We start from the raw sequence: 108,562 nt of genomic DNA, 5'->3' as shown, positions 1-108,562 counted from the left end.
TCGGCGGTCTGCTCCATCTCGCTCATCAGGTGGCTGGACAGCAGCACCGTGCGGCCCTCGTCGGCCAGCTCGCGCACCAGCCGGCGGATCCACCGGACGCCGTCGAGGTCGAGGCCGTTCATCGGCTCGTCGAACAGGAGGACGGCGGGGTCGCCGAGCAGCGCGCTGGCGATGCCCAGCCGCTGCCGCATGCCCAGCGAGTAGCCCTTCACCCGTCGCCTGGCGGCGGATCCCAGCCCGACCTGGTCGATGACCTCGTCGACCCGCCGCACCGGGATGCCGTGCGTGCGGGCGGCGACCCGGAGGTGGTCGCGGCCGCTGCGCCCCGGGTGCATCGCCTGCGCGTCGAGCAGCGCGCCGGCGGCCCGCAGCGGCTCGCCGAGGCGGGGGAACGGCCGGCCGGCCACCAGCGCCTGGCCGGAGGTGGGCCGGTCGAGCCCGAGCACCATGCGCATCGTGGTGGACTTGCCCGCGCCGTTGGGACCGAGGAAGCCGGTCACCTTGCCGGGCCGGACGTCGAAGGTCAGGTGGTCGACGGCGCGGACGGCGCCGTACTGCTTGGTCAGCTCGCGGACCTGGATCATGCGGAGCTCGCAGGGAGGAGGGGATCGGTCATGGCTGGAAGCGTTCCGGCAGCGGGCGGCCGGGCGGATCACCCCGCAGCGCCGACCCGGGTCCCCCGCGTGGGGGAGGACCGGGGCACACCGGCGGGGGAATCGCCCGGCGCTCCGGTCGGCCAGGATCGAACCGTGCCCCCGTCGACGTTCCCGCGGTCCGCGGCCGAGATCGCCACCGGGCTGCGGTCGGTCGTCGCCACCGCGGCGAGCCCCGGCTGGCCCGGCCGCGTCCTGTACGCGCTCGCGACCCTGCCGATCGGCCTCCTCTGCGCGGCCTTCTACTTCGCGCTGGTGGGCTCGGTCGTGGCGGTCATCTACGGCGTCGGGGTCCTCCTCATCCTCGCCGTGCTGGCGGCCGCCCGCGGGTTCGCCGGGCTCGAGCGCCGGCTGACCCGCACCCTCCTGGCCGTCGACATCCCCGAGGGGGAGCGCGTGCGGCACCTCCCCGGCGTCGTGGCCAAGGTGCGGCGGCTGGTGGTGTCGGCCGGCACCTGGCGGGCGGTCGGCTGGCTGGGCGTCCGGGTGCTGCTGGGCGTGGCCACGCTCGCCACCCTCTTCTTCGGCATCGTGGCGCTCACCGGCCTCTGGTTCGAGGCCCGCTGGAACGTGGTGACCGCCCTGCCGCTGCTCGCGCTGATGGCCGTCGTCGCCGTGGTGACCCTCGTGCTGCTCGACCTGGTGGTGCGGCTGGCCGCCTCGGTCGCCCCCCGGCTGCTCGGCGCCGGGGCCGAGCAGCAGATCGCGGCGCTGCAGCAGAGCAGCCGCCGGCTCGCCGACCGCAACAAGCTGGCCCGCGACCTGCACGACACCATCGGCCACGCGCTGACCGCGAGCCTGCTGCAGGCCACCGCCGCGCGGCGCACGCTCACCCCCGCCGACGACCGCCCGCCCCAGCCGGAGTTCGCCCGGCAGGCGCTCGAGCACATCGAGACCAACACCCGCAGCGCACTGGCCGAGCTCGACCGGGTGCTCACCGTCCTGCGGGCCGAGGACGGGGGCCGTGACCCCGCCCCCATCGCCGCACCCACCCTCGCCGACCTCGACGGCCTGCTCGCCGGCCTGCGCGACGGCGGCCTGCCGGTCGCCCTCGTGGTCGACGGCCAGGTCGACGACGTGCCGCCCGGCGTGCAGGAGCTCGCCTACCGGGTCGTGCAGGAGGGGACGACGAACGTGCTCCGGCACGCGGGCACCCCGCTGACCGTCGCCCAGGTCGTCCGCGACGGCGACGCGCTGGTCGTGCGCGTCTGCAACGAGCGGGCCTCGCAGCTGGACAGCCGGCCCGGCCCCGGCGGCGGGCGCGGGCTGGCCGGGCTGCGGGAGCGCACCGCCGCCGCCGGCGGCACGCTCAGCGCAGAGCCCACGCCGTCCGGCGGCTTCGAGCTGTGCGTCTCCCTCCCGCTGGCGGGCGCGGCGTGACGCTGCGGCTGGTCCTCGTCGACGACGACGTGCTCGTCCGGTCGGGGTTGCGGGTGATCCTGGAGAGCGAGCCCGACCTGACCGTGGTCGGCGACGCCGGCACCGGCCGGGTGGCCCTCGACGTGGCCGCGCGCACCGACCCCGATGTCGTCCTCATGGACGTGCGCATGCCCGACATGGACGGCATCGCCGCCACCGCCGAGCTGGTCGCCCGCGATCCGCAGCGGCCGCGCGTGCTGGTGCTGACCACCTTCGAGGACGACGACTACCTGTTCCGCTCCCTCCAGGCCGGCGCCAGCGGCTTCGCGCTCAAGCGGGCCGACCCCGACGAGCTGGTCGACGCGATCCGGGTGGTCGCCCGCGGCACCTCCCTGGTGCTGCCCGACCTGACCCGGCGGCTGATCGCCTCGCACGCGCCGTCGCGCGCCCGCGGCGCCGCCGCGCTGCCGGAGCTCACCGGCCGCGAGGCCGACGTGCTGCGGCTGGTCGCCGGTGGGCTGTCCAACGCCGAGATCGCCACCGAGCTGTTCCTCAGCCGGGAGACGGTGAAGACCCACGTCAGCAGCGTGCTGCTCAAGCTGGGCGCCCGGGACCGCACCCAGGCCGTCATCGCCGCCTACGAGAGCGGCTTCATGACCGCGTGACCCACCGAGAGCGCAGTTGCGGTCGTCGACACGGGACGACGCGCCGGCGGGAGCGGCACCACCTGCACACTCGCTACGGGGCTGGGCAAGGCCCTACGAGCTACACGAGGAAGCGGTACGCCGTCGTGCCCGGCGCCACCAGCTGGATGCGCAGCGGGCTCGCCTCGATGCGGGCCAGCAGCGCCGGCAGCCCGTCCGCGCTCCCCAGCTCGATCCCGGTCAGCGCCGCGCCGGTCTCCCGGTTGTCCCGCTTCACGTACTCGAACAGCACGATGTCGTCGTCCGGGCCGAGCACCTCGTCCAGGAACCGGCGCAGCGCACCCGGCTCCTGCGGGAACTCGACCAGGAAGTAGTGCTTGAGGCCGCGGTGCACCAGCGACCGCTCGACCACCTCGGAGTACCGGCTGACGTCGTTGTTGCCCCCCGACAGCAGGCAGACGACGGTCTGCCCCGGCTCCACGGCCACCAGGCCACCGCTCACCGCCGCCGGCGACAGCGCGCCCGCGGGCTCGGCGATGATGCCGTCGGCCTGGTACAGGTCGAGCATCTCGGTGCAGATCTGGCCCTCGGGTACGGCGAGCAGCTCGGCGCCGGAGTCGCGCACCAGCGGATAGGTCACCGTGCCCACCCGCCGCACCGCCGCGCCGTCGACGAACGTGTCCATCTCCGGCAGCTCCACCGGCTCCCCGGCGGCCAGCGCCGCCGCCATGCCGGCCGCCCCCGCGGGCTCCACCCCGACCAGCCGGGTGGTGGGGGAGTGGTGGCGCAGCCAGGTGCCGCACCCGGCCAGCAGCCCTCCGCCGCCCACCGGCAGGACGACGACGTCGGGCGCGGCGCCCAGCTGCTCGAGGAGCTCCACCGCCACCGTCGCCTGCCCGGTCACGGTGCTCAGCGCGTCGAACGCCGGCACCAGGGCCGCCCCGGTGGTGGCCGCGTCCACCGCGGCCGCGGCGGCGGCCTCGTCGTAGGAGTCGCCGGCGACGACGAGCGTGACCATGTCGCCGCCGAGCGCGGCGATCCGCTCCCGCTTCTGCCGCGGCGTCGTCCCGGGCACGTAGACCCGGCCGGGCACCTGCAGGGCGCGGCAGGCGTAGGCCACCCCCTGCCCGTGGTTGCCGGCGCTCGCGCAGACCACACCGGCCGCCCGGGCGGTGTCGTCCAGCCCGGAGATGGTGTTGTAGGCGCCGCGGATCTTGTACGAGCGGCCCACCTGCAGGTCCTCGCGCTTGAGCCACACGTCGGCGCCGGTGAGCCCGGAGAGCCGGGCGTTGCGCTGCAACGGCGTCCGCTCGGCCACCCCGGCCAGCCGGCGGCCCGCCTCCCGGACCGCGGTGGCGAAGGAGTCGGGCACCGCGTCGTCGCCAGGAGTGCTGCTCACACCGCCCATCGTCGACGACACGCCCCGTGCCCGGACGGGGAGGTCACGGTTTGGTGGGTGATCTGCCCCACGGGTGGCCGCGCGGGCCTACGGTCGGCGCCCTCGGAAGCGGCGCGCGAGGCGGTGAGGTCGATGCCCGGAGCCCTGGTCGTCTACGAATCGGTGTCCGGGGACGCGAAACGGGTGGCGATGGCGGTCGCCCACGGGCTGTGCGGCCGGTTGTCGGTCGACGTCGCCTGCGCGCGCGAGGCCCCCATCCAGGTGCTGGCCGACGTGCGGCTGCTCGTGGTCGGCGGTCCCACGCACGCCTTCGGCATGCCCCGGCCGGTCACCCGGGAGAGCGCCGTCCGGGAGCACGGAGCGGACATCCCCGACGTCCCCTTCGGGCTGCACGAGTGGCTGGACACGGTGTGGTTGCCGCGCGGCATCCAGGCCGCCGCCTTTGACACCCGGATGGACCGCCCGGTGCTGGTCACCGCGCTCGACCACGCGGCCCGGACCGAGGAGAAGCTGCTCCGCCGGCTGGGCGCGACCCTGGCCGCACCGGCCGAGCACTTCCTCGTCGCGGACGTCGTCGGCCCGCTGCTGGACGGCGAGGAGGACCGGGCCCGGCGGTGGGGGCAGGCGCTGGCGGAACTGGTGGCGCCGCACCCGATCCCGGTGCGGGGCTGAGCCGCGGACCGGTCAGAGCGGGTCGAGCAGCCGCAGGTGCGACTGGGTGCCCAGCCGCTTCTCGAAGGTCACCCGGTGCCGGCCGTCCTCCTGCACGAACCGCAACCGGTCGACGAGCGCGCGCATCAGCACCAGTCCGCGCCCCTGGTCGTCCAGCGGCGCGGTGGGGGTGTCCTCGGCGGAGCCGACGTCGAAGCCGGCGCCGCCGTCGAGCACGCTGATCCGGCACACCGCCTCGTCGATCGAGACGGCGACCTCGTAGGCCCCGTGCTCGGCGGCGTGGTCGACGACGTTCGCGCAGGCCTCGGTGAGCGCCAGCAGGATCTCGTCCATGGCAGTCTGCGGCACCGCCGAGTGCTCGAGCGCCTGCCGCAGCAGCCCGCGCGCCAGCGGCACGCTGTGCGCGTCGGTGGGCAACCGCACGCTGAAGTCGATGTTCACGGTCGCCCTCCCCTTCCCCGGTGGCCTACCCTCGGACCCCGGGGCGATGTGGTGCGGGAGGTGAACAGTGCTGTTCGACGTGGAGCGCACGACGGTCGCCGGGCGACCGGGCCTCACCGTACGGGGTGAGCTGGACATCGCCACGGCCCCGCAGCTGGCCGAGGCCGCCGAGGCACTGCTGGCCACCGCGCCCGAGGCGGTCGTGGTCGACCTGACGCCGACGGTCTTCCTCGACTCCTCCGGCGCCCGCACCCTCATCTCCGTCGCTCGCCGGGCCGCTGCCGTCGGCGCCGAGCTGCACGTCCTCGCTCCCCGGAGCAACCGCCCCGTGCGGCTGCCGATCGAGCTGCTGAAGCTCGAGGCGGTGGTGCCGATCGTGGATTCCGTCGGCGACCTGCCCGACCCCGTCGCCACGTAACGTCCCCTCGGTGACGAGCTCCCCAGCAGGCCCCACCACCGTCGACGACGACGCGCTCGCCCGCTGCGCCGAGGAGCCGATCGCCGTCCCGGGCGCGGTGCAGCCGCACGGTGTGCTCCTCGCGGTGGCCGAGCCCGGCCTCGGGGTCGTCGTCGCCTCCGCCAACGCCGCGCACCTCTTCGGCCGCCCGGTCGCCGGCAGTTCGCTCGACGAGCTGCTCCAGCCGGCCGACGCCGCTCGGTTGCGCGCGGGTCTGGCGGGCGACCTCGCCGAGCTGAACCCCCTGCGGGTGCGGGTGGCCGGCACCGACGTCGACCTCGTCGCGCACCGCGCCGACGGGCTGCTGGTCACCGAGTGGGAACCGGTCCGCGGCGCCGAGGAGGCCGGGAGCGCCTGGCACCGCCGGCTGCCGAGCGTGCTGCAGCGTCTGTCGGCCGCAGGCACCCTCGACGAGCTGTCCGACGTGCTGGCCCGCGACCTGCGCGCGCTCACCGGCTTCGACCGGGTGATGGTCTACCGCTTCGACTCCGCGTGGAACGGCGAGGTGATCGCCGAGGACCGCCGCGCGGACCTCGATCCCTTCCTGGGCCTCTGGTACCCCGCCAGCGACATCCCGGCCCAGGCCCGGGCGCTCTACGCCGCCAACTGGATGCGGCTGATCCCCGACGCCACCTACCAGCCGGTCCCGCTGGAGCCCGGGACGGTCGAGGGACGCCCGCTGGACCTCTCCGGAGCGATGCTGCGCAGCGTCTCGCCGGTGCACCTGGAGTACCTGGCCAACATGGGTGTGGTCGCCTCCATGTCGATCTCGCTGATCGACCGCGGCAGGCTCTGGGGCCTCATCGCCTGCCACCACTACGCCGGCCCGCGCCGCCCCTCCTACACCGACCGGATCGCTGCCGAGTTCCTCGGGCGCACCGCCTCGCTGTTGCTGCCCACGACTGTGGTCGCCGGTGAGCAGAGCGGCGTCGTCGAGGTCGCCCAGCGGCAGGCCGAGCTCGCTGCCGCCATCGGCCGTGCCCCGCGCAGGCCGGGCAAGGCCCTCACCGAGGGCGACGTCACCGCGGTGGACCTGATCCCCGCCGGCGGCGCGGCCGTGCGGATCGGCGGTGAGCTCCACCTGCTCGGCACCACCCCGCCGGCGGATCGGGTGGTCCCGCTCGTGCGGGCGCTGCTCGACGCCGGGGTACCCGCCACCGACACCGTCAGCCGGGTCGCTCCCGAGGCGGCCGATCTCGCCGGCACCGCCAGCGGCGTCCTGGTGGCCGAGGTGGCCGAGGTGGCCGGCGGCCGTGGGGACTTCGTCGCCTGGTTCCGGCCGGAGACGCTGCGCGAGGTGACCTGGGGCGGCAACCCGCACACCCCGAAGACGGCGCAGACCGACGCCGGGCCGCGGCTGAGCCCGCGCCGCTCGTTCGACGCCTGGAGCGAGACGGTGCGCGAGACGGCGCAGCCGTGGCGCGCGCACGAGGTCGCCGCCGCGCGCGCCTTGGCCGGCCTGCTCACCGAGACCGCCGTGAACCGTGCGACGGAGGACAACCGGCTGTCCGCCGCCCTGCAGCGCACGCTGCTGCTGGAGCAGCTGCCGACGGTGCCCGGCGTGGAGCTGGCCGCCCGTTACCTGCCCAGCGAGTTCGACGTCGTCGGCGGTGACTGGTACGACCTGGTGCCGCTGCCCGGTGGCCGGGTGTCGATCGTGCTGGGCGACGTCGCCGGGCACGGGCTCGCCGCCGCGGCGATCACCGCCCAGCTCCGGCACGCGCTGCGCGCCCACCTGCTGCGCGCCGCCGGCCCGGCCGCCGCCCTCGACGGGCTGAACCAGCTCATCGCCGCGCTGCTGCCCGGTGAGCTCGCGACCGCCGTCGTCGTGGAGCTGGACCCGGCCACCGGCGCGGTGGCCATCGCCAACGCCGGGCACCTGCCCGTGCTGCACGCGAGCGGCGGCGACGCCGATTACCTGCACGAGGGCCGGGGTCCGGCACTGGGGCTGCTGGACGTCGCCGGCTACCGAGAGGCACGGCTGATCCTCCAGGGCGACGACCGCCTGCTGCTGGTCAGCGACGGGCTCGTCGAGCGTGGGGCGGGAGGGCTGACCGCCGGGCTGGAGCAGCTGCGCGCAACCGTCGCGGGAGGGCCGGTGGAACCGCAGGCCCTGCTCGACGCGGTGCTCGCCGCGCTCGACCCACCGCGGACCGACGACGTGACGTTGCTCGGGATCGCCCGCACCTGAGCCATCGCGTGTGTCCGTGCCGCGGGGGCGGCGCGTGCTGAGGCACCCTGCTCGCGTGCGGAACGGGACGACGGGCCGCCCGGCGCGGCCCGGCAGCGCGCCGGGCTTCGTGCTGGTGTTGCTCGGCCTCGCCGTCGCCGTGGGCACGCTCGCGGTCGCCTGGGCACCGGCCGTGGGCGACGGGCGCCACGAGGTGTGCACGTCGCGCGGCGCGCCGTACTCCCCGCCCCACGAGTCCTGGCGGGTGGCGGGGACCGCGTCCGCCTGGCCGATCGGCGTGGTCTGCACCTGGACCGAGCCGGGCACGGGGGACGTCGTGCGCCAGGAGCCGGCGTGGGCGCCCACGGTCGTCGCCGGAACGCTCACCCTGCTCGGCTGCGGGTGGTTCGCCGCCGCCGCCGGGAGCCGTGTAACGGGTGCAGTACGAAGGGTGCGGGCGGCGGAGCGGCGGGCCGGTTCCGGCCGGGTGTCGCCCTAGCGTCGGCGGTCGGCCCCGTGCGGGAGGCGGACCTGCCCACGTCGGAGGAGTGCGAGCGTGACCCTTTCCACTCGGTGGGCTCCTCGGCTCGCTGCCCCCGCCCGCCGTCTCGGGACGGCGATGCTCCTCGTCGCGGCGCTCGCCGCCTGCGGTACCGAGCCGGGCACCCCGGCCGCGGCGCCCGCGTCGACCACCCCGCCGCCTCCGCCGGTGCTGTGGCCGCTCACCGGCCTGGACAGCCAGGGCACCGACGTCTACCGGCCCGCGCTGGCGGTGAAGATCGAGAACTCGGTCGACGCCCGCCCGCAGACGGGGCTCAACGCCGCCGACATGGTGTGGGAGCAGGTCGTCGAGGGCGGCATCCCCCGTTACGTCGCCGTCTACCACTCCACCGTGCCGGCCGAGATCGGCCCGGTGCGCTCGGTGCGGCCCATGGACGCCGCCATCGCCGCCCCGCTGGGCGGGCTCTTCGCCTTCTCCGGCGGGCAGCGGCCGTTCGTCGACGCCGTTGCGGCCTCGGGGCTGCAGGTGGTCAGCCAGGACGCCGGCGCCGGCGGCTTCCACCGGCTGCCCGGCCGGTCCGCCCCGCACAACACCTACGCCGATCCGCACGCGTTCCTGGCGCAGGCCGACCAGGCCCACGGGAAGCCGCCCGGCGGCCAGTTCCTCCTGGCCCGGACCCCGGAGGAGGCGGGCGCGGTGCTGGCGGGTGTGCCCACCGGCGTCGTGGACCTGAAGCTCTCCGGCATCAGCCGGCCGCGCTGGACGTGGAGCCCGCCCGACGGTCGCTGGGTGCGCGCGGAGGCCGGCGTCCCCGCGGTCGAGGCCGACGGCACGCCGCTGCGCGCGACCAACGTCGTGGTCCTGCGGGTCGAGGTCGTCGACACCGCGTTCACCGACCCGGCCGGCAACCCGGTGCCGGAGACGGTGATGGTCGGCGGGGGAGAGGCGCTCGTCGCCACGGGCGGCAAGACGCTCGCCGCCACCTGGGCCAAGGGCGGCCCGGCGGATCCGGTCGCGCTGACCGGGCCGGACGGCAACCCGGTGTTCCTCGCCCCCGGCACGACCTGGGTGGAGCTGGTGCCGGTCCGGACCGGGTCGGTCACAGTCGGCTGAGCCGACGGCGAGGGGCCGGCCGCGGGTTCAGGCGGCGCTGCGGGCGTGCACCCGGGCGTGCACCCAGCCCGCGAGGCAGTGCAGCGCGGAGTGCTGCTCGGCCGAGGCATACCCCTGCTCGAACTGGATGGCCTCGAGCAGCGCGGTGCTGTCGACGTCGCCACCCCGGAAGAAGCGGTCCAGCACCTGCCCGGAGTCGGTGTGGCTGGTGAAGAAGCCGGCGATGCCGAGCGCGACGGCATCGGACACCGCGATGGTGACCGGGGCGTGCGCCATCGACCCGCGCCGGTCGAGGACCTCCTGGACGGCGGTCATGACCTGGTTCTCGGTGGCGGGCACCGTGGCCCGGCAGGCGATGCGCAAGACGTTCCTCCTTGAAATCGTTGTGCTCTCAAGGAATCGACCGAAGCGGTTCCGTGCTGCATCCCCCGTCCGGGTCAGGCGGTCAGCAGGCCGGTCGGCTGCTCGATGAGGCGGCCGGAGTCCAGTGCGCAGGCCAGCGCCTTCTCCAGCACCGGCGTCACCGAGGCGGCGCGCCGCTTGTAGCCGAAGACCGTGGCGGTCGCGGTCAGCAGCTCCTCGCGCTGCATCCCCGCGGCCGCCCGGCACAGCGCCGCCATCGCGTTCGCGACCTCCTCCGGTGCCACGTGCTCGAGCGGCCGGTCGGTGCTCGACACCTGCCGGCGGAACCCGGTCCAGGTGGCCCGGTCGATCCCCTCGGGCCACAGGTGCTCCCCGTCGACGGCCGACGGCGGCAGCAGGGACAGCAGCATCTGCTTGCGCGCCGCCGTGGCCCGGTTGAGCCCGAACGCGCCCACGGTGAGCTTGGCCAGCCGGTCCACGTGGACCGGCCCCTCGGCCTTGATGCCGGCGACCATCACCCGGCGCACCGCGCGCGCGGCCTTCGAGGCCGGCAGCTCGTCGAGCACCGACTTCTCGCCGGCGGTCTTGGGGATCCACGGCACGAACGGTGTCTCGCCCTCCAGGGCGGTCGGTCCGGCGGGCTTCTTCGCGGCCGCCTTGGGCGCCGGGCGGGCGGTCGCTGTCGGCACCGCCATCGAGGTCACCGAGGAGCGCAGCGCGGCCACGCCCTTGAACGACTCGACGGCGGCGGTGGGCAACGGCACCGGGTCGGGCGCCGGCCGGGTGACCGCGGGGGCGGCGTCCACAGCGGCGACCAGCCGGTCGACGACGGAGGCCGGATCGGCCAGCCACGCCGGCAGCCACACCCGCTCGACGACCGGCCAGCGCAGCATGTCGCCCAGCACCTCCGGCGGCAGACCGTCCCGGTCGCCGACCGTGCCGCGGCGCGCCCACGCCGGCCCGTCCAGCAGCACCGCCATCTGCGGGCTCTCCGGGTCGGCGGCTCGACTGATCGACAGGTCGATCCGGAACTCCGAGAGGCCGACGTCGGTGCGCACGACCAGCCCGCGCTCGCGCAGCGCGGCCGCGATCTGCTCGCGGTGCCGGTCGACCACCGCCCCCGAGCGCGGTGAGCGCGGCAGCACGTCGGTGCCCTGCTCGGCCATGTCGAGGTAGGCCCGCAGGTGCTTGATGCCCACCGAGGAGGTCTCCTCGGCCCGCAGCTGCGCCGGGTCGAAGGAGGTGAAGACGACGACCTGGCGCCGGGCCCGGGTGATCGCCACGTTGAGCCGGCGCTCGCCGCCCTGCCGGTTCAGCGGGCCGAAGTTCAGCGGCAGCGTGCCGTCGGCGGTGGGGGAGAAGCCGGTGGAGAAGAAGACGACGTCGCGCTCGTCGCCCTGCACGTTCTCCAGGTTCTTGACGAACAGGCCCTCGCCGTCGGTGCGGTCGAGCGCGGCGGAGAGCCGGTCGTCGTCGGCGTCGCGCAGCAGCGCCTCGATGTAGGAGCGCTGCTGGGCGTTGAAGGTGACCACGCCGATCGAGGGGACGGCGTCGATGCCCTCCCACTGCGGAACGGCGTCGAAGCGGCGGCGGATCTCGGCGACGATCGCCTTCGCCTCGACCGGGTTGGTGCGCAGCAGCCGGCCGGCACCCGAGCGGTGGAACGTCCCGGGCACCCGCACCAGCGAGACCCCGCGCCCGTCGGGCTCGGCCGAGGCGCGCCCGTGCGTGGGCGCCGGGAAGGAGGAGAGCCGGCTGTCGTAGTACTGGGCGTTGGAGAAGGCGATGAGCGACTCGTCCTGGCTGCGGTAGTGCCACGACAGCCAGTGCCGCGGCACCCGCGCCTGCACGCACTCGCCGAGGATCGACTCCTCGTCCTCGACCGCGGTCTCCACCAGCTCCACCGAGTCGTCGCTCGCCGTGGTCGTCGGCTCGAGGAACGACGTCGGCGGCATCTGCTTGGAGTCACCGACCACCACGGCGGCCCGGGCCCGGCCCAGGGCCCCGATGGCGTCGGCCACCCGGATCTGCGAGGCCTCGTCGAAGACGACCAGGTCGAACTGGTCGGCCCGCGCCGGGAAGAACCGGGCCACCGAGTCCGGCGACACCAGCACGCACGGCATGACGGCGGTGATCAGCTCCCCGTACCGGGCCAGCAGTTGCCGCACGCCCAGGCCGCGCCGCTGCTTGGCCAGCTCCCGCTGCAGCGCGCCGACCTGGCCGGTGCCCATCGCGGCGTCGAAGGGCCTCGCGGCCAGCACCGACGCCGGCAGCGCGGCCGTCAGGTGCTGGCGGACGGCCCGCGAGGCCTCGGTGAACCGGGCGATCGCCGCCTCGTGGGCCTCGGCGTCGAAGGCGTCCAGCCCGGTGGCGACCAGCCGCTCGGCCACCGACGCGGTCGCCAGGCCGCGGTCCAGCGCGCGCACCGCGTCGTCGGCCGCGACGGCGCCGGTGATCAGCATCGTCCGGGCGTCGAAGAGCCCGGCGTAGCGCAGCGGCTCCAGGGTGTCGAGGAAGGAGACCCAGCGGCGCAGGGACACGAGCACCGAGCGCTCCGCGCCGGACCCGGACGGGGTCAGCAGGCCGCGCTCCGGGCGGGTCATCGACCAGCGGAGCACCAGGCCGTCCTCACCGGCCCAGGCGGCGAGCTGGTCCGACGAGCTGCGGCAGACGGCCAGCAGCGACGTGAGGGCGTCGCGCAGCCGCGCGACGGCTTCGGCGGGCTCCGGTGCGGCGGGCATGCCGGCGACGATCAGCTTGCGCAGCGCGACGTGGAAGGGCGAGGACCCGTCGACGGCGATGCCGGCGCGGCGCAGCCACTCCACCTGGCGCTCGAGCAGCCCGGGGTCGGTGAAGGGGTTCCAGCTCGGCGGCGCGGTCAGCCCCGGCACGGAGCCGACCCGGCCGGCGATCGCCTGCACCGCCGTCTGCACCCGCCACAGGTTCTCCACCAGCAGCGGGACGTCCCTGGGCCGCACCTTCGCCCCCGGTCGCAGGGCGGCGGCGATCTCGTCGCGCACCGCGACCAGCCGCTTCCGGCGGCCCCACCACCCGGAGGCCGCGGCCGTCTGCGCGCGGACGTAGATCTCGGCCAGGGGCAGTGCGAGCACCTCGGGGGTCGCGACGTCGAGGCCGGGGTGCCGGAACGCGGTGAAGGCGGCGACCTCGCCGAGCACCGCGCCGGTCGCCGTGGTCCAGCGGCCGCTGAACGTCTCGTCGAGCACGTCGAGGCCCACCGGGGGGCCCGAGAGCAGGTGCACCAGCGCGTCGAGGTCCTCCGGCGTCCGGACGTGGCGGAGCACGCCGCCGAGCTCGGGGAACCCGGACACCTCGCGGACCGCCGCGTCGACCTCGGCCGCGGCCGCGCGGGCCGCCGGCAGGTCGATCTCGGGGGAGTCGACGAACGCCCACGGGTGCCGCGGCGACGGCCGGGTGAGGTCGGCGATGTCGGGCAGCAGCGCCAGCGCCCGGCGGACGGCGGTCAGCACCTCGGCCGGGGCGTTGGCCACGAACGGCTCGGGCACCGGGAGCGCGGGGACGTCGGTGCCGGCGGTGAGCTCCGCGGTGCGCGCGGTGTACAGCGACAGGCCGACGGCGTTCTCGGCGTGCAGCCGGTCGGCGTAGCGGGCCAGCTGCCGGCGGGCCGAGCGCAGCGTCTCCGAGTCGGTGGCCAGCCCCTGCTCGTCGACGGCGATCGCGTGCTCCAGCGCCAGCCGGATCTGCGCCCGGACCATCGACGCGCGCGACCCCTTGTCGTGCAGGTCGAGGGCGAACATGCCCATGCCCACGGCGTCCAGCCGACGGGCCACGACGTCGAGCGCGGCGCGCTTCTCGGCGACGAACAGCACGCGCTTGCCGTCGGCGACCGCGCGGGTGAGCAGGTTGGTGATGGTCTGCGACTTGCCGGTGCCGGGCGGGCCCTCCAGCACGAAGGTGCGGCCGGCGGTGGCCTCGGCGATCGCGCGCAGCTGGGAGGCGTCGGCGGGGACGGGCAGCCGGCCGGCGAGCTCGTCGAGGTCCACGTGGGCGGCGGAGTCGCGCGCCGGGTCGAGGAAGGGCTCGGTCGGCTCGTGCACGAGGTGGTGCACCAGCGGGTTCCGGCTGAAGTCGCCCCAGTGCTCGTCGAGGTCCTTCCAGAGGCGGTACTTGGCGAACTGCAGGATCGCCAGGTCCGCCGTCGCCTCGACCCGGTAGGGCAGGCCGTGGCCGACGAGGCCCACCCGCACCGCCTCCAGGGCGCGCTCGAGGTCCGGGGTGCTCTCCGCGGTGTCGCTCAGCGCCGGGACCACCAGGCCGTGCACCTGGCGCAGCTTCTCCAGGAGGCAGTAGTTCGGGGTGCTCGCCCCGGACTCGTCCAGCGACAGCCGGTAGGAGCCGGTGCGCCCGACCGGCGCGAGGACGACCGGCACCAGCAGCAGCGGGGAGCGCAGCGGTCGGCCGTCGAGCTCCCACACCAGCGAGCCGAGCGCCAGGTAGAGGTTGTTGGCGCCGGTCTCCTCCTGCACCGTCTTGGCCCGGTAGGCGAGGTTGCGCAGCCGGGGCAGGTACCCGCCGGAGGTGACGTCGGCGTGCACCTCGCGCCGCTCGACCAGCAGCTCGGTGAGCCGCTCGGCGGGCAGGTCGCCGGCGCCGGCGAGCCCGCGCTCGGTCTGCACGGCCGCCAGCCGGTCGCCCGGCAGCAGCGTGATCGGGGTGCCGTCGTGGATGAAGTTGTCCAGGATCGGCAGCGCGGTGCCCGGCAGCGTGAGGGGCAGCCCGGCGCGCTCGGTGTAGTTGATCAGCCGGTTGCGCAGGCTCAGGTCCAGCAGCGCGTTCTTCCACTGCTGCACCCGGGGCGGCGCCTCGGGACGGCTCGGCTGGTGGGCCGGCACCGGCCCGGCGGGGAACGCCGGGGCGCTGTGCTCGGCCGGCCGGTACTCCACGACCTGCAGCAGGCCCTCCGGCGTCCGGGCGCGCGCCGGCAGCGGGAGGATGCCGTCGCGCCGGGCGCGGTGGACGTCGGTGACGCCGAGGACGCGCTCGAGCTCGCCGGCGAGCCAGCGCTCGTACGCCGGGGCGTGCAGGTCGGCGCCGGGCTCGCCCGCGCCGGTGAGCAGCGTGGTCTCGACCAGGCCGATCAGCCCGAGGTCGACCAGGTTGACCAGTGGCGCGCCGTCGGTCGTGGCGGCGGACTCGGAGCTGCGCTCCTCCCGCCAGTAGCCGAGGAAGGCGTGCGCCCCGCCCGCCATCGCCCCGCCCGCCGGCACCCCGCCGGCGCCCTCGGCCAGCCAGAGCAGCGGCCGGATGCCGGCCTGCTCGAGCGCCGCCGCGAGGAGGACGACGGCGTCCAGGGGCGTGGCCACCCGCCAGGTGAGGACGTCGCCGGGGGAGCGCACCTGCTGGCCGAGGTCGGCCCAGCTCAGCGGCGGCTCGGAGTGGCGGACCCCGCGGCGGCGCACGACCTCGGCCAGCGCCGCGACCACCTCGTCCACCCGCTCGGCGGTGGCCGCGTAGCCGACCATGGCGCCGCTGCCGGTCCGCTCCGCCAGCAGCTCGCCGGCCTCGGTGACCAGCCCGGTCACCGCGGGGTGGTTGGGCATGACGTGCGCGGCGAGCATCTCGAGCGCCAGCGGCAGGGGAGTGGCCAGCCACTGGTTGGCGGCGAGGACCTGCACCGGCGCGGAGGCCTCGCCGATCAGCGTGTCGTCGAGCCACACCTCGACGTCGACGACGCCGGGGCGCTGCTCCTCGACGTGCAGCATCGCGGCCGGGTCCATGACCAGGCCGATCCCGGTGAGCACCGTGGTGCGGCCGCCGTCGACGTCGGCCAGCAGCTCGACGGCCTGCGCGATCGGCCCCTCGGCGTCGCGCACCGACAGGCGCACGGTGACCCCGCGCAGCGAGCGCTGCGAGGTGAGCGCCAGGCGCGACACGACCGGGATGCGGTTGTGCGCCAGCGCGTAGCTGAGCACCGGCGTGGAGGTCAGCTCGATGGAGACCACCGTCGGCGGCGCGACGACATCACCGAGCTGGATGTCGGCAGGGCTCTCCATGTCACCTGTCTACCGGGTCGGACGGACTGGTCCGCCCATGGTCCCCGACGGGAGGGGCGGATGTGACAGGAGAGCCCGATCGTTGCCGGGGATCACAGATCCGCGGCCAGTCGACGGTTCCGATCCCAGCCGGTCCTGCCGATGGCGGGCCGCCGTCCCGCCGGGTGCCGGACAGGGGCATGCGGATCGTCTGCCTCTGGGTGCAGGAGCACTCAGAGGCAGAGCGTCGATGGAGGGGTGCCGGTCCCCGGGTTGCCGAGGGGCGGCCCGGCGCGGCAGGTTGCCCGTCATGAGCACTCCGCGACGGCACGACTCCGGGCTGGCGGTCGAGGAGCGCGGGCACGTCCGCGTGCTCACGCTCGACCGGCCCGAGCGGCGCAACGCGCTCTCCACCGAGCTGCAGGCCGACCTCGTGGAGGAGCTGCTGCGGGTCGCCGAGGAAGGGGTGCGCGCGGTCGTGCTCACCGGTACCGGGCCGGCGTTCTGCGCCGGTTTCGACCTGAAGGAGATTCGCGCCGCCGACCAGCGGGGCGAGCGGTTCCGGCCGCCGATGAACCGGCCGGCGCGGTCGGTGTTCGAGGTCGTCACCGAGACGCCCGTCCCGGTGCTCGCCGCCCTCAACGGCCCGGCGGTCGCCGGCGGGTTCGAGCTGGCGCTCGCCTGCGACCTGCGGATCGCCTCGCCGGCGGTGCGCTTCGCCCTGCCCGAGGCGGCGATCGGCATGGGAGCGAACTTCGGCTCGGTCGTGCTCCCCAAGCGGATCCCGGTGGGCATCGCGCTGGAGCTGCTGTTCACCGGCGACCCGATCGACGCCACGGAGGCCCAGCGCTGGGGGCTGGTGAACCGGCTGGTCGCGCCCGACGAGGTGCTGCCCGCGGCGCTGGAGCTGGCCGACCGGATCGCCGGCAACGCGCCGATCTCCGTCCGGCGGATGAAGGAGACCGCGATCAAGGCGCTGGAGCTGCCGCTCTGGCAGGGGCTGCGGCTCGACGTCGGCCCCAACCCCTACCTCAGCGAGGACCGCGCCGAGGGGATCGCCGCCCGGCTGGAGAAGCGCCCGCCCCGCTGGACCGGCCGCTGAACCCGACCGTGGGCGCGGATGGGCAGATCCGCGGCCGGGATCTGCCGATCCGCGCACGAGGCAGGTCCGGGGAGCGGAATCCGGAACCGGGTCGCTCATGACGTTCGGGTAACGGCTCGTCCCACCTGTCAGATCCGACTGCAACCCGGGGCTGCGGCCTGCGAGGGTCCGTCTGTCCGTGCCGGTACCGACCCCGAGGAGACGACATGACCTGCGCGCACTGCGGAGCCGTGCACCAGCGAGGCCGCTACTGCGTCGGCTGCGGCAAGACCATGCCGCCGTCGTCGCTGCCGCCCCGCCCGGTCCGCCTGGCCCCGCGCCCGCCCTACGAGGTCACCGACGACATGACCCAGCCGGTGCTGCGCTTCGACGTCCGGCCGCGGCGCGCGCACGCCCAGGAGAACCTGCCGGCCCAGGCCGGCTGAGCCGAGCGGCCGTCGCGGTCAGGGCCTCGTCACCCGTCCGGGTGACGAGGCTCACTGCTAGCAATCCGCTTGCTCTTGTTAGCACGCGGAGGATCCGGGGCACACACAGAGACGTCAGGTCATCCTCGATCTCTGGAGCTGCATCCCCCATGACCGACAACAACGCCAAGATGATCAACCAGTTGCGCGCCCTCGTCCTGCTCACGCAGACCGAGGAGCAGATCGCACGGACGCGGATCAGCCAGGCCCGCACCGACGCCGTCCGTCGGGAGCTCACCCAGAACGCCGACAACGCCGCGGCCCGGACGCTCGAGATCACCGAGCGGCTGCGCGCCCTCGGTGGTGTCCCCGACGTCGTGACGCCGGTCGTCGGCCGGCTCTCCGCCGCCCTCAAGGCCACCTTCGAGCAGTCGACCTCCATCGAGGAGGCGCTCCTGCAGGACCTGCAGCTCGAGCACCAGCTGCTCGACCGCGCCACCTACCTCAAGGTGCTCGCCGAGACCGCCGGTGACGTCGAGACCCAGCGCCTGGCCGAGAAGCTCGTCGAGGCGCACCAGGCGACCGTCGAGTGGCTCACCGTGGTCCTGGCCGAGGAGGCCCTGGGCGGCCCGGCGGCGCTCGTCGCCACCCCGGTGCAGAAGGTCGCCGGTGCCGTGGCCCGTGGCGTCAACGCGCCGGTCCGCTTCTGGGCCAACACGGTCAACCACGCCGTCGACACCGTGCGGCACGCCGGTGAGGAGACCTCCGACCGGTTCTCCGCCGCGGGTGACCGCGCGTCGGCGTTCACCGGGGCCGTCCGCGAGACCCTCACCGTCGGCCGCGCCGCCTCGCTGCGCCGCGCCGAGCGGATCGCGCAGCGCGAGGGCAACCAGGACGCCGCCGACGCCGCCCGGGCCACCCGCGAGGAGCTGGGCGACGTCACCGCCGACGAGCTGCCGATCAAGGGCTACGACTCGATGTCGGTGCAGGACGCCGTCAAGGCGATCAAGCAGCTGAAGACGCCGCACGACGTCAACGTGATCATCCGCTACGAGGAGACCCACAAGAACCGGTCGAACGTGGCGAGCGCCGCGCAGACGCAGCTGGCCGCCCTGGCCAAGGAAGCCGTCGGCGTCGACAAGTGAAAGAGGACCCCGTCCTCCTCACCCCTCGCAGGCTCGGGGTGAGCCTCGGGACGGGGCCAGCACGCGGAGGGCCCGCATCCCCACGGGGGGTGCGGGCCCTCCGCGTGGGTGAAATCCCGCCTGCGCCGGGTTTGGCGCTCCCACGTCGAAGGGGAAGCTCGACCCATGACCATCACACCCGAGGCCCTCGAGGCGGAGTTCTCGCTGACGACGGCCGCCACGCGGCTCGACTTCCTGAGTCGCCGCGACAACGGCGATACCGCCCTGAACACCGTCCGTGACGACGACGCCGACGACTGGTCGGCCTCCCTGCGCGACACCGGTACCCAGCTCGACGTGTACGAGGCGCTGGAGCTGCTCGCACTGGGCGAGGTCGTCTCGCGCCGCGCGCACGACAGCCAGCTGGTCGGGATCCGCGCCGCGCTGCGCGGGGGCGCGGAGTGGGACCAGATCGCCGCCGCGCTGGGGATCACGCCGGAGCAGGCCTGGGACTCCTTCACCGAGTCGATCGACCGCCAGCTCGACGCCGAGGCCGCCGCGTCGGCCCGCGAGCTCGCCGGCACCCGCCCCGGCCGCTGACCGACGAGGTCAGCGCACCTCCACGCCCTTCCAGAACGCCACCCTGCCCGAGATCTGCTTCGCGGCGTCCTTCGGCTCCGGGTAGTACCAGGCGGCATCCGGGTTGCGCTGCCCGTCGACCTCCAGGCTGTAGTAGGAGGCGGTGCCCTTCCAGGGGCAGACGGTCTGCTTCTCCGAGGGGCGCAGCACGTCGTCGCGGACGGCTGCGCGGGGGAAGTAGGCGTTGCCCTCGACGGTGACGATGTCGTCGGACTCGGCGACGACGACGCCGTTCCAGGTGGCGGTGGTCATACCCCGATCGTCCTCCGCCCGCGGTCGCTGCGCCGGTCGCGGCCGCAGGGAGTGACGCCCGGTAGCGCGGGCATGAAGGAGGTGGCCGGCCCCCGGGCGGGCTCACCCCGCTCCACCGACCCCAGGAGACCACCCATGGCGCACCCCGACCACCGCGGCGACGACGACCGGAGCGCCGGGGAGGGCACCCCGAAGGGCAGGAGGCTCGGCCGCATCCTGATCCCGCTCGGCATCCTGCTCGTCATCGCCGGGATCTTCACCTACATCCTCGTCGTCGCCCAGACCAGGACCGACGACCAGGACGACGACCAGGGGGCGGCGGTCCCGTCCGTCGTCCAGGAGGTGCCCGCGCCGCTGCCCGGGTGACCCTGGGTCAGGAACCCAGCAGCGCGAAGGTCGCGACGGCGTGGACCAGCGCCTTGCCGTCCTGCTCCACGTCCGCCTCGCAGACCGTCAGGTGCTCGCCCCGCGTCCGCAGCCGGGCGGTGACCTGCAGGGCGCCTGGCTTCCCCGGCCGCAGGTAGGTGACCGTCAGCTGGCTGGTCGCGGGCACCTCGCCGTCACCGGTGGTGGTCCGCACCGCCTGGCCCATCGCGGTGTCGACGAGCGTCGCCAGCACCCCGCCGTGCAGGGTGCCGGCCGGGTTGAGGTGCTCCTCGGTCACCTCGAATTCCATCCGGGCCGCGCCCTCGCCGGCCGATTCCGGGCGGGCGCCCAGCCGTTCGGCGTACCCACCTGTGGTCACGTCGTCGCTCATGGCGGGGCGGCTACCCCGCGGGCCGCGGTCGCACGCCCGGTGCCCGGCGTCACGCTCCCCGGGCGGCCACGTTTCCGTCGTCACGCCGCTCGAGGAAGAACGCGCCGAGCGCACCGGCCAGCGTCGCGAACACGGCCACCGAGTAGGTGGCCAGGGCGATGTCCAGGACGCGCGCGACGTCTGCGTCGGCGGTGAGCGGCCGGGCGCTGATCGTGGCGAGGGCCGCGTCGTAGAGCGCCGTGCCGTAGGAGTCGTAGGCGCCGAGCACGTACAGCAACTGGCTGGACGCCAGCACCACCACGACGGTCACCGCACCGAGCCAGGCGATCCGGCCGCTCAGCAGGCGCCCCGCCGAGCGGGATCCACGGACCGCGGCCGACACGACGCCGCCGACCCGCGCCGCACGCAGCAACGTCAGCGCGCGGGCGAACCGCAGGAACGGCACCGCCAGGAAGACCACCTGCCACCAGTTGCGCGTCCAGAAGCGGCGCTGGTCGCGGGCCGTGGCGGCCCGGTGGATGAACTCCGCCACGAAGACGGCCCACAGCACCCAGCCGACGACGCTCAGCGTCGTGGTCAGCCACGGCTGCCGGGCGAGGGACTGGCCGAGCACCACCAGGACGAAGACCAGACCGAGCGCACCCATCGGCTTGTCCAGCCGCCGGGCCAGGCCCTCCCGCTCCGGGGCGTCCGGTGCCTCGACGGGGTCCCGGTCGTCGGGGTTCTCGAGGGGATCGGGTCCCGTGCGCGGCTGCATCCGCGCCCCATACCCGCGACGAGCGCTCCCGCCCCCGTCCTGCCGACGAACGGTCGCAGGGGAGACGGCGGGGCCGGCGCGGAGGCGGGTCAGGGCAGCCGGTGCAGCAGCTGCCGGGCGACCGCGACCGCTTCCGGGGGCGGCTGCCCGGCGGACGCCGCCCGCAGCCAGGCGGCGAGCGGTCCGGCGAGCGCGGGGGAGAGGGCGGTGATCCACCCGGCGCTGCGCGCGCGGGCGTCGGCGACGTGCTCGGTGGCCCCGCCGGGACCGTGGGCGACCACCTCCGGCCGGCTGGCCAGGAGGCCGGCGAGACGCCAGTCACCGGGCGTGGTGCACGCGGCCAGCGCTTCCAGCCGGTCCGCGGCCTCGCGCACCAGGTGGGCCGCGGCGGCCGGCACCTGCGCGCCGCTCACCGTGGTTCCCGGCGCATCGGGACGTGCGGGATGCCGTCCTCGAGGTAGCCCGGACCGCTCCGGCGGAAGCCGAACCGCCCGTACCACTGCTCCAGATGCGCCTGCGCGCCCAGGGTGAGCGGGCCGTGCCCGTGGTCGGCCAGCGCCTGCTCGATCAGCCGCCCGGCCAACCCCCGCCCGCGCGCCGCCGCCACGGTGGCCACCCGGCCGATGGCGCGCGTGGCGCCGTCATCCAGGACGCGGATGGTCGCCAGCACCTGACCGGCCTCCTCGAACCAGAGGTGCTCGGTGGCCGGCTCGACGTCGCGCCCGTCGAGCTCGGGGTAGGGGCACTCCTGCTCGACCACGAAGACGTCGACGCGCAGCCGGCACAGGGCGTAGACCTCGAAGGGCGTGAGCTCGGCGAACCGGGCGCGGCGCAGCAGGGGTTCGGGGACGGACGTCCCGGCGGAGGTCATGCCGACGTTTCTAGCCCAGGCAGCCGGGCGGCGATCGGAGGGGAGTTCGGAGGGGAGTAAGGCGCCGCGCCCGGGTAGGGGACCGGCATGTCGATGTGGAGCCCGCTGGAACCGAACCTCGGCCAACCCGACGAAGGCATCCCCGCCGCGGACCCGGGAGCCGGCGCCCCCCCGCCCGCCGACGGGTTCGGGGAGGGCGGGGAGGAACCCGACCGCTCGCCGGAGACCGACCGTCCCGCGACGGGGGCCGGCAACGACGACGCCGACCCGCCGGACGACCCGACCTTCCGCACCCCCGACCCGCACGACGTCGGCCCGGCGTCGGAGAACTGACCGGCCCGCCCGATGGGCGACCGGGCGCGGCACGGCGTTCCCGACGGCCGGGAACGCCGTGCCGAGTGGTCAGCCGCCGTAGCGGGCGGCGGCCCGGGCCCGCGCCTTGGCTGCCTCCGCCTCGCGGTCCTTGGGCGGGGCGGTGGTGACCAGGGCGTCGAGGAGCCGGGCCGAGGCCGCGGCCACCTCCGCCACCGCCCGCTCGAACACCTCGGCGTTCGCGCGTGACGGCTTGGTCGTGCCACTGATCTTGCGCACGTACTGCAGCGCGGCGGCGTGGATCTCCTCGTCGGCCGCCGGCGGCGCGAAGTTCGCCAGCGGGCGGATGTTCCGGCACATGCCCGGAGCGTAGGGCCCGGCGGGACGCACGGGACGGGCCGCGAGCACGCCTCGTGCGGCGCCCACGGAGGGAGGACGAGATGGCAGTGCTGGTGGTGGACGTCGCCAACGCGGTCGGCGCCCGTCCCGACGGCTGGTGGCGGGACCGGGCGGGGGCGGCCGGCCGCTTCCTGGACCGCCTCGCCGAGCTGGCCGGGCAGACCGTGCCCGGGCCCGGCGGGCAGGAGCTGACCTGCACCGAGGTGGTGGCCGTCGTGGAGGGGCAGGCCCGGGACGTTCCCGCGCCCGACGGGGTCCGGGTGGTGCGCGCTCGGGGGAGCGGGGACGACGCGCTCGCCGACGTCGTACCCGAGCTGGCCGGCAACGGGCGCGAGGTGCTGGTGGTCACCGCCGACCGGGGGCTGCGCGCCCGCCTGCCCGACGGCGTCGACGTCAGCGGGCCGGGCTGGCTGCTGGCCGAGCTGGACCGGCGCACCGCATGACCGCCGGGCCGGTCGGGTAGTCGGTTGCGGACAACCGGTGCCCGCGACGCCGGACTCACCCCCAGCGAGGAGAACTCCGTGCCGATCCCCGACTCCGGCGGAGCACCGCTCACCGTGCTCATCACCGGCGCGTCCAGCGGCATCGGCCGGGCGACGGCCGTGCAGCTGGCCGGCCGCGGTGCGCGGCTGGTGCTGGTGGCGCGCGGCCGGTCGTCGCTGGAGGAGACGGCCGACGAGCTCCGTGCCGCCGGCGCCGCCGCGGTCATGGTCTGCCCGGCCGACGTGCTGGACGAGGAGGCGATCGCCGCGGTGGTCGCCGGCGCGGTGCGCGAGCTCGGCCACCTCGACGTCGTCGTGCACTCCGCCCAGGTGATGGCCTACGGGCACATCGAGGACGTGCCGAAGGAGGTCTTCGAGCGGGTCGTCGACACCTCGCTGCACGGCACGGCCACGGTCGCGCGGCACGTCCTGCCGGTCTTCCGGCGGCAGGGCGCAGGCCACCTCGTCGTCGTCAACTCCCTGCTGGGGAACGTGACGACGCCGGTCATGGGCAGCTACGCCGTCGCCAAGTGGGGTCAGCTGGCGCTCGCCCGCGTGCTGCAGCAGGAGACCCGGGACGAGCCGCGGATCTCCGTCTCCATCGTCCAGCCGGGCGGCGTGAACACTCCCATCTACTCCCAGGGCGCGACATGGGCGGGCAGCACCGGGCGGCCCCCGCCGCCGGTCTACTCGCCGCAGCGGGTGGCCCGCCGGGTCCTGTCCACCCTCGACCGGCCACGCCGGGTCGTGCAGGCGGGGGTGCTCAACCACGTCGTCACGGCAGGCTTCCGGCTGCTGCCGGGGGTCTACGACGTGCTGGTCGAACCGCTGCTGCGGCGGCTGGCGTTGGCCGGGGACGAGACGGAGCCCACCGAGGGGAACGTCTTCCGGTCCCGGCCCGAGGGCAACGCGATCGAGGGCCGCTGGCGCAGCATCTGAGCCGCCGCCCCTGGGTCGTCCGCCGTCCGGTTGCGGACGGCCGGTGCGGGTTGGGGGCCGGCACCGTCCCGGCACCGGGCGGAAAGCGGCGGCCCGGTCCGGGAGTCGCCGTCGCGCGACATCCAGGAGTGCGCATGGAGACCCCCGCTCCCGAGCTGCAGACGATGCCCCCGGGCCTCTACGACGTCGTCCAGCTGGCGCTCCTCGGCGCGGGGTTCGCGCTGTTCGCCTACTTCCTCTACGCACTGACCAGCCGGGAGGAGGTGTCGGCGCGGTACCGCCCCTCGGCCTACGCCGGCTTCTGCCTCGCGGCGGTCGCGGCCCTCGCCTACGCCCGCATGGTCAGCAAGTGGGACGCCGGATTCACGCTGCAGGGCGGCGTGTACGTGCCGAACCCGGAGGCGCTGCACACGATCAGCAGCCGCTACATCGACTGGTCGATCACCGTGCCGCTGCTGATGGTGGAGCTGCTGGCGGTGTGCTCGCTCGCCGGCGCCAGGGCGCGCAACCTGCGCTTCTCGACCATGGCCGCGGCCTTCCTCATGATCGTCACCGGGTACATGGGGTCGCAGGTGATCGCCCAGGGCCGCGACACCACGGCCCTGGTGGTGTGGGGGCTGATCAGCACGGTCTTCCTCGTCTACCTCTACGTCGCGCTGATCGGGGCGGTCCGGGCGTCCCTGCCGACCATGGGCACGGAGGCCGCCACCACCCTCCGCAACGCGACGATCGTCCTGCTCGGCAGCTTCGGCATCTACCCGCTGATCTACTCGGTCCCGGTCTTCGTCGACGTGACCCCGGCCTGGCTCACCGCCATGCAGGTCGGCTACTCGGTGACCGACGTCGTGGCCAAGGTCGGCTTCGGCGTGCTGATCCACAAGGTCGCCAAGCTCCGGACCGCCGAGGACGTCGTCGCCGGCGTCGACACCCACACCGAGCCGGTGTGGTCGAGCAACGTGCACAAGAGCGACGCCGTGCTCCCGGAGCTCACCCGCATCTCGACGGCGGTGATCGGCCGGGCCCGGGGCGAGGACGTCCGCCCCGCCCGCGGCTGACGGCGTGTCCGGGGGCGTCGCCGCCTCGGCGACCGGGCGCGCCCCCGTGGCCCCGTTCGGGGCTCCCGCCCGGGCCGCCACCCGGTGGTCGTGCGTGGCGGCCGGGGCGGCCCTGGCGGTCGAGGTCGCCGCCCCCGGTGGCTGGGGAGCCACCGGCTCGGCGGCGGTGCTGGTCGCCGGACTGCTCCTGGGGCTGCCGCACGGGGCCGTCGATCACCTCCTACCCGCGTGGCGGTTCGGCTGGCGGCCGACCCGGCTCGCCGTCTTCGGGGCCGCGTACGCCGCTCTGGCCGCCGGGGCCTACGGAGCCTTCACCGCCGTGCCCGGCCCGGCGCTGCTGATCTTCGTCCTGGTCTCGGCATGGCACTTCGGCACCGGCGAGACCGCCTTCGCCGATCTGCGCGCCGGTCGCCCCGTGCGGCCGCGGCCGACGGCGTCGCTTGTCCTCGGGAGCCTCGTGCTGCTGGTGCCCCTGCTCCGCGGCCTGGGCGTTCCCGGCAGCGACACCGGCGCGCTCACCGAGGCCGTGGCCCCGGGCTGGGGCGGCGTACCGCCCGGAGTCGCGACGGGAGCCGTCGCGGTGCTCCTCGGCGCGGGGGGAGTGCTCGCGTTCGTCCTGGCCCGCCGCCGCCGGTGGCTGGAGGCGGGGGAGGTCGGCCTCCTGGCGGCGGTGGTCCTCGTGGTCCCGCCGTTGGCCGCCTTCGGTGTCTACTTCGGGGCCTGGCACTCCCTGCGGCACGTGGCGCGCGTGATGGCCGAGGACCCGGCGAGCGGCCCCGATCTGGTCGCGGGACGGCTGGTCCTGCCGCTGCGCCGGTTCGCCCTGGCGGCAGGCCCGCCGACCGCCGCCGTCCTGCTGGCGCTCGCCGCCCTCTGGTCCTGGGCGGACGGCTGGCGCGGACTCGTCGCCACGGGCCTGCCGCTGCTGGCGGCGCTGACGCTGCCGCACGTGCTGGCCGTCAGCTGGCTCGACCGCACCCAGCCGCCGCGCTCGACGGGGTGAGCCCGCAGCCCGGCACCGCGCGCCGGGAGGGGCCCGCCCGAACGGGTCAGGCCCCCCGCGCCGTGCGGCGTCGGCCCCGGGACCCGGAGCACCGGGCGGGTCACCCGGCCGGGTCAGCGCCTGCTCACCGACCGGCGACTCCCTTGGCCACCTCGCTGGGGCGCTGTTGCTCACCCGCGTACGAGGTGACCGCGACGAGCGCGCCGGTCAGGGCGGGGATGACCCACTGCAGGGTGTCCAGCTGCTGCTGTGCGGCGGCGACGTCGGCGCGGGCCGCCTTGGTGCGCTTGCTCGGCCGGGTCCCGGACCGCGACGGCACCGACCCTGCGGCCGACACCCGCTGGCCGAGGACCCGGCTGTAAGCCGTCGCGCCGAGGGCTGCGACGGTGAGCAGGGTCTTGATCCCCGACATGGAGGCCACGCCCTCCTGCTGCGCGACCCGCTCCCTGTCCGCCCGCAGCTGACCCACGCTGCCGATCAGGTGGGCGCCGATGGCCAGGGCGTTGACCGGCGTCCAGCGGTCCCAGCCGGCGTTGGCCACCCGGCCGGTGGCGGGGGCGCTCCCCGCCCCCCCGGCGGCCGCGTTCAGGGCGACGGCGTTGGCGAGCGTGCCACCGAACCAGGCGGAGAGGCCGAGGTCGTGCAGCGAGCGGGACAGGGTGTGACGGGCCATGAGGACTCCCTGGGAGAGGTCGGAGCTGGGTCATACCCCGGCTGCCCGTGATCACGCGGGTTGCCGGCACCGTGGACGGCGGCGCAGGTGGGGGAGCGGCCGTGTGAACAGCGTGTTCCGTCCTGTCGCAAGGCATTGCCCGTGGGGCCGGGCGGGGCCAGGCTGACCCCACCCGACCTGCGGGGGCTCACCGGAAGGCCGGCGCATGACCGCGGAACCCCGAGTACGTCCAGGCCGGCCGGTCCACCGTCAGGGGGTGGAGGCCGAGACGGTCGATGCCGGCTACCACCAGAAGCGGCAGCTGCGGACCGGGACCGCCGGGTGGGTGCTGCTGGCCGGGCTGGGGGTCGCGGCGGTCATCTCCGGTGACTACGCGGGCTGGAACTTCGGCCTGGCCGAGGGCGGCTTCGGGGGCCTGCTGATCGCCGTCGTCCTCATGGCGATCATGTACTCGGCGATGGTGTTCGGCCTGGCCGAACTCGGATCGGCGCTGCCGACGGCCGGGGGCGGCTACACCTTCGCCCGGCGCGCGCTGGGGCCCTGGGGTGGGTACGCCACCGGGGTGGCGGTGCTCATCGAGTACGCGATCGCCCCCGCGGCGATCGCCACCTTCATCGGGGCGTACGTGGAGTCGCTCGGCCTGTTCGGCATCACCGACGGCTGGTGGGTATACCTGGCCGCCTACGCGCTGTTCATCGGCATCCACCTCATGGGGGTCGGCGAGGCGCTGAGGGTGATGCTGGTGATCGCGGGGATCGCCGTCGCCGGGCTGGTCGTCTACCTGGTCGGGGCCGTCCCGGCCTTCGACTCGGCCAACCTGCTCGACATCGCGCCCACCGACGCCGCCGGCGCCTCGGACTTCCTGCCGTTCGGGCTGATGGGCGTCTGGGCGGCGTTCCCGTTCGCGATCTGGTTCTTCCTCGCGGTGGAGTGCGTGCCGCTGGCCGCCGAGGAGGCCCGCGACCCGGCCCGCTCGATGCCCCGGGGCATCGTCGCGGCCATGGGGGTGCTGCTGGTGCTCGCCGTGCTGATGCTGGTGTTCACCGCCGGCGCCGGAGGCGCGGAGACCATGTCGGCCAGCGGCAACCCGCCGGTGGAGGCGCTCCAGGTCGCCGGGGCCGCCGGCTGGCTGACGACGCTGATCAACTACGCCGGGCTGGTCGGCCTGGTGGCCAGCTTCTTCTCGATCATCTACGCCTACTCGCGGCAGACGTTCGCGCTGTCCCGGGCCGGCTACCTGCCGCGGGCGCTGTCGGTGACCAACGGCCGCCGGGCCCCGGTGCTCGCCCTGCTGGTGCCCGGCGCCATCGGCTTCGCGCTCTCGCTGACCGGCCAGGGCGCGATGCTGCTGAACATGGCCGTCTTCGGGGCCACGGTCTCCTACGTGCTGATGATGGTCAGCCACATCGTGCTGCGCCGCCGGGAGCCCGAGCTGCCCCGCCCGTACCGCACCCCGGGTGGCACGGTCACCACCGGCGTCGCCCTGGTGCTGGCCGCGGCCGCCGTCGTCGCCACCTTCCTGGTCGACGAGGTCGCCGCCCTCTGGACGCTGGCCGCCTACGCGGTCTTCCTCGGCTACTTCGCCCTCTACAGCCGCCACCACCTGGTGGCGTCGGCGCCCGAGGAGGAGTTCGAGCTGCTCGCCGCCGCCGAGGAGGAGGTGCGATGACCGTCCGCCGCACGACGCTGGGCGGGCACACGTACGAGTTCCCGTCGCTGTCCGACCTGCTCGCCAAGGCGACGCCGGCCCGCTCGGGCGACGTGCTGGCCGGGTGCGCGGCGGAGTCGGCCGCACAGCGGGTCGCCGCCCAGACGGTGCTCGCCGACCTGCCGCTGGCGACCTTCCTGGAGGAGCAGGTGGTCGGCTACGACGAGGACGACGTCACCCGGCTGATCCTCGACACCCACGACCCGGTCGCCTTTGCCCCGGTGGCGGACCTGACCGTGGGGGAGTTCCGGGACCGGCTGCTGGGCTGGGCCGCGGCCGGCGACGAGGCGGCGATCAGCGGGCTGGCCCGCGGCCTCACCCCGGAGATGGTGGCGGCCACCTCGAAGTTGATGCGCAACGCCGACCTGGTCGCCGTCGGCCGCCGGGCGCGGGTGGTGACCGGGCTGCGCAGCACGCTGGGTCTCCCCGGGCGGCTGGCCTCGCGGCTGCAGCCCAACCACCCGACCGACGACCCGGTGGGCGTGACCGCGTCGATCGTCGACGGGCTGCTCCAGGGCTCGGGCGACGCGGTGATCGGCATCAACCCGGCCACCGACTCCCCGGGGCGGACGATCGCGCTCCTGGAGCTGGTGGACGCGGTCATCCAGCGGTACGACATCCCCACCCAGTCGTGCGTGCTGGCGCACGTGACGACGACACTGCGGGCCCTGGAGAAGGGTGCGCCGGTGGACCTGGTGTTCCAGTCGGTCGCCGGCACGCAGGCGGCCAACCGCGGGTTCGGTGTCACGCTCGACCTGCTCGCCGAGGCCCGGGCGGGCGCGCTGGAGCTCGGCCGGGGCACGGTCGGGCGCAACGTCACCTACTTCGAGACCGGCCAGGGCTCGGCGCTGTCGGCCGACGCCCACCGCGGCGTCGACGGCCGGTCGGTGGACCAGCAGACCCTGGAGTGCCGGGCCTACGCCGTCGCCCGGCACTTCGAGCCGCTGCTGGTCAACACCGTGGTGGGGTTCATCGGGCCGGAGTACCTCTACGACGGCAAGCAGGTGATCCGGGCTGGGCTGGAGGACCACTGCTGCGGCAAGCTGCTCGGCCTGCCCATGGGGGTCGACGTCTGCTACACCAACCACGCCGAGGTGGACGCCGACGACACCGACACCCTGACGCTGCTGCTGGGGGCGGCGGGCTGCTCGTTCGTGATCGCCGTCCCGGGATCGGACGACGTCATGCTGCACTACCAGTCGCTGTCGTTCTCCGACGTGCTCACCGCACGGCAGGTGCTCGATCTCCGGCCGGCGCCGGAGTTCGAGGCGTGGCTGACCCGGATGGACCTGCTGGACGACGCCGGCCGGGTGCGGTCGCTGACCGCCGACGCCCCGGCGGCGAGGGCCCTGCTCGCGGCGGCGCAGTCGTGAGCATCGCCGGGAACGACCCCTGGGCGGTGCTGCGCGGCGCGACCCGGGCACGGGTCGCCCTGGGGCGCGCCGGCGACGGCCTGCCCACCGCGCGGGAGCTGGAGTTCCGGCTGGCGCACGCGGTGGCGCGCGACGCCGTCCACACGGCCCTGGATCCCGCCGTCGTGCGTGCCGGGCTCGGCGGGCTGCCGGTGCTCGAGGTCCACTCGGCCGCCGCGGACCGCGCCGAGTACCTGCAACGACCCGACCTCGGTCGGCGGCTGGCCCCCGGGACGACCCTGCCCCGCGCGCACGCCGACGTGGCGCTGGTGCTCGCCGACGGGCTCTCGCCGCGGGCGGTGCACGAGCACGGGCCGGCCCTGGCGACCGCGCTGCTGGACCGGCTGGTCGACTGGTCGGTCGGCCCGGTCGTGCTCGCCGCCCAGGCGCGGGTGGCCCTCGGCGACCAGATCGGGGCGGCGCTCGGGGCGCGGGTGGTCGTGGTCCTCATCGGGGAGCGGCCCGGTCTCTCCTCGGCCGACTCGCTCGGCATCTACCTCACCTGGGACCCGCGGCCGGGCCGGGCGGACTCCGAGCGCAACTGCGTCTCCAACGTCCGCCCCCCGCACGGGCTGGGCTACGCCGAGGCGGCCGACGTCGTCGTCCGGCTGCTCACGGCGGCCCGGGAGCTCGGCGCCTCGGGAGTGGCGCTCAAGGACGAGGGCGCCGCGCTCTCGCCGGGCGTGGGCTAGCCGTTCTGGTCGCTGGTCGGGCGCGCCTCGGGGATGTCCGGGGAGAGCTCGTCGTCGTGCGGCGGCTGCTTCCACTCGACCAGGAGCATCGAGGCGTCGTCGCTGGTGCGCCCCTGCCGGGCGTCCATCAGCGTGTGGGAGAGGCGGCGGATCGTCTCCGGCGCCCGCTGCCCCTCGGCGGTGCTCCGCTCGATCAGCTCGCGCAGCCGGTGCTCGTCGAACTGCTCGCCCCGTCGAGGCGTTCCTCCACCACGCCGTCGGTGAAGAACAGCACCTGGTCGCCGGGGTCGAGCTGCACCTTCTCGACCCGCGGCTCGCCGCCACCGAGCCCGAGGGGACGCGTCGTGGGGCCCGGGAGCTCGTCCACCACGCGGCAGCCGCGCACGAGGAGCGCGACGGGGTGGCCGGCGTTGACGTAGGTGAGGACGCCGGTCCGGGTGTCGAGCTGCCCGAGGTGGGCGGTGGCGAACTTGCCGGGGTAGGACCCGGCGACTACCCGGTCCATGTCTGAGCACAGCCGGTCCAGGTCCACGCCGGCGCGGCGGCCATGGCGGTAGGCGGCGATGACGACCGTCGACATGGTTACCGCTTCCAGGCCGTGCCCCATGGCGTCGAACACCGCGAGGTGGAGCGTGTGGGCGTCGTAGGCGTAGTCGAAGCAGTCCCCGCCGACCTCGTACGCGGGCTCGAGGATGCCGGCGAGGTCGAGCTCCGGCGTGTTCATGGACAGCGGGGCAGGGTCTGCCACTGGAGCTCCGCGGCAAGGCTCATCGGCCGCGTCGTGCGCGTCTGGGCGAACGTGTCCGTGTACTCGCTCTAGGTCACAACCAGGTCGGCGATCAGCCCCGCCAGACGCTGCGCGAGGCGGCGGTCGTGCGCGTTGGCCCGGTCCAGGGTGAACGAAAGGACGCCGACCCGGTCGGAGCCGTCGAGCATCGGCAGGTGCAGTTGCACACCGTCGTCGGTCTCCGTCTCGACCGGTTCCTCGGTGGCGAACGCCCGTCCGGTGGCGCTGCCGTCGATGGGCAGCACCTCGGCCTGCAGGCCGCGGCCCCGCAGCGGCAGGAGGGTGTGCTGGTCGTAGTCCTGCAGGTGGATGGCCACGTCGCCGCAGCCGAGGCCCGCCAACTCCTGGGCCACCAGCGGCCCGACCAGCCGCGGCGGGATCAGGTGCGCCCGGTCCAGCAAGGAGCCGAGCACGCGCTCCCCGAGGCTCTCCTCGCGGATGGCCGAGTCCCCCCGGTCGCGGAAGCCGACGGTCGGTTGCTGCTCCTCGGCCCGGTGCCTGTCCTGCGTCTCGTCGACCACCTCGGCTGCATGCACGGCTTCTTCGCCTGAGGGCGCCGGGACGCACGCCACGTTTCGCCCCCGCGCTCGGTCGTCCAGGACGGACTGGTCGGTGGGCGCCGACCAGAAGTCGACCACCTTCCCGTCGGCGTCGAAGCGGGAGATGGCGCGGCCATGGTCTCCAGCGCCCGGCCGCCGCGCGTGGCCGTCAGGATCACCACCGCGACGCCGGTGGCGTCGTCGGCGAGCAGGGTCTGCGGTTCCACCCGGAGGCTGCCCTCGGTGACCTCGAGGAGCCGGCCGAAGAACGCGAAGATCGCCGGTGCGCCGACGTACTCGCCGGCGAGCGGGTGCCGGCCCGGCTCGTGCCACCGGATGGCCGGGGCCCAGGTTCCGGCCAGTGCCTCGTAGTCCCTTCCCGAAGGCCTCGTAGGCCGTCCGCATGCTGGCGACGTTGGGGTGCTTGGACATGGCTGCCTCCTCGCACGACTGGGGGGCCCGAGTGTGGGCGGGCCCGGCTTGGCGCGGGACGGCCCCGGGCGCGCCGGGACCTGCCCCCGCGTGGCGGGTGGCGGTGGGTGCGCGGGCCGCCCCGGCGGGCTCAGCTCCGGCGGAGCAGGCGCGCCAGGCGGTGGGTGCGTCCGGCGGTCAGCTCCGCCGCCGGGACCGGCTCCTGGCGCGCGGACGCCGCGCGCTCGTGCAGCCGGGCCCTGACGTCGTGGGGCGTGTAGGCGCGGCGCTGCCGCTCGTTGCGGGCGATGACCACGCCACCGGCCGCGACACCCGCGACACCCGCGAGACCGGCAAGTCCGAGCAGCTTCCAGAAGCGCACGGTCCGTAACGTAGCGGCTCGTGCCCCGGCTCTCGTTGGACGACGCGGTCGACCTCACCCGCACCGGCGACGTCTGGGTCTTCCGCGGCCCCTCGCTCGCCGACCGCGCGATCCGCGCGCTGACCAACGCGCCGGTCAACCACGTCGGGATGGCCGTCGTCCTCGAGGACCTGCCCCCGCTGCTCTGGCACGCCGAGCTGGGGACGTCGCTGCCCGACGCGTGGACCGGTCAGCACCAGCGCGGCGTCCAGCTGCACGACCTGCGCGACGCCGTCACGACCTGGCGCCGTCGGTACGGCCAGGTGGCCTGGCTGCGCCAGCTGGTCGGCCCGGCCGAGGACGGCGGGGTGACCGCGGAGATGGAGGACGCCGTCCTGCGGACCGTCGCGCGGCTGGACGGGCGGCCCTTCCCGACCACCCGCGGCCTGGTGCGCGGCTGGGTGAACGGCCGGCTGCGGCGGCAGACCGCGGCCGAGACCGTCTTCTGCGCCGAGCTGGTCGCGGCGACCTACGCCGCGATGGGCCTGCTCCCGGCCGACCGGCCGCTCAACGCCTACGACCCGGGCAGCTTCTGGTCCGGCGACGACCTCGAGCTGCTGCAGGGCGCGCGGCTGGGCCCGGAGATCCCGGTGGACGTGCCGCCCAGCGACTGACGCCGCTCACCCGGGGCAGGGGAGGAGCCACCGCCGACGCCGGCACCACGGAGGGCTGGCCGACGTCACGCCCCGGGCGGCTGGCGGTCGGGGACGGCCTGCAGCCGCTACGCGGCGCGGCCGGACGTCCTCGCCGACGGCGCTCCTCGGAGGGCCCGGCGCCGGGGGGCAGGCGGGACATATCGGGCGCCCAAACTGTGCGCAGAATCAGGCTAATGATTCGCCTCCGAGCGGATCGGACCATGTGTGCCCAGGCGGCCCTCCTCGATGAGCGGCCGATGTTGCATCGTTACTTGTGTCACACCATGTCCGTGCGGTAGGCAGGGGGAGCACTGCTCCCGATTGCCTTCGCCGTCCGAGAGAGAGCATCTCGGCAGGCTCCGGTAATCAGTCGACTAGAAGCCCTCGCTCGGTCGAGTGGCGACGGACAGGAGTACCAAATGGGCTCTCTTCGGCGACGTGTCCTTCGGGTAGCCGCCCTGGCCTCCGCCACGGTCTTCGTGGTGACGAGTTGTTCCTCCATCGACAGCGGTGACGAGGGTGGAGGTGGGGGAGAAGGCGGTCAGGCCGGCGGTGAGCTCGTCGACTCCACGCCGCTCGGCGACGACTTCGACCCCGCGGCAGTCTTCAGTTGGGGCTACACCGTCGGTCCCAGCAGCATGGACCCGCATCGCGGATCGTCCGGGTTCGACCAGAACTGGCTCTTCCCGGCCTACGACCGGCTGATCTACATGAGCCCCGCGGGTGAGCCCGAGCCGATGCTCGCCACGGAGTGGGAGCTCAGCGAGGACGCCCGCACGATCGACATGGAGTTGCGCGAGGGCGTCGTCTTCCACGACGGCACGGAGATGGACGCCGAAGCGGTTAAGACCAGCCTCGACCGCGCTCGCACCGACGAGATGAGCAACGTCGCCCCGTTGCTGGCGTCGATCGAGAGCGTCGAGGTCACCGGCCCCCTCAGTGTCGCGATCAACCTGAACGAGCCGAACGCGGCTCTCCTGCCGAACCTCGGCGACCGCGCGGGGATGATCATCAGCCCCACGGCGCTGGAGAACCCGGACCTCGACCGCTACCCGGTCGGCGCGGGCCCGTACCGGGTGGTCGACTACCGCGACGGCGACCGGGTGGTCTACGAGAAGTTCGAGGACTACTGGGACCCGGAGATCCAGCGGACGGCCGGCCTGGAGTACCGGATCATGGCCGACGACGAGACCCGGCTGAACGCGATCCGCGCCGGCGAGGTGCACATCGGGATCGTGCGGGAGAGTCAGATCCCCTCCGCGACGCAGATGGGCCTCAACATCCTCGACGGGCCGCGTGGTTCCTACTACTACTTCTCGGTCAACTCGTCGATGGCGCCGTTCGACGACCCACTGGTCCGGCGGGCGGTGAACCACGCGCTCAACCGCGTCGAGATCGGTGACGGCATCCTGCAGGGCTACTGCACGCCCACGGTGCAGCCCTGGCCCGAGAACTCCTGGGCCTACGACGAGGACCTGGGGCCTGGCGTCGGGGAGGGCGAGTACGGCGAGCACAACGTCGAGCTCGCGCGTGAGCTGCTGGCCGAGGCCGGACACCCCGACGGCTTCGCGTTCGACGCCGTGGTCGCCAACATCACCGGCTACGTGACCATCGCCGAGGCCGTCCAGGCCCAGCTGGCGGACGCCGGCATCACGATGAACATCCGCCAGGTCGAGGCGGCGCAGGCGAGCGAGGTCTACAACGTCGAGCAGCAGGTACCTGCGGCCGTCCTCAGCTACGAGCCGACGATGGACGAGAGCGGGCCCCTCGTCACCCACTACCTGCCCGGCGCGCTCGGCAACCCCGGCGGTCTGACCAGCCCCGAGCTCGAGCGGTTGTTCGACGAGCAGAACAGCCAGATCTCTCCCGAAGACCGTGCACCGATCTTCCACGAGATCATGGCCGAGCTCACCGACCTGGACATGCACGAGATGGTGCTGTGCATGCGCCGCCGCCAGGAGGTGTTCCAGCCCGGTCTGATGGGCCTGAACATCTACCCGACCGGGGCCCGTGACTACCGCGGCGTGGCCGTCTCCACCGAGCTGTCCGACAACTGACCGACAGGTGGGGGCGGCCGGCGCCCTCGGTCGCCCCCACCTCAATCCTCCGACCGCCACCAACCCCGAGAGGTGGACGCGTGGGGCTCTTCCTCCTGCGACGGATGCTGGGTCTGTTCCCCATCCTGTTCTTCGCCGCGATGATCACCTTCCTGCTCGTCTACCTGACGCCGGGAGATCCGGCGATTGCGATGGCCGGTGAGTTCGCCACCCCCCAGCGCATCGCCGAGATCCGCGAGCGCATGGGGTTCAACGACCCGTTCCTCGTGCAGTTCTGGAGCTGGGCCAGCGGCGTCCTCACGGGCGACCTCGGCACCTCGCTCTTCAACACGACTCCCGTGTGGGAACTCGTCCTCAACCGCATGCCCGTGACGCTCTCCCTGACCCTGCTGGCGGTCTTGCTCTCCGTCGTGATAGGCGTCCCCCTGGGCCTGATCGCCGGTATGCGCAAGAACTCGCTGGCCGACCGGATCCTGACCATCCTCGCCTCGCTGGGCATCGCCACCCCGCACTTCTGGATCGGCACCATGCTGGTGCTGTTCCTGGCGCTCCAGCTGCGGCTGCTCCCGGCGACCGGGTACGTCCCCCTCACCGAGAACCCCTGGGAGTGGTTCCTGCACATGCTTCTCCCGGCCATCGCGCTGGGGGCCGGCACCATCGCGGAGATCGCCCGGCAGACGCGCAGCGGCACCATCCAGGTCCTCGAGCGCGATCACATCCGCACCGCGCGGGCCATGGGCCTGAGCACCCGGTCCATCGTCGGCAAGCACGTCATCAAGAACGCCGCGATCCCGGTCGTCACCGTGCTGGGCGTGCAGGTGGCCCACCTGCTCGGTGGCGCGGTGGTGGTCGAGCAGGTCTTCGCCCTGCCCGGCCTGGGACAGCTGCTGATCACCTCGGTCCTGCAGCGCGACATCCCGGTGATTCAAGGCGTGGTCCTGCTGACGGCCGTGATCGTCGTCCTGGTGTCCCTGCTCGTCGACCTGTCCTACAGCTACCTCAACCCGAAGGTCCGGCAGACGTGACCACACCCCCGACCTCCCCGAGTCCCGGGACCACTCCGGCGACCACCCAGCCCGCTCCCGAGTCGCTCGCCGCCGAACAGCAGGACTCGCCGGTGCCCGCGGCGCCCGTGCAGACCGCCACCGGGTCGATCCCGGCACCGGTCGCCGAGGTCAGCCCCGGGCCCATGCGCCGGTTCCTGCGGCGGTTCCGGGAGCAGAGGCTGGCGATGATCGCGCTGGTCTTCCTCGCCGTCCTCTCCATCATCGCGGCGCTCGCCCCGGTCCTGGCGCCCTTCGACCCGGCGGCCACCGACGTGCCCCGGCAGTTCACCCCGCCCGGGGGCGACTTCCTCATGGGCAGCGACGACCTGGGCCGCGACGCGCTGAGCCGGCTGCTCTACGGCACACGCATCTCCCTCGTCGCGCCGCTCATCGCCCTCGCGGTGGCCATCGGCCTCGGCGTCCCGCTGGGCATGCTGGCCGGCTACGTCGGTGGATGGCTCGACTGGCTGATCAGCCGGGTCGCGGACACGTTCATGAGCCTGCCGGCGATCATCCTCGCGATCGCCCTGGTCGCCGCGCTCGGCCCGAGCACCGTGAACGCCATGATCGCGCTGGGCATCGTCTACGCCCCGCGGCTGATGCGCGTGGTGCGCGGTGCCGTCCTGGTGGTTCGCGAGGAGACGTACATCGAGGCGTCGCGCTCCATCGGGCTGTCCGGCCCCCGCATTCTCGGGGTCCACGTGCTGCCCAACATCGTCCCGCCGATCATCGTGCAGCTGTCGCTGATGTTCGGTTTCGCCGTTCTCGCCGAGGCGAGCCTTAGCTTCCTCGGCGTCGGGGTGCAGCCACCCGACGCGAGCTGGGGCGTGCTGCTGCGACGTGGATTCGTCAATCTCTACGAGGCGCCCTGGCTGATCGTCCCGCCCGGCATCGCGATCATGCTGGTGGTGCTCGCCGTCCAGCTCATCGGCGACGGTCTACGGGACTCCCTCGGCCAGGAGATCCGGAGGTCGTGATGGCTGAGCAGATGACCACCGGGGTCCACGAGTGCCCCGGGCCGGGCACTGGGCCCGCACAGCAGGAGCCGGCGCTGGAGATCAGGGATCTCGTCGTCGAGTTCGCCACGGGCAGGGGCTACCTGCCCGTCGTGGGCCCGCTCGATCTGACGCTGCCCAAGGGGCGGACGCTGGGCCTGGTCGGGGAGTCGGGGTCCGGTAAGACCGTGACCGCGCTGTCGGTCCTCCGGCTGATCCCGGAGCCACCGGGCCGCATCCCGTCCGGGCAGGTCCTCCTCCAGGGGCAGGATCTGCTTACCCTGCGGGAGAAGGCCATGGCCGACGTCCGCGGCCGCCGGATCGCGATGATCTTCCAGGAGCCGATGACCAGTCTCGATCCGGCGTTCACGGTGGGCGCGCAGATATCCGAGGTGATCCGCCGGCACAAGGGGGGCTCCCGTCGGGCGGCGTGGAAGTCGGCCGTCGAACTCCTCGGGCGGGTCGGTATCCCGTCGCCTGAGCGGCGGGCGGGGCAGTACCCGCACGCATTCAGCGGCGGCATGCGCCAGCGGGTCATGATCGCGATGGCCGTGTCCTGCCAGCCCGACGTCCTGATCGCCGACGAGCCGACGACCGCGCTCGACGTCACGGTGCAGGCGCAGATCCTGGACCTGCTCAAGCAGCTGCAGGCAGACCTCGGCATGAGCATGGTCTTCGTGACCCACGACCTGGGTGTCGTGGCCGACGTCTGTGATGACGTCGCGGTCATGTACGCCGGCCAGGTGGTCGAGTCCGGCCCCGCCCAGGACCTGTTCGAACATCCGCAGCACCCCTACACCGAGGGCCTGCTGCAGTCCATGCCCAAGCTCGACGGCGAGCGCGCCCGGATGTCGACGATCGGTGGCGTCGTGCCGTCCCCCGACCGGCTGCCACAGGGCTGTCGATTCCACCCACGGTGCCGGTACTCGGTCGACGCCTGCGTCGCCGGGGTGCCGGACCTGCGTCCGGTACCCGGGCCGGACCGCCTGGCGCGGTGCATCCGTGCCGAGGAACTCGAGCTGGAGGGCACACGATGAGCGGAGCACTGCTGGAGGCCCGCGGGCTGCAGAAGCGGTTCGTGTCGTCGCGCAACGGCCTGGGGCTGGCGCGCGAATGGGTGCACGCCGTCAACGACGTGAGCCTGACCGTCGAGTCGGGTCAGACGATGGGCGTCGTCGGCGAGTCCGGGTCCGGCAAGTCGACCCTCGGACGGCTGCTGCTGCGGCTGATCGAGGCCGACGACGGCACGATCCACTTCGACGGGCAGGACCTGCGCGCCCTGCGCGGGCGACGGTTGCGGCAGGCGCGCGCCGACATGCAGATGGTGTTCCAGGACCCGTACGCGTCCCTGGACCCGACCAAGATGATCCTCGACTCGGTCGGCGAACCGCTGCGGGTGCACCGCGACATGGGCGGCAGGCAACTAGAGGCCCGCGTCCTGGAACTGCTCGAGTTGGTGGGCCTGGGGGAGCACCACCTCAAGCGATACCCGTACGAGTTCTCGGGTGGTCAGCGGCAGCGCATCGCGATCGCCCGCGCGGTGGCCCTCGACCCGAGGCTCGTGGTGGCCGACGAGCCGGTGTCCGCGCTGGATGTCTCCACGCAGTCGCAGGTGATCAACCTGATGCTCGACCTGCAGCAGCGCCTGGGTGTGGCCTACGTCTTCATCTCGCACGACCTCAGCGTCGTACGGCAGATCAGCGACCAGATCTCGGTGATGTACCTGGGCCGGGTGGTCGAGAACGGGCCCAGCGAGGAGGTGTACCGGGCGCCGAGGCACCCGTACACCTCCGGCCTGCTGGCCGCCGTGCCCATCCCGGATCCGCGGCGACAGCGCCGACGGGAGCGGCTGGTGCTGCGCGGCGACGCGCCCGACCCCTCGCGTCCGCCGTCCGGTTGCCCATTCCATCCCCGTTGTCCGCACGCGATGGACGTCTGCAGGACCGAGACGCCGCCGCTGGCCGAGGTGGCCTCGGGGATCGCTGCCGCCTGTCACCTGCACGACCACGGTCCGCGGCTGCAGGGCGGGACCGTGCGGGACCTCGAGACACCGAAGCCGCGGGTGGCCGAGACACTGGGAGGACAGCGATGACGACAGCGCCGACGACGGCAACACCGGCCGGCGCACTGGCCGGGTTGCGCGTCCTCGATCTCGGCAAGATCTACAACGGTCCCTACTGCGGCCTGCTCCTGGCCCATCTCGGTGCCGACGTGATCAAGATCGAGCCGCCGGGCGGGGAGACGCTGCGCTACCGGGCGGAACCGGGCAGCGAGACGCACGAGTTCGTGATGCTCAACAGCAACAAGCGTTCGCTCGTCCTGGACCTCAAGCGCCCGGAGGGCCGTGCGGTCCTGCTCGACCTCGTGCGCAGCGCCGACGTCCTCATCGAGAACTTCGCCCGCGGGGCGATGGAGCGGATGGGCCTAAACTACGAGACATTGGCGGGGATCAACCCGCGGCTGGTCGTCGGCAGCGGCAAGGGCTACGGCCGCTACGGCCCGTACGCCGACATGCCGGCGATGGACATCACCGTGCAGGCGATGAGCGGCGTCATCGCGAGCACCGGCTTCGACGACGGCCCACCGGTCAAGGCGGGCCCGGCGTTCATGGACTTCCTCGGCGGTATCCACCTGTTCTCCGGCGTCATGGCCGCCCTGCTCCAGCGGGCGACCACCGGCAGGGGGCAGCTCGTGGACGTGTCTATGCACGACACCGTGTTCCCGACGCTCGCGTCCGCGATCGGCGGAATCTTCAACCGGGTGCGGGAGAACATCCCGGAACGCACCGGCAACCGGCACAGTGGCCTGGCGGTCGCGCCCTACGGGGTCTACCCGGCCAGCGACGGGCACGTCGCGCTGTTCTGCGTCACGGAGGGCCACTGGAAGTCCCTGGTCACCGTCATGGAACGGGAGGACCTGCTCGAGGACCCCCGCTTCGGCAGCACCCATCTGCGCGCTACCCACCTCGAAGAGGTGGACGCGCAGGTGTCGGCGTGGACGCTCCTTCACGAGAAGTGGGAGCTGGTGCGGACCCTCGAGGCCTGTGGCGTGCCCTGCGCACCGGTGCAGACCGTGCGCGAAGTCGTGGACGACCCCCATCTGAAGGAGCGCGGAATGATCCGACACGTCGACCATCCCGGACTGGGACGGGTACCGGTCGTGGGCAATCCCCTGCAGCTGTCCGACTCGCCGCTCACCGAGGTGCGCCTGGCGCCCACCCTCGGGCAGCACACCGACGACGTCCTCCGTGACCTCGCCGGCTACGACGACGACCGGATCGGCGACCTCCGCGCCTCCGGGGTCGTGGCATGAGCCTGCTCGACGAGGTGGCGGCGCAGCTCCGCGAGAAGATCGGGAACAGCCAGCGCCACGACCACGGGGTCGTTGACCGGCGGCTGATCCAGCGCTATGCCGTCGCCATCGACGACCGCGAGCCGATCTTCAGCGACCCCGACCACGCCAGGGCGGCCGGCTTCGACGACGTGGTGGCCCCGCCCAACATGCTCGCCGGGGTGATCGACTGGGGCCCGGGCGACTGGCAGGACGAGCTGAAGCCGGACGGCACCGGGGACGAGGGCTGGCTCAGCGAGGCCACACGGGGCATGCGCGTCATGGGTGGCGGCGAGCAGACCGAGCTCCTGCACCCCCTGGTCGCCGGCATGCGCCTCATCGAGACCCAGACCCTGGCCGACGTCGTGGTCAAGGAGGGCCGGGCCGGCCGGCTGCTCCTCATCCACAGCGACGTGACGTTCGAGGCCGACGGCGGTCCGCTGCTCAGCCGCAGTCGCCGCACGGTTCTCGGCCGCGAGCCCGTAGAGGAGGCCACCGCATGACCCTCACCACGTCCCCCGCAGCCACGGCGCAGGTCGGCGACGCGATCCCGCCGCTGACCGTCCAGCCGACGGCGCTGCAGCTGTTCCGCTACAGCGCCGTCACTTGGAACGCGCACAAGATCCACTTCGATCCGGAGTACGCCGCGGCGGAGGGGCATCCCGGGATCCTCGTGCACTCCCATCTGCACGCGGCGTTCCTCGCCCGGGCGTGCACGCAGTGGGCGGGGCCGCTCGCCCTGCGCTCGATGGCCTACCGGATCGTCCGGCCGGCCACGCCCGCCGACCGGCTCACGGTCACGGGCACCGTCACCGCGCGCGAGATCGACGGTGACGAGATCCGGCTGGTCGTCGAGTTGGTCGAGTCCGCCGCCGACGGGCAGCCGCGTGCCACGGGGACCGCCACCGTCGGTGTGCCGGCTGCTGATGGCGGCGGACGGTGACGGGCGCGCTCCTGCCGCGGGGGGTGATCGACATGCACGTCCACACCGCTCCGGACGTGCCACCCCGGCTCATGAACGACCTGGAGCTGACCCGCGAGGTGGAGCAGGCCGGGTACCGGGGCGTCGTCCTCAAGAGCCACCACACACCGACGGCCGCACGGGCGGCCATGGCCGAGGCCGCCGTCGGCGGCGGGGTGCGCGTCCTCGGCGGGGTCGCGCTGAACACCCCCTCGACCGGGGGCATCAACGCGTCCGCGGTCGAGGCGGCGGCGGCCATGGGTGGGCGGGTGGTCTGGATGCCGACGTTCACGGCGCGCAACCACCTGCGGTTCATGGCCACGGGCCACGGGGAGGGGCTCGCGTTCCTGGGCCGGGTCGAGCGGGCGGTCGACGTCGTCGACGAACACGGCGAACTGCTGCCCGAGGTGCTGGCCGTGCTGGACGTCGTCGCGGAGCACGACCTCACGCTGGCCACCGGCCACCTCGGGCCGGCCGACATCATGCTGCTGGTGCCCGAGGCGCGCCGCCGCGGGGTGCGCCGCGTGGTCGTGACCCACCCGGAGATGGACGTCGTGTCGCTGTCGCTCGACCGGCAGGTGGAGCTCGCCGAGCTGGGCGGCGTGTGGTTCGAGCGGGTCGCCGTCATCACCCGGTCGCCGATGGACCACCCGGTGTCCGACATCGCCGAGGCCATCCGGGTCGTCGGCGTGGAGAGCACCGTGCTCGCCACCGACCTCGGCCAGCCGGGCAACCCGTCGCCGGTGCGCGGGCTGGAGGAGTACGTCGCGGCCCTGCGCCGGTGCGGCTTCGGGACGGACGAGATCGAGGCCATGGTCTGCGCCGCTCCGGCCGCGGCTCTGGCGCTGGGCACCGAGGAGGGGTCGTGAGCACGGTGCAGACGTGGCGGGCCGACGAGGCGTGGGAGTCCGTGCCCGAGGACCCGGCGGGGCTGTTCGCCGCCGTGGAGGAGAACGGCTGGGGCGACGGCCTGCCGGTCGTGCCGCCGACGGTCGAGCGCGTGCAGGCGTGCCTCGACACGGTCACCGCCGATCCCGACGAGGTCCTGGGTGCGATGCCGGTCGCCGGTGGCCAGGTGACACCGGCGAAGGTCGCCGCCAATGCGGTGCTCGCCGGGTGCCCGCCGGCCGCCTTCCCGGTGGTCCTGACGGCGATCCGGGCGATGCTGCGCCCCGAGTTCAACCTGACCGGACTGCAGGCGACGACGCACCCCGTGGCGCCCCTGGTCGTCGTCCACGGACCGATCGCCCGCGAACTGGGGATGAACTGGAGCTCGGGGGCGTTCGGACCGGGCAACGTCGCCAACGCCACCATCGGACGCGCCGTGCGGCTCTGCCTGATGAACCTGGGACACGCCCGCCCGGGCCGGGGTGACCGGGCCACGCACGGGCAGCCCAGCAAGTACACCTACTGCGTCGCCGAGAACGCCGACGAGTCGCCCTGGGAGCCCTACCACGTGACCCAGGGCCTGTCGGCCGACGACAGCGCGGTCACCGTCTACGGCGCCGAGAACCCGCACAACGTCAACGACCACGTCAGCGACGACGCCAGGGGAGCCCTGGGCACGGTCGCCCTGACGCTGGCCAACGCCGGCTGCAACAACGTGCACTACACGCTCGGCGAGATCTTCGTCGTGCTGGGGCCCGAGCACGCCGCCTCCGTCGCGGCGTCGGGATTCACCCGCGAGGACGTCCAGCTGTGGCTGTACGACCACGCCCGCCTGCCGCTGCGCGACCTCCGCGATCGGACGATGTGGAACGGCCGGCAGTGGCCCGCGTGGATGAACGCCGACGCCGACGACGGGCCGGACCGTCGCCTGCCCGTGGTGCGTGCGCCGCACGCCCTGCGCGTCCTCGTCGTCGGAGGACCCGGAAAGCACTCCTGCGTCATCCCGGGTTTCGGGGAGACGCACAGCCTGACCGAGCCGCTCGTGGCTCGCTCCTGAGGAGGTGGATATGTCGTCGCTCCGCGTGCTCAACCCGCTCGGGGTGGTGCCCGGTCCCGAGCAGTCGTCCGTTCTCGCGGCCACCGACCTGGCGGGCAAACGGGTCGTGCTGCTCGAGAACGGCAAGCAGAACGCTCGCGAGCTGCTCACAGGCGTGGCCGAACGGCTACGCGAGCGTCATCCGGGCCTGACCTATGAGATCCGGCGGAAAGAGAGCGCGTCACTGCCGGCCGATCCCGCGCTGCTGGTCGAGATCATCAAGCAGGCCGACGTCGTCCTGACCGGGAGCGGCGACTAGGGCAGCTGCACGTCGTGGAGTTGCCGCGACATGGTGGAGCTGGAGAAGGCAGGCGTACCGACGGCGCTGCTGTGCACGACGCCGTTCATGGCCATCGCCAAGGCGATGGGGTCGGGATCGGGACGGAGCAGCCTGCGGGTGGTCGAGATCGCGCACCCGCTGGGAGCGATCAGTCCTGAAGAGGTCGAGGGGCGAGCCGAGAGCGCCGTCGACCGCGTGGAGCAGGTGTGGAGAGGAGAAGGGTTGACGTGAGCGTCACGGAGGCTGATCTGGCGCAGGTCAGCGCTGCACTGGAACTGCTGCAGGAGGGCTTCGTGCAGGACGGCGGCTCATTGGCGGTGGAGGGCGCCGGCGATTCCGTCGAGGTGCGGCTCGTGCTCACCGACGAGTCGTGCGCCGACTGCATCGTCGGGCCGGAAATCTTCCGCTCGATCGTCCTGGGGCGGCTGCAGGACGCGGGGGTCACAGCACCGGTCACAGTCCGCGATCCCCGTGAGTGACGGGGCGTTCCGGGTCGCCGTCCTGCCCGGTGACGGGATCGGCCCGGAGGTCACGGCGGAGGCGGTCAAGTGCCTCGAGGCCGTCGCCGAGGTGCACGGCCTGACGTGCGCGACGACGCAGTTCCCGCACGGCGCGGAGCACTACCTGGCGTCCGGCGAGGTGATGTCGGACGAGAGCTTCGCCGCGATCTCGGGCCACGACGCCATCCTCTTCGGCGCGACGGGAGACCCTCGGGTGCCCGGCCGGATGCTGGGTCGCGGCATCCTGTTCCGCCTGGTCCGTGACCTCGGGCTGGATCTGTCCATCCGGCCGGTCCGGTTGTACGCACCGTCCCTGTCGCCGCTGCGGTCCACCGAGGACGGCCGCGTCGACCTCGTGCTCGTGCGGGAGGCCGCCCAGGACGTCTCGGCGGTGCCCGGCGGCACGGTCTCAGCCGGAAGCCCGGACGAGGTGTCGGTGGGACAGATCGTCTTCAGCCGCCGGATCGTGGAGAAGACGATCCGACACGCCTTCGAGCTGGCGCGGCGGCGCGGCCGCCAACGGCGCGTCAGCCTGTGCGACCACGCCAACATCGCCGAGGTCTACGACATCTGGGGCCGGGTCGCCGAGGAGGTCGCCGCGGAGTACCCGGACGTGGAACTGGAGAGCGCGGCGCCCGACGCCGTGGCAATGCAACTGGTGAAGAACCCCGCGCACTTCGACGTCATCGTTACGTCCATGGTGTTCGGCGGGATCTTCGCCGACCTCGCCGCGGTGCTCGCCGGCGGCGTCGGCCTCGCGGGATCCGTCCGGCTAAACCCGGGCTCGGTGTCGCTGTTCGAGCCGATCCACGGGTCGGCACCCAAGTACGCCGGCAAGGACGTCGTGTCCCCCGTCGGGGCCATCGCCTCGGTGGTGCTGCTCCTGCGCCACGTCGGGCACGAGGACGCGGCCGCCGCGCTCGACCGCGCGATCGAGCAGGCATTCGTCCGGCGCGCCATCCCCAGCGCGGCGAGCAACAGCGGGATCGGCACCCGCCGACAGGGCGACGTCATCGCCGCGCTGGTGCGGGAGGGGGTCTGATGTCGGGATCGACGTCGCCGGCCGACGGTCCGCTCGCCGGCCGCAGGGTGGTCGTGACCGGCGCCTCCTCGGGCATCGGCGAGAGCACCGTGCGGCTGTGCGTCGCCCAGGGCGCGCGGGTCGCCGCGGTGGCCCGCCGGGGCGATCGGCTCCGGCGGCTCGCCGACGAGCTGGGTGTCGTGCCCGTGGTCGCCGATCTGGCCGCCCCGGGCGGGCCCGGCACGGCCGTGGCGGCAGCGGCCGAGGGGCTGGACGGCATCGACGTGCTGGTCAACAACGCGGGCGTCTACCTGCTGGGCGGCCTCTCCGACGGTCGACCGGCGGACTGGCGGCGGATGTTCGACCTCAACGTCCTCTCGGTGCTCGAGACTAGCCAGGCCGCGCTGCCGTACCTGCGGGAGTCGGCGCGCGGTCACGTCGTCAACGTGAGCTCGGTCGGTGGACGGCGGGTCGCGCGGATCTCCACCGCCGTGTACAGCGCGACGAAGTTCGCGCTCTACGCGATCAGCGAGGGCATGCGCCAGGAGCTGCATCCCGCAGGGGTGCGGGTCAGCGTCGTCTCACCCGGGGTGGTCCGCACCGAGCTCGGCGTGGGGACGGCCGACGAGGAGCTGCTGGCCCAGGTCCAGGCGAAGCAGGCGGCGATGGGCATCGGTCCCGACTCGGTGGCCCGGGCGATCGCCTACGTGCTGGCCGAGCCGCCCGAGGTGGCCGTGTTCGAGATGGTCGTCCTGCCGACGGCGCAGCCAGCCTGACGGTGGCCGGTGGCAGCGCCCGTCCAGGGCAGGAGGACCGTCGATGAGCGCCGAGCCGCACCCGCGTGCGCCCCTCCAGGTCACCCCGCCGAAGGCTGCCGAGATCATCGCGGCGGACCTCCGCGCGCGGATCATCGGCGAGCGGTTGCCCCCCGGCTCGTCGCTGCCCTCCGAGACCGAGCTGATGGACATCTACTCCTTCAGCCGCGCCAGCATCCGGGAGGCGCTCCGGCTCCTGGAGTCCGACGGACTCATCTACATCAAGCGAGGAGCGCGCGGCGGGGTCCGCGTGGCGCGGCCCTCGATGAGCCAGCTCAGCCGCAGCTTCGCCGTCCTGTTCGCCACCGAGGGGACGCCGCTGCGCGACCTGATCCGGTTCCGGCAGCTCCTCGAACCCGCCGCTGCGGCGACCGCCGCCGTGCGCGCCGACCACGAGCAGCAGGAGCGCCTGATGGAGGCGACCGAGCGCCTCGGCACGCACGCCACGTCCGGGGCCGACCTCGAATTCCACCGCATCCTGATCAGTTGCTCTGACAACCACCTTCTGCGGACCAGCCTGCTCGCGGTGCAGCAGCTCTCCGACTGGCACATCCCGGCCGAGCAGTTGTCGGCGCAGGATCTGCACGGGGCCCGGACGGCTCATCGGCGACTAGCCCTGGCCGTCGTCCGGCGGGACGCGGAGGAGGCGAGCCGGCTCATGACCGTGCACCTGCACGCGTTCGAGAAGGTTCTGCACCGCCTCGGCCGGCTCGACGAGCCGATCCTCCCGGTGTCCCGGTGGAACAGCGTCGTCACGGAGATGGAGAGCGGCGCCCAGGTCCCGGACGGTCACGTGGGCTGAGGCTGCCGTCCGACCGCGCGAACGGGCCGGCGCCGTGCACCTTTGAGGAGGATCCGTGGCGCCGGCCCGTCCGGCGGGAGGCTCAGACGCGGCCGCCGAGGACGTGACGGGCGATGAGCATGCGCTGGACCTCGTTCGGCCCCTCGCCGATTCGCCGGATCCGCATCTCGCGGTACCAGCGCTCGAACGGCAGCTCCTTGGCCACACCCAGTCCGCCGTGGATCTGCATCGACCGGTCGACCACGCGGGATGCGGCCTCGGTGCAGAACATCTTGGCCACGGCGGCCTCGGTACGGACGTCGGCACCGGCGTCGGCCCTGGCCGCCGCGTCGAGCACCAGCAGGCGCGAGGTGCGGATGTCGACCTCGTTGTCCACGAGCATCCACTGGATGCCCTGTTGCTCGGCCAGCGGCTTGCCGAACGTCTCCCGGTTCTTGGCGTACTCGACGGCCCGACCGTGGGCCGCGATGGCGACCCCGATGCAGAAGGCCGAGTACGGGATCCGCTGCCGGACCAGGCGGTCCGCGGCGAGGGTGAAGCCCTGGCCGACCTCACCGAGCCGGTTGGCGTCGGGGACGCGCACGTTGTCGAAGGCGAGCTCGGTGGCGGGATAGGTCGTGCGGAGGGTGTGCACGATGCGCTGCACCGAGAAGCCCGGCATGTCGGCGTCGACGATGAACGACGTGATGCCGTTGCGGCCGGGGCCGGTGCGGGCGACGACGATGCCGTAGTCGGAGGCGTGAGCACCGGAGATCCACAACTTGCTGCCGTTCAGGACCCAGTCGTCGCCGTCGCGCACGGCGGTCGTGCGGATCGCCCGGGCGGGGTCCGAGCCACCGGACGGCTCGCTCAGTGCGAAGAAGCCGTGCCGCTCGCCGCGCAGCGTGGGGTAGAGGTACCGCTCCTTCTGGTCCTCGTTGGCCTCGTACAGGTGCGCCAGCCCCGCCCCGCCGAACACGCCGTAGCAGGGGGCGTAGAGGCCGGCCCGGTGCTGGCTCATCTCGATGGCGAGCAGCACCTGCGTGACGGTGTCCAACCCGGGGCCGCCCACCTCCGCCGGAGCGTCCCACGCCTTGAGTCCCATCTGGTCGACCCGCTTGGCCAACCGCTCGTGCTCGTCGGCGGGCAGCTGCCCGGCGTCGGGGTCCAGATCGGTCTCGAGCGGGACGATCTCCTTCTGCACGAACTGGCGGACGGTGTCGACGAGCGACCGCTGCTCGTCGCTGGGCGTGAAGTCGATCACGGGATCGCCTCTCCTCGGGGGCCGATCGGGAGCAACGGCCGGGGCAGTTCGTCGGGGTCGTTGTCAGGCGGGGGCGAGCCGAAGGTCGCCACGTGGGTGGCGAGCAGCTCGTGCCAGCGGGTCAGGTAGGCGGTGGTGACCTCGGCGCGGAACTCGGCGCCGGGCAGTTGCCCGGCCCGCGCGGTGAGCTCTCCCCGCAGCCCGAACAGCGACCGGGCGCCGGCGTAGCCGATCAGCCGGACGACGCCGGCGACGCGGATCTCGTAGACGCCCACCGCCGGCTCCAGGGAACGGGTCTCGGCCCCCTCCAGCGGCCGCCACGACGAGCGGATCTGCAGGGCTCTCACGACGGGCCCTCGGACGGGATCGTGCCGATCAGGGTGCGTCCACCGGACAAGAGCTGCTCCTCGTGACATCCCGGACGCAGCCGGGGGAGGGGGATGTGAGCGAACGTAGGGCCATCGCGCAGTCGCGGTCAATCCTTACACTCGAAGTGTTTTGCGTGGCTCGGGCATCTTCGTGCATCAGCAGAGAAAATGTCCACGACCGCCTCCCGGCGGGTTGACCGGAGCGAACAACCGGACTAATCCTTAGCCTGAATCGCTCGACCAGCGGAGCGCCATTCGGGCGCCGTCCGGAGGGTTGGTCCACATGGATCTCGGTCTCGGCAAGCGCGTCGCTCTCGTGACCGGCGCGAGCCAGGGAATCGGGCGCGCGGTCGCCGCGCGGCTGCACGGCGAGGGTGCCTCGGTGATCGTCTGCGCCCGTGACGGCGACCGGCTCGAGCGCGCGGTCGACCAGTGGCGCACCGGCCGCGGCGAGGTGGCCGTCGTCCCTGCCGACGTCACGCGTGACGAGGACCTGGAGCGGCTGGTCGATGTCGGCCGTGAGCGCTTCGGCGGGGTTGACATCCTCGTCAACAACGCGGGGACCTCGGCGCGCAGCCCGTTCCTGGACCTGACCGTGGCCCGCCAGGAGGCCGACCTCCGGCTGAAGGTCTTCGCGGCCATGCGCCTGGCCCAGCTGACGCTCCCCACCATGATCGACAACGGGTGGGGACGGATCGTCAACGTCACCGCGATCCAGGGCAAGCATCCTGAGGCCGGCTCCATGCCGACCGGGGTGTCCCGTGCCGCCGGGATCGCCTTCACGAAGGCCCTGTCGAAGGAGATGGCGCAGCACGGTGTGCTGGTCAACACCGTCTGCATCGGGCTGGTGCGCAGCGGCCAGCTCGACGCCCGACGGTCGTCGCCGGACGTCGACTTCGACGAGCACTACCGGCAGCTGTCCGAGGACCACGGCATCCCCCTGGGGCGGGTGGGCCGGCCCGAGGAGGTCGCCGCGGTCGTGGCGTTCCTGTGCTCGGACGCCGCGTCCTACGTCACGGGCGCCGCCCTCAACGTCGACGGCGGCCTGTCGCACGCCGTCTGAATCGCGCCCCCGCCGCGCCCACCGTTCCCCCGAGAGATGAGGACCCACCGATGACCGCGTCCGCCCTCCGCGTCGCCAACTGCTCCGGCTTCTACGGGGATCGGCTCTCCGCCGCCGTCGAGATGGTGGAGGGCGGGCCGATCGACGTGCTCACCGGCGACTATCTCGCCGAACTCACGATGCTCATCTTGTGGAAGAACCAGCAGCGGGACCCGAGCACGGGCTTCGCCAAGACCTTCCTGACCCAGATGGAGCACGTGCTCGGCACGTGCAAGGACCGCGGCATCAAGGTTGTGGCGAACGCCGGAGGGCTCAATCCGGCCGGCCTGGCCGATGCGGTGCGGGCACTGGCCCAGCGGCTGGGCATCTCCGTCTCCGTCGCGCACATCGAGGGGGACGATCTGCTGGGTGAGCTGCCGGCCCTGCGGGAGAAGGGGGTCGACTTCCGGCACCTCGACACCGGTCTCTCCCTGGACAGCGCCGCGATCCAGCCGGTGACGGCGAACGCGTACCTCGGCGCCTGGGGCATCACCGAGGCCCTGCGCGGAGGCGCGGACGTGGTCATCACGCCCCGGGTCACCGACGCCTCGGTCGTGGTCGGTCCGGCCGCCTGGCACTTCGGCTGGCGCCCGGACGACTGGGATCAGCTGGCCTCCGCGGTGGTCGTGGGCCACGTCCTCGAGTGCGGGGCGCAGGCCACCGGCGGCAACTACGCGTTCTGGCAGGAGATCGCGGACCGTCGGCCACCCGGCTTCCCGCTCGCCGAGATCGAGGCGGACGGCAGCGCCGTGATCACCAAGCACCCGGACACCGGCGGGCTGGTGTCGGTCGGCACGGTCACTGCCCAGCTCCTCTACGAGCTCGGTGGCCCGAGCTATGCCAACCCGGACGTGGTCGCGCGCTTCGACACCATCTCGCTGACGCAGGAGGGCCCCGACCGGGTGCGCGTGTCAGGGATCAAGGGCGACCCCGCTCCGGCCGACATCAAGGTCTGCCTCAACTACAGCGGGGGCTACCGCAACTCGGTGACCTTCATGCTCACCGGCCTCGACATCGAGGAGAAGGCCCGTGCGGCGGAGGAGGCGCTCGAGGCCGCCGTCGGCGGCTGGGACCAGTTCGACCGGGTGGCCGTGGACCTGCAGAGGACGGAGCGCGAGGACCCCGCGACGAACGTGGAGGCCACCGCGCGGCTCGTGATCACGGTGGTCAGCACGGACCGCTCGCTGGTGGGCCGGAGGTTCTCCAACGCCGCCACCGAGATGGGGCTCTCCTCCTATCCCGGCTTCTACACCGGTGGCCCGCCGCAGGACGCCGCGGAGTTCGGGGTGTACTGGCCGGCGCTGGTGCCCGCCGAGCACGTGCAGGAGCGGGTCGTCGTCGACGACGGCAGCGTCACGGCGGTGCCCGACGTCGTGCGTGAGCTGCGCCGCCCCCTGCAGCCGGACCTCCCGGAGCAGGCTCCGGAGGTGCCGGCGGGGGAGACCCGCCGGATTCCGCTGGGCGCGCTCTTCGGGGCCCGATCCGGCGACAAGGGCGGCAACGCCAACGTGGGCCTCTGGGCCCGGTCACCCGAGGCCTACGCCTGGCTGGCCGGATGGCTGACCCCCGCGCGGTTCACGGAGCTCTTCCCGGAGACCGCGGACCTGACCGTGGACCGGTACCTGCTGCCCAAACTGCACGCGGTGAACTTCGTCGTCCGGGGCATGCTCGGAGAAGGGGTGGCCTCCTCCACGCGGACCGACCGGCAGGCCAAGAGCCTCGGCGAGTTCGTGCGGGCCCGTGTCGTCGACGTCCCCGTGGCGCTGCTCGACGGCGCGGCATGAGCGACGAACCGGTCAAGTACCGGGTGCACGCCGACGTCGCCTACCTGACGCTGAGCGTCCCGGATCGGCGTAACGCTCTGTCCGCGGCGGGCGTCACGGCGCTCCTGGACGGCGTGCGCCGGGCGCTGGCCGCCGATCAGGTGCGCTTCGTCGTCCTGACGGGGACGGGGACGACGTTCTGCGCCGGGGCCGACATGAAGGAGCAGCGCGCGCGGCACGCCGCCGGTGAAGCGGCGACGACGCCGGTCGTGCTCCCGGAGCTCCTCACGCTCCTGTGGGAATCGCCGAAGCCGGTGGTGGGACGGATCAACGGTCATGCGCGGGCTGCCGGCATGGCGTTGCTGGGCGCCTGCGACATCGCGGTGGCCGTGGAGGAGGCCACGTTCTCCTTCTCCGAGGTCCGTGTCGGCCTGGCGCCCGCCGTCGTGGCGGTGACCACCGTTCCGCGGATGCCGCCACGGGCGGCGCTCGAGCTGATGCTCACCGGCGAGGAGTTCCCCGCCCGTCGGGCGGTGGAGGTCGGGCTGCTTAACGCCGCGGTGCCGACCGGCGACCTGGACGAGGCCGTCGACCGCTACCTGGCGATGCTGCGCCTCGGGGCGCCGGCGGCGGTGGGCGTCACGAAACACGTCCTGCGCCGGGTCGGCACCCTCTCGATGGGGCAGGCGTTCGATGAGATGAGCGAGCTGTCCGTCTCCTTCTTCTCCTCCGAGGAGGGGCAGGAAGGGATGCGCGCCTTCCAGGAGCGACGCCGGCCGCGCTGGGCGTCCTGAGGGAGCGCGATGGCATCCCGTCGCGGACGCGGCGCAGCAGGGGGCCGGTCGGGGCTTCCCGTGCCACCCGCGGGGGCAGGTCGGCTGCGGGCGGTGTCGCAGCCGCCGGTGGTGGCCGCGCTGGCGGCCTCCGTCGCCAGCGTGCTGCCGGTGTTCCTCATCGGTGCCATGGCGGTGCAGCTGCGCTCCGACTTCGGCATCAGCGTCTCCGGGATCGGTGCCGCCGCATTGTGGTACTTCGGCGCTGCCGCGGTCGGCTCCCTGCGCGCGGGCCGCATGGTCGAGGCGATCGGTGCCGGGCGCGGGCTGATGCTGGCCGGCGTCGTCACTGCCGTGGCGATGATCGGGGTCGCGCTCAGCGGGCAGGTCTGGCTCGTGGTGCTCGCCTTCCTGGCACTTGCGGGGCTGGCGAACGCGATCGCTCAGCCCGCGGCGAACCTCATGCTGGCGCGGGTGCTGCCGCCCACGCAGCGGGGGCTGGGTTTCGGGGTCAAGCAGTCGGCGATCCCGGCGGCCACCCTGCTCGGTGGCCTGTTCGTCCCCGTCTTCGCGCTGACCGTGGGCTGGCGCTGGGGCTTCGTGTTCGGTGCCGTGCTGGCACTGGGCGCCGTGCTCCTCGTGCACCGGTGCGGCGGCGAGCGGGAAAGCGAGCGCACCACCGGGCCGCGCCCCCGCAGCGACGTGGCGATGGGTCCGCTGATGGTCATGGGCATGGCCGCGGGACTCGGCAGCGCGGCGGCCTTGACGCTCGGCACCTTCTACGTCGACTCGGCGGTGGAGACCGGGATCTCTCCGACCGTTGCCGGCCTGCTGTTCGCCGGCGGCAGCGTCGTCGGCATCGTCACCCGCATCGGTCTCGGGCTGCTGGCCGACCTGCGGCCCTCCCGCCACCTGCTGCGGGTGACCGCCATGTTCGCCGCCGCAGGCGCCGGCTTCCTGCTCCTGGCGCTCGGCCGGCCGATCGCCACGGTGCTGGGCACCGTGCTCGCCTTCGGGGCGGGCCTGGGATGGCAGGGACTCTTCGTGCACTCGCTGGTGCGGCAGAGCCCGAACACGCCCGCCGTCACCACGGGCTTCGCGCAGGTCATGGTGTCCCTCGGCAGTGCCCTGGGCCCGCCGGTGCTCGGGGCTGTCGTGGATCGCTCCTCGTACGCCGTCGGCTGGGTCGCGGTCGCCGTCGTGGCCTTCACCGCCGCCCTCACCCTCGCCGTGGGCCGGCGCATGGCGCTCGCGTCCCGGGCCTCCCGGCCGGCCACCGGTCCCAGCGACGACCGGTACCAGCAGCCATCTCCCGAGCCCCTGACGGAAACGGAGCGCCGCCCATGACCGCCCTGCACGAACCGCCCGCCGACGACACCGTCGACAACCCGTTCCGCGCCCTGCTCGGCGTGCGCGTGACGGAGGTCGGGGCCGGTACCGCCACGGTCGTCATCGACCCCGTGGCGCCGAGCCTGCGACAGGCGCGCGGGATCGTCCACGGGGGCGTGTACGCCACGCTCGTCGACTGCGCGGCGGGGGAGGCGCTGCGGACGGTCATGCACCCGGAGGACGGCGCCTACACGGTCGACCTGAACGTGACCTACCTGCGGCCGGTCGTCGACCTCGCGCTCATCGCGCACGGCCGCACGGTGCGGCGCGGCCGGACCGTCGCCGTCGCGGTGGTGGACATCCAGGACGGGGCGGGGGACCTCGTCGCGACGGGACGTGCCACCTTCGCCGTCCGTCCAGGCGAGCGGTCGGGGCCGGCGGACGGCGGCGTCGAGGCCGCGGACCCCCGGGAGCAGGCTCACTCCTGGGGGGCATCGACCGCGCCTGACGTGCTACCAGCGAGTAACCGGAAGTAGTCTGATGTTCACCCCAGATCGCCGACCGGAGGCCTGTCGTGTCCAGCATCAACGGTGTGGCGGCGTCCGCGTTGTCGGTCCCCAAGGCGGCCGAGGTGATCGCCGAGGACCTGCGCAACGAGATCATCGTGGGGGGACTCGCGCCCGGCAGCCCGCTGCCGTCCGAGGCCGAGCTCATGTCCCGCTACCAGTTCAGCCGGGCGAGCGTCCGGGAGGCGCTCAGACTGCTGGAGTCCGACGGGCTCATCTACATCAAGCGCGGACCGCGGGGCGGCGTCCGGGTCAACCACCCCGACGACAGTCACGTCAGCCGATCGTTCTCCCTGCTGTTCGCGACTCGCGGAACGCCGCTGCGCGACCTCATCCACTTCCGGCAGGTCCTCGAGCCGGAGGCCGCGGCCCAGGCCGCCCTGCATGCCACAGCCGCCCAGCACGAGCTCCTCATGGAGGCGACCGAGCATTCGTCCGGGCAGGGCGACAACTTCCACGCCGTGCTCCTCGAGTGCACCGAGAACGAGATGCTGCGGGTGACGCTCACGGCCGTGCAGCGACTTTCGGAGTGGCACATCCCCATGGAGCATCTCGGCGCGGAGGAGGTCGTCGGCGCGCACAAGGCGCACCGTCGGATCGCATTGGCCGTCGTCCGGGGCGACAGCGAGGCGGCCGCGAAGGGCATGCTGCACCACCTGCAGAGCTTCGAGCAGGTGCTGGACGACCTCGGCCGGCTGGACCAGCCGATCATCCCTCCGCACCAGTGGCGCGAGGGCTCCGCCCGCGGCTGACGCCGGGCGCTCCCGGCTCGCACCCTTTCTCTCCGGTACCGCCCGGCGAGTTGTCTCGCCCGTGTCCGGACGACGTCGATCGATCCCGTCCCCTCGGCCGCGCAGGGTGCCTCCGCGCGCTCGCGGCTGTCCGCACCGCCCCTGGGAGGACCAGCACATGGAACGAGTGAGCGCACGCGACAGCAGGGTCCAGTACGACCTCGCCGGCCAGGTGGCGATCGTCACTGGCAGCTCGAAGGGCATTGGTCTGGCGATCGCCGAGGCATTGACCGCAGCGGGTGCTGCGGTCGTGCTGAACGGCCGGGACGGGGCCGCGGTCGATGCAGCGACCGCCCGTCTCGCCGAGAAGGGGCGCGACGTCTTCGGCCTTCCCGCCGACGCGCGGGACTTCGACGCGGTCTCCGCGATGGTCGAGGAGACCGACCGGCGCTACGGGCGCCTGGACGTGCTCGTGAACAACGCGGGCGGGGTCTTCGCTGCGCCGCTGGAGACGCTCAGCCCCAACGGGTGGCGGGCGATGGTGGAGACGAACCTGAGCAGCGCCTTCTACTGCTCGAAGGCTGCACTGCCGTTGCTCCGGCGCAGCGGCGGCGGGGCGATCGTCAACATCAGCTCCGTGGCCGCCTACCATGCCCATCCGCTGCGGGCCGCCTACGGGGCGGCCAAGGCCGGGCTCAACAGCTTGACCAAGACGATGGCTCACGAGTGGGCGCCGTTCGGGATCCGGGTGAACGGCATCGCGCCCGGGCCGATCCTCACCGAGGCATCACGGTTCGCCGATCCCGCCGTCGCCGAGGCCGTCACGGAGGATGTGCCCCTGGCGCGGCTCGGACTTCCCCAGGACGTGGCGGACGCGTGCCTGTTCCTCGTCTGCGACGGAGCCGGCTTCGTGACCGGCGTGACCCTTCCGGTCGACGGCGGACCGCTTCGTTCGCTGCCCAAGTCGGCCGAGCCCTCCGCCCGGTAGGGAGCCGCGATGGGCGAGCCACAGGTGAGCGACGACGGCCGAGTCCGCTGGATCACCTTCGATCGCCCGGCCTCGGCCAACGCGCTGCAGACTGAGGACGTCGCTCTGGCCACGGATGCGGTCCGGAGCATCGACGACGGAATCCGTGCGGTCGTGTTCACCGGTTCCGGCAACCGGGCGTTCTCCGCAGGGATGCATCTCGACGCGTTCCAGGGCCTGGACCGGGACGGAGCGTGGCGGCTGATCACGCAGATCGCCGATTTCCTCCGTGAGGTGCGAACGTGCCCGGTGCCTACCGTCGCGATGCTGAACGGAGCGTGCGTCGGCGCCGCCTTCGAGCTGGCCCTCGCCTGCGACATCCGGATCGCGCACCGGGGAGTGCGCGTGGGCCTGCCGGAGGTGCGCGTGGGGGTGCCTTCCGTCGTGGACGCGGCATTGCTGCCGGCCTTCGTCGGGCTCTCCACGGCGCGCGAAATCGTGCTGACAGGGGATCTCTACCCGCTCGCCGACCTGCCGGGGCAGCTCGCCAACCGGTTGGTGCCGGCGGATGCGTTGCGCCGGGCGACCGAGGAGATGCTGGAGGGTCTGACGCGGCCCGACCGAGACGTGATCGCCGTCCAGAAGGGATTGTTCGAGACGTGGCTGAACAACGGCATCGTCGCGAGCGTGGACCGCAGCATCGAGGTCTTCGCCGACCACTTCGCCGTCCCGGCCACCGGAGCCGCCCTGGTGGCGTCTCGGGGCGAGGACGCCCCAGACGATCGGGAGAGACCGCACCCCTCTGACGCGGGCGTGGAACGCGGGCGGCCGCTGCGGACTACCGCGGGACGACGCGGTACGTCGTCTGCACCATGCCGCCGGGGAACGTCCGTGTGCGCACGTGCTCCAGCGGGACGTCCGCGGCCAGCTCGCCGAACGGCGTCAACCCGATACCGATGAGCACCGGCACCCGCGAGAGCGTGAAATCGGCGATCAGACCGGCCCGCAGGAACGCGTGCACCGTCCTGCCGCCGTGGACGTACACCCGGCGGTGGCCGGCGGCGTCCAGCGCGGCGACCGCGTCGTCGAACGAGCGGTGCACGGTGATCCGCGGGTCGGCGCCCGGCTCCAGCGCCGTGCTCAGCACGTGCACCGGCCTGCTCTGGTAGGGCCACTCGTCGAACGGGGCGATGAACTCGTAGGTGCTGCGTCCCATGACTCTCGCGTCGATGCCGGCGACGAACTCGGCGAAGCCGAAGTCGCCGCCCTCGCCGTCGTCCGGCGGCCCGCCGCCGCCGTCCGCGTCGAGGAAGGACAGGGTGCCGTCGAGCCGGGCGATGAACCCGTCGACGCTCATGCCGAGGAAGACATGCCCGGTGAAGGAAGCGTCCATGGGGGACACCCTGCACCCGCGGTACGACGGTGCGGGGAGCTCACCCCTGCGAATCGACCGACGCCCGCCGTCGTGCCCGGATCCGGCGTGTCCAGCGCGGTCGGCGCCCGTGGCGGGCGTCCCCGGAGCCGACGCGGCGCAGGCCCCGGTCCGCGGGGGTGAGCACCAGCAGGACGACGGCCAGCCCGAGCATGACCAGCGCCAGGGTGTGCAGCCCGGCGGTGTCCGCGCGGGAGGGGAAGGCCAGCCCGATGACGGGCATGGCGACGATCGCCCCCAGGTAGGTGAAGGTCCGCAGCAGGCCGGCCGAGGACGCCGTGCGCGCCGGGTCGGCCTGGACGTAGACGGCGTTCTTGTTCGCCAGGCCGATCAGACCCAGGGGCAGGCCCGCGGTCAGCGTGACGACGACGAGCAGCCAGCCGAGGCTCCCTGCGCCCACCGCGAGCAGGAGCCCGGCGACCGCCGCCTGGGTGAGCGCCCCGACCACGAGCTTGCCGCGGACGGCCCGGCGGGCGTCCGGTGAGCGCCGAGACGGCGATCGCGGTGCCGAACATGGGCGCGAGCAGCAGCCCCGCCTGCGGGGCGGTCAGGCCCCGGCCGTCCTGGAGCCACTGGGTGAAGCCGTAGAAGTACACGTACGCCGCGCACTGGGCGAGGAAGGCGCGCGCGTAAGTCGCGAGCAGGGGCCGGTTGCCGGCCAGCATCCGGAGGTCGAGGAAGGGTTCCGCGGCGCGCAGCTCCCGCACCAACCAGGCCGGCCGCCGACCCGGCCGACAGCACCGGGAGCCACCAGTGCCCCGCATCGAGGTCCATGAGGAAGAGCAGCAGGGTGACCAGCACCGTCGAGAACAGGCCGATGCCGAGGAGGTCCAGCCGTCCGGCCGACGGGGTGCCGCGGGCGGGCGGCGACTCCCGGGGGAGGAACAGCCACCCCAGGACGAGGCAGGCCATCTCGAGGGGCACGTTGACGGCGAAGTCGCCCGCCACCCGCCCACCTCGATCAGCAACCCACCCAGCGGGGTGCCTCCTACGAGTTCGCCCTCCACCACGTCGTGGACGTCGACGACCCGACCAGCATGTTCCGCACGGTGATCACCGAGGGAAGTGCCCGATGACCGACGGCCGCCGACCGACCCTGGGGGAGCTCGCGCTGAAGGTGCGCTCGAAGAACGCCGGCCCGTTCTGGGTCACGATGGAGCTGTTCACGCGGGATGCGGCAGGGTACGCGCTCGTCGCCGACGAGGAGTTCCTCGACGAGCAGGTCGTCGCCGGGCTTTACGGCCTCGACCCGGCGGATGTCCAGATCTTCCGGATCCCGGCGCTCAACGTCGTGAAGGTGTCGTTCCCGCGGCCGGTGCCGCAGGGCAGCCTTCACGACCGGGACATGCACGCCGGCAGCACCACGTGCCGCTCGCGGCGCTGGTGCTCCAGACCCGTCCCGCGCGGGAGCGCGGCGGCTCAGGGGCGGCGCTCGGCAACGAGGAGCCGGTCCTCACCGGCTGACGCGGCGCGGTCAGTCCACCCACCGGTAGCCGTTCTCCGGCCGCCCGGTGCCGCCGTACCGCGGGAAGACCGCCGCCCGGCCGGTGCGCTCCAGGTGCTCCAGGTACCGGCGGGCGCTGACGCGGGCCAGGCCGCAGCGCTCGGCCACCTCCCCGGCGGAGAGGTCCTCGGCGGGCGAGCCGCGGAGCGTGCGCGCCACGAACTCCAGGGTCCGGGGCGACAGCCCCTTCGGCAGGTCGGTGGTGGTCCCCGCGCCGGCGCGGGTGCGGCGGTGCAGCATCCGGTCGACGTCGCTCTGCTCCAGCGCGCCCGAGGGCTCGGCGCTGCGGCGGAGCAACTCGGTGCGGTGCGAGCGGTAGACCTCCAGCCGTTCCCGGAACGTGGCGAGGGAGAACGGCTTGACCAGGTAGTCGACGACGCCGCCGGCCATGGCCTGCCGGACGGTCTCGACCTCGCGTGCGGCGGTGATCGCCAGGACGTCGGGCTGCGGCCCCGGCGCCGACCGGATCCGCCGGAGCACCTCGATGCCGGAGATGTCGGGCAGGTAGACGTCGAGCAGCAGGAGGTCGGGCCGCAGGTCGTGCACGGCGGCCAGCGCCTGCGCGCCGCGGTGCACCTCGCCCACCACCTCGAACCCGGGGACGGACTCGACATAGCCGCGGTGCACCGAGGCGACGGCGAAGTCGTCGTCGACCACCAGCACCCGCACCGGGGTCCCGCTCACCGCGCCACCAGCGCTGCCGGCGCGACGCCGGCCGTCAGGGGCAGCCGTACCTCGACCCGGGCGCCGCCGGCCGGGGAGTCCGTGACCGTCGCCGTCCCGCCCCGGCGGGTGGCGATCCGCGCGACCAGGGCCAGGCCGATGCCGCGGCCGTGGTTGCCGTCCGGTCGGCCCTTGGTGGTGACGCCCACCTCGGCTGGGGCATGCGGCAGTTCGGCTTCCCCGTCGCGCCGGCCGTCGTCGGTCTCATCCTGGGGCCGATCGCCGAGGAGCAGCTGCGGCGGACCCTGGCGATCAGCCAGGGCGACCCGAGCGCGCTGGTCACCAGCCCGTTCGCCGCGATCGTCTACACCCTGCCCCTCGTCTTCCTGGCCGCCGGCGTGTACGTCAAGCGCCGGCAGGCACGGGTCGAGGCGGAGCTCGGCCAGGCCCGGTCCGAACCCGTGACGTCAGAGGGGAACCGCTCGTGACCATCGTGGTCGGATACGTGCCCAAGCCGGAGGGGCGTGCAGCGCTGCGCGCCGCGGTCGAGGAGGCGGACCTGCGCAACCAGCCGCTGCACGTGCTCAACACGTCGCGGGGGGACGCCTACGTCGACCCGTCCTACGCGACCGCCGAGGACCTGGCGGAGGTCCGGCGGCTGCTCGAGGAGTCCGGTGTCCCCTTCGAGCTCGAGCAGCACGTCGGGGGCCGGGACGGCGCGCAGGAGGTGGTGGCGGCGGCCGAGCGCCTCGGTGCCTCGCTGATCGTCATCGGGCTCCGCCGTCGGTCGCCGACCGGGAAGCTGATCTTCGGCAGCGACGCCCAGCGGATCCTGCTGGACGCCGAGTGCCAGGTGCTGGCCGTCAAGGCGGGGGAGGCCGACGGCCGCGGGTGACCGCGGGCGCCTCTCGACGGCGGCGCAGCGCCCGGGCCAGCCGGTGCTTGCGGCCCGCCGTGAGCTCGGCGGCGGTCGCCGGTGCCGGCTCCTCCGGCTCCGGGGCTGCAGCCGCCCGCTCGTGCAGGCGGGCCCGCACGTCGTCGGGGGTGTAGGCGCGGCGCTGCCGCTCGTTCCGGGCGAGCACGACACCGCCGGCGGTGACCCCGGCCAGGCCGGCCAGGCCGAGCAGCTTCCAGAGGCGCACGTCCGTACGGTAGCGCCGTGCCGACGCTGACCCTGGACGAGGCGGTCGACCTCACCCGCACCGGCGACGTGTGGATCTTCCGCGGCGCGTCCGTCGCCGACCGGGCCATCCAGACGCTGACCAACGCCCCGGTGAACCACGTCGGGATGGCGGTGGTGCTGGAGGACCTGCCCCCGCTGCTGTGGCACGCCGAGCTCGGCCGGTCGCTGCCCGACGTCTGGACGGGCAAGCACCAGCGCGGGGTCCAGCTGCACGACCTGCGCGACGCCGTCGTCACCTGGCGGGTGAAGTACGGCCAGCGGGCGTGGCTGCGGCAGCTGGTCGGGCCCTCCGACGACGGCGGGGTGACCCCGGCCATGGAGGACGCCGTCCTGCGCACGATCGCCCGGATGGACGGCCGGCCCTTCCCGACGACCCGGCGGCTGGCCGGGGGCTGGATCAACGGCCGGCTGCGCCGGGGCACCAGCACCGAGACGGTCTACTGCGCCGAGCTCGTCGCGGCGACGTACACGGCGATGGGGCTGCTCCCCGCCGACCGACCGGCCAACGCCTACGACCCCGGGAGCTTCTGGTCCGGCGACGACCTCCAGCTGCTGCGGGGGGCCCGCCTCGGGCCGGAGATCCCGGTGGAGGTCCCCAACGGCTGACCGGCCTCAGGCGGGCGTGCGGGTCGCCGTCTCGCCGAGCCGGACGACGGTGTCGCCGGCGCTCTCCAGCTCGTCGTGCGTCACGCAGACGACCACCCGCCCGGCCAGTGCCGCCCGCAGGTCGCGCACCAGCGCCGCGGCGGTCGGGGCGTCGAGGTGCGCGGTCGGCTCGTCGAGCAGCACGACGTCCCGGTCCGCCAGCAGCGCCCGTGCGGCGGCCAGCCGTCTGCGCTCGCCGCCGGACAGCGCCGTGCCTCCGGCCCCGACCGGGGTGTCCAGGCCGTCGGGGAGCGTGGCGAGCAGCCCGCTCAGCCCGGTGGCAGTCAGGGCGGCCAGCATGCGTGCCTCCCCGGCCGGGCCGGCGAGCTCCCCGCGTGGGGCGGCCAGCGCGAGGTTGGCCCGGATGGTGGAAGCGAACACGTGCGCCTCCTGCGGCAGCCAGGCCATGCGTTTGCGCAGGGCCTCGCCGGTCAGCCGCTCGGTGGGCACGCCGTCGACCAGGTAGTCCCCGGCGCGGGGGCGCAGCGCCGCCATGAGCACGGCCAGGAACGTCGACTTGCCGCTGCCCGACGGCCCGCGCACGACCAGCCAGCCCGCGCCGGCCTCGGCCTCGGCGTCGACGCCGTGCAGCACGTCGGCCCGGCCGGGCCAGCCGGCGACGAGGCCCTCGGTGCGCAGGGACGAGATGCCGGCCGGCGCGGGCACCGGGTCGGCGGGGTCGGCGGCGACCGGGGCGGTGAGGACGGCGTCGAGGCGGGCCCGCGCGTCGGCGAGCGCGCCGCGCCGCTGCAGGGCGGCGACCAGACCGGACAGCGGCTCGGCGAGGGCCAGGGGAGCCAGCGCGAGCGCCGCCAGCGCGGGGCCGGAGAGGCCGCCCGCCCAGGCCGCGGCGGTGCCGAGCACCGCGGCGAGGCCCGTGCCCAGCACCACCAGGCCGTTGCCGAGCGCGGCGGCCCGGTCGCGGGTGCCGGCGCGGGCTGCCTGCCGGGCGGCCGACGCCCCGAGCTCCGCCGCGGCCCGGGCGGCCAGCCCGTGCGCCCGCAGGTCGGGCAGCCCCTCGAGCACCGTGCTCGTCTCGCGCAGCGCCGCGACCCGCAGGGCGCTCTCCGCGCGGGCGGCGCCGGCGTCGAGGCCGCGGTGGGCGAGCAGGACGGCGCCCACCGTGGCGGCCAGCACGGCGGCGACCACGACCGCGGCGGCCGGGTGGATCAGCGCGAGCACCGCGACGGTGACCGCGGGCACGACCGCGGCGACCAGCAGCGGCGGGCGGACCCGGACGGTGAGGTCCTGGACCACGCCGACGTCAGCCACCACGCGGGCCAGGGCCGATCCCGGCGTGCGGTCGGCGGCCAGGCCCTGCGCGGCGAGCGCCCGCCAGACCCGCACCCGCAGGTCGGTGGCCTGCCGTAGCGCGGCGTCGTGCGCGGTCATGCGTTCCAGCCAGCGCAGCAGGGCCCGGGCGAGACCGAAGAAGCGGACGCCGGCGGTGAGCACCAGCAGCGTGAGCACCGGCGGCATCTCCGCCGCCCGCACGATCAGCCAGCCCGAGGTCGCGGTGAGCGCGACCCCCGCGCCGGAGGAGAGGGCGCCGGCGAGCACCGCGCGCCGCAGGGCGCCCGCGGTCGGTGCGGTCGAGGCGGTCGGGGCAGCCGGCGACGGCCCGGGCAGCGCGGTGCTCACGGTGCCCGACCGCGCGCCGGGCGCCGGGGTGGCAGCGGCGCCGGCAGGCCGGACGACGGCTGGTGCGGTGGGGGAGGGCACGGGCAGGTCGACGGCGCGGTCGGCGAGCGAGGCGAGCACCGGGTCGTGGGTGACCAGCACGATCGTCACCGTGCCGCGCAGCGACGCGAGCACGGCCGCGACCAGCCCGCGGGCGTCGTCGTCCAGGTGGGCCGTCGGCTCGTCGAGCAGCAGCAGCCGGGCGCCGCGGCGGACCCGTACGAGGGCCCGGGCCAGCGCCACCCGCTGCAGCTCGCCGGGGGAGAGCGACTCCGGCGCCCGCCCGGCCAGCCCGTCGGCCTCGACGCGGCGCAGCGCCTCGATGACGTACGCCTCGCCGACGATCTCGTCGACCCCCGGCTCGGCGCCCGCGTGCCGGCGCAGCTCGTCGGCGACGGTGGCCCCGGTGGTGCGCGGGAACTGCGGCACGACCGCGACGGGGCTCCCACCCGTCACCGCGCCCGTGACGCGGGCGGCCGGGTCGGTCAGGCCGGCGAGCGCGGCCAGCAGCGTGGACTTGCCCGATCCGCTCGGGCCGCGGAGAACGATCAGCTCACCGGGGCGGACGGCGAGGTCGGTGGGCGGCAGGGCGGGGACGGCCCGGCCGGGGTAGGCGACGGTCAGGCCCGCGACCAGCACGTCGGCGCCCCGCGGGTCGTCGTCCCCGGGGGCCGGAGCGACGGGAGCACCGGCGGGCGCGGCCAGCACCGCGCGCGCCTCGGCGGCGGCCAGGGCGGCGTCCTCCGCGGCGTGGTGGGCCGCGCCGAGCGCCCGCAGCGGGGCGAAGGCCTCGGGGGCGAGCAGCAGCGCGGTCAGCCCCAGCACGAGGGCCAGGTGCCCCTCGACCAGCCGGACGCCCACGGTCACCGCCACGAGCGCGACCGACAGGGTGGCGATCAGCTCGAGCACGAGCGCCGAGAGGAAGGCGATCCGCAGCGTGGCCAGCGTCCGGGTGCGGTGGGCCTCACCCAGCGCGGCGAGCGCCGCCGTCTGCTCGGCGGCCCGGCCCAGCCCGACCAGCACGGGCAGGCCGCGCACCAGCTCGGCGACGTGCGCGGCGATGCGGTCCAGGGCCCGCGCGGAGTCGGCGGTCGCCGCCTGCGTGTGCCTGCCGACCAGCACCATGAACAGCGGCACCAGCGGGAGGGTGACCGCCACCAGCACCGCCGAGAGCAGGTCGGTCCACGCCAGGACCAGCAGCAGCGCCGGCGGGACGACGACGGTCTGCGCCAGCGCCGGCAGGTAGGTGGCCAGCGCCGGCCCGAGGTCGTGCAGCCGGGTGGTGGCGAGCACGGCCGCCGGTGCGGGGCCGCCGCCGGCGGCCAGGGCAGCCGGGGACGATGCGAGCCGGTCGAGCAGCTCGCGGCGCAGCAGGTCCTCGGCCCGGCGTGCGTCCCGGGCGGCCAGCACCTCGCCGAGGCTGCCGGCGAGCGCCCGCACCGCGGCACCTGCGGCGGCGAGCGCCAGGGGCACGACGGGGGAGCCGTCGGCGAGCCCCGCGCCCCGGGCGACGGCGTGCGCGAGGCCGGCGGCCAGCAGGACCAGGCCACCGGTCTGGACGAGGGCGGCGAGCGCGGCCCGGACCAGCGCCGCGCGCAGATCGGGAACGCCGGCCAGCGCCCTGAGGGGTCCCCGGGCGCGCGCCGGCGCCCCGGCCGCAGGACCGCTCACGCCGGGACCTCACCCGGGGCCGGGGCCCGGCCCGCGCCGGGCGCGTCCTCGTGCTGGGGCTCGGCGGTCAGCCGCCGGCGGAAGACCCAGTAGGTCCAGGCCTGGTAGCAGAGCACGACCGGGAGGCCGACCGCCGCGGCCCAGGTCATCACGGTGAGCGTGTAGTCGCTGACCGACGCCTCGGCGATGGTCAGGTCGAAGGCGACGTCGAGGGTCGAGGGCAGGACCACCGGGTACGCGGCCCCGAAGATCGTCGCCGCGGCGGCGACGAGGAACACCGCCCACGCGGTGAACGCCGCGCCCTCGCGGTCGAGCTTCATCCGCGTCCAGGCCAGGACGACGGCCGCGCCGGCGACCGCCCACAGCGCGGCGGTGATGGTCGTGCCGTACCGCAGGTGCACCAGGCCGGCCCACGCCAGCAGGGGGAGCGCGGCGACCGGGGCCCAGCGGAGCGCGAACGCCCGCGCCCGCAGCCGGACGTCGCCGTCGACCTTGAGCGCCAGGAACAGCGCGCCGTGCACCAGGGAGAAGGCCAGCACCGCGACCGCGCCCAGCAGCGCCGGCCAGCCGAGGCCGGAGAGGACGCCGCCCACCCGGTTGCCGTCGCCGTCGATCGGCATCCCCAGCGTGGTGGCGCCCAGGGCGGCGCCGATGCCGAGGGAGGCGATCAGCGAGCCGGCGGTGATCACGTGCGTCCAGCTGGTGTCCCAGCGCGCGTCGTGCGACTGGTGCCGCCACTCGAAGGCCACCGCCCGCACGATCAGCCCCAGCAGCACGAGCACGAAGGGCAGGTAGAGCGCCGGCAGCCAGGTGGCGTACCAGCCGGGGAAGGCGGCGAACACCGCGCCGACCGCGGTGATGAGCCACACCTCGTTCCCGTCCCACAGCGGGCCGATGCTGCGCAGCATCAGGTGCCGGTCGGCGGGCTTGCGGCCCAGCACGGGCAGGAGGGCGGCGACGCCGAAGTCGAAGCCCTCCAGGAGCAGGAAGCCGATCCAGAGCACGGCGACGGCGGCGAACCACAGGGTCTGCAGGTCCATGACGGTGTCCTCGGGTCTACGAGCGGGTGCGGGGCGTCAGTAGGCGAACTGGAGGACGTCGTCGTCGGGGCGGCGGTCGCGGCCGTCGCCCCCGACGCCGCCGGCGTCGCCGTCCGGTCCCTCGCGGCGGTCGTCGTCCTTCCCGGTGCCGATGGGGGGCGTGGCGCTGGTGTCGCCCGCGGTGACGCCGGCCCGGATGAAGCGGGTCAGCAGGCCGACCTCGATGACGGCCAGCACCCCGTAGACGAGGGTCAGCGCGGTCAGCGACGTCCAGACCTCGCCCGCGGTGACGCCGGGTGAGACCGCCTGGGCGGTGAAGAACCAGATCTGCTCGTCGACCGGCACGTCCGGGTTGGGGACGACGACGAACGGCTGACGGCCCATCTCGGTGAACACCCAGCCCGCGGCGTTGGCCGCGAACGGAGCCCCCACCGCGGCCAGCGCGCCGTACACGCCGATCCGGGAGGTGGGCACCCGGCCGCGCCGGGTCGCCCAGAGGGCGTAGGCCGCGACCCCCGCCGAGACGGCACCCATGCCGATCATCAGCCGGAAGCTCCAGTAGGTGACCGCGAGCAGCGGCTGGTAGTCCACCGGCTCCCCGGCCAGCGAGCCGAAGCGCGACGGGTCGTCGGGGTAGGTGGCGCCGTAGACCTCGGCGTACCGCTCCTGGAGGTCGTTGACGCCGGGGACCTCGCTGGTGAAGTCGTTGTGCGCGAGGAAGGACAGCAGGCCCGGGACGGTGATCGAGTGGACGTCGTCGCACTCGTTGGAGCCGAGCTTGCTCCAGGCGAAGACCGAGAAGGAGGCAGGCGCCTCGGTCTCGCACAGCGCCTCCGCCGAGCTCATCTTCAGCGGCTGCTGCTGGTACATCAGCTTGGCCTGCCAGTCACCGGTGAGGGCGACCAGGACGAAGGCCACCAGCGACACCCAGCCGCCGATCCGGACCGACCGCCGCCACACCGCGTGGTCGATCTCGTCGGCCGGGCGCCCGGCCAGCTTCCGCCGGCGCAGGTGCCACAACCCGACGCCGACCAGCAGCGCGCCGGCGACCATGAGGGCGGCCACGATGGTGTGCGTGAAAGCGGCGAGCGCGGTGTTGTTGGTCAGCACGGCGAGGAAGTCGACCTGCACCGGGCGGCCGGTGGCGTCGTCGGCGACCACCCCGACCGGGTGCTGCATCCAGGAGTTGGCGGCGATGATGAAGTAGGCGCTGACGGTCGAGCCGATGACCGCCGCCCACAGGGCGGCCAGGTGCACCTTCTTCGGGATCCGGCCCCAGCCGAAGATCCACAGCCCCAGGAAGGTCGACTCGAGGAAGAAGGCCAGCAGGGCCTCCAGCGCCAGCAGCGAGCCGAACACGTCGCCGACGAAGCGGGAGTACTCGCTCCACGCCAACCCGAACTGGAACTCCTGCACGAGCCCGGTCGCGACCCCGAGCACGAAGTTGATCAGGAAGATCTTGCCCCAGAACCGGGTCATCCGGAGCCACTCGGGCTTGTCGGTGCGCACCCACATGGTGTGCATGACGGCGACCGCGAGCCCCAGCCCGATGGTCAGCGGGACCATCAGGAAGTGGTAGACGGTCGTGATCCCGAACTGCCAGCGCGCCACGTCCAGGACGTCCACGGCACCTGTCCCCTCGTCGTCGAGGCCGACGTACTATCGACACGTTCTTTCTACGCTTCGTAGAAGAGATTTTCTACGACACGTAGAAGAGTGCGGTGTGATCCGCCGGACAGGAGGACCGATGGCTTCACTGGGAGAGCTCGAGCGCGCCGTCATGGAGCGGCTGTGGGCCGCCGACGGCCCGGTGGCCGCGACCCGCTTGCGGGACGAGCTGGCCGATCGCGGTGTCGCGCTGACCACGGTGCACACCGTGCTGACCCGGCTGGAGCAGAAGGGGTTCGTCGTCCACGACGCCGCCCGGCCCCGCCGGTTCTCCGCCCGGGCCAGCCGGGAGGACCACGCGGCCCAGGTGATGCGCGAGGTGCTGGGGCAGGCCGCCGACCGGCAGGCCGTGCTCGCCCGGTTCGTGGGCGGCGTGGACGAGGAGGAGGCGCGCCTGCTGCGCGAGCTGCTGGCGGGGCCGCCCTCCCGCGACACCGCCTGACCGTTCGCGTCCCTCGTCGTGCTCCCCGCCACCGCGGCCGCCCTCGCGGCGCTCGCCGCCCTCCTGGCCTGGCCGGTGCCGGCGCTGCTGGCCCGGTCCCGCTGGCCCTCGCGCGACCCGCTCGTCGCGCTGCTGTGCTGGCAGGCGATCGGGCTGGCCGGCGGCCTGTCGATCATCGGCGCGCTGCTGGTGCACGGGCTCGCGCCGTGGGGGCACTCGCTGCCCGAGGCGGGGTGGGCGGTGCTGACCGGGCACTCCGCCGTCGACCCGGTCCGGGGCGACCACTGGGTGACGCTGACCCTCGCCGGCGTGCTGGCCTTCGAGCTGGTCGGGGTGCTGGTGCTCTCCTGGGTGCGGATCGCCCGCACCCGGCGCCGGCACCGCGCGCTGCTGGAGCTGGTGGTGCAGCCGGCGCCGCAGCCCGATGCCCGGCTGCTGGAGCACCCGGCCCCCGTGGCGTTCTGCATCCCCGGGGCCCGGCCGCTGCTGGTGCTCTCCTCCGGCATGGTCGCCGAGCTGGACGACGAGCAGCTCGCCGCCGTCGTGGCGCACGAGCGGGCGCACCTGGGTGAGCACCACCACCTGCTGCTGCTGCCGTTCGTGGCGTGGAAGGCGGCGCTGCCGGTGCTGCCGGCGGCCGAGCGTGCCTACGGCGCGGTCCGGGAGCTGGTGGAGATGCGGGCCGACGACGTGGCGCTGAGGTCGCTGCGCGGTGCCGCTCCCCGGCGCACGCTCGCCGAGGCGATCGTCGCGGCCGCGGGTGGCTCCGGCGGGGTGCCGAGCGGAGCCCTCGCGGTGGCCGGGGCGGGGGTGCGGGCCCGGGTGGTGCGGCTGCTCGAGCCGGCCGACCCGCTCCCGCCCGCGGCCCGCGTGACGGCCCTCGCCGCCGCCGTCCTGCTGCTGCTCCTGCCGACGGCGCTGCTGCTGGTGCCCGCGGTGGGCTGAGCGGGGCCGGGCCTCAGCGCTGCTGGTAGGCCAGCAGGTGCTCGTGCAGATAGGTGAGGTGCTCGATCACCGCTTCCTCTGCGGCCGCGGGATCCTGCTCGGCGAGCGCGCGCACGATCCGCTGGTGCTGGCGCACCGTCGTCCGGCCCACCTCGGGGGGAGAGGTCGAGGTAGTGCACCGGCTCGGTCTCGAAGTGCAGTGCGCTGACGAAGGAGGCCAGGACGCGGTTGCCGGAGGCGCGGGCGATGGCCCCGTGGAACTGCTCGTCCAGTGCGGGGACCCGCGGCTCCTCGACGGAGATGGACTTCTGCAGGGCCACGATGTCCCGGAGCTCCTGCAGGTCCTCCTCGCCGAGGACCAGGTCTGGGTGACGCTCTCCGGGCTGGAGCGGCTGCTGCCGGCCGGCGTGGAGGCCGAGGCCGGCGGCGCCGCGTTCGCCGAGGCGTGAAAACGGCACGACGAGGCGATCGCCGCCCGGTCCGCGCCCTCGTCGAGGTGCGGCCGCAGAACCTCTGTGGGGCACCGACTGGCCGCACGTGAACCTGCAGCTGCCCCGCCCCGACGCCGCGGGGTTGCGCGAGCGACTGGACCGCTGGGTGCCCGACCCCGCCGTCCGGCACGCCGTCCTGGTGGACAGCCCCGCCCGCCGGTACGGGTTAGGCCCCGTCGGCGCGCCGTCCCGCGAGCCGGTCGGCTCAGGACCGGGCAGGGTGTGACCCAGGGCTCAGCACGGCCCGCTCCCCACCGACTGACCTGTCAGGAGACCCGGATGGCCTCGTTCACGTTCAGCCAGCTCAGCCCGACGGCGTACCTCGAGCGGTCGGCGCGGGTGTTCCCCGAGCGCACCGCGATCATCGACGGGGACCGCCGGTTCACCTACCGGGAGTTCGCCGACCGCTCCCGCCGGCTGGCCGGTGGGTTGGCCGCGCGCAGCATCGCGCCGGGCGACCGCGTCGCGGCGCTGTGCGCCAACAGCGCCACGATGCTCGAGCTGCACAACGGGATCCCGTGGGCGGGCGCGGTGATCGTGCCGCTGAACAGCCGGCTCTCCCCGGCCGAGCTCGGGTACGTCCTGGAGCACTCCGGGGCGTCCCTGCTGGTCGCCGATCCGCAGTTCGCCGCGACCGCGACCGAGGTGGCGGCGAACGCCGGCATCCCCCTGGTCCTGGCCGGGGACCGCGACAGCGAGTACGAGCAGCTGCTGGCCGGCGGCGAGCCCCTGGCGATGCCGTGCTCGGACGAGACCGGGCTGCTCGCCCTGAACTACACCTCCGGCACCACGGGACGGCCGAAGGGCGTGATGTACGCCCACCGCGGGGCCTACCTCCAGGCGCTGGCGATGGCGATGCACACCGGGCTCGGCTCCTCCAGCCAGTACCTGTGGACGCTGCCGATGTTCCACTGCAACGGGTGGTGCTTCCCGTGGGCCGTCTCGGCCGCCGGCGCCACGCACGTCTGCCTGCCCAAGGTCGAGCCCACCCGCATCTGGCAGCTGCTGCGCACCGAGGGCATCACGCACTTCAGCGCGGCGCCCACCGTGCTGACGATGATCCTCAACGCCGACGAGGCGGCCGAGGGGCCGGTGGACCCCCGGGTGGAGGTGCAGACCGGCGGGGCACCCCCGACGCCGACCCTGCTGGCGCGCATGTCGGCGCTCAACATGGAGGTCACCCACCTCTACGGGCTCACCGAGACCTACGGCCCGCTGGCGCTCAACCAGTGGCACCCGGAGTGGGACGAGCTGGGCACCGACCAGCAGGCCGAGCTCAAGGCGCGGCAGGGCGTGGGGAACGTGGTCGCCGATCCGCTGCGCGTCGTGGACGACAGCGGTGCCGACGTGCCGCGCGACGCGACGACGGTCGGGGAGATCGTCGCCCGTGGCAACGACGTGATGCTCGGCTACTACCGCGACGACGAGGCGACCGCGGCGGTCACCCTCGCCGACGCGGATGGTCAGCGGGGCTGGTTCCGCACCGGTGACCTCGCGGTCGTCCACCCGGACGGCTACGTGGAGATCCGGGACCGCAGCAAGGACATCATCATCTCCGGGGGCGAGAACATCTCCTCGGTGGAGATCGAGCGGGCGCTCGACGCGCACCCGGCCGTCGTCGAGTCGGCCGTGGTCGCCGAACCGCACGAGAAGTGGGGCGAGGTGCCGGTCGCGTACGTGACGCTGCGGGCCGGCGCCGAGGTCACCGACCAGGAGCTGGCCGACTTCGTCCGGTCCCGGCTGGCCGCGTTCAAGACGCCGAAGCGGTTCGTCCGCGGAGAGCTCCCCAAGACCTCCACCGGCAAGGTGCAGAAGAACCTGCTGCGCGAGCAGCGCAGCTGACCCCCCCGCCTGCAGCCCCCTCCGCAGCACGGACGCCCATCCACGACGCACGTACGGGAGCGACCATGGCGATCGCCACGATCAACCCGGCCCCCGGGGAGACGGGCGTTCCTCGTGCACGGCGGCTCCAGCGGGATCGGGACGATGGCGATCCAGCTGGCCGCCCGGGCCGGGCGCGGGCGGCCACCACGGCCGGGAGTGCGGCCAAGCTCCAGGTGTGCCGGGAGCTGGGCGCCGACATCCTGGTGAACTACCGCGAGCAGGACTTCGTCGCCGAGGTCCGGGAGGCCACGGACGGGCACGGTGCCGACGTCGTGCTGGACAACATGGGTGCGGCCTACCTCGGCGCAACGTCGACGTCCTGGCTCCCGGCGGGCAGCTGGTGACCATCGGGATGCAGGGCGGGACCCGGGGCGGGCTGGACTTCGGCGTCCTGATGCGGAAGCGGGGGAAGGTGCGCACCACCACGTTGCGCGGCCGGCCGGCCACCGGGCCGGGCAGCAAGGCCGAGGTGGTGGCCGCCGTGCTCGCCGAGGTGTGGCCCGACGTCGAGGCAGGGGTCATCCGGCCGGTGGTGGACCGTCGCCTGCCGATGAGCCAGGCGGCGGACGCGCACGTGCTCCTGGAGGCCAGCAGCCACGTGGGCAAGGTGCTGCTGCTAGCGGGGTCCTGACCCGGCGAGCAAGCGGTCGGCCAGCGCCGAGCCCGCCGCGAACCCGCCGCTGACCAGCGCGGCCCGGCGGTAGCGGGGGAGCGCCAGCACCGGCAGCATGCTCGCCGCGTGCAGCCCGTCCACCGCGGCGGACAGGCGCAACGCGGCGGGTTCCGGTGAGACGAGCACCGCGAGGTGCTGGGCGACCAGCCGCGCGCCGAGCACCCGGGCCACCCACAGCCGGCGGCGCGGGTAGCGCGGCGCCAGCCGACCGGTGAGCGTGGCCGGGCGCGTGACCAGGGTCAGCCCGGCGGCCAGGCCGACGCCGGACAGGACGCGGGCGGCCGATCGCCGGCCGTGGTCGAGGGTGGTACTCAGCGGAACGCCTCCGAGGGGGAACAGGTATCCGGGCACGTCCGGCTCTGCCCAGTCCAACTGGGCAGAGTCCGACTGCGCGCAGGGGTACCCCGGCCGGTCCGGTGCACGCCCCGGAGTCGGCCGCTCCCGTCGGTCAGCTGCGGTCCGCCGGCTCGGCCGGAGCGGCCGCCGGGCGGCCGGAGGGCACCGCGAGGGTCGCGTCCCGGTTCTCCGGCAGCGGCGCGAACGAGCGCAGCCGCAGGCTGTTGGAGACGACGAAGACCGAGCTGAACGCCATGGCGGCGCCGGCGATCATCGGGTTGAGCAGCCCGGCGGCGGCCAGCGGCAGGGCGGCGACGTTGTAGGCGAACGCCCAGAACAGGTTGCCCTTGATGGTGGCCAGCGTCCGCCGGGCCAGCCGGATGGCGTCCGCCGCGACCCGCAGGTCACCTCGCACCAGGGTCAGGTCGCTCGCCTGGATCGCCACGTCGGTGCCGGTCCCCATCGCCAGGCCGAGGTCGGCCTGCGCCAGGGCGGGGGCGTCGTTCACGCCGTCCCCGACCATCGCGACCGTCCGGCCCTCGTCCTGCAGCCGCCGGACCACGTCGACCTTGTCCTGCGGGAGCACCTCGGCGACGACCTCGTCGATGCCCACCTGGGCGGCGACGGCCCGCGCGGCCTGCTCGTTGTCACCGGTGAGCAGGATCGGCGTCAGCCCCAGCGCGCGCAGCTGCGCGATCGCGGCGGGGGAGGTGTCCTTGACCGCGTCGGCGACCACGAGCACGCCGCGCGCCGCGCCGTCCCAGCCGACCGCGATCGCGGTGCGGCCGGCGCCCTCCGCCTCGGTGACGGCCCGCTCGAGGTCGGCGGGCAGCGGCATGGCCCAGTCGGCCAGCAGGCGCCGGCGGCCGACGACCACCGCGGAACCCTCGACCACCCCCTGGACGCCCAGCCCCTCGACGTTGGCGAACTCGGCCACCGACGGGAGGGAGCCGGTGCGCTCGGTCGCGCCCCGGGCGACGGCCTGTGCGATGGGGTGCTCCGACGCCGCCTCCAGGGCGCCGGCCAGCCGCAGCACGCGGTCGGCGTCCTCGCCGGCGGCCGGGACGACGTCGAGCAGGGTCATGCGGCCGGTGGTGACGGTGCCGGTCTTGTCCAGGACCACGGTGTCGACCCGGCGGGTGGACTCCAGCACCTCGGGCCCCTTGATCAGGATGCCCAGCTGCGCGCCGCGGCCGGTGCCCACCATGAGGGCGGTGGGGGTGGCCAGGCCGAGCGCGCAGGGGCAGGCGATGATCAGCACGGCGACCGCGGCGGTGAAGGCGGCGGGCAGCCCCGCGCCGGTGCCGATCCAGAAGCCGAGCGTCCCGGCGGTGATCACCAGCACGACCGGGACGAAGACGCCCGAGATGCGGTCGGCCAGGCGCTGCACCTCCGCCTTGCCGTTCTGCGCCTCCTCCACCAGCCGGGCCATCTGGGCCAGCTGCGTCTCGCTCCCCACGCGGGTGGCCCGCACGACGAGCCGGCCCCCGGCGTTGACGGTGCCGCCGGTGACGGTGTCGCCCGGGCGCACCTCCACGGGCACCGACTCGCCGGTCAGCATCGAGGCGTCGACAGCGGAGGACCCCTCGGTGACCTCGCCGTCGGCGGCGATCTTCTCGCCGGGGCGGACGACGAACAGGTCATCGCGGCCGAGCTCGGCGACGGGGATGCGCCGCTCGGTGCCGCCGCGCAGCACCGAGACCTCCTTGGCGCCGAGTTCGAGGAGCGCCCGCAGGGCCGCCCCGGCTCGGCGCTTCGACCGCGCCTCGAACCAGCGCCCGGCGAGGATGAACGTCGTCACCCCGGCCGCGGCCTCGAGGTAGATGTTGGCGCCGCCGTCGGTGCGGGCGATGGTCAGCTCGAACGGGTGCGTCATCCCCGGCACGCCGGCAGTGCCCCAGAAGAGCGCGTACAGCGACCAGCCGAAGGCCGCCAGGGTGCCCAGGGAGACCAGCGTGTCCATGGTCGCCGCGCCGTGGCGCAGGTTGGTCCAGGCCGCGCGGTGGAACGGCAGGCCGCCCCAGACGACGACCGGCGCGGCCAGGGTCAGCGACAGCCACTGCCAGTACTCGAACTGCAGCGCCGGCACCATCGCGAGCAGGACCACCGGCACGCTGAGCAGCGCCGACACGGCGAGCCGGGTGCCGAGCGCGCGCGCCGGCCCGTCGGCCTGGTCGTCCTCGGCGGGCGCCTCCGGTCGCGGGGGCTCCGGGAGCCGCGCGGTGTAGCCGGTCTTCTCCACCGTGGCGATGAGGTCGTCGGTGCTGACGCCGCCGGCGTAGCTGACCTTCGCCTTCTCGGTGGCGTAGTTGACCGTGGCGGTGACGCCGTCCAGCTTGTTCAGCTTCTTCTCGACGCGTGCCGCACACGAGGCGCAGGTCATCCCGCCGATGAGCAGTTCGACGTCGGTGGTGCTGCCGGGGGCGGCGGTCATGGGTGCTCCTCGTGCTCCTGCGCGGGCACCGTGAACGCGGCCGTGTGCACGGCGTCGCCGTGCCGGAAGTCCAGGAACAGCCGGTAGGTACCCGCCGACGGGGCGGTGGTGACGAACGAGACGTGCGGTCCGGGCGCGGGCCGGCTGCCACCGGCGGGCTCGGCGGGGTGCACGTGCAGGTAGGCGAGGTCGCCGTCCCGCAGGGCGACCAGGTGCCCGTAGGCGCCGAGGTAGGGCTGGAGGTCGGTGACCGGCACGCCGTCCCGGCTGACGCTCAGGGTCAGCTCCGTCTCCTCCCCGGGAACGAGGTCGCCGGTCAGGACGACGGTGTAGCCGTCGACCTCCGCGACCGCCGACGGTGCGGGCAGGGGAGTGGGCTCGTAGGTGCCGGGCACGGCGAGGTCCGCGCCCAGGACGCGGTTCTCGCCGTCGGCGGCGGCGGTGAAGTCGGCGAACAGCCGCCAGCTGCCCGGTTCCAGGGCCAGGGGTGCCCGCCAGACGCCGTCGTCCCCGAGGTCGGGGTGCACGTGCTGGTAGCCGGTCAGGTCGCGGCGCACCGCGACGAGGTGCAGGTCGACGTCGTGGTCGGTCTCGTAGTCGATCACCGGGGAGCCGTCGGGACCCCGGACGGTGAAGGCGACCGGGGTCGCCGGGCCGGCCGGAGCGGTGCCGTCGGCCAGGGCGAGGGTGAAGCCGTCCTGGGTCACCTGGAGCCCGCCCGGTCCGTCCGCCGGTGCAGGGGCGGCGTCGTGGTCGCCGTGGCCGGTGCCGGGCTCGGCGTGCCCGGCACCGGCGGTGTCCGCGGCCGGCCCCACGGGGCCGACCGCCGCGCCCACGCCGACCGCCGCGCCGAAGACGGCGACCAGGCCGACGGCGAACGCGGCGATCCTCGCGGGAGTGTTCATGGCACCGGCCGCGTCAGCGGCCGCTCACCTCGTATCCGGCTTCCTCGACGGCGGCGTGGACGGCGGCGTCGTCGACCGGCTGCTCGCTGGTGACGGTCAGGCCGCCGGTGGCGAGGTCGACCTCGACGCCGGTCACGCCGGGTACCTGCGAGACCTCCTCGGTGACCGAGCTGACGCAGTGGCCGCAGGTCATGCCGGTGACGGTGTAGCTGGCGGTGGTGGTCATGGGGGGGTCCTCTCGGGTGTACGGGTCAGGAGCGGACGAGGCGGGCGATCGCGTCGGTGGCCTCGCGGACCTTCTCCTCGGCCTCCCGGCCACCGGCTCGTGCCGCGTCGACGACGCAGTGGCTCAGGTGCTCCTCGAGCAGCCCCAGTGAGACCGCCTGCAGCGCCTTCGTCATGGCCGAGACCTGGGTGAGGATGTCGATGCAGTACTTCTCGTCCTCCACCATGCGCTGCAGGCCGCGGGCCTGCCCCTCGATCCGCCGCAGGCGCTTGAGGTAGTCGTCCTTGCGGTGGATGTAGCCGTGCGCGTGCTCGTGGTCGTTGCAGGCACCGTCGGTCGTGTCCACGTCGTCCCTCCTGCCGGCGCCGCGCCCCGCGACGCCGAGGAACACCATACCCCCCTAGGGTTATGCGTCAAGTCCGGTCGCGCCCTCCTCTTCCTCCTCCGCCCGGAGCCTGGCCAGGTCGGCCCGGGCCGCGGCGAGCTCGTCCTGCAGGCCGACGATCATCTCGGCCGAGGCGACGGGGTGGCCGTCGTCGAGCAGGCCCCGCATGCGCGCGGCCAGGGCCAGCTGCTGGCGGGAGTAGCGGCGATGACCACCGGGGGAGCGGTGCGGGGAGAGCACGCCCGAGTTGTCCAGGCTGCGCAGGAAGGCGGCCTGCACGCCGAGCAGCTCGGCCGCCTGGCTCATGGTCAGGGCCGGGTAGTCCGGATCGTCCAGTCGGCGCAGCGGATCAGTGCGGTCGGGGTCCATCGCCCGCCTCCGGGTGTCGGGACGCCGCGTCGGGCGTCGAACGGAACAGGGGCCGGGCCCTGGACGGGCCCGGCCCCTGTGGTGCTGACCGGTTCGGCCGCGATCAGCTCTCGACCGCCTTGGCCTCGCGCTGCGCCTCGCCCTCGATGGTGCGGCCCTCGACGGCCGCGGGCGTGTCGGCACGGGTCACGGTGATCTTGCGCGCCTTCGCCTGCTCGGCCACCGGGATGCTGATGGTCAGCACGCCGTCGTGGTAGCTGGCCTCGAGCCGGTCGGTGTCGAGGCTGCGGCCGAGCACCAGCTGACGGGTGTAGCTGCCGAACGGGCGCTCGGCGACCGTCCACTCCGCGTTCTCCAGCTGGGGGACCGAGCGCTCGGCGCTCACGGTGAGGGTGTTGCCCTCCACCGAGAGGTCGATCGAGCCGGGGTCCACGCCGGGCAGGTCGAAGTGGGCGACGAAGTTGTCGCCGACCCGGTAGGCGTCCATCGGCATGCCCGAGAGCGGGCGGGCGGTCGCATTCCCGCCACGGCCGGTGAGCTGATCCAACGCGCGGAAGGCGGCGGACGTGGCGGCGAACGGGTCGTAAGCGGTCAGCATCATGGCTGGAACCTCCTGTGACGGTGGTACTCGTGTTCGCTGCCCGAGGTCTGAACCTCTAGTGGCGGCTACAGATTACCTCGGTCGCGCACCCTGGTAAACGTTCCTCGCGGAAAAATGTTCCCCGCGTCGGCTGCCGGTGGGCCGACCGTCGGGTGCGTGAACCGCGGCCCGGCGGGGCAGGACCGGACCGTGGAGGAGACGACCAACGACTCACCGCACGCCGACGCGCCGTCCGCCGAGCCCTCCGTGTCGCACACGGTCGAGGGGGACACCGCGAGGCTGGTCGTCGGCGGCGAGCTGACCGAGGCCGCGCGCCGGCCACTCGTGCGCACCCTCACCGACCTGCTGCTCGCCGAGCACTCGCTGCAGCGGGTGGAGCTGGACCTGCGTGAGGTCGGCTTCATGAACTCGGCGGGGCTCGCGGTGCTGGTGCAGCTGCAGAAGCTCGGGGTGCCCCGCGGGATCCCCACGGTCCTGGTGCAGCCGCCGTCTTCGGTGTCGCGCCCCCTGCAGCTCACCGGCCTCTGGCACCGCTTCACCGTCGTGACGGACGACGGCCGGGTGGTCACCGAGGCGTCGACCGGCGGGAGCCCCGCGCCGCCGGACCCGCGACACACCTGACCCGGCGCCGGGGCGGCTCCGCGGCCACGGGGCTCCTAGCCTGGCCGGGTGTCGTCCACGCATGCCCACAGCCACGGTCCCGATCCGGACGCGCCCCCGCCCACCGAGGAGGCGCTCGGCCGGCGGCGGCGCGCCGTCTGGTTGATGCTCCTGCTGCTCGTGCCCGTCGGCCTGGCCACGGTCATCGGGCTGATCGCGCTCTGGCCCAGCGGGGAGCCGACCCGGGCGGAACAGGCGGCCGAGCAGGCGCTGCCGCCGGGGACCACCTACCCCGACGGGCGGATCGTCTCGATCGAGACGTTCGACTGCGGCCTCGACCCCGCCGGCCCGCCGCAGACGTGCGCCACCGCCGTGGTGGAGGTCCTCGAGGGCGAGGGTGCCGGGAACTTCGAGCGGGTGGACATGCCGCCGGAGGTGGTCGCCGCCGGCGTCTCGGAGGGGGAGACGCTGGTGCTCACCCGCGACGCGGGCGCCGAGGGTGGCCCGACGTACGCCTTCTGGGACTACGAGCGGAGCACGCCGATCATCGTCCTGGCCGTCGCCTTCGCCCTCGTCGTCGGGCTGGTGGCGCGGCTCCGGGGGCTGGCGTCCCTGGTGGGGTTGGCGTTCGCGTTCTTCGTGCTGCTGCAGTTCGTGCTGCCCGGGTTGCTGAGCGAGGACTCTCCGACGCTGGTCAGCCTGGTCGGCTCCGCGGCGATCATGTTCGTCGTCCTCTACCTGGCGCACGGGTTCTCGGCCCGGACGACCACCGCGCTGGTGGGGACCCTCTTCGGGCTCACCCTGGTCGCGGTCATGGGGTCGCTCGCGGTCTCGGCCGCCCGGCTCACCGGGCTCACCAACGACGAGACCTTCACGCTCCAGCGCTACGACCCGACGCTGAGCTTCTCCGGCCTGGTGCTGGCCGGCATCGTGGTCGCGGGCCTGGGCGTGCTCAACGACGTGACCATCACCCAGGCGTCGGCGATCTGGCAGCTGCACGAGGTCTCCCCGGAGATGACCTGGCGGGAGCTCTACGCCCGCGGCATGGCGGTCGGCCGGGACCACATCGCCTCGACGGTCTACACCATCGTCTTCGCCTACGCCGGGGCGGCGCTGCCCCTCCTCCTGCTGTTCGAGATCTACGCCACGCCCGTCTGGACGCTCATCACCAGCGCAGCCCTGGCCGAGGAGGTCATCCGCACGCTGGTCGGGGCGATCGCGCTGGTGCTCGCCGTCCCGGTGACGACGGCGGCCGGTGCCTTCTTCGCCAAGGCGGCGGACACCCAGGCCGGCACCGCCACGGAGCGAGGGCTGACCGCCCTGCGCACCCGGTTCGCCCGATGAGCCAGGCTGTGCGCGTGACCGACCTGCTCGCCGCCGCCCGGGCGGCCTCCGGCTTCATGCCCGACGACGAGGGCCGCGCCCTGTACGAGGCCGCCCGCGCCATCCCCGTCCCCGGGCCGCTGCTGGAGGTGGGCAGCTGGATGGGCAAGTCGGCCCTCTACCTGGCCGCGGCCGCGCGGGAGACCGGTCGCCAGGTGGTCACCGTCGACCACCACCGGGGCTCCGAGGAGCACCAGCCCGGCTGGGAGTACCACGACCCGTCGCTGGTGGATCCCGCCGTCGGGCGGATCGACACCCTGCCGCGTTTCCGCCGGACCATCGCCGAGGCCGGCGCCGAGGACGTCGTGATCGCCGTCGTCACCCGGTCGGAGACGCTCGCCCCGCTGTGGAGCACGCCGCTCGCGCTGCTGTTCCTCGACGGCAGCCACACCGAGGAGTCCGCGCGCCGCGACCAGGACGCGTGGGTGGCCAAGCTCGCCGTCGGCGGCACGCTCGCCATCCACGACGTCTTCCCCGACCCGGCCGACGGCGGTCAGGCGCCCTACGGCGTCTACCGCCGGGTGCTCGACAGCGGGGAGTTCGACGAGCTGCCGGGCAGCGGGTCGCTGCGGCTGCTGCGCCGCACCGCCTGAGGCGCCCACGCCGCAGACCGCACCGCACGGCCGCCGTCCGCGTGCTGCAGCGCGCGGACGGCGACCCGTGGGTGAGGTCGGCGCCCACTGCGGAGGCGTCGTCCTGTCGGCACCGGGGTGGAGGATGGCCCGGTGCTCCCACCCGACGACCTCTCCCGCGCGCGGACCGAGGCGCTCGCGCAGATCGAGGCGCTGACCCGCGAGTTCGACGCGATCGTCGCGGCCTCGCAGGCCTCCAACGCCGACGACGAGCACGATCCGGAGGGCGCCACCATCGCGTTCGAGCGCCAGCAGGTGGTCGCGCTGCTGGAACAGGCGCGGCGCCGGCTGGCCGACGTCGATGCCGCGGTCGTCGCCGTGGAGAACGGCACCTACGGCCGCTGCGAGACCTGCGGCCGGCCGATCGCGCCGGAGCGGCTCGCCGCCCGCCCCACCGCCCGCACCTGCATCGACTGCGCCCGCTGAGGCGCCGGCCGCGTGGTCACCCGGGGCCGAACACCCCCGACTGCGTCCAGTCGTCGAGCTCGACCTCGTCGTCGGGCAGCTCGCGTCGCAGATCCCGCAGCAGGCGCGGGCCCTCCGCGGCGAAGCGGGCGCGGGCATCCGGATCGCGCCAGCCGCCGTCCCAGTGGAAATGCTCCTGGAAGAGCTCGTTCCAGGCGGCCAGGCGGGCCGTGAGCTCCTCGGAGAGCCCGAGCCGGCCGGGGTCGGTGAGGCCGACGGTCCACAACGGCCACTCGGCCCCGTAGTCCGTCATCAGCCGGACGTGGCGCCGCCCCTGCCCGTTCTCCACGGCTCGCACGGTAGGCCGGCGGCACCCCGGCCGCACGAGGTCTCAGCTGACGTACCGCCGGGCCTTCGAGTTCCGCTGCGCCTCCTCGAGCGCGGCGAACCGGGCCTCGGCGTGCGGCGGCAGCACCCGCCGCTCGCGCAGCACCCACGGCAACCCGCGGACGGCCTGAGCGAGGCCGCGCGCGGTGATCCGGTCGCGGGGCACGGTGCGCAGCAGGTGCACGGTGCGCCGCAGCGCCGGGCGGAACGGACGCCGCAGCCACGTGGTCCACAGCGTGTTCCGGATGCCGTCGGCCCGCCGCTTGTGCGGGTCCCGGGCGGTGCTCGCCTGGTGGTGGAGGGTGAGCTGCTCCAGGTAGCACAGCTCCCAGCCGCGGGCGGCGAGGTCGCCGGCCATCAGCTCCTCCTCGCCCCCGAGCCAGAGCCGGTCGCTGAACCCGCCGACCTCCTCGAACGCCTCCCGGCGCAGCACGGAGGCGCCGGCCAGGAACGAGCCGAGCGCCGGGCCGGGCAGCCAGTCGGCGCCGCGGACGGGGGAGTCGCGCAGCTCGGCGACGATCGGGTCCTCGACACCGCCCGGCTCGACCAGGATCCGGGCGGTGACGACGGCGAGCCGCGGGTGGGCGTCCAGCGTGTCCGCCGCGGTGCGCAGCGCCCCCGGCTCCCACCAGGTGTCGTCGTCGCAGAAGGCGACGTAGGGCGTGTCGAGCCGGGCGACACCCAGGTTGCGGCCGACCGCGCCCAGGTTCTCCGCGCTGGCGATCAGCTCGACCTGCGGGAACTGCTCGCGCACGGCATCGGCGGTGCCGTCGGTCGAGCCGTTGTCCACGACGACGACGTGCGGCTGCTCGGGCAGGGCCACCAGGCGTTCGAGGGCCAGCAGCAGTTCGTCCCGCCGCTGGTGGGTGATGACGACGACGGCCACGCGCGGGTCGGGCCCGGCGGGGCGGTCACCGGTGGCCGCCGCGGGGATCGTGCCGGTCGTGCTCACGCGCGCTCACCGGCCAGCACCCGCAGGTCCGCCCGCACCGCCGGGGGGACCGGTGCCCGCCGGCGGAGGGCGGCCGGGGCGTCGGGCAGCGCCCGCAGCAGGCCCTCGACGCCGGGGCGACCGGCGCGCACGGCCCGCCCGGCCGTCCGGACGACGTCCCGCATGGGGAGCCGCATCGCCGCGGTGAGCAGCCGGCTGCGCCAGATCCCGGTCTGCCGGCGTCCGGGGGCCTCGCGCCGGGGGGACGGGTGGTGGTGCACGGTCACCTCGTCGACGTAGGCCAGCCCCCACCCGGCGGCGGCCAGGTCGAGGGCCAGCCGCTCCTCCTCGCCGGGGAACCGGACCACCGGGTCGAACCCGCCGACGGCCTCGAACGCCTCGGTGCGCACCAGCGCGGCGCAGGCGACGAAGCCCAGCAGCGAGGGGCCGGGCAGGTCCCGCGCGGTGCCGAGGGGGCTCGCGGCCATCTCCGCGCAGACCGGGTCGAGCCGCTCCTCGGGCCCGACCAGGATGCGGGCGTTGAGGAGGGCCAGCCGGGGGTGGGCCCGCATGATCGCCACCGCGCGGGCGAGGTCGCCCGGTGCCCACCACGAGTCGTCGTCGGCGAAGGCGATGAACGGGGTGCGGGCGCGCGCGGCACCCAGCGTCCGGCCGTGGGCGCCCTCGTTGCGGTCCAGCGGCAGCAGCGTCACCTCGGGGTGCGCCTGGCGCACCGCGTCCACGGTGCCGTCGGTGGAGGCGTTGTCGACGAGCACCACCGGGGCCTCGTGACGCGGCAGCGTCGCCAGCAGGTCCTCGCGGCGGTTGCGGCTCGCGACGACGACGGTCACGTCGGGGGAGGGAGCCCGGTCGGTCGGGGAGGGCGCGGTCACGGGGTCACCGTGCCCGCGCCTCCGGCCAGCCAATCAGCGGTCGGAGTGGCGTCCGCCATGCCCGCTGCCGGCAGCGCCCAGGGGTCGCCGAACAGCCCGCTGGCGGGGGAGGCGCCGCAGAGGGCGTCGGCCGCCAGCAGCACGGCCGCGGCGGTCCACGTGGTGCGCTCGACCGGCCACCGCGCGTCGTCCGGGTAGACGAACCCGGTCCAGTAGGAGCCGTCGTCGTCCCGCAGGTGCTGCATCGCGGCCACCTGCTCGAGGGCGGCGTCGCGCTGCCCGGCGACGACCAGGGCCAGCGCGAGCTCGCAGGTCTCGGCCCCGGTCACCCACGGCCGGTCCGCGACGCAGCGGATGCCGAGACCCGGGACGACGAACCGGTGCCAGTCGCCGGCCAGCCGGTCGCGGGCCGCGGCACCGGTGACGGCGCCGCCGAGCACCGGGTAGTACCAGTCCATGGAGTAGCGGGACCGGTCGGCGAACGCCTCCGGTCGCCGGCGGAGGGCCGTGCCGAGGTCGGCGACGGCCAGCTCCCAGTCCGGCTGGGCCTCGCCGGCCAGCTCGGCCAGCGCCAGGCCGCAGCGCAGCGCCTGGAACAGGCTGGCGTTCCCGGTGAGCAGCGCGAGGTCGTCGGGGGTGCCGTCGGGCCGCAGCGCCCACGAGACCGCTCCGCCGGGCAGCTGCATCCGGGTCACCAGGTCCAGGCCGGCCCGCACCGCCGGCCACAGCTCGGTGACCAGCTGCTCGTCCCCGGAGACCAGCCAGGAGTGCCAGAGCCCGACGGCGAGGTAGCCGGCGTGGTTGCTCTCCGCGGCGGGTGCGGACTCCTCGCCGCCGCGGTACTCGGCCGCCCAGCTGCCGTCCGCCCGCTGCCGGCCGGCCAGCCACCGGTAGGCGGCCGCCGCCCGGGCGTGCTCGCCACCCAGGTCCAGCGCCATCGCCGCCTCGACGGAGTCCCAGGGGTCCAGCTGCCCGGTGGCGAACCAGGGGAGCGCGCCGTCGCGATGCTGCTCGCCGGCGATCCAGGCGACCGTCTGCCGCACCTGGTCGGCGCCGAGCACCCCGGGCAGCTCGGGCAGCACCGGGCCGCCCCGGTCAGCGGGCCGCAGCGGACCGCTCCAGGTCCAGCCCGGCCGCCGCGGCCGCGCCGGCCCCGGCCGGCTTGTCGGCGTAGACGACGAAGCTCTTGCCGATCAGCGGGTCGAGGACGCGCTCCAGCGCCCGGGTGAGCCAGGGACGCGTGGTGAGGTCCCAGACCAGCAGCCGGTGGTAGGCCCGGACCGCGGCGGTGTCCTTCTCGACACCGACGGCGCACTTGAGCCACCAGTACGGGGCGTGGAGGGCGTGCGCGTGGTGGCTCGCCCCCGGGACCAGGCCGGCGGTGGCCAGGCGGGCGCGCAGCACCTCGCCGCGGTAGATGCGGATGTGGCCGCCCTCGTTGGCGTGGTACTCGTCCGACAGCGCCCAGCACACCCGCTCGGGGCCGTAGCGCGGCACGGTCACCGCCACCCGGCCACCGGGCTTGAGGACGCGCACTATCTCGGCCATCGCCGCGGCGTCGTCCGGGATGTGCTCGAGCACCTCCGAGGCCATCACCCGGTCGACGCTCGCGTCGGGGAAGGGCAGATGCAGCAGGTCGCCGCGCACCACCTCGAAGCGCGCACCGGCCGGGGCCTCGCCGGCCTCGGCGATCGCGCCGAGCCAGCGCTTCGTCGTCTCGACCTCGTGCCGGCCCCAGTCGACGGCGACCACGCGCGCGCCGCGGCGGTAGGCCTCGAAGGCGTGCCGCCCCTCGCCGCAGCCCAGGTCGAGGACGGTCATCCCCGGGCGCAGGTCGAGCCGGTCGTAGTCGACGGTCAGCACGGGGTTCCCTTCCGGTCCAGCGTCTCGGCGTACCACTCGGCGGTGCGCGCGGCCGTGGCCCGCCAGGTGTAGGTGTCCAGGACCCGCCGGCGGCCGGCGCGCCCCAGCTGCTCGGCCAGCGAGGGGGAGTCGAGCACCAGCTGCAGGGCGGCGGTCAGCTCGCCGACGTCACCGGCGCGCACCCGCAGCCCCGCCTTCGTGCCGACCACCTCGGGCAGCGCCCCGGCGTCGGTGGTCACCAGCGGGGTCGCGCACGCCATGGCCTCCACGGCAGGCAGCGAGAACCCCTCGTAGAGGGAGGGGATCGCCACGACGCTCGCCCGCTGGAACAGCTGGGTCAGCTCCGCCTCGGGCACCGGGCCGGTGAAGCGGACGGCGTCGCGCAGCCCCAGCCGGTCCAGCGCCGCCTCGGCGGGACCGCCGGGCCGGGCGGAGCCCACGACGGTGAGCCGCACGGGTCGCTCCGTGCGCAGCTTCGCCAGCGCCTCCAGCAGGTGCACCAGCCCCTTGAGCGGCACGTCGGCGCTGGTGACCGCGAGGATCGAGTCGGGCTCACGGGGCTGCCCGGCCGGCGGCGGGGTGAACTGGTCGGGGTCGATCCCCACCGGGATGACGCTCATCCGCTCCGGCGCCAGCCCCATGCGGGCGGCGATGTCACGGCGGGAGTTCTCCGACACCGTGGTGACGGCATCCAGCCGCTGGACCACCCGCGCCTGCATGCGGGTGAAGGCGTACCACCGCCGCAGGGTGAGCTTGCGGCGCAGCGTCGGGGCCGCGGCCAGCTCGAGGTCGCGGTCGATGGCGATCGGGTGGTGCACCGTCGCCACCGTGGGCACGCCGGCCCGCACCAGCCGGAGGAGGCCGTAGCCCAGCGACTGGTTGTCGTGCACCACGTCGAACTCGTCCCGCCGGGGCAGCAGGTGGCGGGCGGCGCGCAGGCTGAACGTCAGCGGCTCGGGGAAGCCGGCGGTGCACATCGTGGCCCACTCCGCCACGTCGAGCCAGTCGCGGATCTCCGACGGGCGCGGGGTGCGGAAGGGATCGGGCTCCCGGTAGAGGTCCAGGCTCGGCACGCGGGTGAGCGGCACGCCCTGGTCGAGCTCGGGGTAGGGCTGACCGCTGAGCACCTCGACACGGTGACCGAGCTCGCGCAGCTCGCGGGAGAGCGCCCGGACGTAGACGCCCTGGCCGCCGCCGTGCGGCTTGCTGCGGTAGGACAGCAGTGCAATGCGCAACGACCGTCCCATGGACCGGACTCTAACGATCGCGCACCGGACGACGGCTACCAGCCGGTAGCCGGACCACCCGGCCGGTCGACGCCGGGCCTGGCACAGTTCCCGCATGATCCGTCACGTCGTGCTCTTCACCTGGTCCCCGGATGCCGACGCCGAGCGGCGGGCGCAGACCATCGAGGCGCTGCGCGGGCTGCGGCGCACGGTCGGCGGGATGACGTCGCTGGTGGTCGCCGACGACGCGGGCCTGGTCGACGGCAACGCCGACACCGTGCTGATCGCCGAGTTCCCCGATGTCGAAACCTTCCGCCACTACGCGCAGGACCCCGTGCACCTGGCGGTCATCGCCGACCACGTGCGGCCCATCCTGGCCTCGCGGACGGCGATCCAGCACCGGATCTGAGGGGCGGTGCGGTGCCCGCCGACTCGCGTCTTCGCCATGACCTCCGCACAGCGCCTCCCCGGCCGGCACCGTCGTCCCGGCGCCCTGCTGGCCGGGGCGGCCGCCGTCGTGCTGCTGACCGGCTGCGGCGGCGGGGACGCCTCGGACCGCACCGCCGCGGCCGCCTCCTCGGCGGCGGAGGCCTCCGCCGCGCAGGCGACGGAGGCGCCCGATCTGGCCTCTGGGCTGCTGCCCGCCGACGCCTTCGGTCCCGACGCCACCGTGGTGGCGGTGTCGCCGGAGCAGCTGCGCCTGGGCGCGGGCATCGCGGCCGCCGCGCCGGACGTGCAGATCACCCCGGACAGCTGCCGGGCCGCCGTGGACGGCACCCAGCCCGATCTGGCGGCGTTCGAGGACGTCGCCGCGCAGAGCGCGACCACCGGATCGGCGACGACGGTGCAGATGCTGGTGCGCGGCGGACCGCTGGACGGCGCCGTCGCGCAGATGGCCGACGCCGCCGAGCGCTGCCCCGAGGCGCAGCTCGCCTCCCCGCAGATCGGTGAGGCGGCGGTCTCCTTCGAGAACCTCCCGGTGGCCGACCTGGGTGACGGCTCGGCCCTCGTGCGCTACACGACCGCGATCACCGCCCCCGACGGTTCTCGGGTGACCGTGCCGACGCTGATCGGGGCGGTGGAGGACGACGACCGGCTGCTCCTCCTGGTGTCCCTGGACACCGGGCTCGCCGGCGCCACACCGGCCGACCCGGCACCCTTCGCCGAGCTGCTCCGGCAGGCCTACGAGACGCAGGCCGACGCGCTGGGCTGAGCCGGCCGCCTGCCACGCCGGCCATGCCACGACGGCCCGGCGCTCCGGGCCGTCCCGGCGGTTGCCCTGTCCCGGGGGAGGGGGCGACACGGGTAGCGGCCTCGGAGCTCGTGCCCTGCCCGCCCCTGTGGGCAGGGCACGAGCTCCGCCAGGCCCCCCACCCGGAGTCGTCCCGGACCCGCGGCGGGACGGCGTGCTCCGCGGGCGGTTGCGCCCTGCCCGCTCCGGTGGGCTGAGGCGTCCACAGGAGCGGTCGCCGTCCACAGATCGACCCGGGGCCGCTCGCCGCGGCCCGGGCGCGAGCAGGGTCGCCCGCATGGACGTGCCCACCGCGCAGCAACCCGCCGACCAGCTGGAGATCCGGCTCTCCGACCCCGGGGAGGTGGCCGCTGCGCTACCGCACCTGCTGGGCTTCCACCCGGCCGAGTCGATCGTGCTGATCGGTCTGGGCGGCCCGTCGGGCGGGCGGGTCGGGCTCACGGTCCGGGGCGACCTCCCCCCGTCGGGCGACGGCGCGGGGATCGCGCGGCTCCTGGTCGACAGCCTGCACAGCGACCGGCCCGCGGCCGCGCTGGTCGTGGTGGTCTCCGAGGCGCCCGACGACACCGGTCAGGGCGGCGCGGAGGAGGGGCCGGCCGGCGTCCTGCCGCACCGGACGCTGGTGCACGAACTCGTCCTGGCCCTGGCCGCCACCGGCATCGCCCCGCGCGACGCGCTGCTCGTCCGGCGCGGGCGCTGGTGGTCCTACGACTGCCCGCACCCCTGCTGCGCACCGTCGGCGGGGACGCCCCTGCCCGGCGGGGTCAGTGCGCTGGCGGCCGCCGCGATCAGCACCGGGCAGGTGGTGGCCCCCGACCGGGCGGCGCTGGCCGAGCGCCTCACCTCGCCGCCCGGGCCGGGTGGGGGCATGCGGGCCGCCTGTCTCCGCGCCGCCGAGGAGCGCTCGGCCCGGCTCCGGGAGGTGGGGTGGGCGGCGCTGGCCGAGGAGTCGTGGGCCGCGGTCCGGCGGGCGGTCGCGCGGTACCGGCCGGGCCCGTCCGGCGAGGGACCGCTCGGTGGTGACGAGCTGGCCGGTCTGGCCTGGGCGCTGCGCGACGTGCAGGTGCGCGACCGCGCCCTGCAGCTGGCGCGCGGCGCCGACGCCGCAGCGGCGGAGGTGCTCTGGACCGAGTGCGCCCGGCGGTTGCCCGCGCCGCTCGACGCGGCCCCGGCCACCCTGCTGGCGGTCAGCGCCTGGTTGCGCGGCGACGGGGCGATGGCCGGCATCGCCCTCGACCGGGCCCTGGACGGCGATCCCGGGTACAGCCTGGCCCATCTGCTCCGCCAGGCCCTGGATGCCTGCCTGCCGCCGGCGGGGCTGCGCGACCTGCTGGCGCGGGCTGGCACCGACGGCGGCAGCCGCCAGCCGGGGTGAGCCGTGCGCCGGTCCTCAGAGCAGCTCGGGCCGCCGCCACTGCTCGCCACGCACGTGCTCGGCCAGGAAGGCGAGCACGGTCTCGTACCAGAGGCGGCTGTTCCCCGGCGTCAGCACCCAGTGGTTCTCGTCGGGGAAGTAGAGGAACTTCGAGGGGACGCCGCGCTTCTGCAGGCCGTACCAGAGCGCCAGTGCCTCACCGATCGGCACCCGGTAGTCCTTGTCGCCGTGGATGACCAGCATCGGGGTGCGGATCTGGTCCACGTAGCGGTGCGGGGAGTTCTGCTCGTACCGCCGCGGTTCGGTGAACGGGTCACCCCACTCCTTCTCCCAGTAGTACGCGGCGTCGGTGGTGCCGGTGAACTGCTCGAGGTTCCACAGGCTGGCGTGGGTGACGATCGCCCGGAACCGGTCGGTCCGGGTGGCGATCCAGTTGGCCATGTAGCCGCCGAAGGAGCCGCCCATCGCCGCCGTCCGTGCGGCGTCGACGTCGGGTCGCTGCTCCGCGGCGTCCACCGCCGCCATCAGGTCGGTGTAGGGGGTGTCGCCCCACTCGCCCCAGCCCCGGCGCACGAAATCCTGGCCGAAGCCCTGGGACAGCGCCGGGTTGGGCAGGAGGACCGCGTAGCCCTGGGCCGCCAGCACCCACGGGCACCAGCGCCAGGACCACGAGTTCCAGCTCATCAGCGGGCCGCCGTGGATCCACAGCACCAGCGGGGCCGGTGCCTCCGCCGAGGCCCCGTCGGGTAGCACCAGCCACGACTGCACGCGGGTGCCGTCGGCCGCGGTCGCCTCCACCTCGTGCAGGCTGCCGGGCAGCCGGTCGATCGCCGCCGGGCTCGGCAGCGGCTCCGGGTCCTGCATCGGGGCCGTCGGGTCCAGGCGGACCGGCAGCGGCGGCGAGTAGTACGCGGACCGCAGGGCGTACAGCGCGCTGCCGTCCCGGGCGACCTGCAGGTGGCTGTAGGCGCCGTCGGCGGTGAGCCGCACCGGCTCCCCGCCGTCGACGGGTACGCAGAAGATCGCGTGCCGGCCGTCCTCGTCGGCGAGGAAGTGGACGGCGGTGCCGTCGGCGGCGAACTGCGGTGCGCTCGGCCAGCGGTCGAAGTCGGGGGTCAGCTCCCGGGCGGAGCCGTCGGCGACCTCGACCAGGAGCAACGTGTAGTCCGGCGGCTCGGCGTAGGAGGACATCGCCTCCCGTACGCAGACCAGGCGGGCGCCGTCCGGGGAGAAGGCCGCGGAGTGGACGTCGGCCAGCGGGTCGTCCACCAGCACCCGCGTGTCGCCGGAGCCGGTGTCGGTGAGCACCAGCCGGGTGCGCCGGCCGGCCGGCCCGTCGGGCACCTCCTCGGCCCGGGCCAGCAGGCGGCCGTCGGGGGAGAGCGCGATGTCGTCGCCCGACCCGTTGGGCGGGGACGCGTCCGGGGTCAGGTCGCGCAGCTCCACCGGCGGGTTGCCGGCCGGCTGCTCCTCGGTCGGGAGCTGCCCGGCCCAGAACAGGTGCGGAGCCGCCGGTCCGAGGTCGTGGTCCCAGTACCGCACCGGGTACGCCTCGTGCAGGATCGCCGAGACCCCGGCCTCGCTCCGGGCCTTGCGCCGCTCCTCGTCGGCGTCCGGGTCGGAGCCGCCGGGCATGGTGGCGGAGACGACCACGACGTCCCCGCTGCCGGCGGCGACGACGAAGGAGCCGATGCCCCCCGGGCGTCCCAGCACCGGCCGGGCCTCGCCTCCCTCGGCGGGGAGGCGCCACAGCGACGGCTTCGGCTCGGCCGCCGGCTCCGCGCCGGGGTCGGGCCGGGCCGAGGTGAACAGCAGCGAGCCGTCCGGCGCCCAGGCGGGGGCGGATTCGCCCGGCGCGCTGCGGGTGAGCCGCCGGGCGGGCCGCGCACCCCGCGGGTCGAGCTCCCACACCGCCGACTGCCACTTCTTGCCCTCGCGGTCCAGCGTCTGCAGCGAGACCGCCAGCCGGGTCCCGTCCGGAGAGAGCGCCAGGGCGCCGATCCGCGGCAACGCGGTGAAATCGGCCAGCCGGTGGAACGGCGTGGGTGCCGGCTCGGGGGAGGTGTCTGCGGGTGCCGGAGCGGACGAGCTCACCAGGGCCTTCTCTCGCACGGCAGCGGGGGACCGCCTCACCGTAGTGAGCCGGGCAGCGCCCCGCTGTGCGTCAGCGCACGTCCCAGGCCTGGAGGAACTCCTCCGGGCCCAGCGTCGCCAGCTCCGTGTCCACCGCCCGCAGCATGTCCCCGGCCGCGAAAGGGTCACCGGCCGGGAAGCGCAGCACCTCCCTGCCGTCGTCCCGTCGGGTCACCACGACGTCATGCACCGACGGCGCGGGCAGCAGGCCCCACAGGAGCCCGGAGGCGAACGCCCCGGCCACCCGCAGGCGGTGCAGCAGCGCCCCGCCGGGCCGGGGCAGCAGCCGCGCGAGGAACACCTCGGCGGCCCGGGGAGCCGTCGCCGCGTGCTCGTCCACGCCCACCTCCTGCATCCGGTCGGCTCAGAGGCGCGGCGCGGCCTCGAGCGGGGTCAGCTCCTCGTCGACGGCGCTCACGAACATGTGCTGGGCGACACCGGCGGGCAGCACGTACCCGTCCAGGCTCACCGATCCGTCGACCAGCTGGGCCGTCATCGTGACGCCCGGGCGCACCCCGTGGTCGGCCAGCGCACGCAGCAGCTCGGCGTTCTCCTGCAGCTGCTCGCTGATCCGGCGGATCACCACCGGCCGGCCCTCTGCCGAGGCGGTGGTCGACAGCAGCGTCAGGGAGTCGAGGACCGCGGAGGTCTCACCGCCCAGCGGTTCGTCGCCGCGCAGGGCCTCCAGCCCGGGGATCGGGTTGCCGAACGGCGACACGGTGGGGTTGCCGAGCAGGGACAGCAGACGGCGCTCGACCGCCTCGCTCATCACGTGCTCCCAGCGGCAGGCCTCCTCGTGGACGTCGGCGTAGTCCAGGCCGATCACGTCCACGAGCAGGCACTCCGCGAGCCGGTGCTTGCGCATGACCGCGGTGGCCAGCTGGCGGCCCTCCTCGGAGAGCTGCAGGTGCCGGTCGCCCTCGACGGTCAGGAGGCCGTCGCGCTCCATCCGGGCGACCGTCTGGCTCACCGTCGGACCGCTCTGGTGCAGGCGCTCGGCGATGCGGGCCCGGAGCGGGACGATGCCCTCTTCCTCCAGCTCGAAGATCGTCCGGAGGTACATCTCGGTCGTGTCGATGAGGTCGTTCACAGGTCTCCTCCGTGTCGGCGTCCAGTCTACGGGGCCGGAGGGCGGTCACCGGCCCCCCGGCGAGCGGTCTCGCCGAGGTACCGGTCACCACGGGACCCGGTAGCGTCGGCGACCGAGCCGCCGCGCCCGGGCGGGCGCGCCGGTGGGGAGGTGCCGTGAGCGACTCGGTCGCCGTCGTCTGGGACGACGCGCTGCTCGGCTACACGATGGGAGGCGACCACCCGCTGCACCCGGTGCGGCTGGACCTGACGATGCGGTTGGCCGACGGCCTCGGCCTGCTGTCCAGCGACCGGCTGCGGGTGCTCGCACCGGAACCGGCCGGCGAGGACCTGCTCACCCTGGTCCACGACCCGCTGTACCTGGAGGCGGTGCGCCAGGCGCCGGCCGATCCCGGCGTCGGCCACGGTCTGGGCACCCCGGACAACCCGATCTTCCCGGAGATGTACGAGGCCGCGGCGCTGATCACCGGGGGCAGCGTGCTCGCCGCCCAGCAGGTGCACAGCGGCGCCGCACAGCACGCGGTGAACATCTCCGGCGGCCTGCACCACGCGATGCGGGGGGCCGCCTCGGGTTTCTGCATCTTCAACGACGCCGCCATCGCCATCGCCTGGCTGCTGGGCCAGGGGTACGAGCGGATCGCCTACGTCGACCTCGACGTCCACCACGGTGACGGGGTCCAGGCCGCGTTCTACGAGGACCCCCGGGTGCTCACCGTGAGCATCCACCAGACGCCGCTGACGCTGTTCCCGGGCACCGGTTTCCCGGAGGAGACCGGCGACCCCGGCAAGGCCCTGGGCAGCGCCGTCAACCTCGCGCTGCCCAACGGCACGGACGACTCGTCCTGGCTGCGGGCGTTCACCGCCGTCGTGCCCAGCGTGCTCAAGGCCTTCGCGCCGCAGATCATCGTGACCCAGTGCGGGTGCGACGCCCACCACGAGGACCCGCTGGCCGACCTCGCGCTCACCGTCGACGGGCAGCGCGCCAGCTACAAGGCCATGCACGAACTGGCCCACGAGATCTGCGACGGGCGCTGGGTCGCCCTCGGTGGCGGTGGGTACGGCCTGGTGCGCTGCGTGCCCCGAGCGTGGACCCACCTGATCGCCGAGGCCGGTGGCGCGACGCTGGACCCGGCCACGGAGATCCCCGAGCCGTGGCGCGAGGACGTGCTGCGCCGCGGCCTGCGCGCCCGACCGCCCACGCACATGACCGAGGGCGGGTACACCGGCTTCTCCCGGTGGGACACCTTCACCGAGTCCCGGGTCGACCGGGCGATCATGCGCACCCGTCGTGCCAGCTTCCCCTACTTCGGCCTCGACCCGGACGACCCCCGTGACTGAACAAGGACCCCTCTCCCCCCCACCGCTCGCAGGCTCGCAGCGGGCCCCTGGGGAGGGGTCGCCCGACGAGCAGCAGCAGAACCCGACGCCGCCGCCGCACTGGGAGGCCGACATCGTCGCCGCCGACGGCGGCACGGTGCACCTGCGGCCGATCTGCCCCGAGGACGCCGCCGGCCTCAACGGGCTGATGGAGCGCAGCAGCGACCAGACCCGCTACTACCGGTTCTTCGGGCCGATGAAGCGGCTGTCCGAGCGCGACCTGCATCGGTTCACCCACGTCGACCACGACAACCGGGTCGCCTTCGTCGTGCTGCTGGGCGACCAGGTCGTCGCCGTCGGCCGCTACGACCGGTACCCCGGCACCGACGACGCCGAGGTGGCCTTCCTGGTCGAGGACGCCCACCAGGGGCGGGGGCTGGGCTCGGTGCTGCTCGAGCACCTCGCCGCCGCCGGCCGGGAGCGGGGCATCAAGCGCTTCGTCGCCGAGGTGCTGGCGCAGAACAGCAAGATGGTGCGGGTCTTCCGCGACGCCGGGTACAAGGCCGAGCGCTCGTACGAGGACGGCGTCGTCCACCTGACCTTCCCCATCGAGCAGACGGAGGACGCGCTCGCGGTCGCCTACGAGCGCGAGCAGCGCAGCGAGTCGCGGTCGATCGCCCGGCTGCTGACGCCGTCCTCGGTGGCCGTGGTCGGCGCCAGCAACGACGCCGGCAAGATCGGCAACGCGGTGCTCCGGCACCTGCTGGACTACGGGTTCGCCGGGCCGGTCTACCCGGTCAACCCCGGCGCCCGGCACGTGCGCGGCGTCCCGGCGTACGCCGACATCGAGTCCATCCCCGACGACCTCGACCTGGCGATCCTGGCCGTGCCCGCCGACGAGGTCGCCGGTGTGGTGGAGGCCTGCCGCCGGAAGCGGGTCCGCGGCCTGGTCGTGATCTCCGGCGGCTTCGGGGAGGCGGGGCCGGAGGGGCGTGAGGCCGAACGCCGGCTGGTCGCCGCGGCCCGCGCATCGGGCATGCGGGTGGTCGGGCCCAACTGCCTGGGCGTGGTCAACACCGACCCGGAGGTGCGGCTCAACGCCAGCCTCGCGCCGATGGTGCCCGGCCGTGGCCGGGTCGGGTTCTTCGCCCAGTCCGGCGCGCTCGGCGTCGCGCTGCTCGAGCGGGCGCGCAGCCGGGGCATCGGGCTGTCCACCTTCGTCTCCGCCGGCAACCGCGCCGACGTCAGCGGCAACGACCTGCTGCAGTACTGGTCCACCGACCCCGGCACCGAGGTGGTGCTGCTGCACCTGGAGAGCTTCGGGAACCCCCGCAAGTTCGCCCGGCTGGCCCGCACCGTCGGGCGCACCAAGCCGGTCGTCGCGGTGAAGAGCGGCCGGCACGTCGGGGTCACCCCGGGCCTCGCGGGCACGTCGGTGGCCGTGCCCGAGCAGTCGGTGGCGGCGCTGTTCGCCTCGGCGGGGGTGATCCGCGTGGAGACCGTCGCGCAGCTGTTCGACGTCGGCACGCTGCTGGCCCACCAGCCCGTGCCCGCCGGGACCCGGGTCGCGGTCGTGGGCAACTCGACCGCCATCGGGGTGCTCGTCGCCGACGCCGTCCTCGAGGAGGGGATGGAGCTGGCGCACGACGCGCCGGTGGACATCGGGGTCGCCGGCAGCCCCGAGGAGTTCCGGGCCGCGCTGCAGGCCGCCGTCGACGACGAGGGCGTCGACGCGGTGATCGCGGTGTTCCTGCCGCCGCTGATGGCCGGGTCGGCCGAGTACGGGCCGGCGCTGCGTGAGGTCTCGGCCGGGTCGGGCAAGCCGATCGTGGCCAGCTTCCTCTCCGCCGAGGGCATCCCGCCCGAGCTCGCGGTGCTCGACGAGCACGGGATGCCCGCCCGCGGCTCGGTGCCGTCGTACAGCACGCCCGAGCGGGCGGTCATCGCGCTGGCCAAGGTGGTGGAGTACGGCCGATGGCGCCGCCGCCCGGTCGGCGAGGTGCCCGACCTGCCCGACGTCGACGAGGCCGCCGCCCGCGGCCTGGTCCGCCGCGTCCTCGCCGAGGGCGCCGGCGGGCGCGAGCTGGTCGACCACGAGCTGATCGAGCTGCTCGGGGCCTACGGCGTCCCGGTCCTCGCGACGCGGACGGTGACCAGCGCGGAGGACGCCGTCGCCGCCGCGGACGAGATCGGCTACCCCGTCGTCCTGAAGTCCACAGCGCCGTGGTTGCGGCACCGGTCCGACCTCGGCGGGGTGCGCCTCGACCTCGTCGACGCCGACGCCGTCCGCGCCGGTTACGCCGCGATCCCGGCGGGCGATCCGGTGATCGTCCAGCAGATGGCCGCCCCCGGTGTCGCCACCGTGGTCGAGATCGTCGACGACCCGTCGTTCGGGGCGCTCGTCAGCTTCGGCGTCGGGGGCGTGGCCACCGACCTGCTCGGCGACCGGGCGTACCGAACGCTGCCGCTGACCGACCTGGACGCAGCCGAGCTCGTCCGCGCGCCGCGCGCCTGGCCCTTGCTCGACGGCTACCGGGGTGCGGAGCCGGTCGACGTGGAGGCGCTGGAAGACCTGCTGCTGCGGGTGGCCCGCCTCGCCGACGACCTGCCCGAGGTGCTGCACCTGCAGCTGGAGCCGGTCATCGTGGGTCCGAAGAACCCGTGGCACGGTGGCCGGTCGCTCGTGGTGGCCGGCGGCACCGCCCGCATCGGTCCGCCCACCGCCCGGGTCGACCCCGGGCCCAGGAGGATGCGCTCGCCGGTCTGAGACGCCGAGAGCCCGCCCCCGGAGTCGGGGACGGGCTCTCGTGCCCGGCAGTCACCTCGTCGAGGTGAGCCGCTCTGCGCGCAACGGCGTCCTGGCGCGGGGCCGGAGGCTCCCGGCAGGACGTCCGTGGACACGCTCAGCGCAGCCGGGGGACGGCTCGTGGCCGTGGTGTCGTCCGGAGGACGACAGTGTCATCGCTCAGGCGAGATAGTCGCGCAGGGCGTCGGCGCGCTGCGGGTCGCGCAGCTTGGCCATCGTCTCGCGCTCGATCTGGCGCACCCGCTCGCGGGAGAGACCGAACTGCTTGCCGATCTGCTCCAGCGTCCGGGGCTGGCCGCCGTCGAGGCCGAAGCGCAGCACGACGACGTCCCGCTCGCGGTCCTCCAGCGTGGAGAGCACGGTGCGCACATCGCCCTTCATCATCTGGAAGGCCACGGCATCCTCCGCGACGGCGGCGTCGGCGTCCTCGATGAAGTCACCCAGGCGGGACTCCTCGTCGGCGCCGACGGTCTGGTCGAGGCTGACCAGGTCGCGGCTGTACTCGAGCAGCTCGGTGATCCGCTCCTCGGGCAGGTCGAGCTCCAGCCCCAGCTCCTCGGCGGTGGGCTCGCGCTCCAGCTCCTGGTGCATGCGCCGGCGGGTCCGGACGACCTTGTTGACCTGCTCGGCCAGGTGGACGGGCAGCCGGATCGTGCGCCCGGAGTCGGCCATGGCGCGGGTGATCGCCTGCCGGATCCACCAGGTGGCGTAGGTGGAGAACTTGAAGCCCTTGGTGTAGTCGAACTTCTCGACGGCACGGATCAGGCCGACGTTGCCCTCCTGGATGAGGTCCAGGAACGTCATGCCGTGGCCGGTGTAGCGCTTGGCCACCGAGACGACGAGCCGGAGGTTGGCCTCCAGCAGGTGCGCCTTGGCCGCCTTGCCGTCGGTCGCCAGGATCTTGTAGTCGCGCTTGCGGGCCGGGGTGAGGCCCTCCTGCTCGGCGAGCAGGCGCTCGGCGTAGAGCCCGGCCTCGATCCGCTTGGCCAGCTCCACCTCCTGCTCCGCGGTGAGCAGAGCGGTCTTGCCGATCGTGTTGAGGTAGACGCGCACGAGGTCGGTGGAGACCAGGCCGCTGGTGTCGGGCTCCCGCCGGGGGGCGCGCACGTCCAGGGTGTCGGTGGGGGAGGACTGCAGCAGCGTCACGATGGGTCTTCGTCCTTGCCTTGGGTTCGGATGCACCTGCCGGGCGTCGTCGGGCGGCGGTGCGGTCCAGGCGTGGAGCGGGTCCACGGCTACGGGGTCACCGGCCGGTCCCGCTCTTCTCTGTCCGGTGTGGTACGCCCTGCACAACGGCCGCCACGGGGGTTCGTGTTCCGCTAACCCGCCGTTCACAGCAAACCGACAGGGAGTGTCTTCGGTCACCCCTCGGTACCCGGGGCCGCGGGGTCCCAGTCATGTCATTTGGCCCCGGGCGGTTCCGCAGGTCAGACCTCCAGGAGGAGGGTCATCGGCCCCTCGTTGACCGACGAGACCCGCATGCTGGCACCGAAGACCCCGGTGGCCACGGTCGCGCCGCGGCGGCGCAGTTCGGCCACGACCTCGTCGACGAGGGGTTCGGCGAGCTCGCCCGGGGCGGCGTCCTGCCAGGACGGGCGGCGGCCCTTGCGCGTGTCGGCGTAGAGCGTGAACTGGCTGACGACGAGGAGCGGCAGCCCGAGGTCGGACGCGGACACCGCGCCGTCAGGCCCCGGGAAGATGCGCAGCTCGTGGATCTTGCGCGCCATCGCGCGTGCCCGGTCCGCGTCGTCGTCCCGGCCCACTCCGACCAGTGACAGCAAGCCGGGGCCGATCTCGCCCACGACTCCGCCGTCCACAGTTACAGCCGCTGTACTCACCCGGCTCACCACCGCTCGCACCTCGGCATTCTCCCGCGCCCCGGCCGACGACGGGCGGGGACCTGCGGACCCGCATGGAGGGCGGGGCCGGCGCACAGCCCCGCCACAGCCGCGGCGCCGATGGTGCTGCCGGATCGGTCGCGGCACACCGACCGGGAGAAGCTGATCATGGCCACGACGACGGCCGGTGCCGACCCTGGGCGGCGCGCCGCCGTCGTCGTCACCTCCCGGTCGAGGTGAAGGGGAGCACCGAGGCGCCGTCGCCCATCTTGCCCGCGCCGACCACGGCGAGCGTGCCATCGGCCTGCAGGATCACCGCCGCGACGTCGTCCAGTGAACCGAACCCCTTCTCCCGCGCCGCCGAGTGCAGGTCCGCCTCGATCATGCGGTGCCGGCGCAGCGCGCGGTCCACCGGCTGCCCGTCGTGGAACAGCAGCGTCGGGCCGGGGTCCACCAGCCGCCTGAGGGCAGACCACCGCGCCCGCCCCGCGGCGAACAGCCACTGCAGCGCGACGAGGAGCGCGAACGTCACGAACGCCTCCGACAACGGCACCTCGGAGGCGGTGAGCACCCGGCCGAACGCCGAGCCGAGCGTCACGGTGATGACGAAGTCGAACGGCGTCATCTTGGCCATGTTGCGGGGGCCGGTGCCGCGCAGCAGCAGCACCAGCCAGATGTAGCCGAGGGTGCCGACCAGGAGGATGCGCAGGATCGGGTCCCAGCCGTCCCAGAGGAACTGGGTCTGGTTCACGCGGGTGACCTCCGGAGGTGTCAGGGCGCCACTGTCGACGCCGATGACCACCTCAACGGGAGGGCCTCGATCGCGCCAGCCGGGAACGGTGGGACCGGGCGGGCAGCTCCGTCGCACGACGCCTTCGCGGCGCACCGGTCGACGACCACATCGCGCCAGGGTGTCGGCGGTAACTTCGTCCTGGTGCGCCCACCAGTGAACGCGAGTTCTGCCCCACCCGAGCGGCCGTCGCGCCTGCCTCCCGCCCCCGGTCACGTCCTCCGCGGCGTGGCCATGGGCGCCGCGGAGGTCGTGCCGGGGGTCAGCGGGGGAACGGTCGCCCTCGTCGTGGGGGTCTACGAGCGGCTCATCGACGGTGCCGGGCACGTCGTGACCGCGTTGCGGCTGGCCGTGACGGGCCAGTGGGCGCGAGCCCGGGAGCAGGTGGGCCGAGCGGAGTGGTCGACCATCGTCCCGGTGCTCGTCGGCATGCTCTTCGCCGTCCTCGCCGCCGCCCGCCTCCTGGAGCCGGTGATCACCGACCACCCCGTGGGCGCCCGCGCGGTCTTCTTCGGGATGGTGCTGTTCTCGATCATCGTGCCGGCCCGGATGGTGGGGCGCTGGTCCTCGCGCGACGTCGCCGCAGCGGTGCTGGCCGCCGTCGCGGCGTTCGTGCTCACCGGCCTGCCGCCCGCAGGTGACGTGGACCCACCCCTGGCGGTGGTCGTCGTCGCCGCGGCGGTGGCGATCTGCGCGCTGGTGCTGCCCGGGCTGTCAGGTTCCTTCCTCCTGCTGACACTGGGCCTCTACCAGCCCACCCTGGCCGCGGTGAACGACCGCGATCTCGCCTACGTGGGCGCCTTCGCCCTGGGCGCGGCGCTCGGGCTGGGGATGTTCGTGAAGGCCCTGCAGGCAGCCCTCCACCGGCACCGCGCCCTGACCCTGGCGATCATGAGCGGCCTCATGGTGGGGTGCCTGCGCGCGCTGTGGCCGTGGCAGGACGAGGAGCGGACCCTGCTGGCACCGGACGACGGTGGGCTGCCGATGTTCGCCCTCGCCATCGGCGCCGGCCTCGTGGTCACCGCCTTCGTGGCCATCCAGGCCTACGTCGAACGGCGGGCCGCGCCCGAGGGCGCGCGGCCGCACAGCCACCCCCGCTGAGGACCGTCTCGCGGGCATCCCCGAGCCGACCAGTGCCAGGTGTGCCCGTCCGCGCCGGCTGGTCGGAGGCGGCCAGGCGCCTCCGCGTCAGTCCCAGCGGAAGAGCGCAGCGGCGAGGACTACGCCTACGACCGTCGTCGCGCCCAGGCTCAGCAGATGGAGGGGGTCGACCGCGACGCCGGCCCAGGCCGAGGACAGGGCTTGCACGGCTGCTCCGAAGGGGAGCCGTTCGCCGAGGAGGGCGAGGGCGTCCGGCAGGGAGTCGCGGCCGCCGAACAGCCCCCCGAGGGCGCCGAGGGCGAAGAAGGTGACGAGTCCGATCGCGACCGCGGAGTTGGGTGTCGGCGCCGTCGCCGCGACGATCATGCCGACGGCGTACATCGCGGCCATCGCCAGCAGGAGCACGCCCGTGGCAACGCCGAGACGCACCGGGAGGTTGGCGTCGAGCACGCCCACCGCGAGTGCGAGCGCGAGTGCGATGCCGATGAGTGCCTGGAACACGCCCACGGCGACCTGTGCGGCGAGCACCATGACCGGCGAAGCCGGGGTGACCGCGAGGCGCCGCAGGATCCCGGTGCGACGGTAGTAGGCCAGGAAGCTCGGCAGGTTGATGATCCCGATGGTCGCGACGACGATCGTGAACACCAGTGGCAGGACGAAGACGTCGAAGACGGTGCGCCCGTTGGTCACGACCTCGTCGCCGGCCGCCGAGGCGTTCATCACCAGGATCAGCAGCGGCACGACGATCGGCACGACGAGGCCGGAGGTGTCGCGCGCGACCATCTTGGCCTCGCAGGTGATCAGGGTCAGCCACGACGTCAGGCCCGGGCGGTGACGCCGCATCGTCGCCTCGGTGCTCATCCGTCGTCCTCCAGTTCCTTGCCGGTCAGGGCGACGAACGCGTCGTCGAGGTCGTCGGCACCTGCCCGGGTCACCAGGCCGCCGGGTGTGTCGACGGCGATGATGCGGCCGCTCTCGAGGAGGGCCACGCGGTCGCAGAGGCGTTCGATCTCCTCCATCGCGTGGCTGACCAGCAGGATGGTGACGCCTTCGTCGCGGAGGCGCTCGATCGTCCGCCACATCGCCCGCTTGGCCCGCGGGTCGAGGCCCGTCGTGAGTTCGTCCAGGATCGCGACCTGCGGGCGACCGGCGAGCGCGAGGGCGACGGACAGTCGCTGCTGCTGGCCGCCGGAGAGTTTCTCGAAGCGCGCGTCGCGGTGCTCTCGCAGCCCGACCAGTTCCAGGAGCTCCTCGGCGGGCCGGGGGCGGGGGTAGAAGGTGCGGTAGAGCGCCAGCAGTTCGGCGACCGTCAGGGCGTGGTGCAAGTGGGCCTGCTGCAGCTGGACGCCCAGGACCTGGCGCACCTGGGCCCGGTCGCGGTGCGGGTCGAGGCCGAGGACACTCACCCGTCCGCGGTCGGGCCTGCGCAACCCGGCGATCATCTCCACCAGGGTCGTCTTGCCCGCGCCGTTGATCCCGAGGACGCCGAACACCTCGCCCCGGTCGACCCGCAAGGTGACACCGCCGACGACCACTCTGTCGCCGTAGTGCTTGTGCAGGTCCTCGGCATCGATCACCGGAGCTGCAGTTCCCATGGCTGCGACGCTAGGTGCGGCCTGCGCCCGGTCGCCTGTGCCGATGGTGAGGAGCTGTGACCATGACTTCCGGCACCTGGCCGGCTCTCGAGCGGCCCCTAGGCTCCTCGTATGCGACGACTCGGACCCGAGGAGTGGTCGGGCCTCGCCATGCTCGTCGTGACCGTCGTGGTCGTCGGGCCGGTGCTGTTCGGAGTCGCCGAGACATCGATCCCCCGTGGCTGGTGGATCGTGCTGTTCGCCGGGTTCATCGTCACGCTGCTGTCCGCCGTGGCCATCGAGCGACCGGCTGCGCTCAGGTACGGGGCTCTCACCACGGCCGTCGTCCTCTCCTGGTCGGTCGTCCTGGCCGCCCCCCACGTGGGGCTGCTGCCGGTCCTCCTCGTGGTGACCGCGGCCGTGAGCGTCCACGTCGCGCCGCTGGGTGCCGGCATCCTCCTGGTCGGGCTCAACACCGCCGTTCTCGCCTACTCCACCGGTCGGGACGGTGCCTCCCCCGAGGTGCTCGTCGTCTCGGGCTTCTACCTGCTGATCCAGTTGGCCGCTGTCCTGAGCTCGGTGGCCATGATCCGCGAGCAGCGGATGCGGCGGGAGCTGACCGAGGCGCACATCGACCTGCAGGCTGCCGCCGTCCTGCTGTCGGACTCGGCGCGCACGGCCGAACGGGTGCGGATCTCCCGCGAGCTGCACGACCTGATCGGGCACCAGCTCACCATCCTCAGCCTGGAGCTGGAGGCGGCACGCCACCGGCCAGGTGAGCAGGCACGCGAGCACGTCGACCGAGCGGGCCGGGTCGCGCGGGACCTGCTGGCGGACGTCCGGAGCACCGTGGGCCGGCTGCGGACCGAGTCGCCGGATCTCGCCGAGGCGCTTCGTCAGGTGGCCCGGGACATCCCGGGGCTCGACGTCTCCGTCGCTGTCGACCGCGATGTACGCGCCGGCGAGGAGGAGACCGCCGCGTTCGTCCGTGCCGTGCAGGAGATCCTGACCAACACGATCAAGCACGCCGGTGCCCGCACCCTCCGGATCGAGGTGCGTGCCGAGGGCTCCCGAGCCGTCCTGACCGCTGTCGACGACGGACGCGGTGCGCGGGAACCGACGCCCGGCAACGGGCTGCGTGGGATCGCCGAGCGGTTCGAGGCGCTGGGCGGTGACGTGACCTTCGACGGGAGCGAGGGCTTTCGCGTCACCGCCCGGGCGCCGGTGACGTGACGCGGGTCGTGGTGGTGGACGACCAGACCCTCGTCCGCCAGGGCATCCGCACACTGCTGGAGCTCTCCGAGGTGGCGGTGGTCGGCGAGGCAGACGACGGGCAGTCGGCACTGGAGGTCATCGCGGCCACGGCGCCAGACGTCGTCCTCCTCGACCTGCGCATGCCTCGCCACGACGGCATCTGGACGCTGGAGCAGCTGCACCAGCGCGGTATCGAGATCCCTGTGCTCGTCCTGACGACCTTCGACGACGACACGCTGGTGCTCGGAGCCCTCCGAGCCGGGGCGCGGGGCTACCTGCTCAAGGACGTGACCCTGGAGCAGTTGACCGATGCGGTGCGCACCCTGGCCGAGGGTGGCACGCTCATCTCCCCATCGATCACCGATCGGCTGCTGCGGGCCGTCCGCTCCGGGGCCCCACCGGCTGACGCCGGTGCCCCGGCGGTCCAGGCGCTGACCACCCGCGAGCTGGAGGTCCTGCGGCTGATGGCCGAGGGCTGTACCAACCGGGAGATCGCGGGGGCGCTGTTCCTGGTGGAGGGCACGGTGAAGAACCACGTCTCGGCCATCCTGCTCAAGCTGGGCGCACGCGACCGGACGAATGCAGTCCTTCGTGCCCTGCACGAAGGACTGCTCACGTGATCGTCGTAACCGCAGAACGGGGCGGGGCCGAGGTGGCCGGGAGGGACAGGCGTGTGATTCGCACGGGCGTGTGCGGGCCGTGGCCGAGCGAGTTCCAGCACGGTGCCCGCCTGCGCTGCACCCGGCCGGCGCAGGAGCGTGGGGGCGCATCTCCGTAGCGGGGCTGCCGCGGACGCTCCCCGGAGGCATGGGTCGGCGCGTCTGGGTATGGCGGGCAGTCGCAGCGGTCCGGGCCTACCGGAGCACGCCGCTACCGGAACTGCGAGGGGGATGTCGTGCCGACGGACAGGGACACGGAGAGCGTGGGCAGCACGGTCGTCCGGGGAATGCGCAGCACGGTCGGGCGGGAGAGCACCACCTTCGGCTTCTCCATCCTCGCCACCGTCACCTTCGGGGTCTGCCAGGTGACGCAGGGGCCGCCCGACCTGCCGCGCATCTTCCTCTACGCGGCGGGCGCGGTCATGTCCTTCACCCTCCTCGAGGGCCTCCTCTCGGCCGGCTTCCGGCGGCCGATGCCCCAGCACCCCACCCAGACCCTGGCGCTCGGCACCAGTCTCAACATCCTGTCCGTGCTCGTCGGCCTGGGCGCCGCGGCGTTGCTGAGCGCCTTCTTCTCGCACGTCGCCGTCTGGGCGCTGGCGCCGTTCCTCGGCGGGGTGGTCTACCTGCTCACCGAGAGCCTGGAAGCAGCGTTCGCCGAGCGGCTCCTCGTCTCCTCCGGTGACGAGGACGCCCGCGAGGTCTCGGACTAGCCTCCGCCGCCGGTCCACCCGTGCAGACCGTCCCGGGAGTCGCGGGACGCCCTCTCCGGTCGCATCCTGCGCACGGCCCCGGGCTAGGGACGGCGGAACCGCGTTGCCTCGTCGCCTCGTCCGCGACATGTCACCCCGGTCACGACCCTGCCGCCGGACGACCCCGATGGAGCGGCGATCGAGACGAGCCCTTCTTCCTCCTGCCCTTCGTGCACCTCGCCGGCCTGGTCCTGGGTTTGCACCGCCACGTGCAGTCGATCATCGAGTGGCCCGATCCGCCGTGGGTCCTGATCGTCGCGGGCCTCGGGGCGCTCTGGGCCGGCGGCGAGGTGCTGCTGCGGCGCACGCACAGGGCCGCGGAGGACCTGGTCGACGAGGTCGCGCCCTGAGCCCCTAGTCCCAGGGCCAGTCCTCCTGCGCCCGCAGCACGCCCTGCACGAATCCCCACGCGGTCACCAGATCGCTGAGGAGGGCGCCGAGGTCGGCGTCCGTGGCCAGGTCGACGTGCTCGAAGGAACGAACAGCCGCCACCTCCGCCTCGGGGAAGGCCCGCTGGAGGCGCACGAGTTCCGCGACCGGTACGGCCGGGTCGTCGAGGGCGTGTGCGGCCAGCACGTCGGCCTCGACGTCGTCGGCGACGTCGACGGGGGAGAACGTCTCCACGAGGGCGTCCCCGGGCGGCGGGAGGCTCCGGGCGAGGTCGGCCACCAGCATCGGGTCGTCGGTGGTCGCCATGCGGTAGACGTGGCGCGCGGCGGCGGGCAGACCGCTCGGATCGCGCCGCTCGAGCGCGCGGCGCAGCGGCTCCCGTTGATCCTCGGGCACCAGCTGCGTCGCCGCGTCTTGGAGCACCGTGCGGACGACGGACTCGTCGGAGCCCTGCCACGGGTGCACCTCACTGTCCACGACAGAGACCCCGGTCACCGCCGCCTGGAGGACCCCGACCAGGTCGGCGTAGGCGCCGAAGGTCGCGACCAGGTCGATGCAGCCGGCCACGCGCTCGTCGGCGGCCGCGACCAGGGCGAGGGACCCGCCGTAGGAGAACCCGAGGAGCACCAGCTCATCGCCACCGCGGCAGAGCTCCGCGGCCACCTCCACCACCCGGTCGAGGTCGTCGACGTCCAGCACCTGCCCGTAGAGGCTCAGCTCGGGGACCACCACCTCCCGCCCCGCGGCGGCGAGCGACGAGGCCAGGGACACGACACGCTCGTCGTCCCGCCCGGCGGGGGCCGCACCGGGCACCACGAGGACCGGCGGCGCGACAGCAGCGGGCGAGTAGCGGTCGACGACCACGTCCCCCAACTGCTGCTCGCTGCGCTCGACCGGTGGCGCCCACGGCCGGGGGAGCGGCCCGTCGAGCGCGCTGTCGAGCACGAACACGGCCTTCGCGGTCGCGCGCAGTGCCGGGTGGCACACCAGCCCCGCGACGGCGAGCACGGTCGTGACCAGCACCAGCGCCAGGGTGGCCCGGAGAGCTGGACGGCGCGGCATCTCCCGATCCTCTCGCGGTCCGCGACTCCCTGCGGAGCCCACCGGGGCGTCCCCTCGGGGTGGAGGGCACCGGGGGAGGCGCGGGTGCTGCGCGGCGGAGCCGGGCACGTGCGCTGCGGTTGCGGGTCGACGCTCGCAGAGCGGGTGCGTCCGGCTGGGCTCACTGGCCCGGGCGATCCTCGCCGGCTTCTCGACGACGCTGGCGGACGAGGGCGGCGAGGTGACCGACGACGAGGACGGCCATGCCGGCGGTCGTCCACCAGAGCTCCGCGACAGCCGCGGCTGCGCCCATGACGACGGCCGCAGCCATCAGCCACCAGCGTGCCGAGCTGTCCCACCGTGGCCACTGCATCTGCTCCAGGCTAGGGGCGGCGGCACCACGCCGTCACGGGGCCGGGCCCTGGGCGGCGTCTCGCTCCGGCGCACTGCGGTCGTGGAGGAGCGCGGTCGCCAGGAGGGCGTCCCGCTGACCCGTGGCTGGATTCGCGAGCGTGCCGACCCTCCGCATCGCCCGGGACGCCGCCGCCGACGAGCTGCTCGGCCGGGACGCCCTCGCCCTGCTGGCCGGGAGGCTGCTGGACCAGCACATGCGTCGACGAAGCAGCTGAAGAAGTCGACTGCAGTTCGCCCGCCGCGACGAGGAGGGCCGGTTCTGACCGCGGCTTCCCGCGGAGCGGCCGCGGCGCGAGAGTCCCTCGCTACCCGCGTGGCCCCTGGAAGGGCGGCAGCCGACGCGCCCGGTGACCCGTGACGGGGTGGAGTTCGCGCTCCGTGCCGTATGGGCGGGAGAGGCGCTGGCGACCTTGCGGCGGTAGCGCCGGGATCTTGGATCTGGCCGGTTCCTGGGGCGAGTCCGCGGAGCAGCCCCAGGAACCGTGATCCATGTCAGGCGACGAGCTTGGCGGTCACCTCGGCGAGGCGGCGGCCCTGGTAGCGGGCCGCGGCCAGCTCGGCCTGGTTGGCGGTCGCCGCCTGGCCGCCCGAGGCGTTGGAGACGCCGTAGGGGTTCCCGCCGGCCTCGAACAGCAGGGGGTCGGTGTAGCCGGGCGGCACGATGACCGCCCCGAAGTGGGAGAACACGTTGAACAGTGTCAGGATCGTCGACTCCTGGCCGCCGTGGACGTTCTGCGCGCTCGTGAAGGCGGTGGCGCCCTTGTTGGCCAGCTTCCCGGTGAACCAGAGCCCACCGAGGGTGTCGATGAACTGCTTCATCTGGGCTGCAGGGGTGCCGAATCGGGTCGGCGTGCCCAAGGCGTAGCCGTCGGCCCACTCGAGGTCCGCCGGCGTGGCCACCTCGACCTGATCGGCGGTGGTGTCCACGTGGGCGCGCCAGAGCGGGTTGGAGTCGATGGCCTCCTCGGGAGCCAGCTCGGGGACTCGACGCAGGCGAACCTCGGCCCCGGCTTCGCGGGCGCCGTCAGCAACAGCGGCGGCGAGCTGGTGGACGTTCCCGGTCGACGAGTAGTAGACGACAGCGATGTTGGGCACGGGTCTCCCTGTAGCGCGTTGGTTCGGACATGACGGGCAGCAGTCGGCGTATCTCATTGAATGCTCAACTACTGTTGCGACGCTACCGCGCGCCGGCTCGTTATGCATGTCGGGAAGTGGCGCCCGGCGCCCAGGATGCGGACGGCGTGGTGGTGACCGGGGTAGAGCGAAGCCGGAAGTCAGCGCTCGTTCACAAAACCTGGAACGAGCTCTCTGGCAGGCACATCGTCCACCGGCGGAACCATACGGCCCGCGGTGCTCGGTGGTGATTGCCACGGGATCGCTCTACGGCACCATCTCGGGTGTGCCGACCCTCTGCATCGCCCAGGACGACGCCGCCGACGAGCTGCTGAGCCGCGACCCGCTCGCGCTGCTGATCGGGATGCTGCTGGCAGCACATGCGTCGACGAAGCAGTGACCGTTCCCGAAGTGGCTCGTGAACCGGTCGGCGGTGCCGGTGGACCGGCCGATCGTGCACCGGTCACGAGGTGGGGCATCGTGAACGGTGGGTCTTCGGCCAGAAGGTGTAGGGCAGCGGCCAGGCCAGCGCCCAGATGATGACGCCGGCGGTGAGCCCGTTGATCCAGCCGGCCAGGTGCGCCGTGCGCGCGGCATCGTCGGCGGAGAGGACGGCCAGGCCGAGCAGGCTGCAGGCGACCGCCCACCCGGCGAGCGCGCGGGCCCACAGCTTCCACTCGTGGCGAGCGCGTGCCTGCCCGTACTCCGGGGGGCGCGCGGGTGGCGGGCCGCCTGCGAAGCCGTGGGCGAAGCGCTGATCGGCCCACCGCAGGGTGAGCGGCCCGAACGCCACGGAGAAGCCGATGTAGACGGCGGCGAGCCCGTGCGCGGCGCCGGCTGTGCTGCCCGAGCGGAGGTCGAGGAAGGAGGCGATGAGCAGGACCAGGTCGAGCACCGGGGCGCCGGCCAGCAGGACCGCGCTGGTGCGGCGCAGGCGCAGGAGGTAGCGGGTGACCAGGCCGGCGCCGAGCAGGCACCAGAAGCCGACCTCGCAGGCCACGATGAGGGCGATCAGCAACCCGCTCACCTGATGGGCTCCGCTCCAGCCGCCGTCCCGGTGGCAGCAGGGCCCGCGTCGGCCGGGCGTGGCGCACGGTGCATCAGCCAGGTGCGTGGACCACCGTCGGGCAGGTCGACGACGTCGGTCACCGTGAAACCGAGGCGCTGGTAGAAGCGCACGTTGCGCGCCGCGCTGGTCTCCAGGTGCACCGGCAGCCCGTATCGATCGGCGCGGGCGAGCCCCGGTGCGAGGGCGACGGCTCCCATGCCCCGCCCCTGGTGGCTCCTGTCCACGCCGACGCTGGCCAGCAGGAGATGTGCGCCGCCGGGCCGGTGCGGGCCGAGCACGGCGTCGGCTGCGGCGGCCGTGGCCGCGCGGTCACCGGCCAGGTCGGCGACCGTCGCCCCGATCTCACGCCACACCTGGTCGGGGATGGCGGTGCCGGGCAGCCAGACGGCGACCGTCGTCAGGCGCTCGGCGGTGTAGCCGAGATCGACGTGCCCGTAGGGCAGGGCGACGGCGGTGAGGTACAGCTCCTGCAGCGCGGTCAGCCGTCGGTCGTGGTCGTCGGCGGCGACGGTCCAGCGGGTCCAGGGGTAGTCGGTGAAGGCGTCAGCGAGGAGCGCGGCCGCGGCCGGGAGGTCGCCGGCCGTGGCGGGGCGTAGGTGGAGCCTCATCAGTTCTCCGGCTGGGGGCGGGCGGACGCGAGGTGGCGGTAGGCGGCGGGAGTCCAGGCGGCGAGCACCTTGGGCCGCAGGGTGGCGCCGAGGCGGCGGTAGAAGCGCTGGGCGTCGGCGTTGTCGACCTCCATGCCCCAGCGGATGAGCAGCTGTTCGGGCGCGGCAAGAGCGGCGAGGGCGGCCATGAGATGGCGGCCGACGCCGGCGTCGCGGTGGCCGGGGCGGACGTAGAGGTCGTCGAGGTTGAGCACGTCGCCGCCGGTCCACAGGTGCAGCTGGCGAAGGGCGGAGACGTAGCCGACGGCCTGTCCGGCGCGCTCGGCGAGCAGCACGATGACATCGGGGCGGTCGAGCATCCGGCGCCACTTCTCCACATCGACGTGCACGTGTGCGCTCTGGTCCTCGTGGGCGGCGATCTCGCCGGCCATCGCGGCGACGGCGGCGGCGTCGGCAGGTGCGGCCCGCCGGATCGCGACGTGTGGGGGCGCTGCGGCGGGGGCGCTGAGGTCGGCCGCGGGCGGGTGGGGCATGGTCGGCTCCTGGAGGTGGCGGGGACCGGTTGGAGGGGGACGGGCTGCGGTGGAGTGGTGGCGGGGGGGGGGGGGGGGGGGGGGGGGGGGGGGGGGGGGGGGGGGGGGGGGGGGGGGGGGGGGGGGGGGGGGGGGGGGGGGGGGGGGGGGGGGGGGGGGGGGGGGG

Annotated in this window: 120 protein-coding genes and 5 pseudogenes (1 of these 125 cut by a window edge); 70 read left to right on the top strand and 55 right to left on the bottom strand. The window is 74.2% G+C overall.

The features are described 5' to 3' along the window. Positions 1 to 584 carry the 5' portion of an ABC transporter ATP-binding protein gene (locus tag ACI79K_RS00625; protein WP_456598625.1) on the bottom strand. The gene continues 355 nt to the left of window position 1, outside the view, so only the first 584 of its 939 coding nucleotides appear in the window; its start codon is at positions 582 to 584; the stop codon falls past the left edge of the window. A 165-nt stretch (positions 585 to 749) separates the two neighbouring features. Here ACI79K_RS00625 and ACI79K_RS00620 point away from each other — a divergent pair, with 165 nt between their 5' ends. After that, on the top strand, positions 750 to 2,033 hold the full coding sequence (locus ACI79K_RS00620) for a sensor domain-containing protein (protein WP_456598624.1): 1,284 nt from the start codon (positions 750 to 752) through the stop codon (positions 2,031 to 2,033). Further along, the gene (locus tag ACI79K_RS00615; RefSeq protein WP_456598623.1) at positions 2,030 to 2,677 is read left to right on the top strand and encodes a response regulator; all 648 of its coding nucleotides are present in this window, start codon (positions 2,030 to 2,032) and stop codon (positions 2,675 to 2,677) included. The genes ACI79K_RS00620 and ACI79K_RS00615 overlap by 4 nt, the downstream gene beginning before the upstream one ends. Positions 2,678 to 2,777: 100 nt before the next feature. On the opposite strand, the gene ilvA is transcribed toward ACI79K_RS00615, so the two are convergent. After that, positions 2,778 to 4,055 (bottom strand): threonine ammonia-lyase IlvA, encoded by a 1,278-nt coding sequence (ilvA, locus tag ACI79K_RS00610; protein ID WP_456598622.1) that lies wholly within the window; start codon positions 4,053 to 4,055, stop codon positions 2,778 to 2,780. 132 nt (positions 4,056 to 4,187) lie between these two features. On the opposite strand from ilvA, the gene ACI79K_RS00605 reads away from it, so the two are divergent. Further along, positions 4,188 to 4,727, top strand: a complete 540-nt coding sequence (locus tag ACI79K_RS00605; protein WP_456598621.1) for a flavodoxin family protein — start codon at positions 4,188 to 4,190, stop codon at positions 4,725 to 4,727. A gap of 12 nt (positions 4,728 to 4,739) precedes the next feature. Here the strand turns inward: ACI79K_RS00605 and ACI79K_RS00600 are convergent, their stop codons facing one another. Next, a complete protein-coding gene (locus ACI79K_RS00600) occupies positions 4,740 to 5,168 on the bottom strand; it encodes an ATP-binding protein (protein ID WP_456598620.1) in 429 nt (142 codons plus the stop codon). A 67-nt stretch (positions 5,169 to 5,235) separates the two neighbouring features. On the opposite strand from ACI79K_RS00600, the gene ACI79K_RS00595 reads away from it, so the two are divergent. From ACI79K_RS00595 to ACI79K_RS00580, 4 genes are read left to right on the top strand one after another with little or no spacing between them, the layout of a single operon-like run. Beyond that, positions 5,236 to 5,586 (top strand): STAS domain-containing protein, encoded by a 351-nt coding sequence (locus tag ACI79K_RS00595; RefSeq protein ID WP_456596325.1) that lies wholly within the window; start codon positions 5,236 to 5,238, stop codon positions 5,584 to 5,586. 10 nt (positions 5,587 to 5,596) lie between these two features. Then, a complete protein-coding gene (locus ACI79K_RS00590; RefSeq protein WP_456598619.1) occupies positions 5,597 to 7,816 on the top strand; it encodes a SpoIIE family protein phosphatase in 2,220 nt (739 codons plus the stop codon). Between the two features lie 55 nt (positions 7,817 to 7,871). Further along, the gene (locus ACI79K_RS00585; RefSeq protein ID WP_456596327.1) at positions 7,872 to 8,294 is read left to right on the top strand and encodes a hypothetical protein; all 423 of its coding nucleotides are present in this window, start codon (positions 7,872 to 7,874) and stop codon (positions 8,292 to 8,294) included. 57 nt (positions 8,295 to 8,351) lie between these two features. After that, complete coding sequence (locus ACI79K_RS00580; RefSeq protein ID WP_456598618.1) at positions 8,352 to 9,410, top strand: DUF3048 domain-containing protein; 1,059 nt, start codon at positions 8,352 to 8,354, stop codon at positions 9,408 to 9,410. A 27-nt stretch (positions 9,411 to 9,437) separates the two neighbouring features. Here the strand turns inward: ACI79K_RS00580 and ACI79K_RS00575 are convergent, their stop codons facing one another. Continuing rightward, complete coding sequence (locus ACI79K_RS00575; RefSeq protein ID WP_456588561.1) at positions 9,438 to 9,773, bottom strand: hypothetical protein; 336 nt, start codon at positions 9,771 to 9,773, stop codon at positions 9,438 to 9,440. 74 nt (positions 9,774 to 9,847) lie between these two features. Beyond that, a complete protein-coding gene (locus ACI79K_RS00570; protein WP_456598617.1) occupies positions 9,848 to 15,805 on the bottom strand; it encodes a DUF4011 domain-containing protein in 5,958 nt (1,985 codons plus the stop codon). Positions 15,806 to 16,094: 289 nt separating this feature from the next. On the opposite strand from ACI79K_RS00570, the gene ACI79K_RS00565 reads away from it, so the two are divergent. The 4 genes from ACI79K_RS00565 (at position 16,095) to ACI79K_RS00550 (ending at position 19,014) form a co-directional block, all read left to right on the top strand. Further along, positions 16,095 to 16,886, top strand: a complete 792-nt coding sequence (locus tag ACI79K_RS00565) for an enoyl-CoA hydratase/isomerase family protein (RefSeq protein WP_456588563.1) — start codon at positions 16,095 to 16,097, stop codon at positions 16,884 to 16,886. Positions 16,887 to 17,092: 206 nt separating this feature from the next. Further along, positions 17,093 to 17,311: a hypothetical protein gene (locus ACI79K_RS00560; RefSeq protein WP_456588564.1), complete on the top strand. Its 219-nt coding sequence runs from the start codon at positions 17,093 to 17,095 to the stop codon at positions 17,309 to 17,311. 149 nt (positions 17,312 to 17,460) lie between these two features. Continuing rightward, positions 17,461 to 18,435: a ferritin-like domain-containing protein gene (locus ACI79K_RS00555; protein WP_456598616.1), complete on the top strand. Its 975-nt coding sequence runs from the start codon at positions 17,461 to 17,463 to the stop codon at positions 18,433 to 18,435. Positions 18,436 to 18,600: 165 nt separating this feature from the next. Next, positions 18,601 to 19,014, top strand: coding sequence for a hypothetical protein (locus ACI79K_RS00550; protein WP_456588566.1), 414 nt, complete (start codon positions 18,601 to 18,603; stop codon positions 19,012 to 19,014). Between the two features lie 9 nt (positions 19,015 to 19,023). Here ACI79K_RS00550 and ACI79K_RS00545 read toward each other — a convergent pair whose 3' ends face one another. Then, a complete protein-coding gene (locus tag ACI79K_RS00545; RefSeq protein ID WP_456588567.1) occupies positions 19,024 to 19,305 on the bottom strand; it encodes a DUF427 domain-containing protein in 282 nt (93 codons plus the stop codon). 135 nt (positions 19,306 to 19,440) lie between these two features. Here ACI79K_RS00545 and ACI79K_RS00540 point away from each other — a divergent pair, with 135 nt between their 5' ends. Further along, on the top strand, positions 19,441 to 19,671 hold the full coding sequence (locus ACI79K_RS00540; RefSeq protein WP_456588568.1) for a hypothetical protein: 231 nt from the start codon (positions 19,441 to 19,443) through the stop codon (positions 19,669 to 19,671). Positions 19,672 to 19,678: 7 nt separating this feature from the next. Here ACI79K_RS00540 and ACI79K_RS00535 read toward each other — a convergent pair whose 3' ends face one another. From ACI79K_RS00535 to ACI79K_RS00520, 4 genes are all read right to left on the bottom strand, one after another. Beyond that, positions 19,679 to 20,062, bottom strand: a complete 384-nt coding sequence (locus ACI79K_RS00535; RefSeq protein WP_456588569.1) for a PaaI family thioesterase — start codon at positions 20,060 to 20,062, stop codon at positions 19,679 to 19,681. Positions 20,063 to 20,111: 49 nt separating this feature from the next. Beyond that, positions 20,112 to 20,819, bottom strand: coding sequence for a hypothetical protein (locus tag ACI79K_RS00530; RefSeq protein WP_456588570.1), 708 nt, complete (start codon positions 20,817 to 20,819; stop codon positions 20,112 to 20,114). Between the two features lie 89 nt (positions 20,820 to 20,908). Beyond that, positions 20,909 to 21,232, bottom strand: a complete 324-nt coding sequence (locus tag ACI79K_RS00525; RefSeq protein ID WP_456598615.1) for a hypothetical protein — start codon at positions 21,230 to 21,232, stop codon at positions 20,909 to 20,911. Beyond that, on the bottom strand, positions 21,229 to 21,690 hold the full coding sequence (locus ACI79K_RS00520) for a GNAT family N-acetyltransferase (protein WP_456598614.1): 462 nt from the start codon (positions 21,688 to 21,690) through the stop codon (positions 21,229 to 21,231). The genes ACI79K_RS00525 and ACI79K_RS00520 overlap by 4 nt, the downstream gene beginning before the upstream one ends. Positions 21,691 to 21,777: 87 nt before the next feature. On the opposite strand from ACI79K_RS00520, the gene ACI79K_RS00515 reads away from it, so the two are divergent. Further along, on the top strand, positions 21,778 to 22,023 hold the full coding sequence (locus ACI79K_RS00515; protein ID WP_456588573.1) for a hypothetical protein: 246 nt from the start codon (positions 21,778 to 21,780) through the stop codon (positions 22,021 to 22,023). A gap of 69 nt (positions 22,024 to 22,092) precedes the next feature. Here the strand turns inward: ACI79K_RS00515 and ACI79K_RS00510 are convergent, their stop codons facing one another. Then, positions 22,093 to 22,362: a DUF2277 domain-containing protein gene (locus tag ACI79K_RS00510; RefSeq protein WP_456588574.1), complete on the bottom strand. Its 270-nt coding sequence runs from the start codon at positions 22,360 to 22,362 to the stop codon at positions 22,093 to 22,095. 80 nt (positions 22,363 to 22,442) lie between these two features. Between ACI79K_RS00510 and ACI79K_RS00505 the strand changes: the two genes are divergently transcribed. The 4 genes from ACI79K_RS00505 to ACI79K_RS00490 all read left to right on the top strand — a co-directional run bounded on the left by ACI79K_RS00505 (position 22,443) and on the right by ACI79K_RS00490 (position 25,880). Continuing rightward, the gene (locus tag ACI79K_RS00505) at positions 22,443 to 22,844 is read left to right on the top strand and encodes a hypothetical protein (RefSeq protein ID WP_456588575.1); all 402 of its coding nucleotides are present in this window, start codon (positions 22,443 to 22,445) and stop codon (positions 22,842 to 22,844) included. A 78-nt stretch (positions 22,845 to 22,922) separates the two neighbouring features. Next, positions 22,923 to 23,822 (top strand): SDR family NAD(P)-dependent oxidoreductase, encoded by a 900-nt coding sequence (locus ACI79K_RS00500; RefSeq protein WP_456588576.1) that lies wholly within the window; start codon positions 22,923 to 22,925, stop codon positions 23,820 to 23,822. Between the two features lie 134 nt (positions 23,823 to 23,956). Next, the gene (locus ACI79K_RS00495; protein ID WP_456591884.1) at positions 23,957 to 24,877 is read left to right on the top strand and encodes a bacteriorhodopsin; all 921 of its coding nucleotides are present in this window, start codon (positions 23,957 to 23,959) and stop codon (positions 24,875 to 24,877) included. Between the two features lie 94 nt (positions 24,878 to 24,971). Continuing rightward, positions 24,972 to 25,880 (top strand): Brp/Blh family beta-carotene 15,15'-dioxygenase, encoded by a 909-nt coding sequence (locus ACI79K_RS00490; RefSeq protein ID WP_456598613.1) that lies wholly within the window; start codon positions 24,972 to 24,974, stop codon positions 25,878 to 25,880. 124 nt (positions 25,881 to 26,004) lie between these two features. Here the strand turns inward: ACI79K_RS00490 and ACI79K_RS00485 are convergent, their stop codons facing one another. Beyond that, positions 26,005 to 26,553, bottom strand: coding sequence for a hypothetical protein (locus ACI79K_RS00485; RefSeq protein ID WP_456598612.1), 549 nt, complete (start codon positions 26,551 to 26,553; stop codon positions 26,005 to 26,007). Between the two features lie 256 nt (positions 26,554 to 26,809). On the opposite strand from ACI79K_RS00485, the gene eat reads away from it, so the two are divergent. Genes eat through eutC form a run of 3 tightly spaced genes read left to right on the top strand, consistent with a single transcriptional unit; the run spans position 26,810 to position 30,365 of the window. Further along, complete coding sequence (eat, locus tag ACI79K_RS00480; protein ID WP_456596366.1) at positions 26,810 to 28,222, top strand: ethanolamine permease; 1,413 nt, start codon at positions 26,810 to 26,812, stop codon at positions 28,220 to 28,222. Beyond that, entirely contained in the window at positions 28,219 to 29,634 is a 1,416-nt protein-coding gene (locus ACI79K_RS00475) for an ethanolamine ammonia-lyase subunit EutB (RefSeq protein WP_456598611.1), read from the top strand. The genes eat and ACI79K_RS00475 overlap by 4 nt, the downstream gene beginning before the upstream one ends. Continuing rightward, complete coding sequence (gene eutC / locus ACI79K_RS00470; protein WP_456598610.1) at positions 29,631 to 30,365, top strand: ethanolamine ammonia-lyase subunit EutC; 735 nt, start codon at positions 29,631 to 29,633, stop codon at positions 30,363 to 30,365. Before ACI79K_RS00475 ends, eutC begins: the two co-directional genes overlap by 4 nt. On the opposite strand, the gene ACI79K_RS00465 is transcribed toward eutC, so the two are convergent. The 5 genes and pseudogenes from ACI79K_RS00465 to ACI79K_RS00445 all read right to left on the bottom strand — a co-directional run bounded on the left by ACI79K_RS00465 (position 30,362) and on the right by ACI79K_RS00445 (position 32,484). Next, a complete protein-coding gene (locus ACI79K_RS00465) occupies positions 30,362 to 30,493 on the bottom strand; it encodes a hypothetical protein (protein WP_456598609.1) in 132 nt (43 codons plus the stop codon). The two genes, eutC and ACI79K_RS00465, sit on opposite strands and share 4 nt — an antisense overlap. Before the next feature lie 65 nt (positions 30,494 to 30,558). Next, the gene (locus ACI79K_RS00460; protein WP_456598608.1) at positions 30,559 to 31,113 is read right to left on the bottom strand and encodes a PP2C family protein-serine/threonine phosphatase; all 555 of its coding nucleotides are present in this window, start codon (positions 31,111 to 31,113) and stop codon (positions 30,559 to 30,561) included. Positions 31,114 to 31,181: 68 nt separating this feature from the next. Continuing rightward, a complete protein-coding gene (locus ACI79K_RS00455) occupies positions 31,182 to 31,688 on the bottom strand; it encodes a hypothetical protein (protein WP_456598607.1) in 507 nt (168 codons plus the stop codon). A gap of 152 nt (positions 31,689 to 31,840) precedes the next feature. Beyond that, a pseudogene (locus ACI79K_RS00450) lies at positions 31,841 to 32,257 on the bottom strand (nuclear transport factor 2 family protein); the annotation flags it as partial. After that, positions 32,254 to 32,484 (bottom strand): hypothetical protein, encoded by a 231-nt coding sequence (locus ACI79K_RS00445; RefSeq protein WP_456598606.1) that lies wholly within the window; start codon positions 32,482 to 32,484, stop codon positions 32,254 to 32,256. The pseudogene ACI79K_RS00450 and the gene ACI79K_RS00445, both read right to left, overlap by 4 nt. 20 nt (positions 32,485 to 32,504) lie before the next feature. On the opposite strand from ACI79K_RS00445, the gene ACI79K_RS00440 reads away from it, so the two are divergent. The 16 genes and pseudogenes from ACI79K_RS00440 to ACI79K_RS00365 all read left to right on the top strand — a co-directional run bounded on the left by ACI79K_RS00440 (position 32,505) and on the right by ACI79K_RS00365 (position 46,949). Continuing rightward, positions 32,505 to 33,137 (top strand): hypothetical protein, encoded by a 633-nt coding sequence (locus ACI79K_RS00440; RefSeq protein WP_456598605.1) that lies wholly within the window; start codon positions 32,505 to 32,507, stop codon positions 33,135 to 33,137. 440 nt (positions 33,138 to 33,577) lie between these two features. Continuing rightward, the gene (locus ACI79K_RS00435; RefSeq protein WP_456598604.1) at positions 33,578 to 35,215 is read left to right on the top strand and encodes an ABC transporter substrate-binding protein; all 1,638 of its coding nucleotides are present in this window, start codon (positions 33,578 to 33,580) and stop codon (positions 35,213 to 35,215) included. Positions 35,216 to 35,295: 80 nt separating this feature from the next. Then, positions 35,296 to 36,240 (top strand): ABC transporter permease, encoded by a 945-nt coding sequence (locus ACI79K_RS00430; RefSeq protein WP_456598603.1) that lies wholly within the window; start codon positions 35,296 to 35,298, stop codon positions 36,238 to 36,240. After that, positions 36,237 to 37,238: an ABC transporter permease gene (locus ACI79K_RS00425; RefSeq protein ID WP_456598602.1), complete on the top strand. Its 1,002-nt coding sequence runs from the start codon at positions 36,237 to 36,239 to the stop codon at positions 37,236 to 37,238. Before ACI79K_RS00430 ends, ACI79K_RS00425 begins: the two co-directional genes overlap by 4 nt. Beyond that, positions 37,238 to 38,293 carry an ABC transporter ATP-binding protein gene (locus ACI79K_RS00420; protein WP_456598601.1) on the top strand — a complete coding sequence of 352 codons (1,056 nt, stop codon included), beginning with the start codon at positions 37,238 to 37,240 and terminating at the stop codon, positions 38,291 to 38,293. Before ACI79K_RS00425 ends, ACI79K_RS00420 begins: the two co-directional genes overlap by 1 nt. Next, positions 38,290 to 39,348, top strand: coding sequence for an ABC transporter ATP-binding protein (locus ACI79K_RS00415; RefSeq protein WP_456598600.1), 1,059 nt, complete (start codon positions 38,290 to 38,292; stop codon positions 39,346 to 39,348). Before ACI79K_RS00420 ends, ACI79K_RS00415 begins: the two co-directional genes overlap by 4 nt. Further along, a complete protein-coding gene (locus tag ACI79K_RS00410) occupies positions 39,345 to 40,568 on the top strand; it encodes a CaiB/BaiF CoA transferase family protein (protein WP_456598599.1) in 1,224 nt (407 codons plus the stop codon). The genes ACI79K_RS00415 and ACI79K_RS00410 overlap by 4 nt, the downstream gene beginning before the upstream one ends. Beyond that, positions 40,565 to 41,089 carry an FAS1-like dehydratase domain-containing protein gene (locus ACI79K_RS00405; RefSeq protein WP_456598598.1) on the top strand — a complete coding sequence of 175 codons (525 nt, stop codon included), beginning with the start codon at positions 40,565 to 40,567 and terminating at the stop codon, positions 41,087 to 41,089. Before ACI79K_RS00410 ends, ACI79K_RS00405 begins: the two co-directional genes overlap by 4 nt. Then, complete coding sequence (locus tag ACI79K_RS00400; protein ID WP_456598597.1) at positions 41,086 to 41,529, top strand: MaoC/PaaZ C-terminal domain-containing protein; 444 nt, start codon at positions 41,086 to 41,088, stop codon at positions 41,527 to 41,529. The genes ACI79K_RS00405 and ACI79K_RS00400 overlap by 4 nt, the downstream gene beginning before the upstream one ends. Positions 41,530 to 41,561: 32 nt before the next feature. Continuing rightward, positions 41,562 to 42,416 (top strand): DUF6282 family protein, encoded by an 855-nt coding sequence (locus ACI79K_RS00395; protein ID WP_456598596.1) that lies wholly within the window; start codon positions 41,562 to 41,564, stop codon positions 42,414 to 42,416. Beyond that, positions 42,413 to 43,492 carry a hypothetical protein gene (locus ACI79K_RS00390; protein WP_456598595.1) on the top strand — a complete coding sequence of 360 codons (1,080 nt, stop codon included), beginning with the start codon at positions 42,413 to 42,415 and terminating at the stop codon, positions 43,490 to 43,492. The genes ACI79K_RS00395 and ACI79K_RS00390 overlap by 4 nt, the downstream gene beginning before the upstream one ends. Before the next feature lie 10 nt (positions 43,493 to 43,502). Then, a pseudogene (locus ACI79K_RS00385) lies at positions 43,503 to 44,042 on the top strand (UGSC family (seleno)protein). After that, positions 44,039 to 44,290: a hypothetical protein gene (locus ACI79K_RS00380; protein WP_456598594.1), complete on the top strand. Its 252-nt coding sequence runs from the start codon at positions 44,039 to 44,041 to the stop codon at positions 44,288 to 44,290. The pseudogene ACI79K_RS00385 and the gene ACI79K_RS00380 overlap by 4 nt, the downstream one beginning before the upstream one ends. Further along, positions 44,283 to 45,353: an isocitrate/isopropylmalate dehydrogenase family protein gene (locus tag ACI79K_RS00375; RefSeq protein ID WP_456598593.1), complete on the top strand. Its 1,071-nt coding sequence runs from the start codon at positions 44,283 to 44,285 to the stop codon at positions 45,351 to 45,353. The genes ACI79K_RS00380 and ACI79K_RS00375 overlap by 8 nt, the downstream gene beginning before the upstream one ends. After that, positions 45,353 to 46,108, top strand: a complete 756-nt coding sequence (locus tag ACI79K_RS00370) for an SDR family oxidoreductase (RefSeq protein WP_456598592.1) — start codon at positions 45,353 to 45,355, stop codon at positions 46,106 to 46,108. The genes ACI79K_RS00375 and ACI79K_RS00370 overlap by 1 nt, the downstream gene beginning before the upstream one ends. A gap of 43 nt (positions 46,109 to 46,151) precedes the next feature. Further along, positions 46,152 to 46,949 (top strand): FadR/GntR family transcriptional regulator, encoded by a 798-nt coding sequence (locus ACI79K_RS00365; RefSeq protein ID WP_456598591.1) that lies wholly within the window; start codon positions 46,152 to 46,154, stop codon positions 46,947 to 46,949. 82 nt (positions 46,950 to 47,031) lie between these two features. On the opposite strand, the gene ACI79K_RS00360 is transcribed toward ACI79K_RS00365, so the two are convergent. After that, a complete protein-coding gene (locus ACI79K_RS00360; RefSeq protein WP_456598590.1) occupies positions 47,032 to 48,192 on the bottom strand; it encodes an acyl-CoA dehydrogenase family protein in 1,161 nt (386 codons plus the stop codon). Continuing rightward, on the bottom strand, positions 48,189 to 48,539 hold the full coding sequence (locus ACI79K_RS00355; protein ID WP_456598589.1) for a hypothetical protein: 351 nt from the start codon (positions 48,537 to 48,539) through the stop codon (positions 48,189 to 48,191). The genes ACI79K_RS00360 and ACI79K_RS00355 overlap by 4 nt, the downstream gene beginning before the upstream one ends. 304 nt (positions 48,540 to 48,843) lie before the next feature. On the opposite strand from ACI79K_RS00355, the gene ACI79K_RS00350 reads away from it, so the two are divergent. From ACI79K_RS00350 to ACI79K_RS00315, 8 genes and pseudogenes are all read left to right on the top strand, one after another. After that, positions 48,844 to 49,623, top strand: a complete 780-nt coding sequence (locus ACI79K_RS00350; RefSeq protein WP_456598588.1) for an SDR family oxidoreductase — start codon at positions 48,844 to 48,846, stop codon at positions 49,621 to 49,623. 50 nt (positions 49,624 to 49,673) lie between these two features. Further along, positions 49,674 to 51,446, top strand: coding sequence for an acyclic terpene utilization AtuA family protein (locus ACI79K_RS00345; protein ID WP_456598587.1), 1,773 nt, complete (start codon positions 49,674 to 49,676; stop codon positions 51,444 to 51,446). Next, entirely contained in the window at positions 51,443 to 52,219 is a 777-nt protein-coding gene (locus tag ACI79K_RS00340) for an enoyl-CoA hydratase-related protein (RefSeq protein ID WP_456598586.1), read from the top strand. Before ACI79K_RS00345 ends, ACI79K_RS00340 begins: the two co-directional genes overlap by 4 nt. Positions 52,220 to 52,312: 93 nt before the next feature. Further along, entirely contained in the window at positions 52,313 to 53,545 is a 1,233-nt protein-coding gene (locus tag ACI79K_RS00335; protein ID WP_456598585.1) for an MFS transporter, read from the top strand. Then, positions 53,542 to 54,063, top strand: coding sequence for a PaaI family thioesterase (locus tag ACI79K_RS00330; protein WP_456598584.1), 522 nt, complete (start codon positions 53,542 to 53,544; stop codon positions 54,061 to 54,063). The genes ACI79K_RS00335 and ACI79K_RS00330 overlap by 4 nt, the downstream gene beginning before the upstream one ends. Positions 54,064 to 54,101: 38 nt before the next feature. Then, the gene (locus tag ACI79K_RS00325; protein ID WP_456598583.1) at positions 54,102 to 54,845 is read left to right on the top strand and encodes a FadR/GntR family transcriptional regulator; all 744 of its coding nucleotides are present in this window, start codon (positions 54,102 to 54,104) and stop codon (positions 54,843 to 54,845) included. 157 nt (positions 54,846 to 55,002) lie between these two features. Further along, positions 55,003 to 55,812 carry an SDR family NAD(P)-dependent oxidoreductase gene (locus tag ACI79K_RS00320; RefSeq protein WP_456598582.1) on the top strand — a complete coding sequence of 270 codons (810 nt, stop codon included), beginning with the start codon at positions 55,003 to 55,005 and terminating at the stop codon, positions 55,810 to 55,812. A 9-nt stretch (positions 55,813 to 55,821) separates the two neighbouring features. After that, a pseudogene (locus ACI79K_RS00315) lies at positions 55,822 to 56,502 on the top strand (enoyl-CoA hydratase/isomerase family protein); the annotation flags it as partial. A gap of 127 nt (positions 56,503 to 56,629) precedes the next feature. Here ACI79K_RS00315 and ACI79K_RS00310 read toward each other — a convergent pair. Further along, on the bottom strand, positions 56,630 to 57,184 hold the full coding sequence (locus ACI79K_RS00310; RefSeq protein WP_456598581.1) for a dihydrofolate reductase family protein: 555 nt from the start codon (positions 57,182 to 57,184) through the stop codon (positions 56,630 to 56,632). 40 nt (positions 57,185 to 57,224) lie between these two features. Next, a complete protein-coding gene (locus tag ACI79K_RS00305) occupies positions 57,225 to 57,671 on the bottom strand; it encodes a hypothetical protein (protein ID WP_456598580.1) in 447 nt (148 codons plus the stop codon). A gap of 324 nt (positions 57,672 to 57,995) precedes the next feature. Between ACI79K_RS00305 and ACI79K_RS00300 the strand changes: the two are divergent. Then, positions 57,996 to 58,526: pseudogene (locus tag ACI79K_RS00300) on the top strand (DUF4387 family protein); the annotation flags it as partial. A 171-nt stretch (positions 58,527 to 58,697) separates the two neighbouring features. On the opposite strand, the gene ACI79K_RS00295 reads toward ACI79K_RS00300, so the two are convergent. Both ACI79K_RS00295 and ACI79K_RS00290 read right to left on the bottom strand, forming a co-directional pair. Beyond that, the gene (locus tag ACI79K_RS00295; RefSeq protein WP_456598579.1) at positions 58,698 to 59,411 is read right to left on the bottom strand and encodes a response regulator; all 714 of its coding nucleotides are present in this window, start codon (positions 59,409 to 59,411) and stop codon (positions 58,698 to 58,700) included. Continuing rightward, positions 59,408 to 59,599 carry an ATP-binding protein gene (locus ACI79K_RS00290; protein WP_456598578.1) on the bottom strand — a complete coding sequence of 64 codons (192 nt, stop codon included), beginning with the start codon at positions 59,597 to 59,599 and terminating at the stop codon, positions 59,408 to 59,410. The genes ACI79K_RS00295 and ACI79K_RS00290 overlap by 4 nt, the downstream gene beginning before the upstream one ends. Positions 59,600 to 59,611: 12 nt before the next feature. On the opposite strand from ACI79K_RS00290, the gene ACI79K_RS00285 reads away from it, so the two are divergent. After that, positions 59,612 to 59,878 (top strand): hypothetical protein, encoded by a 267-nt coding sequence (locus ACI79K_RS00285; protein WP_456598577.1) that lies wholly within the window; start codon positions 59,612 to 59,614, stop codon positions 59,876 to 59,878. Beyond that, entirely contained in the window at positions 59,875 to 60,285 is a 411-nt protein-coding gene (locus tag ACI79K_RS00280; RefSeq protein WP_456598576.1) for a universal stress protein, read from the top strand. The genes ACI79K_RS00285 and ACI79K_RS00280 overlap by 4 nt, the downstream gene beginning before the upstream one ends. On the opposite strand, the gene ACI79K_RS00275 is transcribed toward ACI79K_RS00280, so the two are convergent. Further along, positions 60,254 to 60,532, bottom strand: a complete 279-nt coding sequence (locus tag ACI79K_RS00275) for a hypothetical protein (protein WP_456591007.1) — start codon at positions 60,530 to 60,532, stop codon at positions 60,254 to 60,256. The genes ACI79K_RS00280 and ACI79K_RS00275 overlap by 32 nt on opposite strands. Before the next feature lie 17 nt (positions 60,533 to 60,549). Between ACI79K_RS00275 and ACI79K_RS00270 the strand changes: the two genes are divergently transcribed. Continuing rightward, positions 60,550 to 61,179 carry a hypothetical protein gene (locus ACI79K_RS00270; protein WP_456591006.1) on the top strand — a complete coding sequence of 210 codons (630 nt, stop codon included), beginning with the start codon at positions 60,550 to 60,552 and terminating at the stop codon, positions 61,177 to 61,179. Positions 61,180 to 61,185: 6 nt separating this feature from the next. On the opposite strand, the gene cydC is transcribed toward ACI79K_RS00270, so the two are convergent. From cydC to ACI79K_RS00255, 3 genes are read right to left on the bottom strand one after another with little or no spacing between them, the layout of a single operon-like run. Further along, on the bottom strand, positions 61,186 to 64,569 hold the full coding sequence (gene cydC, locus ACI79K_RS00265) for a thiol reductant ABC exporter subunit CydC (RefSeq protein ID WP_456598575.1): 3,384 nt from the start codon (positions 64,567 to 64,569) through the stop codon (positions 61,186 to 61,188). After that, positions 64,566 to 65,609: a cytochrome d ubiquinol oxidase subunit II gene (gene cydB, locus ACI79K_RS00260; protein ID WP_456596377.1), complete on the bottom strand. Its 1,044-nt coding sequence runs from the start codon at positions 65,607 to 65,609 to the stop codon at positions 64,566 to 64,568. Before cydB ends, cydC begins: the two co-directional genes overlap by 4 nt. Before the next feature lie 36 nt (positions 65,610 to 65,645). Continuing rightward, positions 65,646 to 67,235 carry a cytochrome ubiquinol oxidase subunit I gene (locus tag ACI79K_RS00255; RefSeq protein WP_456598574.1) on the bottom strand — a complete coding sequence of 530 codons (1,590 nt, stop codon included), beginning with the start codon at positions 67,233 to 67,235 and terminating at the stop codon, positions 65,646 to 65,648. Between the two features lie 121 nt (positions 67,236 to 67,356). Between ACI79K_RS00255 and ACI79K_RS00250 the strand changes: the two genes are divergently transcribed. Together ACI79K_RS00250 and ACI79K_RS00245 are read left to right on the top strand one after the other, a co-directional pair. Further along, the gene (locus tag ACI79K_RS00250; RefSeq protein WP_456591002.1) at positions 67,357 to 67,719 is read left to right on the top strand and encodes a BlaI/MecI/CopY family transcriptional regulator; all 363 of its coding nucleotides are present in this window, start codon (positions 67,357 to 67,359) and stop codon (positions 67,717 to 67,719) included. 18 nt (positions 67,720 to 67,737) lie between these two features. Then, the gene (locus ACI79K_RS00245) at positions 67,738 to 68,664 is read left to right on the top strand and encodes a M56 family metallopeptidase (RefSeq protein ID WP_456591001.1); all 927 of its coding nucleotides are present in this window, start codon (positions 67,738 to 67,740) and stop codon (positions 68,662 to 68,664) included. Between the two features lie 13 nt (positions 68,665 to 68,677). On the opposite strand, the pseudogene ACI79K_RS00240 reads toward ACI79K_RS00245, so the two are convergent. After that, a pseudogene (locus ACI79K_RS00240) lies at positions 68,678 to 68,984 on the bottom strand (FadR/GntR family transcriptional regulator). On the opposite strand from ACI79K_RS00240, the gene ACI79K_RS00235 reads away from it, so the two are divergent. The 5 genes from ACI79K_RS00235 (at position 68,919) to ACI79K_RS00215 (ending at position 71,670) form a co-directional block, all read left to right on the top strand. After that, positions 68,919 to 69,113 (top strand): hypothetical protein, encoded by a 195-nt coding sequence (locus ACI79K_RS00235; RefSeq protein WP_456598775.1) that lies wholly within the window; start codon positions 68,919 to 68,921, stop codon positions 69,111 to 69,113. The pseudogene ACI79K_RS00240 and the gene ACI79K_RS00235 sit on opposite strands and share 66 nt — an antisense overlap. A 64-nt stretch (positions 69,114 to 69,177) precedes the next feature. Further along, positions 69,178 to 69,381, top strand: coding sequence for an amidohydrolase family protein (locus ACI79K_RS00230; protein WP_456598772.1), 204 nt, complete (start codon positions 69,178 to 69,180; stop codon positions 69,379 to 69,381). Between the two features lie 53 nt (positions 69,382 to 69,434). Next, a complete protein-coding gene (locus tag ACI79K_RS00225) occupies positions 69,435 to 70,997 on the top strand; it encodes an acyl--CoA ligase family protein (RefSeq protein WP_456598573.1) in 1,563 nt (520 codons plus the stop codon). Between the two features lie 65 nt (positions 70,998 to 71,062). After that, positions 71,063 to 71,383: a zinc-binding dehydrogenase gene (locus ACI79K_RS00220; protein ID WP_456598572.1), complete on the top strand. Its 321-nt coding sequence runs from the start codon at positions 71,063 to 71,065 to the stop codon at positions 71,381 to 71,383. Continuing rightward, positions 71,380 to 71,670, top strand: a complete 291-nt coding sequence (locus ACI79K_RS00215) for a zinc-binding dehydrogenase (protein WP_456598571.1) — start codon at positions 71,380 to 71,382, stop codon at positions 71,668 to 71,670. Before ACI79K_RS00220 ends, ACI79K_RS00215 begins: the two co-directional genes overlap by 4 nt. On the opposite strand, the gene ACI79K_RS00210 is transcribed toward ACI79K_RS00215, so the two are convergent. The 7 genes from ACI79K_RS00210 to ACI79K_RS00180 form a co-directional block, all read right to left on the bottom strand. Beyond that, complete coding sequence (locus tag ACI79K_RS00210; protein ID WP_456598570.1) at positions 71,656 to 72,084, bottom strand: hypothetical protein; 429 nt, start codon at positions 72,082 to 72,084, stop codon at positions 71,656 to 71,658. The genes ACI79K_RS00215 and ACI79K_RS00210 overlap by 15 nt on opposite strands. Before the next feature lie 76 nt (positions 72,085 to 72,160). Then, positions 72,161 to 74,482: a heavy metal translocating P-type ATPase gene (locus ACI79K_RS00205; RefSeq protein ID WP_456598569.1), complete on the bottom strand. Its 2,322-nt coding sequence runs from the start codon at positions 74,480 to 74,482 to the stop codon at positions 72,161 to 72,163. Then, on the bottom strand, positions 74,479 to 75,387 hold the full coding sequence (locus tag ACI79K_RS00200) for a hypothetical protein (protein WP_456598568.1): 909 nt from the start codon (positions 75,385 to 75,387) through the stop codon (positions 74,479 to 74,481). Before ACI79K_RS00200 ends, ACI79K_RS00205 begins: the two co-directional genes overlap by 4 nt. A 13-nt stretch (positions 75,388 to 75,400) precedes the next feature. Continuing rightward, a complete protein-coding gene (locus ACI79K_RS00195; RefSeq protein WP_456598567.1) occupies positions 75,401 to 75,613 on the bottom strand; it encodes a heavy-metal-associated domain-containing protein in 213 nt (70 codons plus the stop codon). A gap of 25 nt (positions 75,614 to 75,638) precedes the next feature. After that, positions 75,639 to 75,959, bottom strand: coding sequence for a metal-sensitive transcriptional regulator (locus tag ACI79K_RS00190; RefSeq protein ID WP_456590994.1), 321 nt, complete (start codon positions 75,957 to 75,959; stop codon positions 75,639 to 75,641). A 60-nt stretch (positions 75,960 to 76,019) separates the two neighbouring features. After that, a complete protein-coding gene (locus ACI79K_RS00185; RefSeq protein WP_456590993.1) occupies positions 76,020 to 76,367 on the bottom strand; it encodes a helix-turn-helix domain-containing protein in 348 nt (115 codons plus the stop codon). Positions 76,368 to 76,470: 103 nt separating this feature from the next. Then, a complete protein-coding gene (locus ACI79K_RS00180; RefSeq protein WP_456590992.1) occupies positions 76,471 to 76,968 on the bottom strand; it encodes an Hsp20/alpha crystallin family protein in 498 nt (165 codons plus the stop codon). A gap of 156 nt (positions 76,969 to 77,124) precedes the next feature. Between ACI79K_RS00180 and ACI79K_RS00175 the strand changes: the two genes are divergently transcribed. From ACI79K_RS00175 to ACI79K_RS00160, 4 genes are all read left to right on the top strand, one after another. Further along, complete coding sequence (locus ACI79K_RS00175) at positions 77,125 to 77,589, top strand: STAS domain-containing protein (RefSeq protein WP_456590991.1); 465 nt, start codon at positions 77,125 to 77,127, stop codon at positions 77,587 to 77,589. Between the two features lie 48 nt (positions 77,590 to 77,637). Then, positions 77,638 to 78,912: a YibE/F family protein gene (locus tag ACI79K_RS00170; protein ID WP_456590990.1), complete on the top strand. Its 1,275-nt coding sequence runs from the start codon at positions 77,638 to 77,640 to the stop codon at positions 78,910 to 78,912. A gap of 14 nt (positions 78,913 to 78,926) precedes the next feature. Then, positions 78,927 to 79,544 (top strand): class I SAM-dependent methyltransferase, encoded by a 618-nt coding sequence (locus ACI79K_RS00165; protein WP_456598566.1) that lies wholly within the window; start codon positions 78,927 to 78,929, stop codon positions 79,542 to 79,544. Between the two features lie 132 nt (positions 79,545 to 79,676). Continuing rightward, complete coding sequence (locus ACI79K_RS00160) at positions 79,677 to 80,009, top strand: TraR/DksA family transcriptional regulator (RefSeq protein ID WP_456590988.1); 333 nt, start codon at positions 79,677 to 79,679, stop codon at positions 80,007 to 80,009. Between the two features lie 16 nt (positions 80,010 to 80,025). Here ACI79K_RS00160 and ACI79K_RS00155 read toward each other — a convergent pair whose 3' ends face one another. The 6 genes from ACI79K_RS00155 to ACI79K_RS00130 are packed head-to-tail and all read right to left on the bottom strand — an operon-like array spanning position 80,026 to position 85,309. Next, positions 80,026 to 80,337, bottom strand: coding sequence for a hypothetical protein (locus ACI79K_RS00155; RefSeq protein ID WP_456590987.1), 312 nt, complete (start codon positions 80,335 to 80,337; stop codon positions 80,026 to 80,028). A gap of 42 nt (positions 80,338 to 80,379) precedes the next feature. Next, complete coding sequence (locus ACI79K_RS00150) at positions 80,380 to 81,327, bottom strand: glycosyltransferase family 2 protein (protein WP_456598565.1); 948 nt, start codon at positions 81,325 to 81,327, stop codon at positions 80,380 to 80,382. Next, complete coding sequence (locus ACI79K_RS00145; protein WP_456590985.1) at positions 81,324 to 82,199, bottom strand: glycosyltransferase family 2 protein; 876 nt, start codon at positions 82,197 to 82,199, stop codon at positions 81,324 to 81,326. Before ACI79K_RS00145 ends, ACI79K_RS00150 begins: the two co-directional genes overlap by 4 nt. Next, positions 82,196 to 83,281 (bottom strand): prenyltransferase, encoded by a 1,086-nt coding sequence (locus ACI79K_RS00140; RefSeq protein WP_456598564.1) that lies wholly within the window; start codon positions 83,279 to 83,281, stop codon positions 82,196 to 82,198. The genes ACI79K_RS00145 and ACI79K_RS00140 overlap by 4 nt, the downstream gene beginning before the upstream one ends. A gap of 13 nt (positions 83,282 to 83,294) precedes the next feature. Then, on the bottom strand, positions 83,295 to 84,062 hold the full coding sequence (locus tag ACI79K_RS00135; protein WP_456590983.1) for a class I SAM-dependent methyltransferase: 768 nt from the start codon (positions 84,060 to 84,062) through the stop codon (positions 83,295 to 83,297). Next, positions 84,056 to 85,309: a glycosyltransferase family 4 protein gene (locus ACI79K_RS00130; RefSeq protein WP_456598563.1), complete on the bottom strand. Its 1,254-nt coding sequence runs from the start codon at positions 85,307 to 85,309 to the stop codon at positions 84,056 to 84,058. Before ACI79K_RS00130 ends, ACI79K_RS00135 begins: the two co-directional genes overlap by 7 nt. A 94-nt stretch (positions 85,310 to 85,403) precedes the next feature. Here ACI79K_RS00130 and ACI79K_RS00125 point away from each other — a divergent pair, with 94 nt between their 5' ends. From ACI79K_RS00125 to ACI79K_RS00115, 3 genes are all read left to right on the top strand, one after another. Beyond that, positions 85,404 to 85,697: a Dabb family protein gene (locus ACI79K_RS00125; protein WP_456598562.1), complete on the top strand. Its 294-nt coding sequence runs from the start codon at positions 85,404 to 85,406 to the stop codon at positions 85,695 to 85,697. A 36-nt stretch (positions 85,698 to 85,733) separates the two neighbouring features. After that, positions 85,734 to 86,501, top strand: coding sequence for a hypothetical protein (locus ACI79K_RS00120; RefSeq protein WP_456598561.1), 768 nt, complete (start codon positions 85,734 to 85,736; stop codon positions 86,499 to 86,501). A gap of 316 nt (positions 86,502 to 86,817) precedes the next feature. Then, positions 86,818 to 87,915 carry a DUF4192 domain-containing protein gene (locus ACI79K_RS00115; protein WP_456598560.1) on the top strand — a complete coding sequence of 366 codons (1,098 nt, stop codon included), beginning with the start codon at positions 86,818 to 86,820 and terminating at the stop codon, positions 87,913 to 87,915. A gap of 15 nt (positions 87,916 to 87,930) precedes the next feature. Here the strand turns inward: ACI79K_RS00115 and ACI79K_RS00110 are convergent, their stop codons facing one another. From ACI79K_RS00110 to ACI79K_RS00100, 3 genes are all read right to left on the bottom strand, one after another. Then, the gene (locus tag ACI79K_RS00110; protein ID WP_456598559.1) at positions 87,931 to 90,009 is read right to left on the bottom strand and encodes a S9 family peptidase; all 2,079 of its coding nucleotides are present in this window, start codon (positions 90,007 to 90,009) and stop codon (positions 87,931 to 87,933) included. A gap of 70 nt (positions 90,010 to 90,079) precedes the next feature. Beyond that, the gene (locus tag ACI79K_RS00105; protein ID WP_456590977.1) at positions 90,080 to 90,388 is read right to left on the bottom strand and encodes a hypothetical protein; all 309 of its coding nucleotides are present in this window, start codon (positions 90,386 to 90,388) and stop codon (positions 90,080 to 90,082) included. 24 nt (positions 90,389 to 90,412) lie between these two features. Continuing rightward, complete coding sequence (locus ACI79K_RS00100) at positions 90,413 to 91,138, bottom strand: metal-dependent transcriptional regulator (RefSeq protein WP_456590976.1); 726 nt, start codon at positions 91,136 to 91,138, stop codon at positions 90,413 to 90,415. A gap of 155 nt (positions 91,139 to 91,293) precedes the next feature. On the opposite strand from ACI79K_RS00100, the gene ACI79K_RS00095 reads away from it, so the two are divergent. Together ACI79K_RS00095 and ACI79K_RS00090 are read left to right on the top strand one after the other, a co-directional pair. Next, complete coding sequence (locus tag ACI79K_RS00095) at positions 91,294 to 92,475, top strand: acetoin utilization protein AcuC (RefSeq protein WP_456590975.1); 1,182 nt, start codon at positions 91,294 to 91,296, stop codon at positions 92,473 to 92,475. Further along, positions 92,468 to 95,221, top strand: coding sequence for a bifunctional acetate--CoA ligase family protein/GNAT family N-acetyltransferase (locus tag ACI79K_RS00090; protein ID WP_456598558.1), 2,754 nt, complete (start codon positions 92,468 to 92,470; stop codon positions 95,219 to 95,221). Before ACI79K_RS00095 ends, ACI79K_RS00090 begins: the two co-directional genes overlap by 8 nt. A 198-nt stretch (positions 95,222 to 95,419) precedes the next feature. Here ACI79K_RS00090 and sigB read toward each other — a convergent pair whose 3' ends face one another. The 3 genes from sigB to ACI79K_RS00075 all read right to left on the bottom strand — a co-directional run bounded on the left by sigB (position 95,420) and on the right by ACI79K_RS00075 (position 97,849). Then, entirely contained in the window at positions 95,420 to 96,406 is a 987-nt protein-coding gene (gene sigB, locus ACI79K_RS00085) for an RNA polymerase sigma factor SigB (protein ID WP_456596402.1), read from the bottom strand. 281 nt (positions 96,407 to 96,687) lie between these two features. Then, positions 96,688 to 97,107: a D-aminoacyl-tRNA deacylase gene (dtd, locus tag ACI79K_RS00080; RefSeq protein ID WP_456590972.1), complete on the bottom strand. Its 420-nt coding sequence runs from the start codon at positions 97,105 to 97,107 to the stop codon at positions 96,688 to 96,690. A 211-nt stretch (positions 97,108 to 97,318) separates the two neighbouring features. After that, the gene (locus ACI79K_RS00075) at positions 97,319 to 97,849 is read right to left on the bottom strand and encodes a DUF421 domain-containing protein (RefSeq protein ID WP_456598557.1); all 531 of its coding nucleotides are present in this window, start codon (positions 97,847 to 97,849) and stop codon (positions 97,319 to 97,321) included. A 273-nt stretch (positions 97,850 to 98,122) separates the two neighbouring features. On the opposite strand from ACI79K_RS00075, the gene ACI79K_RS00070 reads away from it, so the two are divergent. Further along, positions 98,123 to 98,989, top strand: coding sequence for a DUF368 domain-containing protein (locus ACI79K_RS00070; RefSeq protein WP_456596503.1), 867 nt, complete (start codon positions 98,123 to 98,125; stop codon positions 98,987 to 98,989). 87 nt (positions 98,990 to 99,076) lie between these two features. On the opposite strand, the gene ACI79K_RS00065 is transcribed toward ACI79K_RS00070, so the two are convergent. Both ACI79K_RS00065 and ACI79K_RS00060 read right to left on the bottom strand, forming a co-directional pair. Then, positions 99,077 to 99,850 carry an ABC transporter permease gene (locus tag ACI79K_RS00065; protein WP_456598556.1) on the bottom strand — a complete coding sequence of 258 codons (774 nt, stop codon included), beginning with the start codon at positions 99,848 to 99,850 and terminating at the stop codon, positions 99,077 to 99,079. After that, positions 99,847 to 100,584 (bottom strand): ABC transporter ATP-binding protein, encoded by a 738-nt coding sequence (locus tag ACI79K_RS00060; protein WP_456590969.1) that lies wholly within the window; start codon positions 100,582 to 100,584, stop codon positions 99,847 to 99,849. The genes ACI79K_RS00065 and ACI79K_RS00060 overlap by 4 nt, the downstream gene beginning before the upstream one ends. A gap of 111 nt (positions 100,585 to 100,695) precedes the next feature. Between ACI79K_RS00060 and ACI79K_RS00055 the strand changes: the two genes are divergently transcribed. The 4 genes from ACI79K_RS00055 (at position 100,696) to ACI79K_RS00040 (ending at position 103,578) form a co-directional block, all read left to right on the top strand. Further along, positions 100,696 to 101,796: a sensor histidine kinase gene (locus tag ACI79K_RS00055; RefSeq protein WP_456590968.1), complete on the top strand. Its 1,101-nt coding sequence runs from the start codon at positions 100,696 to 100,698 to the stop codon at positions 101,794 to 101,796. Then, entirely contained in the window at positions 101,793 to 102,437 is a 645-nt protein-coding gene (locus ACI79K_RS00050; protein ID WP_456590967.1) for a response regulator, read from the top strand. The genes ACI79K_RS00055 and ACI79K_RS00050 overlap by 4 nt, the downstream gene beginning before the upstream one ends. Before the next feature lie 326 nt (positions 102,438 to 102,763). Further along, the gene (locus ACI79K_RS00045; RefSeq protein ID WP_456590966.1) at positions 102,764 to 103,189 is read left to right on the top strand and encodes a hypothetical protein; all 426 of its coding nucleotides are present in this window, start codon (positions 102,764 to 102,766) and stop codon (positions 103,187 to 103,189) included. 209 nt (positions 103,190 to 103,398) lie between these two features. After that, complete coding sequence (locus ACI79K_RS00040; protein ID WP_456590965.1) at positions 103,399 to 103,578, top strand: hypothetical protein; 180 nt, start codon at positions 103,399 to 103,401, stop codon at positions 103,576 to 103,578. Between the two features lie 4 nt (positions 103,579 to 103,582). On the opposite strand, the gene ACI79K_RS00035 is transcribed toward ACI79K_RS00040, so the two are convergent. The 3 genes from ACI79K_RS00035 to wrbA form a co-directional block, all read right to left on the bottom strand. Beyond that, entirely contained in the window at positions 103,583 to 104,680 is a 1,098-nt protein-coding gene (locus tag ACI79K_RS00035) for a hypothetical protein (protein WP_456598555.1), read from the bottom strand. Positions 104,681 to 104,840: 160 nt separating this feature from the next. Beyond that, complete coding sequence (locus ACI79K_RS00030; protein WP_456590963.1) at positions 104,841 to 105,032, bottom strand: hypothetical protein; 192 nt, start codon at positions 105,030 to 105,032, stop codon at positions 104,841 to 104,843. A gap of 533 nt (positions 105,033 to 105,565) precedes the next feature. Continuing rightward, the gene (gene wrbA, locus ACI79K_RS00025) at positions 105,566 to 106,168 is read right to left on the bottom strand and encodes an NAD(P)H:quinone oxidoreductase (RefSeq protein ID WP_456568071.1); all 603 of its coding nucleotides are present in this window, start codon (positions 106,166 to 106,168) and stop codon (positions 105,566 to 105,568) included. A 265-nt stretch (positions 106,169 to 106,433) separates the two neighbouring features. Here wrbA and ACI79K_RS00020 point away from each other — a divergent pair, with 265 nt between their 5' ends. After that, positions 106,434 to 106,586 (top strand): hypothetical protein, encoded by a 153-nt coding sequence (locus tag ACI79K_RS00020; RefSeq protein ID WP_456598554.1) that lies wholly within the window; start codon positions 106,434 to 106,436, stop codon positions 106,584 to 106,586. Positions 106,587 to 106,649: 63 nt separating this feature from the next. On the opposite strand, the gene ACI79K_RS00015 is transcribed toward ACI79K_RS00020, so the two are convergent. From ACI79K_RS00015 to ACI79K_RS00005, 3 genes are read right to left on the bottom strand one after another with little or no spacing between them, the layout of a single operon-like run. Continuing rightward, positions 106,650 to 107,213: a hypothetical protein gene (locus tag ACI79K_RS00015; RefSeq protein ID WP_456598553.1), complete on the bottom strand. Its 564-nt coding sequence runs from the start codon at positions 107,211 to 107,213 to the stop codon at positions 106,650 to 106,652. Further along, the gene (locus ACI79K_RS00010; protein ID WP_456598552.1) at positions 107,210 to 107,863 is read right to left on the bottom strand and encodes a GNAT family N-acetyltransferase; all 654 of its coding nucleotides are present in this window, start codon (positions 107,861 to 107,863) and stop codon (positions 107,210 to 107,212) included. Before ACI79K_RS00010 ends, ACI79K_RS00015 begins: the two co-directional genes overlap by 4 nt. Further along, entirely contained in the window at positions 107,863 to 108,396 is a 534-nt protein-coding gene (locus ACI79K_RS00005) for a GNAT family N-acetyltransferase (RefSeq protein ID WP_456598551.1), read from the bottom strand. Before ACI79K_RS00005 ends, ACI79K_RS00010 begins: the two co-directional genes overlap by 1 nt. Positions 108,397 to 108,562 lie beyond the last annotated feature (166 nt).

This window comes from Blastococcus sp. SYSU DS0616, from assembly GCF_054051015.1.
This window is presented reverse-complemented; position numbering and strand designations above follow the sequence as displayed.

Excerpts from the sequence above, each read along its gene's own strand:
- ACI79K_RS00120 (WP_456598561.1), top strand. The coding sequence starts at position 85,734 with ATGACCTCCGCACAGCGCCTCCCCGGCCGGCACCGTCGTCCCGGCGCC.
- ACI79K_RS00115 (WP_456598560.1), top strand. The coding sequence starts at position 86,818 with ATGGACGTGCCCACCGCGCAGCAACCCGCCGACCAGCTGGAGATCCGG.
- ACI79K_RS00200 (WP_456598568.1), bottom strand. The coding sequence starts at position 75,387 with ATGAACACTCCCGCGAGGATCGCCGCGTTCGCCGTCGGCCTGGTCGCC.
- ACI79K_RS00130 (WP_456598563.1), bottom strand. The coding sequence starts at position 85,309 with ATGGGACGGTCGTTGCGCATTGCACTGCTGTCCTACCGCAGCAAGCCG.
- ACI79K_RS00435 (WP_456598604.1), top strand. The coding sequence starts at position 33,578 with ATGGGCTCTCTTCGGCGACGTGTCCTTCGGGTAGCCGCCCTGGCCTCC.
- ACI79K_RS00065 (WP_456598556.1), bottom strand. The coding sequence starts at position 99,850 with ATGAGCACCGAGGCGACGATGCGGCGTCACCGCCCGGGCCTGACGTCG.
- ACI79K_RS00465 (WP_456598609.1), bottom strand. The coding sequence starts at position 30,493 with ATGGACGCCCGGCAGGGGCGCACCAGCGACGACGCCTCGATGCTCCTG.
- ACI79K_RS00070 (WP_456596503.1), top strand. The coding sequence starts at position 98,123 with ATGGGCGCCGCGGAGGTCGTGCCGGGGGTCAGCGGGGGAACGGTCGCC.
- ACI79K_RS00520 (WP_456598614.1), bottom strand. The coding sequence starts at position 21,690 with ATGACCTCCGCCGGGACGTCCGTCCCCGAACCCCTGCTGCGCCGCGCC.
- ACI79K_RS00530 (WP_456588570.1), bottom strand. The coding sequence starts at position 20,819 with ATGCAGCCGCGCACGGGACCCGATCCCCTCGAGAACCCCGACGACCGG.
- ACI79K_RS00410 (WP_456598599.1), top strand. The coding sequence starts at position 39,345 with ATGACGACAGCGCCGACGACGGCAACACCGGCCGGCGCACTGGCCGGG.
- ACI79K_RS00485 (WP_456598612.1), bottom strand. The coding sequence starts at position 26,553 with ATGGCCCGTCACACCCTGTCCCGCTCGCTGCACGACCTCGGCCTCTCC.
- ACI79K_RS00125 (WP_456598562.1), top strand. The coding sequence starts at position 85,404 with ATGATCCGTCACGTCGTGCTCTTCACCTGGTCCCCGGATGCCGACGCC.
- ACI79K_RS00420 (WP_456598601.1), top strand. The coding sequence starts at position 37,238 with ATGGCTGAGCAGATGACCACCGGGGTCCACGAGTGCCCCGGGCCGGGC.
- ACI79K_RS00605 (WP_456598621.1), top strand. The coding sequence starts at position 4,188 with ATGCCCGGAGCCCTGGTCGTCTACGAATCGGTGTCCGGGGACGCGAAA.
- ACI79K_RS00550 (WP_456588566.1), top strand. The coding sequence starts at position 18,601 with ATGACCATCACACCCGAGGCCCTCGAGGCGGAGTTCTCGCTGACGACG.
- ACI79K_RS00540 (WP_456588568.1), top strand. The coding sequence starts at position 19,441 with ATGGCGCACCCCGACCACCGCGGCGACGACGACCGGAGCGCCGGGGAG.
- ACI79K_RS00030 (WP_456590963.1), bottom strand. The coding sequence starts at position 105,032 with ATGCAGTGGCCACGGTGGGACAGCTCGGCACGCTGGTGGCTGATGGCT.
- cydB (WP_456596377.1), bottom strand. The coding sequence starts at position 65,609 with ATGGACCTGCAGACCCTGTGGTTCGCCGCCGTCGCCGTGCTCTGGATC.
- ACI79K_RS00345 (WP_456598587.1), top strand. The coding sequence starts at position 49,674 with ATGACCGCGTCCGCCCTCCGCGTCGCCAACTGCTCCGGCTTCTACGGG.
- ACI79K_RS00205 (WP_456598569.1), bottom strand. The coding sequence starts at position 74,482 with ATGACCGCCGCCCCCGGCAGCACCACCGACGTCGAACTGCTCATCGGC.
- ACI79K_RS00400 (WP_456598597.1), top strand. The coding sequence starts at position 41,086 with ATGACCCTCACCACGTCCCCCGCAGCCACGGCGCAGGTCGGCGACGCG.
- ACI79K_RS00010 (WP_456598552.1), bottom strand. The coding sequence starts at position 107,863 with ATGAGGCTCCACCTACGCCCCGCCACGGCCGGCGACCTCCCGGCCGCG.
- ACI79K_RS00180 (WP_456590992.1), bottom strand. The coding sequence starts at position 76,968 with ATGATGCTGACCGCTTACGACCCGTTCGCCGCCACGTCCGCCGCCTTC.
- ACI79K_RS00510 (WP_456588574.1), bottom strand. The coding sequence starts at position 22,362 with ATGTGCCGGAACATCCGCCCGCTGGCGAACTTCGCGCCGCCGGCGGCC.
- ACI79K_RS00560 (WP_456588564.1), top strand. The coding sequence starts at position 17,093 with ATGACCTGCGCGCACTGCGGAGCCGTGCACCAGCGAGGCCGCTACTGC.
- ACI79K_RS00475 (WP_456598611.1), top strand. The coding sequence starts at position 28,219 with ATGACCGTCCGCCGCACGACGCTGGGCGGGCACACGTACGAGTTCCCG.
- ACI79K_RS00570 (WP_456598617.1), bottom strand. The coding sequence starts at position 15,805 with ATGGAGAGCCCTGCCGACATCCAGCTCGGTGATGTCGTCGCGCCGCCG.
- ACI79K_RS00515 (WP_456588573.1), top strand. The coding sequence starts at position 21,778 with ATGTCGATGTGGAGCCCGCTGGAACCGAACCTCGGCCAACCCGACGAA.
- ACI79K_RS00220 (WP_456598572.1), top strand. The coding sequence starts at position 71,063 with ATGGCGATCGCCACGATCAACCCGGCCCCCGGGGAGACGGGCGTTCCT.
- ACI79K_RS00310 (WP_456598581.1), bottom strand. The coding sequence starts at position 57,184 with ATGGACGCTTCCTTCACCGGGCATGTCTTCCTCGGCATGAGCGTCGAC.
- ACI79K_RS00545 (WP_456588567.1), bottom strand. The coding sequence starts at position 19,305 with ATGACCACCGCCACCTGGAACGGCGTCGTCGTCGCCGAGTCCGACGAC.
- ACI79K_RS00225 (WP_456598573.1), top strand. The coding sequence starts at position 69,435 with ATGGCCTCGTTCACGTTCAGCCAGCTCAGCCCGACGGCGTACCTCGAG.
- ACI79K_RS00395 (WP_456598596.1), top strand. The coding sequence starts at position 41,562 with ATGCACGTCCACACCGCTCCGGACGTGCCACCCCGGCTCATGAACGAC.
- ACI79K_RS00185 (WP_456590993.1), bottom strand. The coding sequence starts at position 76,367 with ATGGACCCCGACCGCACTGATCCGCTGCGCCGACTGGACGATCCGGAC.
- ACI79K_RS00565 (WP_456588563.1), top strand. The coding sequence starts at position 16,095 with ATGAGCACTCCGCGACGGCACGACTCCGGGCTGGCGGTCGAGGAGCGC.
- ACI79K_RS00505 (WP_456588575.1), top strand. The coding sequence starts at position 22,443 with ATGGCAGTGCTGGTGGTGGACGTCGCCAACGCGGTCGGCGCCCGTCCC.
- ACI79K_RS00330 (WP_456598584.1), top strand. The coding sequence starts at position 53,542 with ATGACCGCCCTGCACGAACCGCCCGCCGACGACACCGTCGACAACCCG.
- ACI79K_RS00250 (WP_456591002.1), top strand. The coding sequence starts at position 67,357 with ATGGCTTCACTGGGAGAGCTCGAGCGCGCCGTCATGGAGCGGCTGTGG.
- ACI79K_RS00370 (WP_456598592.1), top strand. The coding sequence starts at position 45,353 with ATGTCGGGATCGACGTCGCCGGCCGACGGTCCGCTCGCCGGCCGCAGG.
- ACI79K_RS00045 (WP_456590966.1), top strand. The coding sequence starts at position 102,764 with ATGCGCAGCACGGTCGGGCGGGAGAGCACCACCTTCGGCTTCTCCATC.
- ACI79K_RS00350 (WP_456598588.1), top strand. The coding sequence starts at position 48,844 with ATGGATCTCGGTCTCGGCAAGCGCGTCGCTCTCGTGACCGGCGCGAGC.
- ACI79K_RS00060 (WP_456590969.1), bottom strand. The coding sequence starts at position 100,584 with ATGGGAACTGCAGCTCCGGTGATCGATGCCGAGGACCTGCACAAGCAC.
- ACI79K_RS00320 (WP_456598582.1), top strand. The coding sequence starts at position 55,003 with ATGGAACGAGTGAGCGCACGCGACAGCAGGGTCCAGTACGACCTCGCC.
- ACI79K_RS00535 (WP_456588569.1), bottom strand. The coding sequence starts at position 20,062 with ATGAGCGACGACGTGACCACAGGTGGGTACGCCGAACGGCTGGGCGCC.
- ACI79K_RS00415 (WP_456598600.1), top strand. The coding sequence starts at position 38,290 with ATGAGCGGAGCACTGCTGGAGGCCCGCGGGCTGCAGAAGCGGTTCGTG.
- ACI79K_RS00285 (WP_456598577.1), top strand. The coding sequence starts at position 59,612 with ATGCGGCAGTTCGGCTTCCCCGTCGCGCCGGCCGTCGTCGGTCTCATC.
- ACI79K_RS00035 (WP_456598555.1), bottom strand. The coding sequence starts at position 104,680 with ATGCCGCGCCGTCCAGCTCTCCGGGCCACCCTGGCGCTGGTGCTGGTC.
- ACI79K_RS00340 (WP_456598586.1), top strand. The coding sequence starts at position 51,443 with ATGAGCGACGAACCGGTCAAGTACCGGGTGCACGCCGACGTCGCCTAC.
- ACI79K_RS00055 (WP_456590968.1), top strand. The coding sequence starts at position 100,696 with ATGCGACGACTCGGACCCGAGGAGTGGTCGGGCCTCGCCATGCTCGTC.
- ACI79K_RS00365 (WP_456598591.1), top strand. The coding sequence starts at position 46,152 with ATGAGCGCCGAGCCGCACCCGCGTGCGCCCCTCCAGGTCACCCCGCCG.
- ACI79K_RS00555 (WP_456598616.1), top strand. The coding sequence starts at position 17,461 with ATGACCGACAACAACGCCAAGATGATCAACCAGTTGCGCGCCCTCGTC.
- ACI79K_RS00005 (WP_456598551.1), bottom strand. The coding sequence starts at position 108,396 with ATGCCCCACCCGCCCGCGGCCGACCTCAGCGCCCCCGCCGCAGCGCCC.
- ACI79K_RS00495 (WP_456591884.1), top strand. The coding sequence starts at position 23,957 with ATGGAGACCCCCGCTCCCGAGCTGCAGACGATGCCCCCGGGCCTCTAC.
- ACI79K_RS00195 (WP_456598567.1), bottom strand. The coding sequence starts at position 75,613 with ATGACCACCACCGCCAGCTACACCGTCACCGGCATGACCTGCGGCCAC.
- ACI79K_RS00405 (WP_456598598.1), top strand. The coding sequence starts at position 40,565 with ATGAGCCTGCTCGACGAGGTGGCGGCGCAGCTCCGCGAGAAGATCGGG.